107 protein-coding genes, 1 pseudogene and 1 riboswitch (2 of these 109 running past the window's edge) are annotated in these 115,343 nt (G+C 28.3%); of the genes and pseudogenes, 19 read left to right on the top strand and 89 right to left on the bottom strand.

All coding sequences use genetic code 11. The features are described 5' to 3' along the window. Both psyc5s11_RS04645 and psyc5s11_RS04640 read left to right on the top strand, forming a co-directional pair. Positions 1–2,016, top strand: partial view of a YgiQ family radical SAM protein gene (locus psyc5s11_RS04645; protein ID WP_224036468.1) — the 3' portion only. Its footprint begins 39 nt before the window's first position; only the last 2,016 of its 2,055 coding nucleotides appear in the window; its start codon lies beyond the left edge, outside the window; its stop codon occupies positions 2,014–2,016. 479 nt (positions 2,017–2,495) lie between these two features. Then, positions 2,496–3,035: a hypothetical protein gene (locus psyc5s11_RS04640; RefSeq protein ID WP_224036467.1), complete on the top strand. Its 540-nt coding sequence runs from the start codon at positions 2,496–2,498 to the stop codon at positions 3,033–3,035. 230 nt (positions 3,036–3,265) lie between these two features. Here the strand turns inward: psyc5s11_RS04640 and psyc5s11_RS04635 are convergent, their stop codons facing one another. Continuing rightward, a complete protein-coding gene (locus tag psyc5s11_RS04635) occupies positions 3,266–3,922 on the bottom strand; it encodes a hypothetical protein (RefSeq protein ID WP_224036466.1) in 657 nt (218 codons plus the stop codon). Between the two features lie 51 nt (positions 3,923–3,973). Further along, positions 3,974–4,852, bottom strand: coding sequence for a YegS/Rv2252/BmrU family lipid kinase (locus tag psyc5s11_RS04630; RefSeq protein WP_224036465.1), 879 nt, complete (start codon positions 4,850–4,852; stop codon positions 3,974–3,976). A gap of 207 nt (positions 4,853–5,059) precedes the next feature. On the opposite strand from psyc5s11_RS04630, the gene pssA reads away from it, so the two are divergent. Then, the gene (pssA, locus tag psyc5s11_RS04625; RefSeq protein WP_224036464.1) at positions 5,060–5,593 is read left to right on the top strand and encodes a CDP-diacylglycerol--serine O-phosphatidyltransferase; all 534 of its coding nucleotides are present in this window, start codon (positions 5,060–5,062) and stop codon (positions 5,591–5,593) included. Positions 5,594–5,830: 237 nt separating this feature from the next. Here the strand turns inward: pssA and psyc5s11_RS04620 are convergent, their stop codons facing one another. The 12 genes from psyc5s11_RS04620 to psyc5s11_RS04565 form a co-directional block, all read right to left on the bottom strand. Then, positions 5,831–6,178, bottom strand: coding sequence for a hypothetical protein (locus tag psyc5s11_RS04620; protein ID WP_224036463.1), 348 nt, complete (start codon positions 6,176–6,178; stop codon positions 5,831–5,833). 31 nt (positions 6,179–6,209) lie between these two features. Further along, positions 6,210–6,542 (bottom strand): hypothetical protein, encoded by a 333-nt coding sequence (locus tag psyc5s11_RS04615; protein WP_224036462.1) that lies wholly within the window; start codon positions 6,540–6,542, stop codon positions 6,210–6,212. Positions 6,543–6,555: 13 nt separating this feature from the next. Further along, positions 6,556–7,098, bottom strand: a complete 543-nt coding sequence (locus psyc5s11_RS04610; RefSeq protein WP_224038120.1) for a rubrerythrin family protein — start codon at positions 7,096–7,098, stop codon at positions 6,556–6,558. Positions 7,099–7,342: 244 nt separating this feature from the next. Further along, the gene (locus psyc5s11_RS04605; protein WP_224036461.1) at positions 7,343–8,713 is read right to left on the bottom strand and encodes a SpoVR family protein; all 1,371 of its coding nucleotides are present in this window, start codon (positions 8,711–8,713) and stop codon (positions 7,343–7,345) included. 63 nt (positions 8,714–8,776) lie between these two features. Then, positions 8,777–9,946: a YeaH/YhbH family protein gene (locus psyc5s11_RS04600; RefSeq protein WP_224036460.1), complete on the bottom strand. Its 1,170-nt coding sequence runs from the start codon at positions 9,944–9,946 to the stop codon at positions 8,777–8,779. Positions 9,947–9,954: 8 nt separating this feature from the next. After that, entirely contained in the window at positions 9,955–11,877 is a 1,923-nt protein-coding gene (locus psyc5s11_RS04595; protein ID WP_224038119.1) for a PrkA family serine protein kinase, read from the bottom strand. Between the two features lie 199 nt (positions 11,878–12,076). Then, positions 12,077–13,291, bottom strand: a complete 1,215-nt coding sequence (locus tag psyc5s11_RS04590; protein WP_224036459.1) for an EAL and HDOD domain-containing protein — start codon at positions 13,289–13,291, stop codon at positions 12,077–12,079. A gap of 399 nt (positions 13,292–13,690) precedes the next feature. Continuing rightward, complete coding sequence (locus psyc5s11_RS04585) at positions 13,691–13,828, bottom strand: CPC_1213 family protein (RefSeq protein ID WP_224036458.1); 138 nt, start codon at positions 13,826–13,828, stop codon at positions 13,691–13,693. A 69-nt stretch (positions 13,829–13,897) separates the two neighbouring features. Beyond that, positions 13,898–14,326: a UDP-N-acetylglucosamine pyrophosphorylase gene (locus psyc5s11_RS04580; protein WP_224036457.1), complete on the bottom strand. Its 429-nt coding sequence runs from the start codon at positions 14,324–14,326 to the stop codon at positions 13,898–13,900. Between the two features lie 212 nt (positions 14,327–14,538). Then, complete coding sequence (locus psyc5s11_RS04575) at positions 14,539–14,685, bottom strand: hypothetical protein (protein WP_224036456.1); 147 nt, start codon at positions 14,683–14,685, stop codon at positions 14,539–14,541. A 41-nt stretch (positions 14,686–14,726) separates the two neighbouring features. After that, positions 14,727–15,392, bottom strand: coding sequence for an HAD family hydrolase (locus psyc5s11_RS04570; RefSeq protein WP_224036455.1), 666 nt, complete (start codon positions 15,390–15,392; stop codon positions 14,727–14,729). Positions 15,393–15,449: 57 nt separating this feature from the next. Further along, the gene (locus tag psyc5s11_RS04565; protein WP_224036454.1) at positions 15,450–15,731 is read right to left on the bottom strand and encodes a hypothetical protein; all 282 of its coding nucleotides are present in this window, start codon (positions 15,729–15,731) and stop codon (positions 15,450–15,452) included. Positions 15,732–15,805: 74 nt separating this feature from the next. Here psyc5s11_RS04565 and psyc5s11_RS04560 point away from each other — a divergent pair, with 74 nt between their 5' ends. The 4 genes from psyc5s11_RS04560 to psyc5s11_RS04545 all read left to right on the top strand — a co-directional run bounded on the left by psyc5s11_RS04560 (position 15,806) and on the right by psyc5s11_RS04545 (position 18,996). After that, positions 15,806–16,702 (top strand): efflux RND transporter periplasmic adaptor subunit, encoded by an 897-nt coding sequence (locus psyc5s11_RS04560; RefSeq protein WP_224036453.1) that lies wholly within the window; start codon positions 15,806–15,808, stop codon positions 16,700–16,702. Positions 16,703–16,989: 287 nt separating this feature from the next. Continuing rightward, positions 16,990–17,547, top strand: coding sequence for an accessory gene regulator B family protein (locus psyc5s11_RS04555; RefSeq protein ID WP_224036452.1), 558 nt, complete (start codon positions 16,990–16,992; stop codon positions 17,545–17,547). A 35-nt stretch (positions 17,548–17,582) separates the two neighbouring features. Next, on the top strand, positions 17,583–17,708 hold the full coding sequence (locus psyc5s11_RS04550) for a cyclic lactone autoinducer peptide (RefSeq protein WP_224036451.1): 126 nt from the start codon (positions 17,583–17,585) through the stop codon (positions 17,706–17,708). 34 nt (positions 17,709–17,742) lie between these two features. Then, the gene (locus psyc5s11_RS04545) at positions 17,743–18,996 is read left to right on the top strand and encodes a sensor histidine kinase (RefSeq protein WP_224036450.1); all 1,254 of its coding nucleotides are present in this window, start codon (positions 17,743–17,745) and stop codon (positions 18,994–18,996) included. 422 nt (positions 18,997–19,418) lie between these two features. Here the strand turns inward: psyc5s11_RS04545 and psyc5s11_RS04540 are convergent, their stop codons facing one another. The 4 genes from psyc5s11_RS04540 to psyc5s11_RS04525 all read right to left on the bottom strand — a co-directional run bounded on the left by psyc5s11_RS04540 (position 19,419) and on the right by psyc5s11_RS04525 (position 24,024). Next, positions 19,419–20,960: a DHA2 family efflux MFS transporter permease subunit gene (locus psyc5s11_RS04540; protein ID WP_224036449.1), complete on the bottom strand. Its 1,542-nt coding sequence runs from the start codon at positions 20,958–20,960 to the stop codon at positions 19,419–19,421. Between the two features lie 14 nt (positions 20,961–20,974). After that, positions 20,975–21,628, bottom strand: a complete 654-nt coding sequence (locus psyc5s11_RS04535; protein ID WP_224036448.1) for an HlyD family secretion protein — start codon at positions 21,626–21,628, stop codon at positions 20,975–20,977. Positions 21,629–21,643: 15 nt separating this feature from the next. Further along, the gene (locus psyc5s11_RS04530; RefSeq protein WP_224036447.1) at positions 21,644–22,648 is read right to left on the bottom strand and encodes an HlyD family secretion protein; all 1,005 of its coding nucleotides are present in this window, start codon (positions 22,646–22,648) and stop codon (positions 21,644–21,646) included. Between the two features lie 80 nt (positions 22,649–22,728). After that, positions 22,729–24,024 carry a TolC family protein gene (locus tag psyc5s11_RS04525; protein ID WP_224036446.1) on the bottom strand — a complete coding sequence of 432 codons (1,296 nt, stop codon included), beginning with the start codon at positions 24,022–24,024 and terminating at the stop codon, positions 22,729–22,731. 240 nt (positions 24,025–24,264) lie between these two features. Here psyc5s11_RS04525 and psyc5s11_RS04520 point away from each other — a divergent pair, with 240 nt between their 5' ends. Continuing rightward, complete coding sequence (locus tag psyc5s11_RS04520; RefSeq protein WP_224036445.1) at positions 24,265–24,840, top strand: TetR/AcrR family transcriptional regulator; 576 nt, start codon at positions 24,265–24,267, stop codon at positions 24,838–24,840. 77 nt (positions 24,841–24,917) lie between these two features. Here the strand turns inward: psyc5s11_RS04520 and psyc5s11_RS04515 are convergent, their stop codons facing one another. The 9 genes from psyc5s11_RS04515 to psyc5s11_RS04475 all read right to left on the bottom strand — a co-directional run bounded on the left by psyc5s11_RS04515 (position 24,918) and on the right by psyc5s11_RS04475 (position 36,565). Further along, complete coding sequence (locus psyc5s11_RS04515) at positions 24,918–26,969, bottom strand: methyl-accepting chemotaxis protein (RefSeq protein ID WP_224036444.1); 2,052 nt, start codon at positions 26,967–26,969, stop codon at positions 24,918–24,920. 426 nt (positions 26,970–27,395) lie between these two features. After that, positions 27,396–28,142 (bottom strand): nickel pincer cofactor biosynthesis protein LarB, encoded by a 747-nt coding sequence (larB, locus tag psyc5s11_RS04510; RefSeq protein WP_224036443.1) that lies wholly within the window; start codon positions 28,140–28,142, stop codon positions 27,396–27,398. A 146-nt stretch (positions 28,143–28,288) separates the two neighbouring features. Then, positions 28,289–29,107: an ATP-dependent sacrificial sulfur transferase LarE gene (gene larE / locus psyc5s11_RS04505; protein ID WP_224036442.1), complete on the bottom strand. Its 819-nt coding sequence runs from the start codon at positions 29,105–29,107 to the stop codon at positions 28,289–28,291. A 46-nt stretch (positions 29,108–29,153) separates the two neighbouring features. Then, the gene (larC, locus tag psyc5s11_RS04500) at positions 29,154–30,560 is read right to left on the bottom strand and encodes a nickel pincer cofactor biosynthesis protein LarC (RefSeq protein WP_224036441.1); all 1,407 of its coding nucleotides are present in this window, start codon (positions 30,558–30,560) and stop codon (positions 29,154–29,156) included. A gap of 292 nt (positions 30,561–30,852) precedes the next feature. Then, complete coding sequence (locus tag psyc5s11_RS04495) at positions 30,853–31,578, bottom strand: energy-coupling factor ABC transporter ATP-binding protein (RefSeq protein WP_224036440.1); 726 nt, start codon at positions 31,576–31,578, stop codon at positions 30,853–30,855. Between the two features lie 67 nt (positions 31,579–31,645). Further along, complete coding sequence (locus psyc5s11_RS04490; RefSeq protein ID WP_224036439.1) at positions 31,646–32,440, bottom strand: energy-coupling factor transporter transmembrane component T family protein; 795 nt, start codon at positions 32,438–32,440, stop codon at positions 31,646–31,648. Beyond that, a complete protein-coding gene (cbiM, locus tag psyc5s11_RS04485; protein WP_224036438.1) occupies positions 32,437–33,420 on the bottom strand; it encodes a cobalt transporter CbiM in 984 nt (327 codons plus the stop codon). Before cbiM ends, psyc5s11_RS04490 begins: the two co-directional genes overlap by 4 nt. A gap of 184 nt (positions 33,421–33,604) precedes the next feature. Next, positions 33,605–34,762: an aldo/keto reductase gene (locus psyc5s11_RS04480; protein WP_224036437.1), complete on the bottom strand. Its 1,158-nt coding sequence runs from the start codon at positions 34,760–34,762 to the stop codon at positions 33,605–33,607. 465 nt (positions 34,763–35,227) lie between these two features. After that, on the bottom strand, positions 35,228–36,565 hold the full coding sequence (locus tag psyc5s11_RS04475; RefSeq protein WP_224036436.1) for an MATE family efflux transporter: 1,338 nt from the start codon (positions 36,563–36,565) through the stop codon (positions 35,228–35,230). Positions 36,566–36,808: 243 nt separating this feature from the next. On the opposite strand from psyc5s11_RS04475, the gene psyc5s11_RS04470 reads away from it, so the two are divergent. Beyond that, a complete protein-coding gene (locus psyc5s11_RS04470) occupies positions 36,809–37,177 on the top strand; it encodes a MerR family transcriptional regulator (RefSeq protein WP_224036435.1) in 369 nt (122 codons plus the stop codon). 156 nt (positions 37,178–37,333) lie between these two features. Here the strand turns inward: psyc5s11_RS04470 and psyc5s11_RS04465 are convergent, their stop codons facing one another. From psyc5s11_RS04465 to psyc5s11_RS04430, 8 genes are all read right to left on the bottom strand, one after another. Next, on the bottom strand, positions 37,334–38,272 hold the full coding sequence (locus tag psyc5s11_RS04465) for a carbohydrate kinase family protein (RefSeq protein ID WP_224036434.1): 939 nt from the start codon (positions 38,270–38,272) through the stop codon (positions 37,334–37,336). Between the two features lie 179 nt (positions 38,273–38,451). Next, a complete protein-coding gene (gtfA, locus tag psyc5s11_RS04460) occupies positions 38,452–39,876 on the bottom strand; it encodes a sucrose phosphorylase (RefSeq protein ID WP_224036433.1) in 1,425 nt (474 codons plus the stop codon). A gap of 255 nt (positions 39,877–40,131) precedes the next feature. Beyond that, on the bottom strand, positions 40,132–41,106 hold the full coding sequence (locus tag psyc5s11_RS04455; RefSeq protein ID WP_224036432.1) for a LacI family DNA-binding transcriptional regulator: 975 nt from the start codon (positions 41,104–41,106) through the stop codon (positions 40,132–40,134). 126 nt (positions 41,107–41,232) lie between these two features. After that, the gene (locus psyc5s11_RS04450; RefSeq protein ID WP_224036431.1) at positions 41,233–43,311 is read right to left on the bottom strand and encodes a methyl-accepting chemotaxis protein; all 2,079 of its coding nucleotides are present in this window, start codon (positions 43,309–43,311) and stop codon (positions 41,233–41,235) included. A gap of 93 nt (positions 43,312–43,404) precedes the next feature. Then, complete coding sequence (locus psyc5s11_RS04445; protein ID WP_224036430.1) at positions 43,405–44,868, bottom strand: glycoside hydrolase family 32 protein; 1,464 nt, start codon at positions 44,866–44,868, stop codon at positions 43,405–43,407. A gap of 29 nt (positions 44,869–44,897) precedes the next feature. Further along, positions 44,898–45,725, bottom strand: a complete 828-nt coding sequence (locus tag psyc5s11_RS04440; protein WP_224036429.1) for a carbohydrate ABC transporter permease — start codon at positions 45,723–45,725, stop codon at positions 44,898–44,900. Then, complete coding sequence (locus psyc5s11_RS04435) at positions 45,725–46,609, bottom strand: carbohydrate ABC transporter permease (protein ID WP_224036428.1); 885 nt, start codon at positions 46,607–46,609, stop codon at positions 45,725–45,727. The genes psyc5s11_RS04440 and psyc5s11_RS04435 overlap by 1 nt, the downstream gene beginning before the upstream one ends. Positions 46,610–46,726: 117 nt before the next feature. Beyond that, positions 46,727–48,034 carry an ABC transporter substrate-binding protein gene (locus tag psyc5s11_RS04430; protein ID WP_224036427.1) on the bottom strand — a complete coding sequence of 436 codons (1,308 nt, stop codon included), beginning with the start codon at positions 48,032–48,034 and terminating at the stop codon, positions 46,727–46,729. Between the two features lie 674 nt (positions 48,035–48,708). Between psyc5s11_RS04430 and psyc5s11_RS04425 the strand changes: the two genes are divergently transcribed. Beyond that, positions 48,709–49,689, top strand: coding sequence for a LacI family DNA-binding transcriptional regulator (locus tag psyc5s11_RS04425; protein WP_224036426.1), 981 nt, complete (start codon positions 48,709–48,711; stop codon positions 49,687–49,689). A 267-nt stretch (positions 49,690–49,956) separates the two neighbouring features. Here psyc5s11_RS04425 and mgtE read toward each other — a convergent pair whose 3' ends face one another. The 3 genes from mgtE to psyc5s11_RS04410 all read right to left on the bottom strand — a co-directional run bounded on the left by mgtE (position 49,957) and on the right by psyc5s11_RS04410 (position 53,887). Further along, a complete protein-coding gene (mgtE, locus tag psyc5s11_RS04420) occupies positions 49,957–51,300 on the bottom strand; it encodes a magnesium transporter (RefSeq protein ID WP_224036425.1) in 1,344 nt (447 codons plus the stop codon). Between the two features lie 331 nt (positions 51,301–51,631). After that, positions 51,632–51,795: riboswitch (M-box (ykoK) riboswitch) on the bottom strand. Between the two features lie 118 nt (positions 51,796–51,913). Further along, positions 51,914–52,672, bottom strand: coding sequence for a LytR/AlgR family response regulator transcription factor (locus tag psyc5s11_RS04415; protein ID WP_224036424.1), 759 nt, complete (start codon positions 52,670–52,672; stop codon positions 51,914–51,916). 18 nt (positions 52,673–52,690) lie between these two features. After that, positions 52,691–53,887, bottom strand: coding sequence for a LytS/YhcK type 5TM receptor domain-containing protein (locus psyc5s11_RS04410; protein ID WP_224036423.1), 1,197 nt, complete (start codon positions 53,885–53,887; stop codon positions 52,691–52,693). Positions 53,888–54,101: 214 nt separating this feature from the next. On the opposite strand from psyc5s11_RS04410, the gene psyc5s11_RS04405 reads away from it, so the two are divergent. Then, entirely contained in the window at positions 54,102–55,907 is a 1,806-nt protein-coding gene (locus tag psyc5s11_RS04405; RefSeq protein ID WP_224036422.1) for a carbon starvation CstA family protein, read from the top strand. Positions 55,908–56,001: 94 nt separating this feature from the next. Here the strand turns inward: psyc5s11_RS04405 and psyc5s11_RS04400 are convergent, their stop codons facing one another. The 3 genes from psyc5s11_RS04400 to psyc5s11_RS04390 all read right to left on the bottom strand — a co-directional run bounded on the left by psyc5s11_RS04400 (position 56,002) and on the right by psyc5s11_RS04390 (position 58,235). Continuing rightward, positions 56,002–56,781 (bottom strand): ABC transporter permease, encoded by a 780-nt coding sequence (locus psyc5s11_RS04400; RefSeq protein WP_224036421.1) that lies wholly within the window; start codon positions 56,779–56,781, stop codon positions 56,002–56,004. Beyond that, positions 56,778–57,458: an ATP-binding cassette domain-containing protein gene (locus psyc5s11_RS04395; protein ID WP_224036420.1), complete on the bottom strand. Its 681-nt coding sequence runs from the start codon at positions 57,456–57,458 to the stop codon at positions 56,778–56,780. Before psyc5s11_RS04395 ends, psyc5s11_RS04400 begins: the two co-directional genes overlap by 4 nt. 90 nt (positions 57,459–57,548) lie before the next feature. Further along, positions 57,549–58,235 carry a peptidylprolyl isomerase gene (locus psyc5s11_RS04390; protein WP_224036419.1) on the bottom strand — a complete coding sequence of 229 codons (687 nt, stop codon included), beginning with the start codon at positions 58,233–58,235 and terminating at the stop codon, positions 57,549–57,551. Positions 58,236–58,702: 467 nt separating this feature from the next. On the opposite strand from psyc5s11_RS04390, the gene psyc5s11_RS04385 reads away from it, so the two are divergent. Continuing rightward, the gene (locus tag psyc5s11_RS04385; protein ID WP_224036418.1) at positions 58,703–60,514 is read left to right on the top strand and encodes a methyl-accepting chemotaxis protein; all 1,812 of its coding nucleotides are present in this window, start codon (positions 58,703–58,705) and stop codon (positions 60,512–60,514) included. A gap of 119 nt (positions 60,515–60,633) precedes the next feature. Here the strand turns inward: psyc5s11_RS04385 and psyc5s11_RS04380 are convergent, their stop codons facing one another. The 4 genes from psyc5s11_RS04380 to psyc5s11_RS04365 all read right to left on the bottom strand — a co-directional run bounded on the left by psyc5s11_RS04380 (position 60,634) and on the right by psyc5s11_RS04365 (position 66,927). Beyond that, complete coding sequence (locus psyc5s11_RS04380; protein WP_224036417.1) at positions 60,634–63,102, bottom strand: bifunctional diguanylate cyclase/phosphodiesterase; 2,469 nt, start codon at positions 63,100–63,102, stop codon at positions 60,634–60,636. A gap of 287 nt (positions 63,103–63,389) precedes the next feature. Next, positions 63,390–65,675, bottom strand: a complete 2,286-nt coding sequence (locus psyc5s11_RS04375; protein ID WP_224036416.1) for a xanthine dehydrogenase family protein molybdopterin-binding subunit — start codon at positions 65,673–65,675, stop codon at positions 63,390–63,392. Positions 65,676–65,678: 3 nt separating this feature from the next. Then, positions 65,679–66,137, bottom strand: a complete 459-nt coding sequence (locus psyc5s11_RS04370; RefSeq protein WP_224036415.1) for a (2Fe-2S)-binding protein — start codon at positions 66,135–66,137, stop codon at positions 65,679–65,681. Further along, positions 66,127–66,927, bottom strand: a complete 801-nt coding sequence (locus tag psyc5s11_RS04365) for an FAD binding domain-containing protein (RefSeq protein ID WP_224036414.1) — start codon at positions 66,925–66,927, stop codon at positions 66,127–66,129. The genes psyc5s11_RS04370 and psyc5s11_RS04365 overlap by 11 nt, the downstream gene beginning before the upstream one ends. A 627-nt stretch (positions 66,928–67,554) precedes the next feature. Here psyc5s11_RS04365 and psyc5s11_RS04360 point away from each other — a divergent pair. Continuing rightward, positions 67,555–67,914 carry a hypothetical protein gene (locus psyc5s11_RS04360; RefSeq protein WP_224036413.1) on the top strand — a complete coding sequence of 120 codons (360 nt, stop codon included), beginning with the start codon at positions 67,555–67,557 and terminating at the stop codon, positions 67,912–67,914. 348 nt (positions 67,915–68,262) lie between these two features. Here psyc5s11_RS04360 and psyc5s11_RS04355 read toward each other — a convergent pair whose 3' ends face one another. From psyc5s11_RS04355 to psyc5s11_RS04335, 5 genes are all read right to left on the bottom strand, one after another. Further along, entirely contained in the window at positions 68,263–68,916 is a 654-nt protein-coding gene (locus psyc5s11_RS04355) for a nucleotidyltransferase family protein (RefSeq protein ID WP_224036412.1), read from the bottom strand. 245 nt (positions 68,917–69,161) lie between these two features. Next, positions 69,162–69,626, bottom strand: coding sequence for a cupin domain-containing protein (locus psyc5s11_RS04350; RefSeq protein WP_224036411.1), 465 nt, complete (start codon positions 69,624–69,626; stop codon positions 69,162–69,164). A 38-nt stretch (positions 69,627–69,664) separates the two neighbouring features. Beyond that, the gene (locus psyc5s11_RS04345) at positions 69,665–69,826 is read right to left on the bottom strand and encodes a hypothetical protein (protein WP_224036410.1); all 162 of its coding nucleotides are present in this window, start codon (positions 69,824–69,826) and stop codon (positions 69,665–69,667) included. A 181-nt stretch (positions 69,827–70,007) separates the two neighbouring features. Further along, positions 70,008–70,304, bottom strand: coding sequence for a hypothetical protein (locus psyc5s11_RS04340; protein ID WP_224036409.1), 297 nt, complete (start codon positions 70,302–70,304; stop codon positions 70,008–70,010). Between the two features lie 149 nt (positions 70,305–70,453). Continuing rightward, positions 70,454–71,095: an HAD family hydrolase gene (locus tag psyc5s11_RS04335; RefSeq protein WP_224036408.1), complete on the bottom strand. Its 642-nt coding sequence runs from the start codon at positions 71,093–71,095 to the stop codon at positions 70,454–70,456. Positions 71,096–71,399: 304 nt separating this feature from the next. On the opposite strand from psyc5s11_RS04335, the gene psyc5s11_RS04330 reads away from it, so the two are divergent. Continuing rightward, a complete protein-coding gene (locus tag psyc5s11_RS04330; protein ID WP_224036407.1) occupies positions 71,400–71,975 on the top strand; it encodes a hypothetical protein in 576 nt (191 codons plus the stop codon). Between the two features lie 47 nt (positions 71,976–72,022). Here psyc5s11_RS04330 and selD read toward each other — a convergent pair whose 3' ends face one another. The 24 genes from selD to psyc5s11_RS04205 form a co-directional block, all read right to left on the bottom strand. Next, complete coding sequence (selD, locus tag psyc5s11_RS04325) at positions 72,023–73,060, bottom strand: selenide, water dikinase SelD (protein ID WP_224036406.1); 1,038 nt, start codon at positions 73,058–73,060, stop codon at positions 72,023–72,025. Between the two features lie 110 nt (positions 73,061–73,170). Continuing rightward, entirely contained in the window at positions 73,171–73,797 is a 627-nt protein-coding gene (gene yedF / locus psyc5s11_RS04320; RefSeq protein ID WP_224036405.1) for a sulfurtransferase-like selenium metabolism protein YedF, read from the bottom strand. Next, complete coding sequence (yqeB, locus tag psyc5s11_RS04315; protein ID WP_224036404.1) at positions 73,790–74,581, bottom strand: selenium-dependent molybdenum cofactor biosynthesis protein YqeB; 792 nt, start codon at positions 74,579–74,581, stop codon at positions 73,790–73,792. The genes yedF and yqeB overlap by 8 nt, the downstream gene beginning before the upstream one ends. Before the next feature lie 100 nt (positions 74,582–74,681). Continuing rightward, positions 74,682–75,497: a selenium cofactor biosynthesis protein YqeC gene (gene yqeC / locus psyc5s11_RS04310; RefSeq protein ID WP_224036403.1), complete on the bottom strand. Its 816-nt coding sequence runs from the start codon at positions 75,495–75,497 to the stop codon at positions 74,682–74,684. A gap of 25 nt (positions 75,498–75,522) precedes the next feature. Beyond that, positions 75,523–76,302 (bottom strand): ABC transporter ATP-binding protein, encoded by a 780-nt coding sequence (locus tag psyc5s11_RS04305; protein WP_224036402.1) that lies wholly within the window; start codon positions 76,300–76,302, stop codon positions 75,523–75,525. Continuing rightward, a complete protein-coding gene (locus psyc5s11_RS04300; protein ID WP_224036401.1) occupies positions 76,299–77,288 on the bottom strand; it encodes a FecCD family ABC transporter permease in 990 nt (329 codons plus the stop codon). The genes psyc5s11_RS04305 and psyc5s11_RS04300 overlap by 4 nt, the downstream gene beginning before the upstream one ends. Next, entirely contained in the window at positions 77,285–78,322 is a 1,038-nt protein-coding gene (locus psyc5s11_RS04295; RefSeq protein WP_224036400.1) for an ABC transporter substrate-binding protein, read from the bottom strand. The genes psyc5s11_RS04300 and psyc5s11_RS04295 overlap by 4 nt, the downstream gene beginning before the upstream one ends. Further along, positions 78,319–78,603, bottom strand: a complete 285-nt coding sequence (locus tag psyc5s11_RS04290) for a nucleoside-triphosphatase (RefSeq protein ID WP_224036399.1) — start codon at positions 78,601–78,603, stop codon at positions 78,319–78,321. The genes psyc5s11_RS04295 and psyc5s11_RS04290 overlap by 4 nt, the downstream gene beginning before the upstream one ends. Next, positions 78,572–78,862, bottom strand: a complete 291-nt coding sequence (locus psyc5s11_RS04285) for a nucleoside-triphosphatase (RefSeq protein WP_224036398.1) — start codon at positions 78,860–78,862, stop codon at positions 78,572–78,574. The genes psyc5s11_RS04290 and psyc5s11_RS04285 overlap by 32 nt, the downstream gene beginning before the upstream one ends. 854 nt (positions 78,863–79,716) lie before the next feature. After that, positions 79,717–79,917, bottom strand: coding sequence for a CA_C0660 family putative sactipeptide bacteriocin (locus psyc5s11_RS04275; RefSeq protein WP_224036397.1), 201 nt, complete (start codon positions 79,915–79,917; stop codon positions 79,717–79,719). Positions 79,918–79,976: 59 nt separating this feature from the next. After that, positions 79,977–81,497 (bottom strand): radical SAM protein, encoded by a 1,521-nt coding sequence (locus psyc5s11_RS04270; RefSeq protein WP_224036396.1) that lies wholly within the window; start codon positions 81,495–81,497, stop codon positions 79,977–79,979. Then, positions 81,498–82,712 (bottom strand): hypothetical protein, encoded by a 1,215-nt coding sequence (locus tag psyc5s11_RS04265; RefSeq protein WP_224036395.1) that lies wholly within the window; start codon positions 82,710–82,712, stop codon positions 81,498–81,500. A 6-nt stretch (positions 82,713–82,718) separates the two neighbouring features. After that, positions 82,719–83,606 carry an ABC transporter ATP-binding protein gene (locus tag psyc5s11_RS04260; RefSeq protein ID WP_224036394.1) on the bottom strand — a complete coding sequence of 296 codons (888 nt, stop codon included), beginning with the start codon at positions 83,604–83,606 and terminating at the stop codon, positions 82,719–82,721. An 11-nt stretch (positions 83,607–83,617) separates the two neighbouring features. Continuing rightward, the gene (locus tag psyc5s11_RS04255) at positions 83,618–85,423 is read right to left on the bottom strand and encodes an ATP-binding cassette domain-containing protein (RefSeq protein ID WP_224036393.1); all 1,806 of its coding nucleotides are present in this window, start codon (positions 85,421–85,423) and stop codon (positions 83,618–83,620) included. Positions 85,424–85,448: 25 nt separating this feature from the next. After that, on the bottom strand, positions 85,449–86,462 hold the full coding sequence (locus psyc5s11_RS04250) for a hypothetical protein (RefSeq protein WP_224036392.1): 1,014 nt from the start codon (positions 86,460–86,462) through the stop codon (positions 85,449–85,451). A 181-nt stretch (positions 86,463–86,643) separates the two neighbouring features. Next, positions 86,644–86,778, bottom strand: a complete 135-nt coding sequence (locus tag psyc5s11_RS04245) for a cyclic lactone autoinducer peptide (RefSeq protein WP_224036391.1) — start codon at positions 86,776–86,778, stop codon at positions 86,644–86,646. Then, a complete protein-coding gene (locus psyc5s11_RS04240; RefSeq protein ID WP_224036390.1) occupies positions 86,765–87,358 on the bottom strand; it encodes an accessory gene regulator B family protein in 594 nt (197 codons plus the stop codon). The genes psyc5s11_RS04245 and psyc5s11_RS04240 overlap by 14 nt, the downstream gene beginning before the upstream one ends. A gap of 141 nt (positions 87,359–87,499) precedes the next feature. Then, a complete protein-coding gene (locus psyc5s11_RS04235; RefSeq protein WP_224036389.1) occupies positions 87,500–88,801 on the bottom strand; it encodes a GHKL domain-containing protein in 1,302 nt (433 codons plus the stop codon). Beyond that, positions 88,801–89,526: a LytR/AlgR family response regulator transcription factor gene (locus psyc5s11_RS04230; protein ID WP_224036388.1), complete on the bottom strand. Its 726-nt coding sequence runs from the start codon at positions 89,524–89,526 to the stop codon at positions 88,801–88,803. The genes psyc5s11_RS04235 and psyc5s11_RS04230 overlap by 1 nt, the downstream gene beginning before the upstream one ends. 338 nt (positions 89,527–89,864) lie before the next feature. Next, complete coding sequence (locus psyc5s11_RS04225) at positions 89,865–90,044, bottom strand: class I SAM-dependent methyltransferase (RefSeq protein ID WP_224036387.1); 180 nt, start codon at positions 90,042–90,044, stop codon at positions 89,865–89,867. Between the two features lie 1,321 nt (positions 90,045–91,365). Further along, positions 91,366–92,724: a 23S rRNA (uracil(1939)-C(5))-methyltransferase RlmD gene (gene rlmD / locus psyc5s11_RS04220; protein ID WP_224036386.1), complete on the bottom strand. Its 1,359-nt coding sequence runs from the start codon at positions 92,722–92,724 to the stop codon at positions 91,366–91,368. A 144-nt stretch (positions 92,725–92,868) separates the two neighbouring features. Then, positions 92,869–93,315 (bottom strand): RDD family protein, encoded by a 447-nt coding sequence (locus tag psyc5s11_RS04215; RefSeq protein ID WP_224036385.1) that lies wholly within the window; start codon positions 93,313–93,315, stop codon positions 92,869–92,871. Positions 93,316–93,335: 20 nt separating this feature from the next. After that, positions 93,336–94,028, bottom strand: a complete 693-nt coding sequence (locus psyc5s11_RS04210) for a hypothetical protein (RefSeq protein WP_224036384.1) — start codon at positions 94,026–94,028, stop codon at positions 93,336–93,338. 224 nt (positions 94,029–94,252) lie between these two features. Next, positions 94,253–94,945: a helix-hairpin-helix domain-containing protein gene (locus psyc5s11_RS04205; RefSeq protein ID WP_224036383.1), complete on the bottom strand. Its 693-nt coding sequence runs from the start codon at positions 94,943–94,945 to the stop codon at positions 94,253–94,255. A 271-nt stretch (positions 94,946–95,216) separates the two neighbouring features. Between psyc5s11_RS04205 and psyc5s11_RS04200 the strand changes: the two genes are divergently transcribed. Beyond that, the gene (locus psyc5s11_RS04200; protein ID WP_224036382.1) at positions 95,217–96,485 is read left to right on the top strand and encodes a D-alanyl-D-alanine carboxypeptidase family protein; all 1,269 of its coding nucleotides are present in this window, start codon (positions 95,217–95,219) and stop codon (positions 96,483–96,485) included. Positions 96,486–96,602: 117 nt separating this feature from the next. Here psyc5s11_RS04200 and psyc5s11_RS04195 read toward each other — a convergent pair whose 3' ends face one another. The 14 genes from psyc5s11_RS04195 to psyc5s11_RS04130 all read right to left on the bottom strand — a co-directional run bounded on the left by psyc5s11_RS04195 (position 96,603) and on the right by psyc5s11_RS04130 (position 110,435). After that, positions 96,603–98,375: a sensor histidine kinase gene (locus psyc5s11_RS04195; RefSeq protein WP_224036381.1), complete on the bottom strand. Its 1,773-nt coding sequence runs from the start codon at positions 98,373–98,375 to the stop codon at positions 96,603–96,605. Next, complete coding sequence (locus psyc5s11_RS04190; protein WP_224036380.1) at positions 98,362–99,069, bottom strand: response regulator transcription factor; 708 nt, start codon at positions 99,067–99,069, stop codon at positions 98,362–98,364. The genes psyc5s11_RS04195 and psyc5s11_RS04190 overlap by 14 nt, the downstream gene beginning before the upstream one ends. A gap of 164 nt (positions 99,070–99,233) precedes the next feature. Continuing rightward, a complete protein-coding gene (locus psyc5s11_RS04185) occupies positions 99,234–100,148 on the bottom strand; it encodes an RluA family pseudouridine synthase (RefSeq protein ID WP_224036379.1) in 915 nt (304 codons plus the stop codon). A gap of 85 nt (positions 100,149–100,233) precedes the next feature. Further along, entirely contained in the window at positions 100,234–101,529 is a 1,296-nt protein-coding gene (locus psyc5s11_RS04180) for an LCP family protein (RefSeq protein WP_224036378.1), read from the bottom strand. Between the two features lie 112 nt (positions 101,530–101,641). Next, positions 101,642–102,232, bottom strand: coding sequence for a bis(5'-nucleosyl)-tetraphosphatase (symmetrical) YqeK (yqeK, locus tag psyc5s11_RS04175; protein WP_224036377.1), 591 nt, complete (start codon positions 102,230–102,232; stop codon positions 101,642–101,644). Between the two features lie 18 nt (positions 102,233–102,250). Continuing rightward, positions 102,251–102,868: a nicotinate-nucleotide adenylyltransferase gene (gene nadD, locus psyc5s11_RS04170; RefSeq protein ID WP_224036376.1), complete on the bottom strand. Its 618-nt coding sequence runs from the start codon at positions 102,866–102,868 to the stop codon at positions 102,251–102,253. A gap of 145 nt (positions 102,869–103,013) precedes the next feature. After that, the gene (yhbY, locus tag psyc5s11_RS04165; protein WP_224036375.1) at positions 103,014–103,310 is read right to left on the bottom strand and encodes a ribosome assembly RNA-binding protein YhbY; all 297 of its coding nucleotides are present in this window, start codon (positions 103,308–103,310) and stop codon (positions 103,014–103,016) included. A 70-nt stretch (positions 103,311–103,380) separates the two neighbouring features. After that, positions 103,381–104,685 carry a GTPase ObgE gene (obgE, locus tag psyc5s11_RS04160; RefSeq protein WP_224036374.1) on the bottom strand — a complete coding sequence of 435 codons (1,305 nt, stop codon included), beginning with the start codon at positions 104,683–104,685 and terminating at the stop codon, positions 103,381–103,383. Positions 104,686–104,894: 209 nt separating this feature from the next. Next, positions 104,895–105,194, bottom strand: a complete 300-nt coding sequence (gene rpmA, locus psyc5s11_RS04155; RefSeq protein WP_224036373.1) for a 50S ribosomal protein L27 — start codon at positions 105,192–105,194, stop codon at positions 104,895–104,897. Positions 105,195–105,198: 4 nt separating this feature from the next. Beyond that, a complete protein-coding gene (locus psyc5s11_RS04150) occupies positions 105,199–105,585 on the bottom strand; it encodes a ribosomal-processing cysteine protease Prp (RefSeq protein WP_224036372.1) in 387 nt (128 codons plus the stop codon). A 7-nt stretch (positions 105,586–105,592) separates the two neighbouring features. Continuing rightward, positions 105,593–105,907 (bottom strand): 50S ribosomal protein L21, encoded by a 315-nt coding sequence (gene rplU / locus psyc5s11_RS04145; protein ID WP_224036371.1) that lies wholly within the window; start codon positions 105,905–105,907, stop codon positions 105,593–105,595. A gap of 231 nt (positions 105,908–106,138) precedes the next feature. Further along, positions 106,139–107,587 (bottom strand): Rne/Rng family ribonuclease, encoded by a 1,449-nt coding sequence (locus tag psyc5s11_RS04140; RefSeq protein WP_224036370.1) that lies wholly within the window; start codon positions 107,585–107,587, stop codon positions 106,139–106,141. A 306-nt stretch (positions 107,588–107,893) separates the two neighbouring features. After that, on the bottom strand, positions 107,894–108,595 hold the full coding sequence (locus psyc5s11_RS04135) for a TIGR03936 family radical SAM-associated protein (RefSeq protein ID WP_224038118.1): 702 nt from the start codon (positions 108,593–108,595) through the stop codon (positions 107,894–107,896). Then, complete coding sequence (locus psyc5s11_RS04130) at positions 108,579–110,435, bottom strand: TIGR03960 family B12-binding radical SAM protein (protein WP_224036369.1); 1,857 nt, start codon at positions 110,433–110,435, stop codon at positions 108,579–108,581. Before psyc5s11_RS04130 ends, psyc5s11_RS04135 begins: the two co-directional genes overlap by 17 nt. A 953-nt stretch (positions 110,436–111,388) precedes the next feature. Between psyc5s11_RS04130 and psyc5s11_RS04125 the strand changes: the two genes are divergently transcribed. The 4 genes and pseudogenes from psyc5s11_RS04125 (at position 111,389) to psyc5s11_RS04110 (ending at position 114,742) form a co-directional block, all read left to right on the top strand. Then, positions 111,389–111,988: a hypothetical protein gene (locus psyc5s11_RS04125; protein WP_224036368.1), complete on the top strand. Its 600-nt coding sequence runs from the start codon at positions 111,389–111,391 to the stop codon at positions 111,986–111,988. A gap of 194 nt (positions 111,989–112,182) precedes the next feature. Next, a pseudogene (locus psyc5s11_RS04120) lies at positions 112,183–112,335 on the top strand (tRNA (N6-threonylcarbamoyladenosine(37)-N6)-methyltransferase TrmO); the annotation flags it as partial. A gap of 295 nt (positions 112,336–112,630) precedes the next feature. Next, positions 112,631–113,479 carry a CPBP family intramembrane glutamic endopeptidase gene (locus psyc5s11_RS04115; RefSeq protein WP_224036367.1) on the top strand — a complete coding sequence of 283 codons (849 nt, stop codon included), beginning with the start codon at positions 112,631–112,633 and terminating at the stop codon, positions 113,477–113,479. A 120-nt stretch (positions 113,480–113,599) separates the two neighbouring features. Then, positions 113,600–114,742, top strand: a complete 1,143-nt coding sequence (locus psyc5s11_RS04110) for a leucine-rich repeat protein (RefSeq protein WP_224036366.1) — start codon at positions 113,600–113,602, stop codon at positions 114,740–114,742. 61 nt (positions 114,743–114,803) lie between these two features. On the opposite strand, the gene psyc5s11_RS04105 is transcribed toward psyc5s11_RS04110, so the two are convergent. Further along, positions 114,804–115,343: the final stretch of a HipA domain-containing protein gene (locus psyc5s11_RS04105; protein ID WP_224036365.1), read on the bottom strand. Its footprint extends 579 nt past the window's final position; the window shows 540 of its 1,119 coding nt (coding positions 580–1,119); its start codon lies off the right edge, out of view; the stop codon is at positions 114,804–114,806.

The raw sequence follows: 115,343 nt of genomic DNA, 5'->3' as shown, positions 1-115,343 counted from the left end.
GATTTAGAAAAAAGAAAAATTGAACAACTAGATTTTATTATTGTTTCTGGTGATGCTTATGTAGACCATCCTTCTTTCGGAACTGCTATTATAGGTAGAACCCTTGAAGCACAAGGTTTTACTGTTGGAATTATAGCTCAACCAAAATGGCATGATTGTGAAGACTTTAAAAAACTTGGCAAACCTAAGTATGGTTTTTTAGTCAATTCAGGAAATATAGACTCTATGGTTAATCATTATACAGCTGCTAAAAAGACAAGACGTGAGGATTTATATTCTCCTGGCGGTGAAGCTGGGCATAGACCAGATAGAGCCGTTATAGTTTATTGTAATAGAATACGAGAAGCTTATAAAGATGTAGCTATTGCAATTGGTGGAATAGAAGCAAGTCTTAGACGTTTTGCTCATTATGATTATTGGGATAATAAGGTACGACGCAGTATTCTCGTGGATTCAAAAGCTGATTTGCTAATGTATGGCATGGGTGAAAAGACTATAATTCAGATTGCTGATTTATTTAGATATGGGGCAAGTATTAAAAACATTACTACTGTACGTGGAACTTGTTATTTAACTAAAGATATATCAAATATTAAAAATTCAGCTATAGTACCTTCCTTTGAAGAAGTATCTACTGATCAAAAATCTTATGGTGAGGCCTATAAATTAGAATATTACGAACAAGATTCTATAAATGGCAGAACCATAGTTCAAAAATATGGCGACAGATATTTAGTTCAAAATCCACCTCAAGAAGACTTAACTCAAGCTGAAATGGATATGACCTATGATTTACCTTATACAAGGACATATCATCCAATATATAAAGCAAACGGCGGAATACCTGCAATACAAGAAGTTGAATTTTCAATAACTAGTCATAGAGGATGTTTTGGTTCATGTTCTTTCTGTGCTTTAACTTTCCATCAAGGAAGAGTTATTCAAAACAGAGGTCAAGAATCAATAATTGAAGAAGCAAAGCTACTCACAACTTTGCCTAATTTCAAAGGATACATCCATGATATTGGTGGCCCTACTGCAAACTTTAGACATAGAGCTTGTAATAAGCAAATAGAGCATGGAACTTGTAAGAATAAACAATGTATGTTCCCAGCTCCCTGCAAAAATTTAATAATAGATCATACAGAGTATCTTTCACTTTTAAAGAAAGTTAGAACTCTTCCTGGAATAAAAAAAGTATTTATTCGTTCTGGACTTAGATATGATTATCTTATACATGATAAAAATGATTCCTTTTTTAAAGAATTATGTGAACATCATATAAGTGGTCAATTAAAAGTTGCTCCAGAGCATGTTGTTCCAAGAGTATTAAATCAAATGGGTAAGCCAACAAAGGAAATTTATGATAGATTCGTTAATAAATATTTTCAAATAAATGATAAACTAGATAAAAAGCAGTTCTTGGTTCCTTATTTAATGTCTTCTCACCCTGGCTCAGATTTAAAGGCAGCAATAGAACTAGCAGAATATATAAAACAAATGGGATATACACCAGAACAAGTACAAGATTTTTATCCTACCCCAGGCAGTTTATCAACTACAATGTATTACACCGGAGTTAATCCAATTACAGGAGAAGAAGTTTATATTCCAAGAACTTCTGAAGAAAAAGATATGCAAAGAGCATTAATACAATTTGCTGTACCTAAGAATCATTTAAAGGTTAAGAAAGCCTTAATGAAGGCTAATAGACAAGATTTAATTGGTAACGGAAAAGATTGCTTAATAGGATTTGTTCCTGGAAAGCTTGGCTATCAAGGCAAGCATAAAGCTAATAGTAAATCTTCTACTGATAATGCAACTAAAAATAATGATTCTAATATAAATAGCAATAACTCTTCTAATAAAAACTCAAGTGTTCCTAGAAATAATAATTCTAAAAACACTTCTGATACAAATTCGAAGAACTCAAATAGTAATTTGGGTAATAGTTCAAATAAAAATACTAAAAACTCTGCTAAAAAGAACAACAATACTAAAAAAAGAGTACATTAGAAAATAGCTATCTTACAATATAACAGGATATTCGTAAGGTAGCTATTTTAAATTTAAATTTCCATTGAGATGTTTTGGCTTATATTATTAATTTGACGTTTAATACTTTAATCTATTCTTCTAGATCATCTTTACCCAGCATTATTACTATAAATTCTAAAATTCTAAAATTCTAAAATTCTAAAATTCTAGGCATTTTAACTCCGTCTATTTAATTCAATAGTTTTATAAATTTAGAACCTAGGATTTACTTCTTTCATTTTAGTGACACAAATGGTAAATGTCATATGGTTTATCCCTAGTAAACATTACTTCAAAATTATTCATGTATATAAAACTACTATTCTTATGTTACTATAAGGTATATAATATATTCTGTTAGATAAAATTATGTTATTCAAAATTTAATTTATTTAAAATGTTAAATATAAATTAACATTATTTCTTTATATAAAAGATATAATTTAAGTGAAATGGAGATGGTGATTATTAAGAAAGATGCTTATATTATGATAACTCAAACAGGAACAAAATTTTCTAGAGTATTACAATTATTCACACATGCTCCATATAATCATGCATCTATAGCACTTGATGAAAATTTAGAATCCTTATATAGTTTTGCAAGACAAAACTTATATATTCCTATATTCGCTGGTTTTGTTAAAGAAGATATTAATAAAGGTGTATATAAATTACATGATAATACTTTATGTAAGATTTATCGTATTTCAATATCTGAGAAACAATATTTAAGTTTGCAAAAATCAATCGAGGAATTTGAAAGAAATGAGGACAAGTATAGTTATAACTTTGTAGGACTACTTACAATGTTATTTAATATTCCATATCATAGAGAACATCACTATGTATGCTCACAATTCGTTGCATATTTATTACATGACTCTAAATCTATAAATTTCGAAAAACACTTTTCTCTAGTTCGTCCACAAGATTTTACTTCTTTATCTGAGTTAAATTTAATTTACTCTGGAAAATTATCAAACTATACAGCATAAAAAGATCACCTACTGTTTGATTTATTGAAATTAAACAGTAGGTGATCTTTTTTGCACATTAAGGCACATGAAAATAAATAACAAGTCCAAAATTGCCATGAATATTTTTCATCAGGCAAGGAGACGAATTAACCTCATAGTGGTCCTATTAGGTCAATTTGCCGATGCAGCACGATGGAAAATAGTCTGGCAAATGGACTTGTTATTTTTTTGATTGTGCCTAATATTGACTAATTATTTTTGGGATACATCTTGAAACCTTTTAACACTAAATTCATAATTATAAGGAATATCACATCCCCTATTACTGAATAAGGAAAAATTTTAATTCCACCTAAAATAACAATATCTTCTATTATTACTATTGAAATTGCAATAATTACAAACCATATTCCCATTTTATTCGCAAAAGGTTTATCTAATAAAATTACATTTAAAATAAGCATTACCCCAAGTAATATCAATGAAAATAAAAATAAATTTGTTTCTTTATCTATTTCTAATATAAATCCATATAAGTAGCTTACTTGTACTGTTACTTTAGAAATATATATTATTCCTATGTAAATAGCACATATTATTATTGCAATAATATAGTTTCCACCAAAATTGAATTTCTCTGACCTTAAATAAACATAAGTTATAGCAAGTATCATAAGTGGAATTGATAAGTGATTTAAAAATATTATTGATTTTAAATAATATATTATAGTGCTATTTTTTAATATACATAAAAGAAATAATGCTATATTTCTTAACAAAAATAATGTAATTACCAGTGTTAAATAAATTTTTATTTTCTTTGGTGAAACTTCTAAATTCTTTTTCATAATAGAAAAAGACAAAAAAATTATAAGTAACAAAATCAAATAGTATGCAAAATTCACAAATTACGCTCCCATCCACATTCCTGTTACTTATATTTATTATAATTTATTCTATTTTATACCTAAAAGCTTAATTCCACCTTTAATACATTGAATTCTTAAAGGAAAATCTGGACCTCTTTCTCCATCAATATCTGTAACAATATCTTCTGGTGATTCAATATATACATCATCTGTTTTAAAGTAAACAACCTTATCTGAGTCTAAGTGCTCTCCCTTTAATAGTTTTATAAATAATGGTAATAATTCCATTACTTGTATAGCCTTAAACATTATTACATCTAATTTCCCATCTGTAATTTCTGCTTCATACGCTAAATTAAGACTCCCAGCTGTTTTACCATTAAACACTAAAAGTAAATACATCTCACCTTCATAATCACATTCTTTTGATGATAGCTTTACTTTTAATTTTCTAAAGTTAGGTAATTCTTCAATACCCTTTAAATAGTATGCTAATTTTCCTATTGTATTTTTTAAATTTGCATCTATTTTTTGAGATATATCAGTAAAAAGTCCTGTACTAGCAACATTTATAAAGTAGTCATCATTTATTTTACCTACATCAACTGCTACTGGTTTTGAATCTAAAATTTGCCTACACGCTTCTTGTATGTCACTTGACATATTAATAAACTTTCCAAAATCATTTGCAGTTCCAACTGGTAATATTCCTATAGGTATATTTATATTTCTATGTTTCATAGCATTTACTAGAGAATCTACTGTCCCATCTCCACCAGCTATTAAAATATAGCTATAAGTTTCATCTATTATATCTAAAGCTTCTGCTAAATCTTTACCCTTTTGAATTCTATATGGAACAATTGTCATATCTGCTTCTTGATGCAATTTTATAACATTATCTAATTCATTTATTATGTTATTTTCTCCCGAGTATGGGTTGTATATGAACCGTACATTTTTCATAAATTAACCTACCTCCATAAATTTTTCATATCAAATTATTACATATACTGGCTATCAGATAAATTTCATTATATCATTTTACTTATTTAATGTCGATACTACACAATCTTAATACAATCTTAAAGTTAAGTTAGGCCTTATATTATTTTTATTTTTATGCTATAATATTGCTTTATAAGTATTTTATATAATTTTAGGAGTGATTTGATGAGGAAAAGTTGTATTCCTAATGTATTTACCTTTATTAATTTATCTTGTGGAGTTATATCTATATTATCAGCAATGGATGAAAAGTATGCAATGGCAGGTGTATTTATTTTACTTGCAGGATTGGTAGATAGGTATGATGGAAGGATAGCTCGCTTTTTAGATGTTTCTAGCGATTTAGGTAAAGAGTTAGATTCTTTGGCTGATTTGGTTTCTTTTGGAGTAGCACCATCTATATTAGTATATTTATTATTTAAGCTTGAATCTTTTGGGCCAAAAGGATTATTAGGTTTTGCAGTACTATTATTATTCCCGATCTGTGGAGCATATAGATTGGCTAGATTTAATGCTGCTGAATTTGATGGTTCCTTTACTGGTGTACCAATAACAATAGTTGGTTGTTTTATGGCTCTTTTTTCAATAATAGTTATCCAACTTAATTTAGACATGACAATGTTAATTTACATTTCATTTTTATTAATGATTATTGGTTCATATTTGATGGTAAGTACGATTAGATTAAAGAAAGTTTAAAATATACGGATTAATAAAAAACTCTGTCTTTCAATTTTGAGACAGAGTTTTTATTGTTCTATATTATGCACTAGCAAAAAAATAACAAGTCAGCATGCTAGTCTATTCTGCGCTATACTGCGTCGGTATATTCACCTAATAGCCCGCTATGAGGTAAATATACCTCCTTGTCTGACGCAAAATATACATCGCATCATTGACTTGTTATTCTCTTTCTAGTGCCTTAAAACTTTACTTTTAATCTTCTTCTCTTTCAGAATTTTGAAAATTCAGTTCATTATCTATTTCTGTGAATATCTTATCTTTTTCTGTGCTTATTGTAATATAATCATATTTAATCTTGCAATATTTTAAATATGACCCTTCACATTTATCTAATATACTCACTAATTTATCTATTAATTCACCAACCTGTTCAACTCTTTCTAGTGCTTTTCTCATTTCACTTTTTTTTGTTAAATTCACACTATTCAATTCTGATGCTCCTGCAATTAATAGTCTATAAGCATCTACATAATTTTTTAATAATGTACTTAAATTGTCTATGTCCTCATATTGCTTTTTAGCTAAATCCTCAAACCTCATATATTATCCCTTATAAAATTAATACTCACTATTATACTTTCATATTCAAAGTTTCACTATTTGCATAATCCTCATCTATATCACTTAGTATGTTTTTTGTATTTTCATCCTCCAAATCAGCTTCTACTATATCTTCATTAATTATAGGTTCTTGTAATATTTCTTCATCCATCTTGAAGAAATTTATGTGTTTATTTTTAACGCCCCCATATATATCTGCCTTTGCTAGAAATATTTCATTTTCTTTTAACTCTTCATCTCGTTTTAATGATTTAGACTCTTGTAATCTATAAAAAGTTTTATCTTTCAAATCTTGAACATACACAATTGGAACTATGAATTCCTCTGGATACTTAAAAATCATCTATTTTGCCCCCCTATTTGCAATCCTTCTTATCTAGTTTTTTAAAATATGATCTTGGATATTTGCATAATGGGCATTTCATAGGTGCCTCTTTACCTTCATAAATATATCCACAATTTAAACATAACCATTTCGCTTCTTTATCTGACTTAAATATTGTCCCATACTTAATTTCTTTAGCTAATTCTAAGAATCTTTCTTTATGATGTTCTTCTACCTCTTGAAGTTCTTTATAGAAATCTGCAATTTCATCAAACCCTTCATCTCTTGCTGTTTCTTCAAATTCTTTATAAATAACTTTACTTTCTTCTGATTCCCCAAGTGCTGATTCTATTAAGTTATTCTTCGTACTATTAATTCTATCTAAAAATCTTCTATATACTTCTCTAGCATGAGCCTTTTCATTTCCTGCAGTTTCATCAAATATTTCTCCAACATACATAAATCCATCCGCTCTAGCTTTATCTGCATAAAAGGTATATTTATTTCTTGCTCTTGACTCTCCTGCAAATGTTTTAAATAAATTTTTTTCTGTTTTACTTCCCTTTAAGTTCATCATAATCTCCTAAAAATATTATTCTCTCACATAAACAGAATATTCATTTCTAATTTTTTTGTTACTTTCTTACCAATGTACAATTGACAATTAGCAATGCACAATTAATGAAACAGTGCTTGCTTTTTTTATCTGTGAATTGTTCTTGATTGCACTTCGTGCTTTTTTTATCTGTGTACATTTTTTAATTTCACTGGAATTTATTCCTTAATTGTCAGTTGTACCTTGTCAATTGTTAATTGTTTTAAGATACAATGATCTTCTTTTCTTGATTACAAATTAAAGTCACGTCTTGTTTATCATCAGACTTAGTAATTAATTTAACATCATGCCCCCAAAGTTCTTGTACATATTTTAATGTTTCTTTAGCATAAGAAAGCTCCAAAGCTCTACCATCAAAGACGTTTTCTAAAGTTAATGTATAATTTCTCTTATTTAAATCTACAACTTTAATATATGGTATATTCCCCATACCTGCAGTATACGAAAGTGTATCTCTTATGGTTTTCCAGCCAGTTTTATCTGATATTTCTTCAATAATAGTATCAAAGCTCCTCACATTATATTGAAATAAATTTAATTCTTCACATAATTCTTTAGTTAAATAACGCCTTAAGAAAGAAGAGTCTCTCTCAATTTCTCTAACTTCAAATATTTTTTCTTTTCCATACCTTTTTTCAATATCTTCAAATATCTTAAAACCAATATAATATGGATTTAATCCCCCTATTGCAGGTGCTATTACATCATTATGCCTTTTTAAAAATTCAAAATGTAAGTCTTGCGGCAATTCTAATTGTTTTAAAATATTATAATGGGTATAGCTTGCCCAACCTTCATTCATTATTTTAGTTTCAATTTGTGGAATAAAATATTCAGTTTCTCTTTTAACTATTTTTAGAATAGTTTTTTCCCAATCTTCTAAATGACCATAATCTATTATAAATCCAATAAGATCATCTACAGGTTCTAATGGAATCTTTTCTAAATCTGGTAATTTTATTTCTTTATATGAATCTAAAATATTCCTATTTTCTCTTTTGTTTTCATACTCTTTTAATATATTTTCTTTAATTTCATCATTTGATAATTCTTTTATCCCAATATTCCTTTTAGATTGAAATCTTATAGCATGAGCAGCATCTAATATTCTCTCGACTTCACCATATCCTATGCTGGGATTATCAATATATTCTCTTATTATTTTTGCATCTAAATTAAACATTTCTAAAGTATATTTCGCATTAGTTCCCTGTTTGAACAATCTATTATTTTTAAAAAAATCATTATGTCCATATACATGTGCCATTGTTAATATTTGCAGTAATAATGTATTATCTTTCATTAAATATGCTAAACAAGGATCTGAATTAATTACCATTTCATAAGGAAGACCTGTAAGGTTTAGAGAATACAAGGTTTTATTTTTTTCGTAAGATTTACCAAAACTCCAATGAGGATATCTTGATGGCATTCCAACATAAGCTTCATATCCTATCATCTCATTAAAACCTATGACTTCAAATTCTTGAGGATAAAAATCTAATCCATATCCCTTAACCTTTTTTTCTATTTTTTCATTCCAGTTCTCAATATCACTAAAACCATACTCCAACTTCTTATTCCTCCTTCCATGCACATTCTAAAAATAATAGACCAGTATGCTTGTATATTTTTTTCATGTGCCTAACTCCTTCCTAAGCATAATCTTAAGTGCTTCCCATAAATCCTTTTTCTCTTTTATAATTACAGGAACAAATTTTTCATCCGTTATTTCTTTTGTAAACTTATAATACATTGTTGTTGTATATGTTGATGGTAAAAGTTCTGCATAACCAAACATATTGCTAACTTTACATATATTTTTAACTGCTATAACTGCCCTTTCATTATCTTCTGACCAATTATCCCCATCACTTGCATATATACTGTATATGTTCCATGCTGCTGGTGGATACTTTTCTTCAACTAATTTTAATGCTTCATTAATTCCACTTGATATATAGGTACCCCCGGATTCAGATTTGTGAAAAAATTCATACTCATCAACTCTTCTTGCAACAGTCGTATGATATATAAATTCAAATGCTATATTGTTATACTTTCTTTTTAAAAAAGTAGCTAGTACAAAAAAATATGATCTTGCTAAATATTTCTTTGTTATGTCCATTGAACCAGAAGCATCCATAATAAATAACATGACAGCATTACTATCTTTTTTTGGTTTCATCTTAACCCGATAATATTTCAAATCTTCTTCTTTGAATGGAAATCTCTCTAATTCCTGTTTATTTCCCAATTCCCGAAGTGCTCTTTTCTTTCCTTGTTTTCTTGCAATCTTGGACATAACTGTTTTCTTTTTTGCAAGTCTAGGTCTTATTCCATGTGTTTGATATCCCCTTTTTTTGCCACTAGTTTCAGTTACTATTTCCGAATATTTCTTTTCATCTAAATTAGGCAAATTTAAATCTTCTGATATATAATCCATTAATTCTTCAAGAGTGATTTCTGTTTCATAAACATCATCACCCTCGTCATTTCCTGCTCCTTGATTTCCTTTTGCTAATTTCTTGTTTCCATTTCCTAACTTTTCTCCTCTTTTTTCATCTCCAACTCCACTAGCTACGCCCTTAGAATTTTTTCCATAAATAAATTGGTATTCTTTAATTCCTTTAATTGGTATTTTAAATTTTTTATTTTTGCTTTCTCCAACAATGCTTTCTTCTGATAATATATCTCCTAAATTTTCTTTTATTGATTTTTCTACAAGTTGCCTGTGTCTTCTTCTATCTTCTATGGATCTGTCGTGATCAATTTTATTATTGGTATAGTCCCTAAATATTGCCATAACCTACGTTAATCTCTCCATAAATTATTAGCAGCATATTTTAAAATTACATCACAACAATGAAGACAATACCCTTGCTTTTTCATTTCTTCCACCATAGAATCATATTTTTCAGCTTGTTCTTTGTCTCGAACCTTTGACCTAGTTATAATTCTAGATAAATCTTTAACTGAAGCTGTTAGTTTCTTTTCTATAGCTTCTTTTAAAGGCTCATAAGAAGTATAATCCAATCCTCCACCCTTTCTAACTATATAAAACATATATGAAGTAACATCTGATCTGAATCCTTTAGCTGATGCAGCATATACACCTACTTGTTCTTCTATACTTCTCATAAAGTCTTCATCTGGATTTAATTCTTCTCCTGTTGAAAGATCTTTTATTTTACTCTTATTTACATATGCTTCTGCATTATCTATATAATTATTAAATAAACTCTCAGCTTGTTCTCTAAATGAGTGTATAAATGCCTTAGTTATCTCTTTCTCAATGATTTTATTATATTCTTTTCTAATATTATCTTGAATAAATCCTAAATATCTTTTCTTATCATCAGCTGCAATATCAAGATCTTTAACAGATCTTATTATAGTTTCCATTATGCTAAGTGGATTTATACAATCATATCCTGATTCCGAAAGAGCATTATCTATAGCTTTTATAATAAATCTTGTACTTATACCCTTCATTCCTTCGTATTGGCCTGCTTCTTCCCGAAGCTCTCCAATATCAATCTTCTTTGTAGTTCCTTTTTCAACAATTTCTTCTCCATTATAAATTTTAAGCTTAGTCATAGCATCTGCTTTAGCTGAAGCAGCAAGTCTTGAAAGTATTGCAAACATTGCTGCAATTTCAATAGTATGTGGTGCTATATGAGCCTTGAAATTGCTCTTTTTTAATATTTTTTCATATATTTTAACTTCTTCATCAAGTTCTAAACAATATGGAACTTCAACCTTTACTATTCTATCTAATATAGCTTCATTTGTGTGGTCTGACTTAAATCTAGTCCATTCAGCTTCATTTGAATGAGCAATTATAACTCCATCAAAATAAATCATAGAACCTTTACCCGGTGATGGAATAGATTTCTCTTGAGTTGCAGTAATTATTGTATGAAGATATTCAACATCATTTTTAAATACCTCAATAAATTCAACAAGCCCTCTATTTCCAACATTAAACGCTCCATTTAAAGAAAATATTCTCGGATCATCTTCTGAATATAAATCCATCTTAGATATATCAACTGAACCTGTTAAAATTGAAGTATCTTGATTATTAGGATCAACCGGTGGCACTACTCCTACTCCTTTTCTTGACCTAATAGAAAATCCTGTTCTTTCAACAGGAAAATCTTCATACATTCCATTAAATTCATTATTAAGCCTATACTTACATACAGGACATAAATCTCCTTCAATTTGTACTCCAAGCATTTCTTCAAATCTAGGTCTTAAATGTTTTGGAATAAGATGAAGTGGTTCCTCATGCATTGGACATCCTTTTAAAACATAAACAGGTTCGCAATCCTCTAATGCAGATTTTAAACTTTCAACTATAGATGATTTACCCGCACCAACTGGACCAACAAGATATAAAACTTGTCTTGCTTCTTCTCCCTTCATAGCTGCTGATTTAAAATAACTAGCGAGCTTCATAATAACTTTATCAATTCCATAAAATTCATCCTTAAAAAAACCATATCTTCTTATTAGATCATTTCCATAGATTTTACGTATTCTAGGATTTTCCTCAGCTTTTAATTCTTCTACCCCTCTTCTATTAATCATCTCATGAATTCTTTTATGGGCAAGAATAACTACTTCTGGATTTTCCTTAACAAGCTGTAGATAATCTAAAAATTTGCCTTCAAATCTTAGGGTGTTACCTTTTTCTCTATCGGTTTCTATAAATTCTCTAAAGTTCATACTCATAAACACTCCTCCCTCCCTTATAACTAAAATATATTCAATTAAGTAAAGACATTATGACTACTTTTTTTAAATAGTTACTCTTTATTCTATTAAATATATATATATAATAAATAAAGACCATAGGAGAACAATTCTTCCTATAATCTTTATTACCTTAATACATATTAAATTTATTATCCATAGTATTTTTTATTTAATCACACTGTATATTATCTACCCATTTTAAAGTTTCTAAATATATCTCTGAAATTTCATTTATACCAACTTTAATTTTTTTAGCAAAAAAATTTGCCTCTTCCCATTCTCCTCTTCCATAGCTAATAACTAATTTTAGCATTATATTTAATATATTTTCTTCTCCCATTAATCCTTCTTTCACTTCATCAGATATATTTAATTCTCTTATAATTGACTCCATAGAACAATTTAATATAGCGTCCATAGCTGAAAATAAACCTATAATATACGCCGAAAAAGTTTTTTCTTTATAAATACTTTTATTGCATATTAATTCACAAAATTTTGCTCTTTGCAATGAAACTCTTATTAATTCATCTTGCTTTTTCTCTTTCAAATCATTTAATAAAACTACGTAAAGCCACTTTACAATTTCTTTTTCTCCAAGGAATGTAATTGCATATTTAATTGAATTTACTTGATTTCTTAAACAATAGGCAGAAGAATTAATTAATTTAATTATTTTGAATGATAAACCTACATCTTTAAGTATCAACGCTTCTAGATCATTATAGTTGAAGTCTTTATTATTTATTAATTTTAAAATTTCCAATCCCCCGTGTTTATTAGTTGGTATACTTTTTGCTGTTAAAATAGTAGGCTTACTAAAATAATATCCTTGAAAATATGAATATCCAAAGTACATTGCCTCATTATATTCCTCTATACTTTCAACTTTTTCAGCTAAGAACTTTATTTCACTATTTATTTTTAACAAATCAAATATCTTTTTCCTATCATAACCTTGAGTAATTATAAAATCTACTTTTATGATATCAATTATCTCTATTAATTTATTATATTTCTTATCAAATACAAAATCGTCTAGAGCTAAAGTAAATCCTTGTTCTTTAAGTTTTTTACATGCATTTATGATTTCATCAGTCGGTTCTATATTCTCTAGAATTTCTATTACTACATGTTCACAAGGAAGTATTGTAGCGATTTCCTCATTTATTAATTTTTCAGTAAAATTTATAAATGCCTTTTTATTATCAGTAATAGTTTTAAAATCAAATTCATAAAATGAATTTGCTATAACATTTAATGTTGCTTCATTTCCATCAATATTATTATAAGCATTTTCATATCCACTTCTAAATAAAAGTTCATAACCAATAACATCATTTTTTCTATTAAATATTGGTTGTCTAGCTACAAAAACTTGCATAATAATTTCATTCCTTTCTATGATATACTTTAATATAAACCGTTTACTATTTTAACTTAATATTATACTTTAATGTTACCATTTTCAACATAAATTTTTACATTTATTCATTTTGTACAAGGATTTGATTCATTTCTATTATTCCCCAATAGTAGTTTTACTTCTATTCTAAATTTAATTCTTATATAACAAAAATAAGGCTAGAAAGTATTTGAAACTTTCTAGCCTTATACATAATTAGGCACATGAAAATAAATAACAAGTCCAAAACTACCATAAATATTTTTCATCAGGCAAGGAAGTAAAGTGCCATCATAGTGAGCCTATTATGACATTTTGCTAACGCAGGATGATGGAAAATAGTCTGGTAGATGGACTTGTTATTTTTTTGATTGTGCCTTAATCAAAAGTTTTTGGAATGAATTCAGAATCTTTAGCTTTTGGCTCACCAAAAACTGCCTTTGCACTTTCTGCTTGGGGATTATGATTTAAACTTTTATGTTTATTTGTATGTTTTCTTTTCATACTATTGTCCATCTATATCACACTCCTATAACTCTCTATAGTAGTATTTGTATTTAATATTAAATTATACCCTTGTCATATTTATCTTTCTATAATCTCTGCAACTTGGTCAACGGATGCTTTTATTGTAAATATAATATCTTCATCAATCCTAACCTTACTCTCATTTTCGTTTACTTTTATTTGGTTTATCGTTAAGTTATTAGAAAGTACTTCTTTATATCTAGTACTTGATATATCTACATTAAATTTCTTATCTTTGGCTCCTGTAATTTTAAAAACAATTCCTTGTTGACTCTCTTTTGTTTTAATTTTTATATCTATAATATTATCGCTTTTTCCACCACATCCTACTTTTACATTACTTGGAGCTTTTAATATAATGGCTTCACCTGTAATTGTCATCCAACCACCACTCAATGTTGATTTAACCAATATATCTAATTTATATTTTTCTTCTATTTTCTTTAATGCTTCGCCTAGTTCATAAACAGTTAATTCTAATTTCATTTAGCATTCTCCTTCTATATATCTATTTAATATATGACTTTCTCATTAAGACTTTTATGTAAATTTAAACTTTTTACAAAAGTTTTAGGTTAAAGTTTTTTTATTTTAGTTAATTTATAATTCTATATTATTAATAAAAGTCTTGTATGTCCAGAATATAAAAAAGATATATCAAATAATTCAAGAATCATTTGATATATCTTTTTTTATTCTTATAGATGATCCTTTTCTTTATGTGGAGGTGCACCTATTTTTTTGCCATCAATAATCCCTAAATCTGAATTACCTTTAGGATCTATTTTTCTACGTTCTGCATTAGATTTAGGTCTATCTTTCATTCTATTTTTATTATCATCCATTTGTATCACCTCATTTATTAGGGTGTACATTTAATCTTATTTTATACTGTATAATATTCATTTATGTATTCTTTAATTTCAAGTAAATTTTTGAAACTCTTATGACAATACTTTAGTATTTCCTCATCAGCTTTTTTCAAATCTTCAACATGTAATCCCATCATTTCAGCACTATATGCTGCTTTTATTCCTGAAGGTGAATCTTCTACAACAACGCAATTTTCTGGATTTACAGAAAGCTTTTGTGCTGCCTTTAAAAATATTTCCGGATCTGGTTTGGAATTTGTTATATCATCCCCACAAACAATTGCATCAAATTTATTTTCAATCTTCCCAATTTTCAATTGCATCATCATTCTATCCTTTTTAGCTGAAGTTGCAAGAGCTATTTTAAAATTATTTTCCTTAAGGAAATTTAATATTTCCTTAGCTCCAGGTTTCATTGGCACTTGACCTTCTTTTACAGCTTGTACCAAAAGTTGATCCTTTTCCTTATACATCTGCAATATAGGCAAATTCTCACCGTATATTTTCACAAATGTTTTCATAATATTTTCTCGTCCTCTTCCCATTACAGATACATAAATCTCTTTTTTCATTTCATATCCATACTTTTTAAAAATCTTTATCCAATGCTCTAAATAAACTCTTTCTGTATCAAATATTACTCCATCCATATCAAATAATACTGCTTCAATTTTATTCATATTTTCTTTCACCTCCCTTAATTAAAACATATAATAATATAATTTCACTTTATGTATCTATAATATTTCTAAAATATCAAACTCCTTAACTGTTCTATACTTTGGCGCAACATCAAGCATCATCTCATACATATACCTTACTGCTGTTTTATAATCAAAATCACCATTTTTAAGGCTCCATGAAACAGCTGTTGAATGAGTTATTTGTTTTAAAAGTATAACTAGTACTTCTGGATCTGTTTTATTTAAAAACTCCTTATTAGCTTGGCCTTTTCTTATAATCTCACATTGTACTTTAAGCATTTCTTTTTTCTCTTCACTAATTTTAAAAGTCCCCACATCGTCTTTTAAATTTTTTATAATAATCTTTTAAAAGTTCATCATTTGATTTAAAGTAATAATAAAAAGTATGTTTGTTAACGCAACTAGCTGCACAAACAGCTTATAATGATGCAAAAGCAAATTATAATCGTACAAATACTCTATGTCAAGCTGATGCTGCTACAAAAGTAACATTAGATGATGCAAAAAGTAAATTAAATACAGCAGCAGCTGCTTTAGATATTGCAAATTCAAATGCTGAAACTAGGCTTAAAAATGCAAAAGTAAGCTTTGCTGCAGCTAGTGAAAACACTTCAATTACTAATGCAATTATAAATCCTGACAATATTGCGTCTGCAAAATCTCAAATGGATAGTGCTAAGGCTGAATTAGATCTTGCTAAGCATGCACTTGATAATGCAACCATAACTGCACCTATTGCTGGAAAAATAAGCGCTAAAAATATATCAGTTGGTGAATTATCTCCTACTCAAACACCCTCAATTGTTTTAGAAAATCCAAACTCTATAAATGTATTAATAAAAGTCACTGAAACAAATATAAATGATATTACGGTAGGTATGTCTGCTACTATATCTGTACCATCAACTGGATTATCTTATGATGGTACAATATCTACAATCTCTCCTTCAGCAGATCAAAAGACAGGAATGTTTGATGTTAAAGTAGCTGTTAATGCTTCCGATGATAATCTAAAACTAGGAGTGGTCACAAATGTTTTACTAATTAATCCAAATGAAAATAATACTCTCTTGGTTCCAAAAGAATCTGTATTTGAAGAAGATGGCACTTCATATGTGTATGTGATTAATGGTGATGTATTAGCTAAACATACAGTAACAGTTGGAACTTCTAAAAATCAATATGTAGAAATTAAAGATGGATTATCTGAAGATGAGCAAGTTGTTGCTTACGGTAGTTCTAATATGAAATATAATGTGAAATTTAATATTGTGAAGAGTAACTAAAATATATAGATACCAAAAAATTAAATAGTAAGATCACAATCTTCATTTGTGTTCTTACTATTTTTTTGTGCAATGTAATATCAATTGTATTATTTTACCATAATTCTATACAGCTTTATGTATCTATATTTAAGAATATTTTATCTGTATAATTCTTAATAGTTAATTTATTTGCTAAGAAGAAATTTGATGATATATGAAAATTTTTTTGAAAATATGTTGAAATATAACAAATAAGGGATTATACTATATATGAAATCAAAAATATATATAAAAGAGTGATAAAAATGGTAAAAGGTATTTCTAAGAGAATAATTCAAAGTATATCAATAAATGAAAAGTATAGTAAAGATGAACTTGAACAAATGGAATATGCCTTAGTGACTATTTTATTTGAATTTTCGAAAACGATTTTATTAATAATTATTTTTTCATTACTTGGATACTTTAAAGAAGTTATAATTATTCTTGCAATAATGTGTGCCGTTAATCCTTTTATAGGAGGATATCATGAAGACACTCAAATTAAGTGTTTTATAGCAACATTGCTATTAACAGCTGGAACATTGATTTTAAGTTTACAATGTAATCTTAGTTTTCTAAGTAATTGCATCTTAATTTTCCTAAGCATATTTTGCATATGGAATCAAGCTCCAGTAATAAATTCCAAAATGCCAATTACCCGCCCCAATCTTATAAAACAAAATAGGATTAAAGGCCTAAGTGCTTCAATAATACTTGGACTAATATCTATAGTTTTATATAACTATAGTAGTTATTATTCACTAATAACTTGGACAATCCTATTTGAGGCCTTACTAATGTTTAATAAAAGAGAAAACTAAGAATTATCAGTAAAAATTTAAGAGGAGATGTTTTTATGATTACAAAAGTATTAGGTAACATTTTAAAGAAAGTGTCAGGTTCAATGATTACAAAACCTACAGCATCATGTTGTTGCCATGGAGTTGAAGAAATGCCTGAATCTATGAAAAAATTAAGATAAACTACATTTATAAATATACTAAGGGGTGGCGTAATTGACATTAAACATTATAGATATAATATCATCAATATTACAATCAATAACATTTGCTTATGCAATATTTTATTGCATAAATAAAAGTTCTAAAGTAGATAAAATAAAATTATTTAGCATTGTGCCAATATTGATAGTTGCAACAGGTTTTTGTTCCGGAACATTTGGTGACAATTGGTCGAGTATATTTGTAACTCATATATTATGTTTAAGTATAATAACTGTATTTTATAGAAAAAATATTGTAAGTGCATTAACATCATTTTCAGTAATTTATTTTATTATTGAAATATATTCTATATTATTTGGAAATTTGATTTTTGAATATGTTAAGGAAATGTTTTCCACTGAATATATAAATTATGAGACAATTTTTATAATTTATGTACCGGAATGGATTGTGTTGCTCTTATGTTTTAAATATATGAAGAAAATAAAACAAATTCATAAATTTATAATAAATGAAGGTATTTACATAATGTTTTATATAATGAGCTTTGTTCTTGATTTTGTAATAAGTTTTTATGTTATGACATTAAATGTAGAAAGCCAATTATTAAAAAATATTACATATATAATGTTTCTTATATTTTTAATATTTATCGCAGTCTATCTTTGGAGTATTCATCAGAAATCAAAGCAAATATATAAATTAAATAACTGTCTAGAAATTAAAAATAGTGAACTTAGAAAAATTAAAAATGAGCATGGATCACAAATTTCATATTTATATGAGCTTGGCCTTATGGAAAGATTTGATGATGTGAAAAAATCTTTAAAGGATATTATAAATAACAATGAATCTACTCCAATAGGTGTAGAAGTTAGTGAAAATCAAGAATCATTATTAGAATTTGCACTAAAGCCTGCTATAGACAAAGGTATACATGTTATAATTGAAGAGAAATGTGATCTTATCCTAGTAAAGATTAATGAAATGGAAATTTATAGGGTTATATCCAATATAGTAAATAATTCAATTAAGGCAATGAATGGTAAAGGGACAATAATTGCAAAAAGCTATGAGTCTTTAGGTAATGCAATAATACTACTTTCAAATAATGGACCTAAAATAGAAGAACATTTCTTGAAAGATATTTTTAAAGCTGGATTTACAACTAAAGATAACACTGATAAAAGTCATGGATATGGGCTGAGTATTGTTAAAGATTTAGTAGAAAGTAATAATGGAAATATATATGTTGAAAGTACTGATATAGCTACTGAATTTAAGATTGTTTTACCTATTAAATAAAATATAATGCATTTTTCTATTTTTAGCAAAATCCCAACTCTCCATTTACACAATATTTAAGAACTTCATTGTAATTGTGTAAATCTGAAATTGGTTTAATATTAGACATAATATTAACTCCTTTATTTACGGATATATTTTATTTGTTTTTAACTGTAAAGCAAAATATAATATTTAACTACTATTTGGAAGCCTTGCTATTTTGTAAGTTTAATATTATATCCATTAAGCATTTCTTCAACATGTGTTTGTTGTTTAAATACCCACTCAATCACATTTGCTAAATTATTTCCATTTGCATTTTTTATATACTCTGCATGACTTAGACTAATCTTCTCTAATAAGTATTTGTCTAATCTATCATAAAATGCAGGGAATAAGTTTCAAATTTCTTATGGGTTCGATACTGATGTAATAGCTCATTAACTTGTGCCTTTTTCCAATTTCTTGTTCTTCATAAAACGAACTAAAATTAGTGCCCCACCTGCAGCAACTGTAGTTACTGCTAATGCATAACCTATTGCATCAATATAAGCTTGTTTATACACAAGTTGTGTAATTGTAGCTATTGTCACGCCATTTGCATCTCCTTGTGAGTATCCCCCTTGCATAAACAATGATTGCATTTTATTAGTAGCTTCACTTGCAGCTAAATTAAATGATGTTATCTGATCTGATAACTTGCTATAATTCAAATTAACTCTCCCTTGTATTAGAGTTGTTGTAATTGTTATCCCTAGCGAACCCGCAATTTGTTTAATTGTATTATTTAGTGCTGATGCTTTTCCTGCGAGTTTTGGATCGACAACAGCATTCATTCCTGCTGTTGTTATAGGCATCATTGAAAGTCCAATTCCAATATTACGTATTGTCATTACTGCCTCTATATAAAGTTTAGTTGTATCCATATTAATGCAAACTAATTTATATGAACTTACAATTATTATAATTATTCCAATGGTAGCTGGAATCTTTGCGCCAATCTTATCATATATTTTACCACTAATGGGCATTACAAGTGCTGATGCCATAGCAGATGGTAATAAAATCATACCAGTTTCTATTGGTGTATAATTTTTCATGTTTTGCAAAAACAAAGGCATTATATACATTACTGCCATTAACACAGAAAATAGTAAGCATTGTACAATTTGGCTTATGGTAAATTCCAAATTCTTCAAAACACGCAATTCTATTAGTGGATCTTCAGTGCTAAGTTCATTTATTATAAATATTATCATACCAAAAACTCCAACTGTTAATAACAGAGGATTTTTTATGTCTTGCCAATCTATGTTGGAACCTTCACCTAAAACATATAAGATACTAACTATAGATATAGTGGACGTTATAAAACCTATATAATCAAATTTGGGGAATGCTTTTTTAGGAGTATCTTGAAGACATATTAATGCCATGAATATTCCTAGCACACCAATAGGAACATTTATATAAAATATTATTCTCCAATCTAATTTTTCAAGAATATATCCTCCAAGGGTTGGTCCTATAGCTGGAGCCGCTAAAACTGCAATACCCCAAAATCCCACAGCAGTACCAAGTGTCTCCTTAGAAAAAATCTGCATCATCGTAGTCATAGCAACTGGCATTATCATCCCACCACCTATAGCTTGTATGACGCGAAATGCAATCATAGCTCCATTGCTCCAAGCCATTCCACATAAAAATGATCCTATAGTAAAAGTAACAAGAGCAAATATAAACATTTTTTTTGATCCAAAGACATCTCCCAAGTATCCGGTTACTGGTACTATTGCACCTAGTGTAAGGGTATAAGCTGTTAGCACCCACTTTACATCATCTAGAGAAACACCAAATACTGACATTATTTTAGGAATAGCTATATTAGCAATACTAGTATCTAACGAAGTCATAAAAGAACCTATTATAAGTACTAAAAGAATCAGCCACTTGGATGGATCATTATTTTCTTTTCCTTTCATTATGCTTCCCTCCATCACTTAACATGAATTTTAACAATGGCATTAGTGCCAGGCAATAACTCTGAATTAACTTTATCAAATTCAATTTTAACAGGCACTCTTTGTACGACTTTAGTAAATGTACCACTAGTTGATGTTGGAAGAAGTGAAAAAGTTGAATTTGAAGCCTTACCGACATATTTTACTTTTCCAGTAAATGTTTTTCCTTCAATTTGATCTATTGTAATCTCTACATTTTGTCCTTGTTTTACTTTTCCTAATTTAGTTTCTTCTATATTTGCAGTAATATATAATTTTTGTGGATCAACAATCATTGCAATGGATTGTCCTGCTGCTTCAATTTCTCCTACATTCCCAATTTTTTTGATAACAATTCCACTGATTGGTGCTCTTATTATAGATTGATCTACATTCGTATCTGGAAGATTAGTCATTTCTTGTCTTCCCATGATTTGATCTTGTGATACTTTATCTCCTTCTTCTAAATTAAACTCAAGAAGTTTTCCTGAAATCTGTGGACTTACCTTAATAAGATCCCCCGTAACTCTTGCATCATCTGTAGAAACAAAGTAATTATTATCATACCAATAATAGAATCCTATTCCACCAAGTGCTCCAACCATAACTATCAATATAGTAATCATCAATTTTTTACGCTTTCCATTCATATTATTTTTCACCCCTTACTCTCTTATTCCTATTTCAACAAACATTCCTGGTTTTAGAAGTGGATCTTTGTCTTTAAATTTTATCTTTACAAGAATATTTTTATTCTTTGAATCAATAACTGAATCTATTACTGATATTTCTCCTTTAAATTCTTTATCTGGAATTTCTGATACTTTAATTGTAACTTCCTGGTTAACAGCTATTTTATTAATAAATGTTGGCGGCATATAAGCATTTATCATAATCGTATCTAAATTAACAATTGAAATCAGAGGTGCTCCAACAGTGGCTAGTTCACCATTATTTATATTTTTGGCACTCACGACCCCAGATATTGGAGATACAATCGCTCCATTTTGCAACTGAACTTGCGCTGTATTTAAAGCTGCCTCTGCACTTTTTACTTGTGCTTCTGAAATTGATATACTTTCTGCTGTTTCACCTTTGTTTAACATATCAAAAGCTGCTTGTGCTGATTTATATGCAGATTCTACATTTGTAAGAGTAGTCTCACTTTTATCAAGTTCCGACTTAGGAATTCCACCTGCGTCAAAAACATCTTTATTTCTTGTATTATTAACTTTAGCATTATCATAGTTTGCTTTAGCACTTTCAAGAGTCGCTTTAGACTGTTCTATTTGCTCCGGTCTTGTCCCGCTTTTGATTTTATTTAAGTTTGCTTGTGCTACATCTACACCAGCTTGTGCTTGCCCTACCTGAGCTTGGATATCTTTTGAATCAAAAGTAATTAGATTATCACCTTGGTTTACTGTAGAACCCACATCAACACTTATATTTAAAACTCTTGCATTAATTTTAGATGTTATAACTGCACTTTCATCTGCTTGAACTTTACCTGACATAAAATAAGTAATATCCTTATCCTGAGCATTAACTGTTTTATCAACATTAACTGCTTCATCAACATTTGTACTATCATACTTACTATTACTACATCCAGCTATAGTAGAAGTAACCAATAATACTATCATCATTACCCATAAAATATTTTTTTTCATATTACATTGCTCCCTTAATTCACTAGATAATTTATTATTAATTCTTTGTGAGTTTCTTATTTTTTTGATTATGCTTTATACTATTTTGAAAATGCAATCCAAGGCTTTTGAATTTGTTCGTTTAGAGTATTATATCTATCAATTGCATTTCTTAATTGAATATCTAACTCTTCACTATTTACAACTTGATTATCATAATCTGTTTTAGTTATTAATTCAGAATCATACTTCACTTTTAAAATACTAAGCTGCTTATTAGTTAACAATATATTTTTCTTTAACAAATTAATATTATCTTCCTGAGTAACAAGATTGGTATAAAATGCCTTCATTTGTTCTTTAAATTGTTTCTTTGCTTCATTCAAATTAGTTTCACTTTCATATGTACCTAACTTAGCATTTAAATAAGCTAAACGCATTGATAATTTAAATGCATACATCTCCCGTTTTTGATAATAACCATCTAGTTTGCCTTGATATTCTGCATAATTCTCATTTCCAGTTGTATTATCCCCAGTGGTGTCCAGTGTTGGTTTCTCATCGGATGGCTTGTCTTCGTCCTTTACATCGTCTACCTTATTGTCCTTATCATTAAAATAATCTTTATTAAGTTCAATTAATTTCGTACTATATTTTAAATATTTTTCTACAACCTTATCTAAATATTCATCTATGGAACCATCTATTTTGAATTTATTAAACTCTATATCTTGTTCCAAACTATACTTAGTTATATCTTTGCCTGTTAGAACTTTAAAATTATCTTCTGCATCCTTTAATGTATTTTCACTTGATTTTAATTTATCTTTTAAATCTTCTATCTTAAGTTCATTACCGTTTAAATCTACTGCTGTTATAACACCACTAGCATTTTTTGCTTTTGCAATACTAAGTTCCTTAGTTTTAAGTTCCATTTGTCTTTTTGCCTCTTCTATTTTCATTTGACTCGTAACAATATTATTATAGGTAGTAGTAACTTTTTGTGTTAGTTTATCTTCATCAGAATCTTTTTGCTCTTTGCACTGCTTTAGTTTAATGTCACGAGTATCCTTATTAAAATCTTTTCTGTCATCAGACATCTCTATTTCTACCTTACCAACTAACTGTGGGTTATCATCAATTTTTTCATTAATATCATTAATCTTGTCCATATAATTTATTTTCTTTTCATCAAGTTCTAATAACTCACTGATATTAATAGCTGATTTTATAGCGTCAGCTAAAGTAAGAACTGGTTTTTGATTTGCTTTGGTTTGTACATTACTAACATTATTCGTGTTTTGTGTAATATCTTTTGCAAACGCTGGCACAATACTTCCACTCATAACACTTATGCCAATTAAGAACGCAATTATTTTATTTAATCTTTTTTTCAAAATTCCTCACCTCTTTTTTTATTTCATGTCCTTTCTATATTCTATATGTTAATTTCATTAGCCTTCCATTTCAATAATCAGTACTAATCCATATTGTAAGTTAAGAAACACTTTATGTACTATTTGTTAGATAACTTGCATATTTATATATATTGATTGCTATAATTACAACATTATTGTATATTGTTACTAATGGTACTTTTTATATTACATACTCTAGCTAAATTCTGAGGTGACTGCATGGCTAATAATACTGATTTACGTGTATTAAAAACACGTGAGAATATAAAAACATCTTTCATTAATTTATTATTAATAAAAGATTTTAAAGATATCACAATTCAAAACATTATAGATGAAGCATTAATAGGTCGTTCAACTTTTTATGATCATTATTGTGATAAATATGATTTGCTTAAGCAACTAGTAGATGAGCTAATAACTGATTTTAAATTATATATTAAAGGTAGATTCAATATAAAATCTCATGATGATTTTATGATTTTTTTTCTAAGTATGATAGATTTTTATTCAAAACAACGAAATAAACTTTTAGCCTTGCTAAAAGTTCATACTGAATCTGTTGATTTATATAATAGTATTATCAATGTATTAAAGGATGCCTGTTCATCTTATTTTGATAGTATGCAGATTAACACTAAATTTAGTATTCCTAAAGAGTTTTTTTGTCGCATATATGCCTCAATTGTAATGACTTCAATTCAATGGTTTGTTGAAAATAATGAGGACTATACGCCACAAGATTTCACAGAATTATTTAGTACGTTAAAAATACTTAGTTCTGAGCTACTTTAAAATACCCCTAAGTAATACTATCACAATATTACTTAGGGGTATTTTATACTTATTTAAAAACTTTTATTCGACTTTTATCATATAGTAAATTTTGAAACCAATTCTTTTAAATGATCAGTACTTTGTTTTACATTATTAGTTTCAATTTTCACTTCATCTGCCCGTTGTTTTATTCTTAATACTTTATGAGCGATGTCACTTGTATCTTTTGCCCCTTGGCTGTTTGCCTTTGATATATCATCAATTGATTCTGCTACATTTTTTATAGCTGCCAAAAGTTCTTCTGAAGTTGCACTTAAATCTGAAACTAAATTATTAACATATATTGCATCATTATCATAGTTTTCTCCTACAGTAACAGATTCCTTATAACTATCAACAACCTTTGTCTCAATATAATACAAAGTCTCCTTTGAAATTCTTGTTAGATTATTTACAGCTTCAAATACAACTTGAATTGTACTGTGTATTTCATTTACAGTATTTTCTGAGTTCTCTGCTAATTTTCTTATTTCATCTGCAACTACTGAAAAACCTCTGCCTGCCTCTCCTGCTCTAGCAGATTCAATTGCCGCGTTTAATGCTAAAAGATTTGTTTGAGAAGATATTTGCAAAATTGTATCAGCTAAAGCTCTAATTTTCTCTACCTCTTTTATTTTATCTAAAGCTTCATCCATTGAATTTTTAATATTAACGCGTATTTCATTAGCTTCATTGTGATGTTTTACTGAACTATCCTTTAAAGACAGTGCCTTTTTGCTGATTTCCCCAGCTGATATCGAACCTTCTTGCGATTTATCAGCTATAAGTTCTATTGCTGACTCTATATCTGTTGACATAGCATTTAGTTCTTCTGTTGAGCTAGCTGTTTCTTCAACTCCTAAGGATAATTCCTCAACAGTATTAGAAACGTCCTCAATATTTTCATTTAATTCTAAAATACTACTATTTGAAACTTGAAGAGCTTTATTTACATTATCAGTTTCTATTATTATTTCATTAATAGTATCTCTTAAGGAAACTTGCATATTATCTATAGATTCAGCTAAAATGCCTAATTCATCTTTCCTATTAATTTTCACCATTTTGTAATTAAGATTACCATTTGCCATTTGCTTCATGCCTTCAACTACCTGTTTTATAACCTTAGTAATTCTACCCACGAAAACAAAAACTAAACCACCGAAAAATATTATTGACCCTATTAAAATAGATGCAATAATCATAATAAGACTACTTAAATCCTTTGTAAACTCTTCTTCTGTTAATGACGAAACAATATAAAAATCTGTATTTTTTACATTTTCCCCATAATAGATTTTAGCAACTCCATCTAAATTACCTTTTAAAGCTTCTGAAGTTTTAGATGTTAACTTTTCACCAATGTCCTTCAAACTTCCATTTGAAATATTATATATTGTTGAAGCCTTAGTGATATCTTCGTTAAATTCATACTTAGGATGAATTAAAAATCTACCATCTTTATTAAGTAAAAATGGGTATCCACTATCACCAATCTTCTCTTCAGAAAATAATGCTGATAGTTGAGATAATTGAATATCTAATGCTACAACAGCATAGTTACTTCCATCTTCCTTTTTAATTATTTGAGATACTGTAACTACAGATTGTTTTGAATCTGCATCTATATAAACATCTGTATAAACCTGCTTTCCACTTGCTGCTACTGCAGCTTTGTACCAAGAACGTTCAGTACAATTCCAATTTGGATCCTCTGGAACCCATTTTGACGCTGCTTCAATCTTTCCATCTGGATAACCAACATATACATCAAGTATTCCATATTTATCCTTAACTAAACTCCCTTGCAATACTAAATAATCTGCAATAGTATTTTTTGCACCTACAAATTCATTTTTATCATCTTTAGTTTTCTTTAAAATTTCTGCTATATATTGTGTTTCATTTTCTAATACAATTTGTCTTTGTGAGAAAAAATTTAATATCTTTTGTTGCATATAATCTGTCTTCGTTATCAATTGCTCATTTAATTGTTTAGTTATAATTTTCCTTGATTCTCCATAACTAATTAAAGCAACCATTGTAAAAGAAACAATTAACAATGAAATAATAAAAAAAAGTATTTTCCCTCTTAACCCAATTTTCATAAAATCTCATCCCCCACTCTAAATAACTTTATCTTTTATTATTAAACATCTCCCTCATTTTATAAAAAAATAACAATCCATTATTTAAACTAATATAGAATGAATAACCAATTCCTCAAAGTACCCATCTAAGAGAATTTTTCATTATTCACACTCTTTCATTTTAACCCTTTGTTTAATATTAGATTAATTTGTCGAACTGTTATTTATAATATATTTAATTTGTTACTATATAGGAAATATATCACATAAATATAGTAAAATCAACAATTTAATCCTTTTCATTTAAAACAATCCATATTATTATTTGTATTAATTTTGTTTTATTTTTTATAGGAATAATCCAATATTCACATAAATATAAAATGAGACTTTAATTAAATTTAAATAAATAAAATTAAAGTCTCATTTTATATTTTATTTCTATTATAACTTATTTATAATGCTTGCATTATAGGCTGCTCCAAATCCATTATCTATATTTACTACGCTAACCCCACTGGCACAACTGTTCAACATAGATAATAGCGCTGAAACCCCACCGAAATTTGCACCATAACCAACACTAGTTGGAACTGCTATTACAGGTTTATCAACAAGACCTCCTACGACACTAGCTAAAGCACCTTCCATTCCTGCAATTACTATAATAACTTTTGCACCTCTAATAATATCTAACTTAGAGAAAAGTCTATGTATTCCTGCAACACCTACATCTGTTATTCTTTCAACTCTATTTCCTAATATCTTTGCAGTTTCAACTGCTTCTTCTACCACAGGCAAATCAGAAGTTCCAGCACAAATAATTGCAATATAACTATCTGTAAGAGTTTGTTCTTTTTTCTTAATTGTTATTGTTCTTCCAAGCTTATTGTATTCTGCTTCTTCGCATATTTCCTTTACTGCATTATACGCTTCTTCTGTAGCTCTAGTTCCTAAGATATTATTATCCTTTGTAAGCATAAACCTAACAATCTCTTTAATTTGTTCTGGAGTTTTTCCTGCACAATATATAACTTCTGGATATCCTACTCTTAATTCTCTGTGATTATCTATCATTGCAAACCCTAAATCTTTAAAAGGAAGATCCTCCAAATTTTCAAGAGCTTCATCTATATTAATTTCATTATTTTTAACTGATTCTAATAGATTTTTAAGTTCTTCTCTATTCATTAATTCTCATCACCTCCGTAAAATTAATTAATGATGAATAGTGAATAATGAATGATTAAGGTGTAAATTGCTACGCAATTTTTTTAATATATTTTTTTGAAAAGCCTCTGGTTTTTCTTTCCTAATCATTCACCCTTCATTATTCATTATTCATTATTCATTTTTTTCTTTATAGTCTCATTAAAACTTCCCACTCTATACCCTTGCAAATCTAATGTAACATATTTAAATCCGCATTCCTTTATCTTGCTTGCAATGGTGTCTAAGAACTCTTCATCAAATAATTTATTTCTATCATTTCTATTTACTTCAATTCTAGCCAAATCTCCATGACATCTTACTCTAACTGCTCTAAAACCTATACTCATCATAAATCTTTCAGCATTTTCAATCTTTTCAAAAGCTTCTACTTTCAATTCACCTCCATAAGGGATTCTTGTTAATAGACAAGCATATGATGGTTTATCCCAAGTTTTTAAACCTAGTTCTTTAGAAAATCCTCTTATTTCTTCTTTAGTTAATTTACATTCTAGAAGTGGACTCTTTACCTCTAATTCCTTTAGTGCCCTAAGTCCTGGTCTATAATCACTTATATCATCAAAATTTGTTCCATCAATTACATAGTTATAACCTTGTTCTTTAGCTACTGATATTATCATGCTAAATACTGCTGTTTTGCATAAATAGCATCTATCTTCTGGATTATATTTAATAGACTCAATAATTGGAGCTTCTATAATTTCATGGTTAACTCCTAATTCTTTTACTAATTCCTTAGCTTCTGCTATTTCCCACTTAGGAATGTATGGAGACATAATTGTCACTGCCTTTAAATCATCCCCAAGTGCTTCTTTAGCTGCTTTAAGTAAAAAAGTACTATCTACACCTCCTGAAAATGCTAAAACTACTTTTCCCAAGCTTTTAAGATAAGTTATTAATTCTTTGTATTTATCATTATTTATCATATATCGCTCCTACCTCTCATCTAAATTATCACTTACGCTAGTTGTTTTATATGTCTGAAGCTTCTCTATAAACTTCTTTATAAACATCTTCTAATGTTATATTTTTTTCTTTTGCTATACTTCTACATTCCTCATATTCTGGTTTATATTTAGCTAATTTTCCTTTATAATAAGATTTTTTAATGGTAATATCTCCATACTTAGTTTTTACTTTTGAAAATTCTCTACTTAGCATAATTTTTTCAACTTTATATTTCCGTGCTCCTATTGAAGTAGTCTCATCAAAAATTACATCTAAAATATCTTTTTCACATTGTTCATTAACTAGTACACTTAGTTTTACTCCTGGTCTTCCTTTTTTCATAAATATAACTGTTTTATATACGTCTAAAGCACCTTTTCCAAAAAGCTTTTCTTCAACATATCCATAAAATTCAGGATTCATATCATCAATATTAGTTTCTAAAATGTACTGTTCTTCTATTTTTTCAGCTTTTTGTTCTTCACCCAAATAGACTCTTAAAACATTAGGAATTTCTAAATCCCTATGCCCTATTCCATATGCTATTTTCTTTATAGAAAAATCTATTTTTTGAGTAAATTCTTGAACATTTGCTGCAAGTATTGCTGCTCCTGTAGGCGTGGTAGTCTCAAAAGGTACTATTCCAGTATTAATTGGTATATTCTTTAATATTTCTACAGTTGCAGGTGCTGGAACTGGCATGAGTCCGTGAGCACATTTTACAAAGCCGCCTCCAACTTGAACAGGCGAAGCCATTATCTTATCAACCTTCAAATAATCTATACAAATAGCCGCTCCTACCATATCCACAATAGAATCAATAGCACCTACCTCATGAAAATGTACTTCATATAAAGTTTTTCCATGAACCTTTGCTTCAGCTTCTGCCACCTTCATAAACATATGTAAACTTAGTTTCTTAACATTCTCCGTCAAATCACTTGAATTTATTATATTTTCAATATCATTTAAATTTCTATGATGATGCTCGTGATTATTATTCTCTTTATGTAAATGATTGTGCTCTTCAATATGTTCATGACTATGGCTATGGTTTTCATGATGTGAATGATCATGTTCATGACTATGATTTTCATCATGTTCATGGTTATTGCTATGATTATTGTTTTCATGTTGTGAATGATCATGCTCATGATGATCGTTGTTAATATGTACATGCTGGTGATTATCCAAAGCTTTTTCAACAACATGTTCGTGATTATGAACTTGATTCTTTAAAATAACATCTACCCTAGTTCCTGTTATTCCATGCTTAATATCATTTTTAATTTTTATTTCATATTCATAATTAAGCTTAAGCTTTGAAATCTCTTCAATTAAATATTCCTTAGGCACCCCTAAATCTAATAATGCTGCTAAATTCATATCTCCACTTATTCCACAAAAACAATCATAATATAATACTTTCATACTTAATCACTCCAATCACTTAATTTTTATACTTAAGATGTAATTTATTTATATCTATACGATCTATTTAGGCATATTAAAGAAAATAACAACTCACAAATGCGATGAGAAGTTCTTATATGCGATATAGTTGCTCTTTTCTAATGTGCATTATATGATAGTAACTTATTAGATACCAACATTCCACGTTATACTCATACATTGCACATATATTCCAAACCAGAAATAAGTAACACAACATGTTACTTATTTCGGAGAGTTATACTCATAAGTATGATCTCCACTGTGGTATCTATATAATGTTATATTTTCTTAGAAAGTCTTCATCTTTTATAGTATTTTCGTATTTATCATCTCTAATGATTTTATGCTCTTCCGAGAAAACAATTGCTCTATTAAAAATTCCTTCTACATATTCAAAATCATGAGTAGCACAAATTATAGTTTTGCCACTTTTATTTAAAGCAATTAATAAATCTCTTAGAAATCTTTTTCCTTTAGGATCTATTCCATTCATAGGTTCATCTAAAATTATAACTTCTGGATTCAAAGCTAAAACACTAGCAATTGCTACTCTTTTCTTTTCTCCTCCACTTAAATTATAAGGATGCTCTTCTTTCAGCTTATCTATATTAAGAAGATTAAGACAATCGCTCACTCTTTTATTTATTTCTACCTCTGGCAACTCCATTTGCATGAGTCCAAAGGCTATTTCCTCAAATACCGTGGAACAAAAAAGTTGTGCATCTGAATTTTGAAATACAAAGCCTAGCTTCTTATGAAATAACTTTAAGCTTTTACTATCCTTTAAGTAATTTTCATTTATTTCAACTTCATCAAATATGTATTTCCCTTGACTTGAAAAAATAATGGCATTTAATAATTTTAAAAAAGTAGATTTTCCACTTCCATTTGGACCTATAATAGCTATAGACTCTCCTTCTTTTATATGGACATTTACATTATCAAGAGCTACCTTATTCTTGTATGTAAATGAAATATTCTCTAATTCTATCATCAATATTTCCCCTTAATTATTTCAAACATATGGAATCAAGCAATAAATCAAACTGATTTTATATGTTTTAGTAAATTGAATATATAAACAAACTAACTAATAACATATTTATGACCATATAAATATAATCAATTTTCCTAAAAGTTAAATTCACCTTTGTAGTATATTCACCTACAAAACCTCTGCACTCCATAGCCTGAGACATTTCTTCACTCATTTTATAAGACTTTATAAATAAGCTTCCTATAATTCCTGTAAGAGAATTATATTTATTATGAGTTATGCCAACTGATCTAAGTTTTAATGCATATAATAAGTTAATGGAGTATTCTCCAAGTAAGACAATATACTTTATGGTTATATCCATAATCCAAATAAATATATCTGGTATAAATAATAGTTTTAGTGATTTAGTAATCTCACTCCATCTAGTGTTATGAGCTAATAAATTCATCATTACTATAGTTGTAATGATTTTTTGAAAAAGTAATAAACTATTATAAATATTTCCATAAACCATAGATGGTATTAACGCAATTAAAGTTATAAAAGGAAAGATTAAACTTCTAATAAATATTCTTTTCCTTGATTTCTTGTCCATAAGTAGAAGATTTATTAAAACATATATATCCATTATCAATAAATAAATAAAACTTCTTGATAGCGATATTAATACTATACTTAATATTGTACTTATAACTTTCAATGTTGGGTTAATTAAATATAAAAATTTATCTCGACTTTTACTTTGCTTAATAATTGAAATTATCTTAATTAAGGAAAAAATACTTTTTTCAATATATAAGTTTTTTTCTTCCTTTGGTATATAATTATCTTTTTCTGAAAGCCATTGTGGAATCATTTATTCTCCTTTTGATTTTTGCTTAAATTTATCTTTGCTAGAAGTTTGAAAATAATTAATATAATTATTACTCCTAAAAGTGCTGATACAATATATCCAAAGTATTCTTTTAGGTTACCAAAATTATAATCTGGCATTAGTGAATTAAATTTAAAACCTTCTTCCATGCCCTTAGGTACAAATCCTATCAAATCCTTAAGTTCTTCTGTTCCCCATTCTCCCCAAGCAGTCCCTTTAGCTAAAAGCCCTACAGGAGTAGCTAAGACAAGGATTACTATTATAATATATAAATATTTTATCTTGTTAAGCTTTCCTTTGTATATTATCTCAGAAGATGATTTTTTGATATAACTGTATGCCCCTAAAGTTATTATTCCCTCTAGGAAACCAACTATTAATAAATGAGGTACAGTCATAGCCGGAATAGAGTAAGCTAATCCATATGGACTATATAACGGTAATCCCGAAGCATCCTTAAAAAGTAAGGGTTGAATTCCAAACTCAATAGCTGCAACTAAAGCTGCAACATTAATAGAAATATACCCCCCTAAGAAAGCTCCAAAATATTCCCCTTTTTTACCCGGAAAAATTTTTTTCATAAATATAAATAAGTAATATGCTACATACGGCATTATAAAAGCCATATTAAAACAATTTACACCTATTGCTAAAACTCCTCCATCACCAAAAAACAATGCTTGAATTGCAAGAGCTATAGTAACTGCAAAAACTGCTGCGTAAGGTCCAAGCAGAATAGCTATAAGTCCTGCTCCAATAGCATGCCCTGAAGTTCCTCCTGGAATAGGTATATTAAACATCATAATTAGAAATGAAAATGCTGCAGCTACTCCAAGCAGAGGCATTTTTTGTCTTGTTATTTCAGCTTTTACCTTTACACTTGCCCTTCTCCATATAGGTAACATAACCACTCCAAAAGTAGCACAAGTTGAAGGACTTAAATAAGTATCTGGTATATGCATATAACAAACTCCTTTTTATAAATTATTGTGAATATTCTTCAGAATATTTATGGTAATATTCTGAAGAATATATGGTTTAGAATATATATTTTAAAATTATTAAGAATATATACTGAAAAAATCTTTTTCTTTTAAAAGAAAATTAATATTTAGGCACATTGACTTGTTATTTTCTTTCATCTCCCTAAGCAAACAAAGCAGTAACATTTTTTAATTCTTCACGAATTTTAATTGCTTGTGGGCAATGACTTTCACATTTGCCACACTCTACACATTTATCTGCTCTTTCCTTAGCTTCTACAGAATTGTATCTTACCTTAAGTTCTTTTTCTGTTTCTGGTGTAACAAATAAGCTATATTCATTATAACAAGCAAAGTTCTTAGGAATATTTACTCCTACTGGACAAGGCATGCAATATTCACAAGCCGTACAATTAACCTTTATTCTTTCTTTAAATACTTTTTTAACATTATCCATTATTTCTAATTCTTTTTCCGTTAAAGAATTAGGTGCAGCAACGCTTGCAGTCTTTATGTTTTCTGTAACATTGTCCATTATGTTCATACCACTTAACACTACAGACACCTCTGGGTGATTCCATACCCATCTTAATGCCCATTCAGCTGGTGATCCTTTAATATCTGCTTTATCAAAAGTATTCATAACTTCTTCTGGAAGATTCTTAACTATTTTACCACCTCTAAGTGGTTCCATAATAACAATACCTAATCCTTTATTAGCTGCATAATGTAACCCTTCAGTTCCAGCTTGGAATTCTTCATCTAAATAATTATATTGAATTTGGCAGAAAGACCAATCATAATAATCTACTATCTCTTTAAATACTTCTAACTTGTCATGGAAAGAAAATCCTGCATATTTTATTCTTCCATCTTTTATGGCAGAATCTAAAAATTCATCTATTCCTAATTTCTTTAGATTTGCCCAAGTACCTGCACCTAAAGCATGGACTAAATAAAAATCTATATGATCTGTTTGAAGACGTTCTAATTGTTCATTTAAATATTTATCCATATCTTCTCTAGTTTTAATTAACCAACTAGGAAGCTTTGTAGCTAGCTTAACCTTTTCTCTATAACCATCTTTTAAAGCTCTACCTACAAAAGGTTCACTTTCTCCTCCATTGCCCATTCCAGTTCCATGATAAGGATATGCAGTATCTACATAATTGACTCCTTCATCAATAGCATAACGAATCATCTTTGTAGCTTTTTCTTCATCAATTTTAGTAGTATCTCCATCAATAATAGGTAACCTCATACATCCAAAACCTAAAGCCGAAACCTTTTCATTTGTCTTTCCCAATATTCTATATAACACAATAATTCCTCCTTAAATAATAAAATTATCAAATAAATTTCTATATACTTATTCTACATCTTAGAGTAGACTCTAAGTCAACACTTTTTTATCGAGTGACTTATCATTTGTTTATTTAACTCACAACTATATATTAAATTTATGTGTATTGTTAAATGATATTGTTACAAAATATAAGTCCACGCTGCTACGTATTATCATATATAATATTTAATTCTATACATAGTGTTTTAATAAAATGTTGTTAGGCACAATCAAAAAAATAACAAGTCCATGTGCCTTATTAATTATTAAACTCATATTTATATTGCTTTTCGCAATATATTTCAGTTCTTCTTTAATGCTTGTACTATCATATAATTTCTAAGTATATTAACAACATTTATTTAAAACACTCACTATGAAAATAAATTTCAATATATGATGATGATAAAAAATACTTTTGCAACAGTACCATTTCGAACTTTATAGTCTATGCATAAGCCATTTATTACCCTTAAGTCTAAATGAATACATTGACCCTCTAACAATCCAATCTATATACATTGCAATCCAGATGCCAAGAATACCCATATTAAGTACAATTCCTAATATATATCCTAAGCCTATTCTAAATATCCACATTCCAATAAATGCAGTCATCATAGTATATCTAGTGTCACCAGCACCTTTTAGTCCTGATGAAAGTACAAATGAAATTGCCCATACAAGTAATGCCATACTATTACTTTTAATTAATATCCCAGTGAGTCTTATTACCTCTGGAACATTTGTGTAAAGACTAGCTAACCATTCTGCAATTGGTACAAATAGAATTCCTACAGATACTAGGCAAATAGTTGTAAATTTAACTAAATAAATTAATGTACTTTTTGCTTCTTTAACATCATTCCTACCAACATACTGACCTACTAAAGTAGTTGCTGCTAAACAAAGTGCATTTCCTGGAACATTAATTATTTGTGATATTGACATTCCAATAGCATTAGCTGCAATTGAAGCAGTTCCCATAGTTACTATGAATACTTGTACTATTAATTTCCCTGTATTGAAAATTACTTGCTCCATGCCTGCTGGTATTCCTATATTAAATATGCTCTTTTGTACTTCCATATCAAATTTAAATGGAAATAATTTTTTAATTTTTATAATTTTACTACCTCTAAATAAAACTATAATTACAATAATAGCTCCAATTATTCTAGCTATGGCTATTCCTATGGCAGCTCCCATTATTCCAAATGATGGTATATAAAAAGTATTAACCCCATATATTAATATGTATCCTAAAATAATATTTATTATGTTCATAAACATGGTAATATACATTGGAGTCTTGGTATCCCCTGCTCCTCTAAGTATACCATTTGCAATTTGTTCTATAGCAATAAATGGATATGTAAATAAAGTAAATTCTATATATATCTTTGCATTTGATTTAACTAATTCTTCTGCTGAGCCATATAAACAATTAATTAGAGGCACACGAAAAATCCATAATAGCAATGTTATTATGCATGAAACTATAAATCCTGATACCATAGCTTGTTTAGCTGTTTCATTAGCTTTTTTGTATTCATCTTGTCCAATTTGTTGAGCAACTACTACAGTTGCTCCAACTGATAAGGCTGCAAAGAACGATATAAACAACATATTTATTGAATCAACCATTCCAATAGCTGAAACTGATGCTTCTCCAATATGACCTGCCATCATTGTGTTACATACTCCAAGTAGCATAACAAAAGTTTGCTCTACCATTATCGGTATTGCTAACTTTAAAATACTTTTTCTTATTAACATTATATTTCCTTCTTCCTGTATTAATTAATATATTATTAGCTTTTAATTATATTAACTGCTTCTTCTGTTCACGTTAACAATTTGTGCTATATTTTAAAAATTACTACATTATTATTCTATATCTTAGAGTAGGTTATAAGTCAATAGTTTTTTAAGAATTTCTTGTTTAAATTTACAAATCTAACGCCTTAGAGTATACTCTAATATATAAACTACATTAAGATTTTTTATAGGAGGACTATTATGGGATACAGTATTGCTGAAGTAGCTGAAAAAACTCATTTAACTGCACATACTCTTAGATATTATGAAAAAGAAGGCTTATTACCTTTTATAGACCGAAGTGATTCTGGGAACAGAGATTTTAAAGATAAAGATTTAGAATGGCTTGAACTTATTTGCTGTTTGAAGAATACAGGTATGCCTATAAAGCAAATTAAAGAAGTCATTGGGTTATGTCTTAAAGGTGATGATACTCTTGATGTCCGTAGAGAAATATTTATAACACATCGTGAAGAAGTTATAAATCAAATGGCTGAATTGCAAAAGAATCTTGATAAGATAAATTGTAAAATTAATTATTACGATTGTGCTTGTAAAAAAAGTATATAGGGCATATTCAAGAAAATAACAGACCAACGATACTTGTCTGTTATTTTTTGAATATCCCTCATTTAATTCAGTAATATATGCAAACAAAATAGAATTTATTTTTTCTTTGGGTAATTGTTGTTTTTTTAGTCTAATTTATGAAATTTCAATATGATTTTACCTTATATCACTTAATACTGGCATTGAAGCTATTGCTCCATAATTTGTACATGTAATTGCTCCTACTTTATTAGCAAATGCAACTATATTCTCCCATTCTTTAAATGTTATGTTTTCTTTATCTCTAATATCCGCTAACTGCTTTAATACCGCTCCAACAAAGGCATCTCCGGCGCCTGTTGAATCAACTTGTTTAATCTTAATGGATGGAATTATTATATTTTCTTTATTAATACTTAAATAAGTTCCCTTAGCTCCTAAAGTAATAGTTACAACCTTTACACCTAAATCATGTAATTTATTAACTCCTGTTGTAATATCTTTTTCTCCAGTTAGTAAATATAATTCTTCATCACTTAGCTTAGTGAAATCACTTTGTTTTATGAAAGCGATACTATCTTCTACAAATAACTCTAACTTATCTAATGTAATTAATGCATCACGATAATTTGGGTCAAAGGATACATATATATTATTAGCTTTTGCATATTCTAATAATTTAAAATATGTTTTCTTTAATTCTCCTTCTAAAAATCCTGTAGCTGAACCAAAGTGAATAATATCTGATTTAGTTATCTTTGATAAATCAATATTCTCAAATGAATAGTCCCCATCACTCCCTCTTAAAAAGTCAAAGTTACGTTCTCCATTTTCATCGATTCCAACTAAAGCAATTGTTGTGCTACCTTTTTTCACTGCCATTTCAGTATTTATATTTAAATCATTTAGCAAATCAATTAAGTAACTTCCGAAGAAATCATTTCCTACTTGACCTAGAAAATAAGCATTACCCTCTACTTTACAAATACTAGCTGCTACATTTGCGGGTGCTCCCCCTGCTTTCTTTTCAAACTTCTCTCCATTTTTTAGCCCTTTATTATCAACACAAACCATGTCAATTAAGAGTTCTCCGATACAAAAAATATTTTTATTCATCTTTCATCCTCCTTAAATACAAAATATTTCCAAAATTTAAATACATCCTTTGATTTAATCTCTTTTTCTAAAACCATTGACCTTATAATTTTACTCTATGTCAATGGTTTGACATATATCTTAAAAAAAATTTACATCTATATTTATTAAATTATTATAACTTATTTTCCTGTTTAATGCTATACTTCAATAGTAAAATTACGAGTTTTTAAATTAGCTTTTAATATTGCTGTATGTTCTCCACACTTTCTAGTTATTATAAGTTCATTACCATTAACTTCAGTAATACATTCCCCATCTAATCCAAATGCTGCATTAGAATTACGTAATTTCATTAAATCTCTAATATCCTTTACAATCTTTCTATCTTCAAAGTTTTTCTTAATTTCTTCTTTTGAATAATAGTGACGATTGATATCTCTACCATTTTTAGTTTCTTCTATTAATTTAATATCATTTTCACCTGCAAGCATTCCTACATAATAAACTTGTGGTATTCCAGGAGCAAAAAATTGAATTGCACGAGCTAATAAATAAGCCTTGTCGTTATTTCCTAGAGCTGAATAATAGGTACAATTCACTTGATATATATCTAAATTATTATACGCTGCTGTATTATATATCTTATTAACATTTGCACCTTTTGTAAACATAGCTTCTTTTGTTTCATCAATTTCTTCATCAGTCATTAAGTCTTTTACATCAACAATACCAATGCCATCGTGTGTATCTAATGTAGTAAATTGCTTCATTGGACTCATATCAAGCCATTTCTTTAGATTTTCACCTTTACCTGAATATAATGCATGTAAAACTAAAACTGGCAGGGCAAAATCATAAATCCAAAATCCTTTTTCAGCAATTTTATGTTGTATTGTATAATGTTCGTGAATTTCTGGTAAAATCTCAACACCATATTTATTTACTATTTCCTGTATTTCATAAAGTAAATCCCACATCTCTGGTTCAATAAAGAAACAACTAGTTCCTGGTTGTTTTATAGCATATGCAAATGCATCTAAACGGATAATTGATGCTCCATTTTCACACATAGATATTAATGTATTTTTGATAAATTCTCTTGCTACTTTTGAATCCATGTTTAAATCAATTTGCTCTTCTCCAAATGTACACCATACTTCTTCTTTAGTTCCATCTTTAAACTCAACTTCATAGCATGGTGCTTTTGGCTTTCTCTTATAAATCGCATCTACTTCTTCTTCAGTTGGTTCACCATTTTTCCAAAAATTCTTATATCTTATAAAGAAATCATTATATTTTGATTCATCTTTCTTTTCTTGAAAATCTTTAAAAAATTCAGATTGCCTCGAAATATGATTTACCATAAAATCATACATCAAGTAATTTGTCTTGCTTATTTCTTTTACATCTTCCATAGTTCCAAAAGCTTCATCTACTATGTCATATCGCATTGGTGCAAATCCTCTATCTCCTGATGACGGGAAGAATGGAAGAATATGAACACCACCTATAGCCCCTCCATAATGCTCATCTAGAACTTCTTTTAAATCTGTTAAATTTTCACCTAAGCTATCTGCATAAGTTATAAGCATAATTTCATTTTTAATTTTATTTTTCTTCATAATAATCTCCTTTTTTATTTGAGTCAATAAAAAACTTAACGACTCCATTATATTTAAATTTAATCAACTTTTTTATTCGATAGCTAGCATCCTTAACACTCACACTTTTTCAAATGGGAGCTAAAGGCTCTACACGCACCTTGACTATGTGCCCCTTGATTATATAAGTTCAACTAAGATTCAGATGGGGATCAAAACCCCACCTGAATCAAGTTTCACTTTATATCACTCAAAAAAGTTGATTAAATTTATATCCTAGATTGTGGTTTCTCTCTCTACTAAAGTTATTGGTAGTACATTTTCTAAAGAAACCTCTTTTTCTTCCATTTGATCTATTAATAGTTGTATTACTAACTCTCCCATTTGTTCAATAGGTTGCTTTATAGTAGTAAGTGAAGGTGAAACTAAAGATGAAAATTTAATGTCGTCATAACCTACAATTTTCAAATCTTTAGGTATTTCTTTTCCAAGCTCCTTTGCAACTTTTATAACTGAGATTCCTATCATATCACTACTTGCAAATATTCCATCTATATCTGGATGCTCTTCAAATAATTTATGCACTATTTTTTCATAATTTTCTAATATTCCTAATTGAGTTTCTAAAATGATATTTTCAACATTCCTTTTAGTTACCACATCAAGAAATGCTTTATAACGATTGTTTGCTGGAGTTTCTAAATCCAAAGATCCACTTATATGCGCAAGTTTTTTACAACCGTTATCAATCAATAGATTAGTGGCCAATACTCCTCCACTATAATTATCTGATGTAATAAAAGGTATACTTTTTGAAAATGCTCTATCCATAGCAACTATTGGAAGATTAAGATTAAGATATTCATCTATTTCTAAAGTATGACTTGCCATAATTATTCCATCAACTTGATTACTTTTTAACATCATAATGTATTCTTTTTCTTTTACACTATCTTGATATGAATTGCATAACAAGATTTTATACCCTAATTTATAAGCATAATACTCTATATAATTAGTTAACTCTGCAAAAAATGAGTGAGCTACTGTTGGAATTATAAGTCCAATCAAATTCGACTTCTTTCGAAGCAAAGATCTTGCCATTTCATTCGGACTATAATTTAACTGCTTAATAGCATCGTAAACTTTTTTTCTAGTCTTTTCACTTATATATCCTCTATTATTTAAAACTCTGGAAACTGTAGTAACTGTAACTTCAGCTACTTCAGCCACATCCTTTATTGTTGCCATAAAACCATCCTTTTCTTAACTAAATTTAAGTTATATCTGAAAACTCAAGTTATTATAACACAATTCTTCCAAATTAATCATAGAACATCTGTTTGAATATCTTATAAATATATCTTTATCTTTGAATTATATTTTGAATGTTAACACAGACTTATTAAGTACTTGAATTGATTCATATAATTCATTTGATAATGCTGCTAGTTCTTGTGAGGATTCATTTTCTTCCTCAACTGATGCCAATACTTCTTCTGTTGCAGCAGAAGATTCTTCTGCAAGAACTGAAATATTTTCAACTGCTTCTATTGTTTTTTCTTTATAACTATTCATATCATTCATTAAAACTATAACATTTTCGATTTGTACTGAAATATTCTCTGTTGATTTAATAATATTCCTAAATGCATCATCTGTATTATTTACGGATTTTTCTTGTTCATTAAATATATCATTGGACTTCTCAACTAATTTAACAGTACTTCTGGTTTTGTTTTGAATATTATTAACAATATTAGCTATCATCATAGTTGCTTCTTTTGACTGATCTGATAATTTTTTTATTTCATTTGCAACTACAGCAAATCCCTTACCTGCATCTCCAACTCTAGCTGCTTCAATTGATGCATTTAAAGATAAAAGACTTGTTTGATCACTAATTGATTTTATAACTTCAATTATTTTCTCTATCTCTTTAGAGCTATCATTTAATTCACAAATATCTGCATTAATTTCATTAGCCATTTGCAATGACTCCTTAGTTCTTTGATTTAACTCACTAACTACTACAATAGATTCAGTTCCAATCTCTTTTGTTTTATTAGAGATATCCTTAACCTCTTTTGTACTTTCTCTAATAGCATCTATTTTTTCAGCTAAAACTTTTATTTGATTTATTGCTTCACTGGAGCTTATTGCCTGTTCTGTAGATCCTGTTGCAATTTCTCCAATTGCTATAGATATTTGTTCTGTAGCTTCAGCGGATTCCCTTGAAATTGTTGTTACATTTTCAACATTCTTCAAAACAGCATTGGATACTTCACTTACCTCTCCAATAAGTCCTTTTATCTTATTAATCATTATGTTAAAACTATTGCTCAAGTTACCTATTTCATCATTCTTTTTATAATCTAAAATTACTGTTAAATCTCCCTCTTCTGCTTTTTTCATTAACTTCACTATACTATTAATTGGATTAACTATACTAAGAGCTATATACAATCCAATTATCACTGCTATAATTCCACATACTACTCCAATTATTAATGTAAACAAACCAGATAATCTAATATCATTTATAAGCGAGCTCATAGGAACTTCAGATATGATTTTCCATCCATTATCACAAGAGCTAAAGGTAATTAAATTATTGTCTTTCACAAAATTTCCAGAAGGTTCTAAATTATATACTTCATTTATAATATTATTTAATCCTTCATTATTTGTGTTTTTATCATCAATATTAAAAATAATATTTTTATTTTCATCTAATATTTGAATATTGTTATTATTATCCAATTGCATTTTTTCAAAAAGGTTTTTAAAAACATTTGTTTTAATTGCCATTATTAATATGCCATTATCATTGCTTCTAATTGTATCCTTATATTCCCTCATTAAGAATATTTCAGAATTATCATTAATGCCTGTAACCCAATATACTTTGCTATCATTTTTTCTTATTTCACTATATAATGGAGAATCTTTAAGCTTATTTTTAATATAATCCTGGGAATGAGCATCTACTGTTCCCAATACTTTACCATCCTGTTGAAGAACACAAAAAGTAGATATATTGGCATCAGAGCTAGCTGTAGATTTAAGGATTCCTTCAACTTCTTTGCTTTTGACCATATTATCATAAGAATAACTGTCTGAATTAATATCCTTCATTAATTCAGCTAACTTAGAATTTGTTATCACTGAAGTTGTCTTGTTAACATATTCATTAATAAATGAACTAACATTCATATTAATCTGATTGAGCAATTGTTGTGAAAAAGTAGACACTTTTTTTTCTACAGTATTTTCAGCTATTATATATGAAAAGCTTCCAACTATAATAATAGGTAATGTAGCCATTATTAAAAATGTTGCCATTAGTTTAGTTTTTATTGTCGACTTCATTTTAGTTTTTATTATTGACTTCATTTTAAATTTTATTTTTATACTGTTTTTTATCTTTTTGAAAAAGTGTACTATTTTACCCATATTCCTTCATCTCCTGTTAGTTAATATATTGTTTGTTTCTTTTAAAACCTTACCAAGACAATAATTCAGCAACACCTTTTATATTAATTTTTATTACTCTATATCCCATTTTTTTAAAAGTTCTATATTACATTGTCCCTTTGAAAATGCCTCAATTTCAAGTGCATCTTTACTTGGATATATAAGACTCGTCATTACCTTTTCTCCTTCATTAATAAATACTTCTATAGAACATTTATCAACAAATATTCGGAGATTTAACTTATTATTGATCAAGTTAATTTTTGTTCTTCGTTCTCCCTTAGATCCAATGCCTGATTTGTCTATATTCAATATAAATGTTTTATCCTTTTTGTTATATGATAATACTGTCTCTTCCTGGTTATTTGCTCTTAATTTCAATCCAAATTCACTGGCTTCTTCTGCATCATAAACTACTTGAAGTTCATAACTATCACCATAAGTATCAAAGGTTTTTTCTCCATTTAATTTAATATTATTTAAAGCAACTTCATTACTTCTATATTTTTCAATTTCATCAACTGGTTTAAAATATAGCTTATTATCTTTCAAAGTTATCTCTCTTGGAATTGTCATAGCTCCAGCCCAGTTATGTCCATTACTATGAGTTGGATATTCTTTTTCCCACATAGTCATCCAACCTATGATAATTCTTCTACCTTTACTATCAATAGTTGTTTGAGGTGCATAAAAATTAAAACCATAATCAATTGGATAAAAATCATTATATTCAAATTTTCCAATATTGTAATCTAAGTTTCCTATCATATATACACATGAGTATATATTTGTAAAATCAGCCTTATTTGCGTTTAAGTATTGTGGAGATACAATAAGAACATCTTTGCTTTGCAATGAGAATAAATCTGGACACTCCCAATTTTCGCCCAAATTATTATTACCTTTTGCAATAACGCTTACAAACTCCCAATTTATTAAATCACTAGATTTGTACATCAAGACTTGCCCATCTCCACATTTATCATTAGATCCTAAAAAAGTGTAGTAGTAATCCCCAACTTTATAGGTTTTAGGGTCACGAATATCTTTCTTACTTGAGTTTTCTGGCACTTGATAAGAGCCTATTACAGGATTATGCTTAGATTTTGTGAAATCAATCCCATCTTGTGAATAAGCTAAACATTGCAACTGCTTATAATCCTTTTTCTTATTAGGTCCTGTATGTACATGACCTGTATACATAAGATATAACTTATTATCTTTTTCTATTGCACTTCCAGAAAAACATCCATCACTATCAAAATCTTCGTCTGGCGCCAAAGCTACTGGTAAGTAATCCCACTTTATTAAATCCTTACTTATTGCATGCCCCCAGTGCATAGGCCCCCAAACTGATTCATATGGATAATGCTGATAAAACAAATGATACATATCCTTATATTGAATAAAGCCATTTGGATCATTAAGCCATCCATATTCCGCCATCAAATGATAATTTAACCTATATTGATTGTTTATCTTATGTTTATTTTGTTTAATGTATTGGTCTGCTTCTTCTTTTTTATTACTACACATTTTTTAATCTCCTAATAAAAACTATATTTTTATTTTATAGATCCCTGTAAAACTCCACCTATAATACTCTTTTGCAAGAATAGGTAAATTATTAACACTGGAAGAATTGATAACATTAGCGCTGACATTGATAAACCGTAATCCGAAGTATAAGTACCATTGAAAGCGTATGTTGACAATTGCAGAGTTTTTTCATTTGGAGCTATTAATATTAATGATGGTAATAAGAAGTCATTCCATATCCATAACATATCTAAAGTAGTTATAGTCATAGTTATAGGCTTCATAATTGGGAATACAATTTGCCAAAAAGTTTGAAATCTTGTAGCACCATCTATCATAGCAGCCTCTTCTAACTCTACTGGTATACTTTTAATAAACCCATGATACATAAATACTGCTAAAGATATTCCAAAACCTAAATACATATAAATTAATGCCCATTTACTATTAAGCATTCCTATTGATCCATAAATCGATACTAAAGGTATCATTATTCCTTGGAATGGTATAATCATAGATAAAACCATTGCAAAAAATATGAATTTATTTAATTTCCAATCCTTTCTTACCAATATATAAGCGGTCATTGAAGAAAATATAATTATAATAAGCACGCTTAAAACAGTTATTATAAGTGTATTAAAAAATGCATGACCATAATTCATTTTTTGAAAAGCGTCAATGTAATTAGAAAATTTGAAAGTACTTGGTAATCCTAATGGATTAGCTATTACATCCTTTCTGGCTTTAAATGAATTTATTAACACAAAGACGAATGGCACTATATATACAAGTAGAAGACCTGATATAACTACATACTTTATAATATTTTCTATTAATTTCTTATTCTTCATTATGCTTCCACCTCCATCTTCTTAGTTGTATATACTTGAAATAATGATATTCCAGCAACAATTAAAAATAAAACAAATGCTTCTGCCTGTCCAACACCATATTGTTGTGATAAGAATGCCTTATTATAAACATGCATTGATATCATTTCAGTACTTTGATAAGGTCCACCCTTAGTAAGAGAAAGATTTACATCATAAACCATGAAGCTTCTTTGTAAGCTTAAAAATAAGCAAACTGTGAATGATGGAATCATCATAGGAAGTGTTACACTTATCATTTTTCTAAAACCATTTGCTCCATCTATACTCGCTGCTTCTAATATATCTTTAGGAACATTCATAAAACCTGCTACATATATAATCATTAGATATCCTGAATATTGCCAAACTGTTACAATAATTAAAGTCCAAAGTGCCTTATCAGGATCTGCAAGCCATGAACTTGAAAAAATTGGAATATTAAAATTATTACCTAAATAAACTAATATATTTGAAAATACAAATTGCCAAATAAATCCAAGTATAATTCCACCAATAAGATTTGGTGTAAAGAATCCTGCTCTATAGAAATTTTGACCTTTCATTCCAGTTGTTAATACATATGCTAGTAAAAATGCTATTACATTCATAAGTACTACAGCTGCAATTGCATACTTTAACGTTAACCATAATGAAGTCCAAAACACTCCATCTTTAAATACCTCACTATAATTTTGAAATCCAATAAAATCATGAGCATCTGATATACCATTCCAATTTGTAAAAGTTAAATAAATACCATATAGAAATGGTATTATCATAACTGTAAAAAATGCAAATGTACCTGGTCCTGCGTATATAAGATAAGTTCTTAATTTGCCTAAAAGACTCTTTTCGTTTGTCATATTCGTTCCTCCTCCTATAATAATATATTAGTCTTTATATTTAATAACGGATATTCGTAAATACGCCTATCCGTTATTATGTTTTATGCTATTTTTGTATGTTGTTATTTAACACTATTATTTAACATTTTTCCAATAATTTTGGATATCGCTAGCTAAAGCTGCTTTATCACTTTTACCATCAAGATATTTTTGCATTGAGCCTCCAAGTTGTGCCCAATGATCTCCTGGTAATGTTGTCATAGGTGCTATAGCCTTTTTATTTTCAACATATTGTTTTACTGATTTTCCAAGAGGATCAGTTATTTCTAGTTTTATATTTGAGAAAGCAGGAACTAAACTAGATTTATTAACTAAAAAGTCTTGACCTGCATCACTATATACCATCCATTCTAAGAATTTTTTTGCTGCTGCTTGTTGATCTGCATCATTATTTTTACTATCTACTCCGATAAACTTAGCTGGTCCTGCGTATATTTGTGAATTACCATAATCATCTGCATTGTTACTTACTGGAACTGGTATAAAACCGTATTGTCCATTAGCTTGATCAAATTCTTTAATTTGTGGCCATGCCCAGTTGCCCATAAACCAGAACGCTGCTTTACCTGTACCTAAATATTCAGGTGCTTTTTCATAAGTTCCAGCGAGTGGTGATGCTTTGTCAATATTATTTGCTTTTAAAACATCAAAAGTTGTCATTATTCCATTAAATAATGCATTACTAGCTAAATCAACTTTTCCAGCTTTTATATCTGCTGTAAATTTATCTGCTGATCCAGCATCTTTTGATTGATCCGTATATACCATTGGTAAGAAATGTGCTCCTAATGACCAATCCATTGGTGAAAGTACAATTGGCGCTACTCCTGCAGCTTGTATTTTTTGGAATGCTGCTTCTAAATCCTTAGTAGTTTTAATAGACGCTGGATCAACTGAAACTTTGTCTAATACTGCTTTATTGTATATTAATCCATATCCTTCAATAGATAGTGGGAATCCCATTACTTTTCCATCTGTCTTAGCTGCATCTAAAGATCCTGTTGATGCATCTTTAACCCATTTTTCAGATGAAAGATCTAGGAACTTATCGCTAAATTTCCCCATATCGTTAGGATCAAGCATACTTAAAGATGGTGCATTTCCAGATGCATACATTGAAGATACCTTTTGGAATGGTGATTCTCCTGCAGCAGCTTGAACAACATCTACTGTTATATTAGGATTTTCTTTTGTAAAAGCTTTTGCCGCATCTTCTAATTGAGTTGCGATTTCTCCTTTTGAGTTAAGAAATGTTATTTTAACAGCTTTCCCTGAAGACTCTTTACTACTAGTTGAATCTCCTGTTTTAGAACCACAACCAGCCAATAAAGAAACTGTTAATACGACTGTTGTTAAAATAGATAATAATTTTGTTTTTTTCATAACGTTACCCCCTATTTTTTTATAGGATATCCTCACTTGTTGCAAGACAACCTTTGATTTAACCCTTTTATACAAATAATTTACTCCTATCTAAATTTTACTTAAGAATGGATTAAACTATGAATATCATTACTAAAATCTGTTACTTGTTATTTAACTCTGAAAACATTTACTTTATGAATTTATTATATATGCATACTAAATATATGTCAATCGTTTAACATAAAATTTTTATAATATTTTTTCATAATATTTTTTTTAATCTTACACAGCAAAATCGTTATCTTTAATGTTAGAATAATTACAGTTCATTTTCTACTTTATCATTTTTTTGGGAATTATATTTATATTATTAGTATTATTTACAATTTTTGAATTTTTACACTCTCTATTTTTGTAGTTTTTTATAAAACATGTTGAATTTAAGTTCCATAGAATTGATAATATTAGAATCAGCACTAAATATATTAACAAGGCAAATTGGATACTTTTTTTATTTTTAATTATGTAAAATTACAATATTTGCAGATAAAATTTAACCATAAAAATGCTTATTAATATGTTAACACATGAAACTTTAACAGCTTTTATGTCAACATGTTGACATGTACGTTTTTTTCAGTTAATGTTACAGTAAATATAGTAATTGTTTTAATTGTGAAGGAAGTGATTTTTTGCCTAATATAAAAGATGTTGCGAGTCATGCTGGTGTATCAGTGACAACAGTATCTAGAACTATGAATAATAGAGGTTATATTTCTGAAGCTACAAGAAAGAAAGTATATGAATCTATGGAAATTTTAAATTATCATCCAAATGAAATGGCTAAGAGTTTATATACAAAAAAATCTAATTTAATTGGCTTAATATTACCCGATGTTAGTATGCCCTTTTACGCTGAGGAAACAAAATATATAGAAGAAGCATTATATATGAATGGTTATAAGCTTTTATTATGTAATGCAAGCAATAATAGTGTTCGTGAAAAAGAATATATAGCTATGTTACAAAGAAATCAAGTTGATGGGATAATAATCGGTAGTCATACTTTAAAATTAGAAGAGTATATGAAAGTAAAACTCCCAATAGTTGCTTTAGACAGATATCTTGGAAAAGATATCCCCGTTATATCAGCTGATCATATGCAGGGGGGGTACTTAGCTGCCAATGAATTAATACGCTGTGGTTGTAAAAATGTTCTTCAATTCGTAGGAAATAGCCAAGTAAAAACACCTGCTAATGAAAGAAACTTTGCATTTTCTGAAGCAATGAAAAAGAATAATATTAACTGTACGAACATAGAATTTCCAGTAAATTTTTTTCCATTTGAAAATTATCTACCTTTTATAACCAAGTCATTGGATAATAACCCCAATATTGATGGTATTTTTGCTGTTGATACTATTGCACTTGCAGTAATAAAAGAATTGGTATCGCGAAAGCTCAAAATACCTGACGATATAAAAATTATAGGGTATGATGGCATTGCACTAGGTAGTATTTCAACTCCGACTCTTACTACAATTAAACAGCCTATAAGAGACATTTCAAACTCAGCTGTATCAACTCTTTTGTATCTGATTAGCAATCATAATACTATGATACCTAATGATATAAAATTACCTCTAATGATATGTCAAGGCCAAACCACATAAATATCATAGGATATTTTGTAATTGTAAAATCTAAAAAATGTCACAATTTACATTTGCAAACTGTGACACTTTTTTATTCTAAATATATATTAAATGACACTTTAGGACTTAGGCATATGAAAGAAAATAACAAGTCCAAAATGCGATGTATATTTTGCGTCACACGAGGAAGTATGTTTACCTCATAGAGGGCTATTATGTGAACATACTGACGAAGTATGACACGAAATAGACTAGCATATTGACTTGTTATTTTTTTGATTTTGCTTATACCAAATATTGAATAAAGATTGTAGCGAGTCCTAGGAAAAAGAAAAATCCTAAAACATCAGTAAATGTTGTTACGAATATTGATGATGCTAATGCTGGATCAATCTTTAATCTTTTAAGAACTATAGGAACAACAAATCCTGTAACAGTTGCAACTATCATATTCAAAATCATTGCAACTCCAATTATTATTCCAAATGCAATATTCCTCTCCCAAATGAATCCTAATATTGCTATTACTGTACCAATAACTGTTCCTGTAATTATTCCAATACAAAATTCCTTTACTAATACACGTTTAATATTTTTATAACTTATTTCCCCTAGTGCCAATCCTCTTACAATTATAGTTAATGTTTGCGTTCCTGCATTTCCACCCATACCTGAAACTATAGACATAAATGTTGCAAGAGAAACAACTTTTTCAATAGTTACTTCAAACATCCCTACAATAGCTGATGCAAAAATAGCTGTTAAAAGATTTATGAGTAACCAAGGCAATCTATACTTTACAGAATCTCTCAACGTACCATTAATCTTTTCTTCAGCAGCAACACCACCAAGACGATTAATATCCTCTGTTCCCTCATCTCTTATAATTTGCATAGCATCATCTACTGTTATAATTCCAAGTAATCTATTGGAATTATCTACTACAGGCATGCTTAAAAAACCATACTTTACAAATTTATTACCAACTTGCTCTTGATCCATATCAAATGGAATGGTTGAGACTTCTGTATTAATTATACTTGAAATCTTTGTATCAAAATCATTAACAACAATATCTTTTAGAGAAATAGATCCTTTTAATCTATCAAAAGTATCTATTACATAAAGGTCATAAATATTTTCACTATCATCTTTATTTTGTTGCAAATATTTCAATGTCTCTTTAATCGTCATATTTTCTCTAACCGAAATAAATTCACTAGCCATAATACCAGCTGCAGTATCTGGAGCATAACTTAATAATTGACGAACATTTCTCGCATCACGGGCTGTCATTTTTGATAATAACTTATTTGATTCTTCTTCATCTAGTATGCCTAAAAGATCAGCTAACTCATCTGATGACATTTCTTCTACTATATTTTTTTGCTTATTATCTTCAAACTTAATCAGTATTTCATATTTTTCTTTATCTTCTGCCTCATCTATAATGGTTGCGATTGTTTTTTCTGGTAATCTATTTAGTATATCGAAGCTATCCTCTGGATTTTCTCGTAATATATCAAGAATATCGACTGGATGAATATTTTCCATATACTTATGAATGCTTCCTTGTGGAGCATGGAGTAAAAATTTTCTTAGTTCTTCTTTATTCATATTTATTTTCATATATGCTTCCTCCTTTTTATAGGGAAGTCTTCATTAATTTCTACATATGATATAAATAATTTTTACCCAGCTATCTTTAAAAATTATGGATAAATTACTTTTTATTATATGTGGCACAAATAAATTCCGTCTCGCCCTCTTCACTATCTTCAGTTTTCATTTTAGAGTTTCTACTCGGATACGAGTCCATTTGTACCACCACCTTTTTTTAATAAAAAAATCTATGCTATAGTATTGTATGTTTATTCTCAACATTATGTAAAGATTTTAAACATTATACTTTCCTAATGAATTAAAAAAGACCTTTTGCTCTACGCAAAAAGTCTATAATAACTTTAATTATTCGTAGAGCTTTAGCACTATAAAGCGTAGATATTTCTATCAGCTACATTAAAAAACACCTTTGCGATGATTTTTGTTAACCCATTGGAATCTCTGGATTTTTCTGGGTAGCAGCATATTTCTTTATAGGAGCCTCACCTAACAATATATATGATTTTAGTCTAAACTTAATGATATACATTTTTATTTCGCACTTATTATATCACACAGATTAACTAATTGTAACTTATCTAAAAATTAATTTTTTGTAATAAATTAAAATGCCCTTTTATTATAATCCTAAAACACTCTTAACTTCCTTAACATGTGATCTACTTACCGGTATCTCGTTATTTTCATTATCATCAATAATTAATTTATAAGTTCCATTAAACCATGAATAAACTTCTTTAACTTTTTCAAGATTAACTATATAACTTCTATGACATCTACAAAAATTTGTTTTTTCTGATAACTCTTGTAATGTTTTTGTTGTACAATAAATATCTTTTTCAGTCTTAACATAATTTTTTTCTCCTTCAGAATAACAGAAAGAAATTTTATTAATATCAATAAGGATTATTCTACCATTATTTTCGCATGGAATCTTTTTTACAGTTTGTTTGTTATCTAATTTATATAATATATCAGTAATTTGATTTTCATTTCTGCTAATGATAGTACTAACTACACAATTTAGTGACTCTGCTATTCGCTTCTCATCATATGGTTTTAATATATAGTCATAAATTTTAAGTTCAAAAGCTTTTATTGCATAACTATCATATGCTGTTAGAAAAATTAAAATTGTATCTGGTAATATACTTTTTATTTCTTCTGCTAATTCTATACCATTTTTCCCAGGAATATTAATATCAATTAAGACAACTTCTGGCGCCTCATTTTCTATTAATATAGCTGCACTTATACCATCATATGCTTGTCCTACAACTTTAAATCTATTATCCTTTGATATTATGTATTTTAATTCATCGCTAGAAATTTTTTCATCCTCAACTATTACTACTTTAATCTCATCTAGTGATTTCAATTTAATTCCCCCTACCAATTAATTATTTTTTACACAAAAGCTAACACTACTTCCACTATTCGAACTCACTATATTTAAAGCATACCTTTCCCCATATAGTAATTTAAGTCTATTATTAACATTTTTAAGTCCAATTCCCGTAGATATGGATTCATCTGCATTTTCAAATCCTACTCCATTATCACTAATTTCAACATGAACTTCATCTTCATTGTCTCTTACTGAAATTGTTACTATTCCGCCATCAATTTTTTTTAATATACCATGTTTAATTGAATTTTCAACAATTGGTTGAAGTATAAGTATTGGAAACTTTACACCTAGCAAATTATCATCTATTAAAAATTCAACTTGTAATCTATCGGAAAATCTAGCTTGTTCAATTGCCACATATGCTTTTATAAGTGTTAATTCTTTTTCTAATGTAGAAAAATCTCCTTCTATTTCTAATGTTGCTCTAAAATAATTGGAAAGATTTAATATGAGATCTTTTGCCTTTTCTCCATCTGTTCTGCAATATGCACCTATAACGTTAAGGGAATTAAATAAGAAATGTGGTTCTATTTGCGCTTTTAGCGCTTTTAATTCTGCTATTTTATTTTCTTCCTTTAATTTAACCAAATTAACTTGTCCATCAACTAGCCTCTTTGAACTTCCAATTACCATAACTATTAAAAATACCCCTATGGAATTTATACTTATCATAGATAATGCTATTGTTTTTTCAAGGTCTATTGCAGCATTTATATCTTTTGTGAATATTAAAATAATGATCATTTGAGTTATTTCTGCTACTACTGCTGCGAGTCCTGCAATTATTGGATTTAAACCTCTTTTCTTAAATAATATTCTAAAATACCCTCCTATTATGCCTTCTGCAACTGTTGATAAGGCGCAAGCTAAGGCTGTAAATCCCCCTAATGTATATCTATGTACTCCACTTATACCTCCAACTATTAATCCAATAACAGGTCCACCTAAGTATCCTGCTACTATTGCTCCAATTGGTCTATTATTAGCTATTGATTGGTCTGTTATGTAGATTCCAAAATAAGTCCCCAAAATAGAAAGCGTTGAAAATAACACAATCATTATTATTTTGTCTTTCTTGTTATATTCATCCTTTACTAAATATTTCATAATATTAGTTTGTAATATTATATATGTAAATATTATTATAAGTGACATTCTTTCTAGCATATTTATCATTAACATATTATCACCAACCTCAAGACCATTATAATACTTTCTAATAAAATCTCAAATTGTAATTGATTTAGATTAAAATCAAATGCAAATCACCCTAATATTTTGTTAATTTATCCTTAAAATATGTTATTTCGCCTATAAATCATAGTCATTATTCTCTTCTACATGATACATTATACATGAATAAAGTAAACATTTACAATAAAAGGGGGATTAAATTATGAATTCTATTTTTTTAGTAATTGCAGGTATATTAATTTTAACGATTGGCTACAGATTGTATGGTGCTTTTATTGCTGCTAAGGTTCTAGTTTTAGATGAAACCCGAAAAGTTCCTTCTGAAGTATACAATGATGGAAAAGATTTTGTACCAACTAACAAATTGGTGTTACTCGGTCACCACTTTGCAGCTATTGCAGGTGCTGGTCCTCTTATTGGTCCAGTTTTAGCTGCTCAATTTGGTTATCTTCCTGGAGCACTTTGGATATTAATAGGCTCTGTATTAGCTGGTGCTGTACATGACATGGTAATGTTATTTGCATCAGTAAGATTCAAGGGTGAATCTATAGCTGAAATTGCAGGCCATTGTTTAGGCAAGAAAGTTGGCTTAATAACTTCAATTTCTGTTACGTTTATACTTATAATTACAATGGCAGGCCTTGGCTTACCTATTGTTAATTCACTTTATAATAGTCCTTGGGGAACTTTCACAGTAGGTGCCACTATTCCAATAGCATTTTTTATAGGTATTTATTTAAAATTTATTAGACCTGGTAAAATTGGTGAAGGAACTGTACTAGGAATGGGGTTAATATTACTTGCAGTTGTATTCGGTCCTAAAATTCAAGGCACAGCACTTGGAAATTTCTTAACTCTTGACATAAAGCAATTATCTGTAATCTTAGTTATATACGGTTTTTGTGCTGCTGCATTACCTGTTTGGTTATTATTATTACCTCGTGATTATTTAAGTACTTATATGAAACTTGGTGTAATTGGTGCTTTATGTATTGGTATAGTAATACTTCAACCAAAATTACAAATGCCAGCAATAACAGAATTTGTTCATGGTGGTGGACCAATTGTTAATGGTAAAGTATTTCCATTCTTATTTATAACAATAGCTTGTGGTGCATTATCTGGCTTTCACTCATTAATAAGCACTGGTACTACACCAAAGTTAATAGCAAATGAAAAAGATATTTTACCAATAGGCTATGGCTCTATGTTACTTGAAGCATTTATATCTTTAATGGCACTAATCGCAGCTTGTTCATTACCTACAGCAGATTATTTTGCAATTAATTCTGCACCAGCAGTTTTTGCTAAAATGGGCTTGTCCCCAGTAGATTTACCATGGCTTGAATCACTTGTTGGTGAAACATTATCTGGTAGAACTGGTGGTTCAGTTTCATTAGCTGTTGGTATGACATATGTATTCCATAACATTCCTGGTATAGATAAAATAATGTCTTACTGGTATCACTTCTGTATAATGTTTGAAGCTCTATTCATATTAACAACTATAGATTCTGGCACAAGAATTGGAAGATATTTAATGCAAGATCTTTTTGGAACAATATATAAACCTTTTAAAGAAAAAAACAAATTTAATCTTGTATTCTTTAGTGCTTTAATGTCAGTTACTTGGGGATCATTACTTTATAGTGGTAACATTTCAACAATTTGGCCACTATTTGGTGTAGCTAATCAATCCTTAGCAGCTATAGCATTTGCAATTGGTACATCAGTTCTTCTAGAATTGAATAAAAAGAAATATGTTGCTATAACAATAATACCTATGGCATTCATTGCAATAACTACAACTGTTGCTTCATTTGAAAATATATTTAATAATTATATCCCAAATGGGAAAACTGCTTTAACTGTATTGTCCTTTATTATAATGGCTATGTTAGCTGTACTATTATATGAATGTATTAGATCTTGGAAAAAGAATTGGAATAAAACTTTTAGTGGTGAACTAGATGATTACATTGAAGATTCCATTAAAGATGCTATATAACAATTTCAGATAAATGAACAAAACCATTTAAAATCTTAGGATCTTAAATGGTTTTGTTCTCTTCTAATATTCTATATATGTTAACTCCATAATTTTATTTTAATCTATTATCTTTGGTAAAAAATGTTCTATATCCAAGGGTTACAAACAAAACAGTAGCTAAGCCTGTACTACCTAAAATAGCAAGCATTATACCAATCTGATATTTAATTGCAGTTAGTGGAAATGTTCCAGAAAGGATTTGTCCCGTCATCATTCCTGGAAGTGATACAATTCCCATAGTTAACATGTTATTCATAGTTGGCAAAATAGCACTATCAAAAGCGTTGTTAACAATTTCTCTAGTCGCAACTACAGGGCTTGCTCCTAGCATCAAAGAATTTTCAATTTCAACTCTTTTATCCTCAATGTCACTACATAATTTATTCGCACCTAGTGCAATACCTGTCATACTATTTCCAATAATCATTCCTGAAATAGGAATAAAATATTGTGGATTAAACCATGGTCTTACCTGCAAGACTACAATAATAAAAAATACAGCTGTAGCCAGAGCACCGCATATCATGGAAAAAGCAATTATTCCTTTAAGCTCCTTTGACATTGTAGCTTTTACTCTCTCAACAGAATTATAAATTGCAAATGTAATCATAATTGTAATCATCAAAGAAGTAAGCCACCAACTTGGATTATCAAAAACAAACATTAATACATAACCCATTAAAGTAAGCTGCACCGTCATTCTTGTAGATGCTATTAATATTTGCTTTTCTCGCCTAATCCCTCTTGACTTAAAGATAACTAAAAGCAATAAAACAAAAATATATGCTATAGACAGTTGGAAAACTGAAAGATTCATTACTGCATCATTCATAATATGCCTCCATAACGCTCTTCTGTTACTATCTCATATTTCTCCATATTATATGCTTCCATAACTTTACCATTTTCAATTCTTATAATTGAGTCTGAAAATTTTTCTGCAATTAGTTCTGAATGAGTAATCATAACTAATTGCTTATGATTTCCCAAAACAAATCTTGATAAATTGTCTATAATAAATTGTTCAGTTTCTTTATCTAGTGCCGCTGATGGCTCATCTAAGAGATATGTTTCTGCGTCCATTAGCATAACTCTAGCAAGGCATAAACGTTGCTTCTCGCCACCTGAAAGCTTGCCACAACTATCACTTAAAGACTTATTCAATTCTACCCTTTCAAGACTTTCTTTCATTGCTGAAATAGATGCGGGTAGCCTCTTTGAAAAATATAACCCTATTTGCAAATTATCCTCTACTGACCCACTATAAATCACTGGAGTTTGTCCCAACATAACCACTTGACGACGTAATTTTAGAGTGTCCATTTTTGAAATATCATTGCCATTATAGATAATAGTTCCATTGTCAGGCACATTTAGCTTATTCAACATACGTAATAATGTTGTTTTCCCACTACCAGAAGGACCAACAATACATGTTATTGGTTTATTAATACCTAAAAATTTAATATCTAAAATATTCTTAAATTTAAGATAATTTACTTCAAACATGGACTCACTCACTTTCTTTATTCTTTAATCATTCTTCTATTTTAAAAGTTTATTATTTACAAAACAAATAATCATCTATGATGTAAATAATTATTTTTTATTTGGTTCTTTATAAGTTACTCCTTTTGTATCAACAGTAATTGATTTTATAACTACATCTTCCTTTGGCTTATCATTTGAAGTTTTTACATTTTCGATTTTTTCTAATACATCTAATCCTGATATTACTTTACCAAATGCAGCATAATCTCCATCAAGATGTGCTGCTTCCTTTGTTACTATAAAGAATTGACTTCCAGCACTATTAGGATCTTCTCCTAATCTTGCCATTGAAAGGACTCCTTTTGCATGCTTTAAGCTATTGGCAAATCCATTTGAAGTAAATTCACCTTCAATTGAATATCCTGGTCCACCACTTCCATCACCCTTTGGATCTCCGCCTTGGATCATAAAGTTTTTAATTATTCTATGAAATTTTAGGTTATTATAAAAATCTTTATTAGCTAAATCAATAAAATTATTAACTGTATTTGGAGCAATTTCTGGATATAATTCAGCTTCAATGACTCCATATCCATCTACTGTTATAGTAGCCACTGGCAAATGTTCACTTTCCTTTGTTAACTCTGTATCACTGCTCTCACTTTTTACAACAGATGCATCTGCCTCTTCTTTATTATTAACTTTAGTCACTCCACATCCAACTAGCACTAGTGAACTCATTAATACTGTTATTACTATTAACTTTAGATACTTATTTATATTTCTTATGTTCATATTCTTTCCACCTTATATGTATATTTTAATAACTTCAGTATACCATAATCTTTTATATTACTAATAGAGCTTAATTCAAAATCAATTTTAAATTAAGCTATGTATAATATCTTCCTAAAGTCTATATTTTATACATTACAAAATGTTAATTATATTACCTTTATTTAACATCTGTACACTCTGATTATATATATATTTATTCAACCTACATCAGTTAACACTTTTTTAAACTAAACATTACTAATTAGGCTATAAATTTCATATATGAGACTTTATTTTATATATAAATAAATTATTTTATATTTTTTTAAATTAATCTTGTAAAACGTATTCATAAGTTGTTATAATTATATTAGAAATTTTTTATTACCTTTTTGAAACTTTCGATATAAAAATTATTTCTAAAGTTTCATATTAATTAACTTCTAATCAGTTTTATTCAGTGTTAATAAAAGGAGTGACTACATATGTTTAAAAAAATGTTATCCAAGTCTAAAAAAAATATATCAAGTTTATCTAGAAATAATTTATTTACTAAAAAGTCTTTTTTTAACTTCCAAAACAATAAATTCACAAATAAATTATCACAATTTATTGAAAATGAATCAATTGAAAGAAAAATATCTAAATCTTTTAAAGTTATAATAGCATTAATGGCTATCGCTATGATTTGCTCAATGATATCCATATTCTCTATGGCTTCAAGAACCAATAAACTGTATACTTCCCCATACACCGTTTCAAGCACTGTAGCTAGTATAAAATATAATTTAAAAGATTTAGATGATAATCTTTATAAGGCTATCTCAGCAAGTGAAACCACAAAGAAAAATTATAGTATAGATCTTTCAAATGAAGCAACTGAGAACTTAAAAAAGAATATTGAAACATTAAATGAAATATTTACTGGAGATGCTGCCTTAGTGAAATCTCTTTCAGAAAATGTTGAAATCTTAGAACCTATTAGGCAAGACGCTTGCAATTTAATCAAGGATGGTAAGAAAGATAGAGCCCTTAAACTTATTGAAGGTTCATATGCACTACAACTGGAGCTTAGCCAAAATACTATTTTAAATATATCTAATGAGTCTGACACAGAAGCTAAAAACTTTGTAAATAGTTCAAATATATATAGAAATTTAAGTGTATTTGCTATTTTTATTTTTATTTTAGTAATAATATTTATTGCAAATTTGGTTGGAAAATTATTGAGACAAACCTTACTTGAAGGAATTAATAACATTAAAAATATATCTAAAAACTTATTAGAAGGAAATTTAAAAATAAACTCTACTTATACTTTTAATGATGAAATGGGTGAAATGTCTAATGACTTAATTAAATCCCTAGAAATGTTAACTTCTTATATAAATGATATTACAAGTACTTTAGAGAGATTATCAAATTCAGATTTAAATATCGATTTAGACAATTCAATATGTTATAAGGGCGACTTCCTACCTATTCAAGAATCAATGAATAAAATTGTTTGCAGTTTAAATAATACATTTTATGATATGCGTGAATCAATTGATTTTACTGCTAGCAGTTCAGAACAATTAGCTGCAACTACTCAAATGCTTTCAGAAGGATCTACAGAACAAGCAGAAGCTGTAGAAGATTTGTTATTAAGTTTTACTACAGTATTAAAACAAGTTGAAATGAATACAGATAATGCCTATGAAGCTAATGCCTTTTCATATAAGACGAAAAATATCGTTACTGATGGAAGTAGTAAAATGAGTTCTTTAATGAATTCTATGAAAGAAATAACTACATCTTCTAAACAAATTGCTGAAATTGTAAATACAATAGAGGACATAGCAGCGCAAACAAATCTTTTAGCATTGAATGCTGCCATAGAAGCCGCTAGAGCTGGAGATGCTGGAAAAGGTTTTGCTGTTGTAGCTGAGGAAGTAAAAAGACTTGCTGCTCAATCTTCTGATGCAGTTAAAAATACCACAAAAATAATTGATACTTCTTTACGTGCAGTAATTGATGGTGAGACATTAGCAAAAGAAACTGCTTATGCATTGACTATAATCGTTAAGAATGTAGATGATACTGCCAATTTAGTAAAACAAATAGCTACAGACTCTAAAGAACAAGCAAATGCAATAGAAAAAATGACAGCTAGAGTTAATAAAATATCCGATGTGGTTCAAACAAATTCAGCTACGGCTGAAGAAACTGCTGCATCTACCCAAGAATTAGCTTCTCAATCACAATTAATTAGTGATAAGCTTTCAATTTATAAATTGAAAATTCAGCTAATATAATAGAGAGGATAATCCCTTACTTAGATTAATTTTTGTAATTCAATCTAAGTAACAGATTATCCTCTCTAAATTGTATTAATTTTATATCCTATGAATTATTTTACATACATTTATATAAATTATTCTATATTCTCCTTAGGTTCTGAGAAATAATATCCTTGCGAATAATCTATATTCAAATCTTTTATTTTATTATATATTTCTTCTTCAGATACAAACTCTGCAATGGTTTCTATTCCTAATTCCTTTGCAAATAAAACTATAGTCTTAGTAACCATTTCTGCTGATTTATCTTTATGTATATTTTTTATTATTGATCCATCTATCTTTATATAGTCTACATCTAACTTCATAAGATAATTAAAATTTGAATATCCTGTTCCAAAATCATCAATAGCAATTTTAGCACCATATTTCTTTATTTCTTGTATAAACTCTGTAACTTCGTTGAAGTTTTCAATCCCTTCTGATTCTACTATCTCAAATACAACTTTTTTAGGATTTTTAGCTTTTTTTAGTTTTTGTATAATTAATGCTCTAATTTCACTACTTATTATATCTTGAAGAAGAAGATTTATAGATATTTCATAATCTGTATTATCTAAAACTTCAAAAGTTTTCTCTAACATTATTATTGTTAATTCTTTATATAATCCAGCCTTTTTAGAAATATCTAAGAAAAAATAAGGTGATATAATTTCTCCATTTTCATCTATCATTCTTATTAAAGCTTCACACTTTTCAACTGTTCCTAAACGGTTATTAACTATTGGCTGAAAGAATGGTACAATCCTATTTTCTGCTATAGCATCTTTAATCTTTTTAGTCCATATTATATTTTTTTTAATTCCTTCATATATATCTAGCTCTTCTTTATATATTTGAAATAATTTTTTATTCTTTTTAGCATAATGTAATGCCATCTCAGCTCTTTCAAATAATGATTCTTTCCCTAATGCAATTGCCATTGTTACTGTTATATAAATTTTACCGTCCTTATAAAAGAAACATTGATTATTTATTACATTTTGTAAAAATCTTATTTTTTCTATAAATTCTTCTTTTAGTCCAACGTTATCTACTACAGCAAATATATCTGAATTCACTCTATAAGAATTAAAATTATTTTTGTCACAATATAAACTAATTAATTTAGAAAGAGCTTTTAATACTACATCTCCTACTGTATTTCCATAAAAATCATTTATATCATTAAATGACTTTATATCAATAATTACAAGTTTATCGTATTTTCCTTGTGATAAATCTAAAATTAATTTATTTCTATTTTCTAAATTTGTTAAATTGTCTGTATAATATTGTTTTTCTAATTCTTCTGTTTTTTCTTTAATTTTTTCTTCAAGCTTTAAATTCAATTGATTTAACTCTTCTCCTGTAGTTTTTATAAGATTATATAATGTTGAATCTTCATCACTGTAATATTGGCATTTATCGTTAAGTTCTGTATCTATTTTAATTCTTGCATTCATATCTTCTGAAAGTACTAGTATTGTCATTGTTTCTGCATAAAGCATATTTTCATTATTAACATTATTAAATTCACCATAAGTATAAAATCCACTTACTGAGGAATTACCACTAATTGGTGCTATTTCTTTAGTTGCCATTTCCTTAAGAAAATTTTTTCTTGAATCACAAGAATATATGAATAAACTCTCGCCTGGACATTTTTTCATTTTGTCATAAACATCTCTTGATCCTTTTAAAATTTCACTTAAATCACCATAACCAATCCTTATTTTTTCCCCTATGTCTATTTTGGATGAAATAGTTATTTCTTCATCGTTTATAAATTTTAAGACTGGTCTACCAACATACCTATTATTCTTTTTTATCATCAAAGGAAATTTAGCTCCAATACGCTCAATTGGCTCATTATTATTTGTGACTATATATTTACTATAAAATTCTTGTGCTGGTATATTATCTATGCTTTTAATTACCTTTCCCTCTGCCTCTGTTATTTCATGTTCTCTACCTATAGGTATCCAATTAAAGCTACTTTCATTATTTACGTATAAATCCTTACTTTCTAAAGCAACCGCAACTACTGCATCTTTTTCCACGCCATTTTCAGTAAAAACATATATTTCATCTATAGACTTGCTCTTGCCTGCAAGTCCCCCCGATACCACAACTTTATTATTTATAGAGTTTATTCCGTTTAAAAAGTCTTGTCCATCAATGCTTGCGTCAGCAAAAGATATTATAGCTTTAGTATCTAGAGAAATTAATTGACGTGCTACTTCTACACCTTTATTAAAATCTGACATTTTATCTTTAATTAAAATAGTTTTAATCGTTGTTTTTGCAAATACACTTATAGAAATTAAACATTCATTTTCAAAAATTTTACCATTAAGTATTTCTCCTGCAGATGTAGAACCAATTATTTTACATTGTGGAATTAATGATATTAAATTTTTTATTACTTCTTCAATAAACTCTTTTTTTCCTATTCCTGAAAATACTTGTACTAATATATTATTATATTTTATTATGTAATTATTACTTATATATTTACTTAAAGTGTCGTAATCCTTATATTTAACGTTATACGTTTTCATAATTCACCTCAATACTTAGTATGTTTCATATGTATACTCAACTATTTCACTCTTATTCAATTATATCATTTTTTCACTCTCTAATCACTGTATTTCTGCATACTTTAGCAATATTTTCATATTAAATTTTATTAATTTGGTAAATAATATCTTTATATACAAATATAAAAATTCTTTTTGATTTAATTCAAAAAAAAGATAGAACCTCCCTGTTCTATCTTTTTTTATAAGACTCCTTTAAGCCTGTTTTGACCTAAAGCATATAGTTGAATCACAAAAACAAATTTTTACTTTTCATTCTCAAGGATTCCCATAACTATTTTTTCTGCAGTTATAGGTAATGTTCTTATATTTACCTTTGTTGCATTATATACTGCATTGGCTATAGCTGGTGACGGAGTATTAATTACTATTTCCCCTATTGATTTGGCACCAAATGGTCCTGTTGGTTCATAGCTACTTTCAAAATCAACTCTTATAGTACCTACATCAAGACGAGTCGGAATTTTATATTGCAAGAATGAATTATTTCTCATTCTCCCCTTTTTATCATATGAAATTTCTTCATATAAAGCCATTCCTATACCTTGAGCTATTCCACCTTCTATTTGAACTTTTGCAAGATTTTTATTTATAACAGTTCCACAATCTGCAACTGCAACATAATCTATTAAATCAACTTTTCCCGTAAGCTTATCAATTTCTATTTCAACCATTCCTACCATAAATGGTGGTGGTGAAACTGGTGATGAATTTGATTCACTAGCACTTAACATTTTACTATTACCTACATATGTTGTATTAGCTAAATCTCGGAGTGGAATTTCCTTATTATCTTCTAATGAGAAAACTTTCTTACCATCAAATTCTACATTTTCTACTGGGCAAGACATTAATCTTGCGCCTTCTTCTACTATTTTCTTCCTTAATGATTCACAAGTTTTAAGTACTGCACCACCAGTTGTATAAGTTGTACTAGATGCATAAGACCCACTATCATATGGTGATTGATCAGTATCAACACCATGAACTATTATATTATCAATATCACATTCTAAGCACTCTGCGGCCATTTGAGATAATATTGTATCACAACCTGTTCCCATATCAGCTGCACCTATCATTAATGTATAGAAACCATCATCATTTAGTTTAATTTCAACTGATGCAGTATCTATAACAGATATTCCTGAACCTTGCATAGCTAATGCTACACCAACAGATCTAACTTTATCATTTCCAAGATCTCTGCATGGATATTTATTATCCCAATCTATCATTTCTTTTGCTTTGGCTAAGCATCTGTCTAATGCGCAACTATTAGCGGTTTCATTATAGTAAGCAGGCATAACTTGACCTTCTTTTACCATATTTAATTCTCTTATTTTAACTGGATCCATATTAAGTTTTGCTGCCAGTTCACTTACTGCAGATTCAACTGCAAATATACCTTGAGTAGCACCATATCCTCTATATGCTCCAGCCCCCATTGTATTTGAATAAACAACATCAAAGCTAAACTTAAAAGCTTTTGTTTTACCATATAAAGGAATAGATTTATGACCTGATAGTCCTACAGTAGTTGGTCCATGATCTCCATAAGCTCCAGTATTAGATAATGTATAAACATCTATTGCTTTTATTATTCCATCTTTATTAGCACCAATACGTACTGTTAGCTCCATTTCATGTCTAGGACTTCCATTAGTCATACTTTCTCTTCTTGTAAATATCATTTTAGCTGGTTTACCTGTTTTAAGAGTTACTATTGCAGGGAAAATTTCTGCCACAACACTTTGCTTAGCTCCAAAACCTCCACCTATTCTAGGTTTTATTACTCTTATTTTTGATTTAGGTAATTCCAGTGCATTTGCGAGTATTCGTCTCACATGGAAAGGCACTTGCGTTGAATCTATAACATTTAATCTTCCATAAACATCAAGTTCAGTATAAGTTCTAAAAGTTTCCATCATTGCTTGGCTATTGGCTTTAGTATGATACGTTTTTTCTACAACATATTCACATTTGCTTAATTCTTCATCTACATTTCCAACTTCAAATTCGTCACATGCGCAAAGATTTCTTTTAGCATCTACTCCTACACCAGGACATAAAGCTTTAAAGTTTTCTTCAGGATGTATTATTGTTTTATTATCTTTAGCTTTTTTAAAATCTAATACTGCTTCTAAAACTTCATATTTTACCTTTATTAATTTTAATGCTTTATTAACACACTTTTCATCTTTTCCAGCTACTATGGCCACTGGATCTCCAACGCATCTTATTCTTTTATCTAAAATTAATCTATCATATGGACTTGGCTCTGGATAAGTTTGTCCTGCTGTTGTAAATCTAGATTGTGGAACATCTTTATATGTTAAAATACATTCAATTCCTGGCACTTTATTTGCTACTTCTGTATTAATATCTTCTATTAAAGCGTGTGCATGGGGACTTCTAAGTAATTTTACTGTTAAACAATTACTTGGCGCTATATCATCTGTATATACTGGTTTACCCGTTACAAGTGCCATAGCATCTTTTTTCCTTATTGCCTTATTTATAAATTTCATTCCTTAGTCCTCCTTTGCAATTTCTAAATATTTCTTAATTGCTCTAAGTTGTCCCATATATCCTGTACAACGACATAAGTTTCCGCTTAAATATTGCTTAATTTCTAATTCAGTTGGATTGACTAATTCTTTTTTCATAGCTAATACATTCATAATAAATCCAGGGCTACAGAAACCACATTGTTCTGCTCCTTGATCTGCTAGAAATGCACCAAATTCTTCTACTTCTTCTTGGATTCCTTCAAGAGTTGTCACGTGTAATCCATTTGTTTTCATTGTAAGAGTGCTACATGATAAAATTGGTTTTCCTTCTAAATGCACAGTGCATAAGCCACAATTTGCAGTTTCGCATCCTCTTTTTACACTATAGAAGCCCTTACTTCTTAAATAATCAATTAATAATATATCTACTTGTATATCGTCTTCAAATACTTTATTATTTATCCATAATTTAATTTGCATAAGTACCTCCTACAATCTCGTCTATTGCTCTATTTATAAATACTTTAGCAAGAATTTGTCTATATTCCTTGCTACCTCTCATATTGCTTTCGAATTTCACTTCTTTTATTACATGGTCTACTAAAGAATCAATTTCTTCTTTAGTTGGGTTTTCGCTAAGAATTGTTTCTGCCTTATTTATTAGCATTGCCTTTTGAGGTCTAGCCCCTAATACCACTTGCCATTTATCCTCTAACTTTGAAATTGCTACTGCAAGGACTGGAATGTCTGTTGCGCTCATTCTATGAGTTAAATATGATACTTTTCTCGCATCCTTCTTAATTATAATTCTTACTAAAATATCATTATCATATGGCATATCTTTAAATGTTGATAGCGGAATAATTCCACCATTATATAACTCTACATAAGTATCTAATGCTAATAGAGATGTTAAAATATCTGAAAACCCAAATCGAGAGTAAATGCTACCTCCAATAGTTGCACAATTTCTAAATTGTACTCCTACTATATGTACTAAAGATTTTGAAATAGCACCATTAAAATATGAGTTTAATGATTTACTAACTTCCATATCTCTTAATGTACACATACAGCCTATTTTGAAGCACTCTTCATCTTCTTCAATCTTATCTAATCCTAATTTTGATAGGTCAATAGCGGTTTGAATATTACGTTCCCCCATCTTTAACCAACCAATTCCGCCTAAAATAACATTGCTTCTCTTTTGATTCAACTCATATGCTTGTTGTAAATCTTCCGCTACCACATAATCTTTAATTGTAAACAAACTGTTCCCTCCTATATTTTACTTAGGCACATGAAAATAAATAACAAGTCCACAGTTGCCATGAATATTTTTCATCAGGCAAGGAGCAATTTGCCGACGTGAGCAGTGAACCCAAATCTATTATTTGTTGTGAATCGCTTACTCAAGAAGAGCGTTATGCGAGTCGAGCTCCAATTATAATGGAAAATAGGCTGGCAAATGGACTTGTTGTTGTTTTTGATTGTGCCTTATATTTAAATGACTCATTATTGCCTTTATATATCAAACAAATAGATAAAATTTCATCATGCGAAACTATCCACTATCCTATAATTATTATAAACGAAATTTGTATACTTTAACATATCTATGTCGTAATTAAGTGTTTAGATGAAGTTCTTATTTTATGGTTTGATAAAACAGGAACTTTAGGGCTGATATTGTTACTCAAACTATATAATTGACGAAGTAACTTATAAAAATGTTCTTTGAAAATTGAATAATATAATGTTAAAAAGTAAAAATAATATACATTTTTTACAAAAGAAATCTTATGTTACCATCCCAATATGATATACTTACCATTAGCTAAGTCATATTCGTAATTTATATCTACATAAAAATTAATTTTAAAGAGGGGCAAATTAAATGAGTAATAAGAGATATATCAATCAAATTCGAATCAATCCTTCAAATTTAAATAATATAATAAATGCTGTTTCTGATTACTTACATAAAACGGATTTTAAACCAATTAATATAAATGGTGAAACATTTTTTGCTAATAACACAATTAATAAATTTAATTGGGTACTATGCCTAAAATTTCGTTTTAATGGTACTGTAGCATTTATAGAAGGATGGTTAGTGGGTCTGGATATGGCGAGAGAACCAAAGTTTAATGAAGAGTATGGTATTGATAGCATGTATGGCTACCTATGGAGCCCAATAACAATGTTAAAAGCAGTAATACGAGATGTAGAAAGTTTAATCAAACAAGGAAAATAATTGTGTTTTGGTAAAAATGCCAAATCGAGTTCTTTTAATCGTAACATTCTTATTTAGCGTCACAACTGAAGAACCGAACACTTATAACAAACACCGTATTATTCAAATTTGAATTTTACAGTGTTTTTACTGCACAATTCTAAATCTGGAGGATGAATATGGTAATAAGATTTTCAAATAAAATGTTGATTGTAATTGAAAATGGACATGCAAAAGGTGATTCGAATCTTAGTTCCAGCACCTCTTGATCCTGAACCCTGTTTTTCTGTTATTGTTGATAGCACCATGGATTCATTTCTTGTGCTAAGTTCCTTTAATATATTATCGTCTATGCTACTAATCTCTTTTTCATCTTAACTTCTCCAATTCTTCTCTAGTATCAATATCCATAAGCTCTACCTTATGACTGATTTGAACTTTTTCTAAATCATCTAGGTGTTTTTTCATAATAGATTTTCCACCAACATCACCATTTAAACTCAAAAATTCATGCGTATATTTCCTAGAAAATATAGTTGGATTTCCAAGCTTGCCTTCATATTGAACACAAGCCATTCCCTTATTACTTTTCATAAATCTATCAATTAATTTTTCCATGCTTTCTAATGATATAAATGGCTGATCACATACCATAAACATATATGCATCTGCTTCCGCATCCTCATTTATACCTAGTTTAATAGAATGAGATATTCCAAGTTCACTGTTTTTATTCATAACAACTTTGATGGGTTGTTTTGATAACTCTGCTTTAATTTCTTCATATTGAGTAACTAAAATTATTTTATTAAAGTTTAATTTTAAAATCTTTTCTATCACATTCATATACATTGGTTTATTATTAACTGATGCTAATAATTTATTTCCTTTAAATCTAATACTATTTCCTGATGCTAGTAAAATTAAATTTATCTTAGTTGCTTTAACAATTGTACTGCCATCAAACAATACACCTTTTGCAATTGTTGAATCAGATTTTATTTCCAAAGTATATTTACTCATAATTTGCCACCTTATATTCTTAATGTTTATTTATATATAAATTATAATAAACTAAATCTTTGCTAAAAAATAGACTATGTTAGACTAAATTGTTAATGTATCATATTAACAACAGGTATTTTAATTTTAAATTGACTTCTAGTACTAAAATAAATAGTATTACACAACAAAAAAATCGCAAATTCATTTCTGATATGCGATTTTAAAATCTATTATATATTTTATTGATTTATAAAATGCTAATATCATTCATTGGGTTCTGAAGACCATTCCTTAACATTATCATTTATATTAAAAGCTAATTTTTTATCCTTTATATATACTATATTTTCATCAGGATATGTTATAACATCATCCTTTTCACGAGTTCCAACATCAAGTATCTGTAATATTTCTTCACTATTATTTATAAACTTATGTCCACAATCCTTACCTGCTGGTGCTGAAATAACGTCACCTTTTTTTATTAATATCTCTTTTCCATCTATTCTCAGTATACCTTCTCCACTCATTATTAAATAAAACTCTTCCTGTTTTGAATGCGCATGGTATTTTACACTTTCACTTCCTGGTCTTACATAATCTATGTTTACATAAAACTTTTCACAACCAATTGCTTCACCTATTAATATTGTCTTTAATTTAGTATTAAAGTTAGGATCATACATATATTCCTCTGGAATATCATTAATATTCGATATATTTTTCATTAAACTCTCCATTCAAATTCCTCATCATAATAAATTTTCTATTTATTTATAAATTTCCTTTTAGTATTGTTAATTAGCTTTTCTATATCGCTTTCATCTCCAAAAAGACATGCTTCTATTCCATAAAAAGTTTCTCTAAAGTCTCTATTAAATTTTATATCATCGTATTTTCCATACATTCCGATCATAAATTTTTTCATTCTCTGCCACTCCAATATCAACGCCAATTCATACTAATTTAGGAGGTTGTCGCAACTACAAAATTTTAATTGCTACACCCTTTACAAACATTATGTATAAAAATAATCACAAATCCAATTTTATAAATAATGTAATTTTATAATCTGTTATTTATTTTTAATGATTAATAATTTAAGTGAATCATAAATTAATTACAGTTAAAATTGTCATTAAAATTATAAAAAATATGGATATATTTCTTCCGACCTTTGCATAATAATCTTCTTTGTATTTATGACCTATAAAAATTGCAATAACAAATAAAATTGTTGAAATAACCATAACTGGGAATCTCACTCCAATAATCTCTAATATATTTTCTCCAATACTTTTCTCACCTAAAGAAGTAAAAGAAAATATTATAGAAAATATAGAAATTATTAATGCTGATGTTCCTATTCCGCTTTTTTTTGTATCAATATTTTTTGTCTTTCCCATATTCCCCTCCATTATAATAATTAACCTTGATTTAACAGAAACTTTCAAACTAATTATAGCACATATGTAAATATTATACTATTAATTCAAAAGAACTCTACATTCATATATTACTTCGTACTTAGTTACTATTACTCAGATTACCTTTATCATTCATATTCAATCTGCAATCCTAAAGTTAGCATTTCTTCAAAACTATCAATAACATAATCATATTCTTTAACATTTCCAAAACCATATCTTGCATATACAAATGGAATTCCTGCCACTTTTGCTGACTCTCCATCTCCATTAGTATCCCCTACATAAATTGGACTTTTTAACTTATTTCTTTCTATTATAATTTTATTGTTTTCTCCTTTTGATAATCCTGTTACACCTGAACATTCAAAATCATCAAAATACTTGTCTAATTTATGTGCTTTAAAAAAACATTGTATGTATCCATCTTGGCAATTACTAACTATGAACAATTTATATTTTTCAGATAATGCTTTAAGTATTTCTTCTAATTTAGGGTATAACGTTCCTCCATGTTCTCCTAAATAAACTTGTTCTGTTTCGCAACATTCTTTCATTAACTTCATTTGAAAAGCTTCATCTAAATCTGGAAATAATTTTTTGCCTATTTCTTTTATTTGAAGTCCCATACATCCTTCCATATCAGCAGGCGTTATTACTTTTTCTATGTTTGAATGTTTTGATAATATAGTTTTCCACGCACCACAAACTCCTTCTATTGCATTCCAAAGAGTTCCATCTAAATCAAAAATAATGCTATCAATTTCCATTTCTATTCCTCCAAAATTACATTTTATTTCTACGTCAATAATTACTATTTATACATTATTTAACATACACATTATACCAAAACCTAATTTATTTGTAAAAATTTATAAATACAGTCACATATATCAACACTATTGACTAAATATAAAAAAATCAAATCTTTATTCTAATTTATTTTATTGTAAAATCTATTTTATTATATTGAATACACAACAAAATAGTATTATAAATTATTCATTTAAAAAAGTAACAGTTGTAAAAAGAAAATAATACAATAAATGAAAACACTTATACAAAGAGGAAGCTATGGAATTCAACGGATGGAATAGTTTTGAGGATTTAGCGAGAGCTTGTGGATATACTAATTGTCATAAGGATAGTGATAATACAAATAACCATAATGCAACAAATAATTCTTGTAATATTGGTTGTAGTGATATACCCAATGGATTTCAATCTTTAAATCCCGAGTTATTTATTATAATAGGGGAAATACTTGGAAATATAATAGCTGGAAATATTCCTTATAATGTTCAAAATGCAGTCGGAAACTGGCTGGAGCTAGTTGGTCAAGCGATTTTAACATTTAATGCTCAACAACAATACTTTCAAAGTGGACCAGGAAGATATTTTAATCCAAAAAATTATAATGTTAACAATTCATTTTGCAGCACTACTCCTACAAATACTGCTCAGAATAATTATTCAAGTGCTGATGGTAATAATTCAAGCAAAAATAAAGAAAAAAGCTCAAATTCTGATTCTAATATAAAATCAGCTAGTGAAAATAATGCTGATAAAATAGAATCGCTAGAATTACGTATAAATCAGCTAACAGCTGAAATAGAGAAACTCAAAAATAAAATATCTTTTAACAATTGAATGAAGATTAATAATAACTTTCATTGAAATATCTTACCTAAGAGCTGTTATTTAATAACTATAGGTTTGTCCCCTTTATCAACAACCTGACCAATAACTCTTGCATATGTAGTAAATTCTTCAATTCTTGATAAGAATTCTTTAACATTCTTCTCAGGAAGTGAAATTAAAAGTCCACCTGATGTTTGTGGATCTATTAACACATCTTGAAGTTCTTGTGTAATATTTGATGCCAAAGTGAACTTATCTTTTAAATAATCAAGATTATTATACATTCCTTCAGGTATAATTCCCATTTTAGCATATTCTAGTGCTCCATCTATAATAGGTACTGAGCTACTAAAAATTTCTATTGTCTTATTACTTCCAATTGCCATTTCATAGCTATGACCAACCAAACCAAAACCAGTTATATCAGTGCATGCATTTACAAAAAGTCCAGAGGTACATTCTTTAGCATACTTATTCAATGTACACATTATAGATGTAACTTCTTTAATTTTACTTTCAGTTAGCAATTCTGCTTTGGACGCAGTATTCATTATTCCAATACCTAATGGTTTTGTAAGTATAAGTACATCTCCAGTTTTTGCATTACTATTTGAAAGTATTTCATTTGGATGTGCAAATCCAGTTACACAAAGACCATACTTAGGTGTAGGGTCTGCTATAGTATGACCACCAGCAATTACAGCCCCTGCTTCCTTAACTTTATCATATCCCCCAGCAAGTATTTCCCTCATAATTGATATATCTAAACAAGAAGGAAAACAAAGTAAATTCATAGCTGTTGCAGGATTTCCCCCCATTGCATAAATATCACTAAGAGCATTAGCCGCTGCAATTTGACCAAAAGTATATGGATCATCAACCATTGGTGGAAAGAAATCTACAGTTTGAATTACTACTGTATTATCATTAATTTTATATACGCATGCATCATCATTAGTTTCAAATCCCACAAGCAAATTGGGATCTTCAAATTTAGGTAAACTACTTAAAACGTCATGAAGAACTCCAGGCCCTATTTTAGCAGCACATCCTGAATTTTTAGTTAAACTGGTAAGTTTTATATTTTCTGACATATAATATGTTTCCTCCTTAAAATATCAGTTATTTATTTTTTTTATATATAATTTTATACCGTTGTGAATATCTCACTAATCAATTTTAATTATCTATCTCTTTGAATTTCTTAAAGTGTGATAACCTTTGAAGCTTCCTTCATGCAATTTGTTATATCATACATATTACTTACTTTCCCTACTTTTAAGTTTTCCTCAAGACCATAAAAATTAAGACATGCTCCACATACTAATATTTCAACACCCTTTTTTTCTAAATATTTCAAATGCTCTACAGCTTGTTCATTTAATGTAGGAACTTTTACTCCATCATTCATAAATAAAACTGATTTTGGTAAGTCATCCCCTTCTGAAATTGTATAAAAGTACATTTTCATTAGTGACTTTCCAAGCTCTTCATTACCTGCGCCAATAATTTCTTTACCTATAAATACTGACCAGGTTCCTAAAGTATTTTTATTTTCTTCTAATTTATCTAATATTTCATTACACTCTTCACATTCATCTTCACCGCTAGCTGCATCTGAAGATTTTGAAAAATAAACTTTAAATATTTCATTATCTTCTTTTAAATCTGTTATAAACCCTTGACTATTAGCTAGCTTCTGAAGATTTTGAACAGCTATATTATTATCAACTTCAACTACAAATCTGTTATTTCCACCATCAATTTCTTTCTTTGCCATTATTACTGGCATTGGACAATTCTTGCCTTTTGCATCAATTATTTTATTCATTTATCATTCCTCCTAAATATAAAATTGCTTCTAATACTCCTCCACCAATAGATCGAGCTTTATCTGAAATTGTAAAACAATGATTTTTTTCACATCTTGGATCAATGTCTCCACTTTTCATTCCTTTAAAGACATTGACATCCTTTTGAAGCATTCCACGTACTATCCCATTTATTTCAGCAAAAATTGGAGTTTCATTAATGTAAGCAACTATATCTCCTTTTTCAACATAATCACCAATATTAGCTATAGGTGATATTTTACCCTCATCGGTTGCTCTAATTATTCTTTCTTTAGTATGTCCACCAATATCTCCTGGGACTCCAGTATTAGGTATAGCACTTCCACTATATATTGTCTTTCCCAAATAATGTCCTCTTTTAGTTTCCACAACACAATGGCAATCAACCCCTGCTGTAAATCCTGGTCCAACTGCAATTACAATTTGAGCATCATTAATATTTGTTCCTAAATTTTTCTTTGCTATTATGGCATCAATTATTATATCAGGTTTAATTTCATCTACAATTTTAGCCTCTTTATCTACTACAATTGCAATGTTTCCATCTTCAATAATCCTATTAATATCATCTTTTTCAGAAGCAAGAACTGCCTTTATTCCTTCAACTTCTACTTCTTTGTCATATACAGCTTGTGAAAAGGCTACAGTTCTCCTTACCATAGTTGGTTCTGAAATTTCTGTCATAACTATATTAAACCCACATTTTTTTAATCTATGCGCAACTCCTGTAGCTAAATCTCCGGCACCTTTTATTAGTATCATAATCTGTACTCTCCTTAGTTCAATTCTTAACAATTAAAATTTATCTATGTTTCAACATAATATCAATATTGTTACACAACCTTAAAATGTAGCTTGAAATTTATATTCTTTCTCTAAATGTTGTTAATATTAATTCATTTACTCCTAGTTTAGAAAATTCACATGCAATATTTTTAGCTATTTCCAAGCATTCTCTAGTGTCTACTTTATTTACAATAACTTTATAATCACACTTTACATCTTTTTTTTGTCCTTTATCACTCAATAATATTTTAGCAATATCACTTTCATTAATAATATGTTCTTCATTTATATTTAAAAATGTTGAAACTAAATTTGGTCTATGGCATATTTCCTTAATGCTTTTTCCTATTGCATCAATACCACATACCCCTACAACGAGATTACTTCCATCAAGTATTACTGGTTCATGAGAAGCTGGCATTTTTAATGGTAATCTTTTTGCTCCATCAGCTTCAACTAACACAAAATCAGCTAATTCTATAAGACTTACAGCCATATTTCCAGGTAATCCACTTATTTTTTCAAGTTTTACTTCTTCACTATTATGTAATGTTTTTTTATTTTTCAATTGATTATATTTAATTTTTGCATCGTTCCCATCACATAACATTCCAACTGTAATCATATTTTCACTATATAATAATTTAATAATATCATCTTTTTTTCCTGTAAGCACCACATTGCTTTTAACCATAAACATGTAGGTAGTAGTAGTTATAATAACTTTTTTACCTAATTTACTTAATTCATTTCCTAATTCATATATTAAACTTGTTTTGCCCCCGCCTCCAACAAATGAAATTATATTTTTTTTAGTAATATCTATTTTTAGTGCTTCTATTAGTAATTTTTTTTCCTTTATTTCTCCATTACTAAACTCAAAAACCTTCATATTTTCAACCTCATTATTTTAAAATTTAACACACTATAAATGGACCAAATTTTGTATAACAAATCTCAAGCTTTCTGTTATATATTTTCTCCATTATACCTACAAACTTTTTCTCATAATCTTCAATTCCACAATCAATAGTATCTACTATTTTATTTTCATTTAATATTACTATTTTATCTGCATATCTTAAAGCTAAATTAATATCGTGTACTGTAATTAAATTTATTAAATTATTTTCGTTAATAATTTTCGTAAGGAATTTAAAAAAATCATGTTGTTTTACGTAATCTAAAAATGTATTCGGCTCATCTAAAAGTATAATATTAGAATTTTGAATAAATACTCTGGCTAAGTAAACTAACCTTCTCTCTCCGCCGCTTAATTCGCCTATAAGCCTATTCTTTAGATGATATATTTTCAATTTTTTAAGTGCTTCATTAACCATTTGGTAATGCTTTTCACTTGGCATATCAAATAATCCAAGGTAAGGTGTAATCCCCATAAGAATAATATCTTCTACACTATAATTTTTACTTGTATGTAGATTTTGTGAAATATACGATATTAATTTGCCTCTTTCCTTATTAGAAATCTTTAATATATCTTTATTATCATAAATCAATTCGCCACTTATGGTTTTTACAAGCCCAACCATAGATTTTAGTAATGTTGTCTTTCCAGTGCCATTCAATCCTAAAAGAATAGTAACTTCTCCTTCTTTAAGTAAAAGATTAATATTATCTAATATTGCTTTATCTAAATAATTAACACTTAAATTCTTTATTTCTAAATCACTTTTCATCTAATAAGATTTTCCTTTCGATTAAGAATATAAACTAAGAATGGTGCACCTACTAATGATGTTAATATGCTTACTGGAATTTCTGTTGATGTTATACTTCGTGCTATTGTGTCTGCTATAATCATTATAATTGCTCCAATAATCATAGTTAATCCCATTACCTCTGATATGTCATCCTTAGTATAAAATTTTACTATATGAGGAGCTAATAATCCTATCCAGCTTATAATACCAGCAACTGAAACAACTGCTGACACTAAAAGGGTTGCTGAAAATATAGCTATCATTCGGATAGCTTTAACATTTATCCCTAAAAGCTTTGCTTGTTCATCTCCCATTGTAAGAACTTTTAATTTCCATCTAAGCAAAAATAGTATTATTGTTGATATAGCCGTAAGCACTGCTACATAACTTACATTACTCCATGAACTATTATAAAAGCCTCCCATAAGCCAAAAGTCTATTGATGGTAATTCTTTATATGGATCTGCCAAATACTTTATAATCATTAAAAAAGATGATGATATAGCTCCAGTTACAATTCCCGCTATAATAAGAGCTAATACTCTATTACTTCTCATGTTTTTAGATAAAATTAATGAAAAAAGTACAGCACCTATTCCAAAAATAAATGCCATAACTTGAATCATAGCTGGTGATGCTACTAAGAAAACTATTGCAATTGCAGCACCTAGTGAAGCTCCAGAGCTTACTCCAAGTACATCTGGAGACACTATAGGATTTTGAAATATGCTTTGATAAACCATACCAGATAATGCTAAAGCTCCACCACATACTGAAACTAGTATTACTCTTGGAAATCGTATATTCCAAATTAAATTAAATTCCATTGAATCAGTATTTCCATAAAAAATAGTATTTATTATTTCTAGTGGCTTAATATTATATCTACCAATTAATAGTGACACAATTACTGCTATTACCAAAACAATACTACTTATTATAGTAGTATATCTTAATTTCATAGTCCAATTTCCTCATTATTTACTTCTAATTTAAAATATTTCTTATAAAAAGCTTTTGAGTCTTTTTCAAATTCATCTTTTGTATATTTCTCAGGATTAATATTATTTGTCATCCAAAGAACTCCTAAAATTGAGGATGGTGTAGGATAATCCCAAGGTTCTAAAACTGATGGAATTACAAAAACTTTATTATTTTTAATTGCCTTTACATCTTTTAATCTTGAATCTTTAAGTACATCTTCTATACTATATTCAGCATATTCTACTATATAAATGACGTCAGGATTGTAAGATAATAATTGTTCCGCTGATATATCAACCCAGTAGCCATCTTCAAGTTTTGAAGTTACATTATTTCCACCTGATACATTTATCATATAATCTTGATACATTTTTGATGTGCATGTTCTTAAAACACTACTACTTCCTGCCAAATATACATTAGGCTTATTTACAATGTCTTTGTTTAACGTCTTTGCTTTATCTAAATTATCATTATAGTATTTAACAATTTCATTAGCTCTTTCTTCTGCATTAACAGACTTTCCTATAAGTTTTACACATTCTAAAAATGAATCTAGTGTTTCTGGTTCTATAGCAATAACCGGAATATTAAGTTTTTCAAATTTAGGTATAAATTCTTTAAGCCTAGTTGGAATTATTACTAAATCCGGCTCTAATTTTGCGCATTCTTCTACATTTATAGTTTTTGACGGACCTACTTCTGGTAAATTAAAAAATTCAGTTGCAGCTTTCTTATAAAGTTCCCTATCTTTAGATTTCATTTCAACTCCTATAACCTTGTCCTTAACACCTAAAGCAATTAACAATGAGGTTGAAATTGTATAACTTGAGACAATTTTATTTACATCACCTTTAATTTCTACTTTTCTTCCTAATTGATCCTCAACAGTAATAGTTTTATTGCTAGTACCTGCATCTTTTGCTTTTTCATTATTACCACATCCAATAAAAGACGTTGTAATAAACATAAATATCAATATAATTGACGAAATTCTTTTTAATTTTTTCATAAGTTTCTTTCCTCCTCATTAATTATAGAAATTATATTATTGCATATATCTTCTCTGGATTCATAGTCTATATTTTCTATGTCTATAACCAAAGTATCTTCTCTTCTTTTAATATAGTCAATAAATTCATCATTCATTTTCCTAAGTACACCTATAACAAATTTATTATTATCTAAGCATTTAATTATTTCTTTTTTAAACTTATACGCTTCTTTTTCCAAAAATCCAATTTCATCCAAAAGTATAATTTCAGAATTTAAGTCCTCTACACTTTTCTTCAATAATATTAACACCTATAATTTCAAATGTTTCTACTATAGGAATCATTTTATAGTCTTCTATTTTAACTGAAATTGGCTTACATATATTTTCATTTTCCATACATCCTTCTATGTAAAAGCCTTGTTGTACATTATTTATATAATATGGTAAAGTTCTATATCCTGAATATGATTTATTTAATTTATCTAAAATATTATTTATTAATGTGCTTTTCCCACACTTAATTAATCCTGTTAAAAATACGTTTTTAATCTTCATACTTAACCTCAACAATTTAATTTTATATGTTCTTCATAATTATTTTAAGCATTTAATATGTTATCACTTCATCAAATGTGAATCAACTATAATAATTGTTTTTACAGAACCTTCTTTCCTTCTAGTGCATCTAGTTCTTTATCTATTTTTAATATTTGCTTATTAACATTACTACTATTTAAATTATCATCCCTTCTCTGCAAAAATTCTTCGAGTATCTCTTTGTTATCAGAACATAATAAATGATAACTTTCTACAAACGCATCTTCGATAGCTTTTTCTGATATAATTTCTAAAGTTTTTTTAAAGTCGAAAAAAGCACATAATCAGAGAGTTTCATCTGTTTATGTGCTCCTAGTTTTTCAGCTCTATTTACATGATATGAAAAAATATATTTTACATTTTTTACTTGATTCTATAACACTTGATTTTTTTTACAAATGTATTTCTATGCAATTTATACGTAAACATTTTCATTAAAGTGTTTGTCATTTTATCAATCACAAATCGCACCTTTTTAATAACAGTATAACTTTTGATTTTTTGTACACAATACGCTTTGTAGAAAATGACTTTTTATTGCATAAATATCTAATCATTAACTCATATAATTTAAATTACCAATCACTTATGCATATTATTCCTTAAATTCTCATTTCTGTTACAACTATGTGAATATATGCAAAGCATATCCTTAAGTTTTTTAACATTAACTTCTTTTTAATTCAATATAAGATGAATAAAAAAAAGTATTATTGTATATAATAAATATACAATAATACTTTTTTATATTCTACTTACTTTATGTAAGTAGTATCTGAAAATAGACAATTATTTATTTAATTTATAACTAATTAATGACCTGCTTTGTATGCTACGCTATAATTGTCACCACTATTTTTAGAATTACAATTACATTCACAACTAGGCATAAATGGTGTCCATGATGCAGTGTATGTGCTACTACTTCCACTGTTGCAATAACAATGACATCCTCCCATTACCATAGTTTCTTCTGTTTCTGGTCTTCTGTTTAATGGATTAACTATTTTCATATTAAAAACTTCCTCTCTTATTTTAATTAATAATTGTCTATTTTTCATGCAATTAATTATTAGTTGGCTTCTATTTTTGATATTTGATCTATTCTTTCTGGATAATCTTCTAAAACTTTATGGTAATAAACTAACCATGATAGATACCTATTTCTTAAGTTTTTACATATGTTTCTTTTCTTCTCAATATCAATTCCAGATTCCTCATAACAATCTGCATAGCAAATATCACATAGCTGGACAGCCCAGCATTTAGAGCAATCTTGTATGGATTCCTCTTCATATTTATTTAAATAATACTTTTTAACTGCTTCCTCATTTAAACCAGTATCTACATGTCCTATCACTGGCGAATCTCCAATACGTTCACAAACTTTATAGCTGCCATCTGTACATACATATAATCGTCTTTGACCTGGAAGACAACATCCATTATAATAATATAGATCTATTGGCTTGTCTCTTAATATTCTATTATGTATTTGAGTTAGTGAAGCTTCTAAAACATGTGAATAAATATTATGTTTATTTTCATTAGAAACACTTTCTCTAGTCTTCTTAATTGCCCAATCAAACCATCCATCAGCAATCTGATGATCATCATAACCTTTATTTTTTAATTCATCAAAATAACTTTCAGGCACAGTACCTTGCGCTGGATAAGTAACTCGTACTTCTGTGTCATCTGACAAGAAATCTAAAGATCCAAAAAAGCTATTTATTTTTTCTAAACGTTCTACTGTATATGGTGGCAATAAAACTGCATTAACTGTGATAGTAGTTTTTTTGTATTTATTAATCGCTTCCGATAATAGTTTAAGACCTCTAAATGCATCTTTAAATGTCGGTTTACCATCAGCATATACCCTTGCAGTATTTTGAACTTCCTCTGGTCCATCTAAGCTTACAACAATACTCAAATTAGGAATGCGTGCCAAGTAATCTGCTATTTCCTTTGTAACTAATGTTAAATTTGTAGTAAATGAAAAGCTTAAATTGCAATCCTTGAGATGCTCTAATGAATATTCTATACACTGTTTCATTACATCAAATTTTACTAATGGCTCTCCACCATAAAAAGTTATAGCTAATCTCTTATTGCTACGATGCAAATATATATAATCAATTGCTTTTTTTGCAGTTTCAAATTCTATACTTTTAGTGTTAAAATTTCTAGTTCCATCATTATAATCATTATAAATACAATACTTACATCTCAAATTGCATTTACCTGTCAATTCAATTATTAATTGTTCCATTTGCAAATTTTCTTCTTTAATTTTATTTTCTAAAGGTATGAAATGCTTTATTTCTGGATTACAAAGCAAATTTTCTTCTTTAAGAAAATCAATAACATTATCTATATTTTTATTTTCATCAGCTATATTTCTAAGTTGTGATGCAGAAGTATTTTCATCAAACAATCCAGTAATAAATGGTGAACTTTCCTCATCCAACTGAACAACTTTACCTGTGCCCGTATCATATACATAATTGCTTTTATCGGTAGAAAAAGTAGCCCCTAATCTATAAATATCTCCTGTTTCTTTTTCTTTAATTAAACTATTAATGCTTATCATTTATCTTCCTCCTTCATGCTTATCATAAAAATGTTTTGTTAAAAAAACTCCTAAAATTATATTCAATATTGCTGCAGTAGTTATTACATATGGAGATCTAATAGCAGAATAGTAATTAGATCTCACAAGCTCTCCATAAATATCCATCCCGCTACTTGGGAAAATATCACTTATAAAATAAACTAAGTTTGGTGCACTAGGCACACTTTGAATGATAATTGGTGCTATTAATATAGCAACAGAAAATGCCAAAGCATATATCGGTGACTTAATCCTAGAAGATACACATAATGTAATAATGATTACTGAAATCACAGATATTATCCCTAGTAAAATTGTCTGCATAAATACTTGTCCAATTGTATATGGGCTACATGAAAATATACTTATGAGTTGTATAGGATCTTTCAGTCCCTTCACTCCAAAAAGCATAGTACATGATAATGTATATACTCCCATATAAACTATATACAAAAGAATTCCAACTATTGACATTGCTATAGTTCTAGATAATGCAAGTGCTTTTCTACCATGTTTAGTTGTTCTAAAAACAACATCAGCTCCATTCTGATAATTGCCAGAGAATAATTGTACTGCTAATGTACAACATAAAAATGCAATTACCCTCATACTTGCCCCTAATTTATCAAGCGCAGAATCCCAACCTACTTTCGGATAATAATAAAATGGTATGTTTATTTTTTCTGCTCTTTTTTGTTCTAATTCATATGCCTTTGTATTTCCTTTTAACTGCTGACCAAGATACTCATTTCTAGAATTTTTGAGTTTATCATAAAATTTCAATATATCATTTCCAGATAGCTTGTCATATATTTTAGAATAATTATAATTAACGTCTATACCGTAAACCCACTGTATTAAGTTTTTCTCCCCACTATAAGGATATACATCTTTTACAAGCACCTCATCTGGAGTAGATTCACCATACTTTTTGTAAATTTCTTTCTGCTTTTCAAAAACATCAGCCAAATGTTTTCCAGATAACTCTGTTTCCTTTTCAACTTGTTGTATATTATGCACAGCATCTAGACCAGATAAGGTTGTAGATTCATTATTATTCAGTACATATCCATTTTCTCCATAGGTAGAAAGAATAGATAAACCAACTGCTAATATTATTAAAATAAAGAAAATAATTATAGTATTGTGCATTTTTAATATATGTTTCAATTCTAATTTAATAAGTCTTAACATATTTCCTCACCCTAACTTATAATTTTTAATCTCTTCTTTGAACTCCCACAAATATACATCTTCTAACGTCGGAACACAGCTTTGCGCATTTTCAAATATTGGACTGTCACTAACATATCTTACCTCTAATTTATTATTATCCTCATAATGAATGTTAATAATATTTTCTTGTTTCAATAAGACGTTAACTTCATTTTCACTACCATGTGCAGTCCATATCTTGCCTATAAGATTACTTATTAATTTTTCCCGATTTCCAACTGATATAATTTTACCTTGCCTCATAATGATATTGTTTGTTGATATATTTTCAATATCCGATACTATATGAGTTGATATAATGACTATTTTATCCTTTGCATATTCTGATATAAGCTGTCTAAAACGAATTCTTTCTCCTGGATCTAATCCAGCTGTTGGCTCATCAAATATCAATATTTTAGGGTTATTTAATAACGCTTGTGCTATTCCTACACGCCTTAGTGTTCCACCTGATAATTGACATACTTTCCTCTTTGTATATTCTGTTAAACTTAATACTTCAATTAACTTATTAATTTGTTTCTTTGCCTTTGCATAAGGTAAGCCTTTTAATTCTGCCATATACTCCAAATAATCTTTTACCGTGAATGTTCCATCACAGCCAAAATTTTGTGGTAAATATCCAAGTATACTTCTATATTCATCATCTAGTTTTAACACAGGTTGGTTTTCAAAATAAATAACACCACTATCAGGTTTTAATACATCACATATAATATTCATTAATGTTGTTTTTCCAGCACCATTAGCCCCAATTAGCCCCCATATTCCATTAGAAACTTCTATATTAACATTATCTACAGCCTTTTTACCCGAAAAACTTTTACAGATATTGTTTAATGTTAATTTCATTTCATTTCCTCCTAACATGCATTATCTACAGATTTATTCAACTTATCTCTCTGTGTAGAATATAAATCATAATAAAGTCCTTTATTATTTACTAATTCCATATGCTTACCTTGTTCAAGAATTACTCCTTCTTTCATAACTATTATTTCATCTGCTAATGATATACTAGAAAACCTATGTGTAATAAATATTGCCAATCTTTCTTCTTTATTAGAATTTATTTGTCGAATAATATGATTTTCTGCTTCTACATCAATAGATGAAAATGGTTCATCAAATATACATATTAAACTATCACAATAACAACATCTTGCTATTGCTATTTTTTGCCACTGACCCTGAGATATATCTGTTCCATACTTCCAATCTTTCATTAATAATGTTTCTTCTTTAAATGGTAAACCATCAATTAGCTCTTCTATACCAGCTATATTAACTGCCTTAGAAAAACATATTCCTTTCTTTTTAGTACCTCTTATTGCAATATTATCGTGTATGCTGAATGGATATTTTATAAAATCTTGAAAAATAGCACTAATATTTGAATAGTATTCTTCATCATTAATTTCTTGCAAATTAATTCCATCTATTAATATCTTCCCCATAGTAGGTTTATATAACTTTAACAACAATTTAATTAAAGTTGTTTTTCCTGAACCATTAAGACCTACAATAGAGTATGTCTTTCCAACTTCAAATTTTAAATTTATATTTTTTAATGCAAATTTTTGGTTTTTTGGATATTTAAATGAAACATTTTGAAATTCAATACACGAAATTTTACAATCTATTCTTCTATTAATTTCATCTGATTGAATATTTGTTTTTTCTATAACATCTAGTGATCTTAGATATAAAATACTATTATGCAATACAGAAATTTGATTTGACAATTCGATAATTGATGATTTTAAATTATCTTGTGCATTAAAATATAATACAATTGTTCCCAGACTACATTTACTTTCAATGGATAATATTAAAATCCAAACTTTAAGAAAAGTCGAAATTATTTCATCTAATCCTTGAGATGATACCTTCTTTGCTAATAGGATTTTCCTAGCTTTTTTATCATTCTTTAAGAACTTTAAATAATTATCTTTTATAATCTGTACTATTTTAAGTCCAATTCCATACAATTTTATTTCTTTAATATTTTCATTTTTAATTAATATCATTTTTAGATAATTAATTAATCTAAATTTTTCTGTACGTTCAAAAAATACATTATACCAATATGTGTTTGTTTTTAAAGAAATATACAATGCTGGTAATGCTGAAATTACACTTACAATAACGACCTTCCAGTCAAATTGTATTATTATAACTATAAACCCCATTGCTTTAATAATAGAATAAATACATTCTGATATTGAATCTAAAAGACTTAAACAATTTTGTGATGTATGAGATATAGCCATATTTATATGGTTATATATATCAGAATCATCAAATACTTCCATAGAAAATTTCAAACTTTTCTTCAATATCATTTCAGTAATATGCAAGTCTAACAAATCACCATATGTCTGTTTAATATATTGTAAAAATCCATTTAATAAATATCCTAGTAGTGTAACTATTGATAAGAATATTAACGATTCAATTCCTATATTTAACCATTTTTCTTGTGAAATCATAATTACTACTGCATCTAAAAACTTCTGCCATATCAATAAATTAATAGGTGCAATTAAACCTGTTAAAATACTTATACCTAATATTAGAATTAAATATATCGGTGAAGCAGACATTAGTATATAAATACCTTTTCTTAATAGCATTAACTTCTGCTTGAAATTCAATTTATCACTCATTACATCACCCCATAATAGATATTATTTATTTTTTAGATCTTTTCGCATTTTTTATAACTATTTTTATTGGCTGATGAGTAATATAATCTAAATGTACAAATATTCTTTCATCTATGACATCTGCTAATTCTAAAACATTTTTCAAATCAAAAATTGGTATATCATACAATACATAATTGTAAAATTTATTAATCAAATCCTCATTACTTTCATCTTGCAAAGACCATTCTTTTATATACTTATAAAACAATTTTTTATAATAGAACAATTCTTTAACAGTATTTTTTTTCTCTAAACAGCGTCTTAACTTATTGGCTATATTATTTGAACTATCTACATTGATATCAATTAAAGTAATAACTATATATCTCTCTGAATAAGTAAAATATTTTTCCTTTACATAAGTATCAGTATAAAAATATTTTTTGCATAGATATTGTAAATAACATAATATAAACGTTTTATTTATTGATTCTTCTATACTTAAAATATTATTTATTTTAAAATATAGGTCGATTGTACACTTCTTATCTTCTATTTCGTTAATATGTAAAACCATATCTGTATCTGATATACATTCACTTATTTTTATTTTTTTAGCTAATTTATCTTTTTGAATTATAGCTTTCACTTGTTCTTGTATATCTCTTTTTTCATTAAACCGTATTTTATAAAATATATTTTTCCTTTTTATATTATTTAGCCAAACTTCAATATCCTTGTATGTTATTTGGCTAATCTCATCAACTTTTCCCATAGCAAAATAACTAATTCTGTTTTCTGTTACAAATCTAACTATTTTTTCTCTCTCAATAGTGATTTTTTCCATACCATTACATTCATTTATCACTTGAACTTTTGCTCTTTCTACATTCTGAGAATTTATTATATCTCCAGTCTCTATCAAATCATCTATGTAATTAATCCATTCTTTTTCTTCTTTTATTGCTGTATAATATAAGCATGCATGATCCAAACATGTATAACCATGAGCATATTTTAGAGATGGCTTTTTTAATATACTATTATAATATGGCATTAAACATACATGTTCACCAACATGAGCTAATCCACTGAATTTTTCTTTTTCTTCTATTCCTTTTGCAATTAAGATATATAGATGTTCATATTTAGAATTGTTTATATTATTAAAATTAATAATATTTCACCTTCTTCGATTAAAAACTTTATTATTTATTTTTTATTCATACTAGGTTTTATTATGATTTTTTAGGTCTCTTTGGTTGGTGATATATACCAGAACAAAATGGTGGATATTTATGCAAATTTTTTTCTACCTCTATTCTTGTGATACATTCAATTATTTTTAATAAATTTTTCTTAACTTTTTTCATTTTCTATTACCTCCTGTTTCAATATTTTAGCTATTAAAAACAAAATTGCACATAATATTATAGAAATTGACATATAACTTACGATAATTATATTTAAACCAACAAAGATCGAAAAATATATTATTCCACTTTCAATAATAAGAATCAATCTTGCTGCTCTTTTAGATTCATATAGTTCACAAAAATCCATATTCATATTCGGGTGATTAATTGTTCCTATAATCCATATAACTACAATAGATAATATAAGGACAGCATTTAAAATTCGAAAATTTCTTACTAAAAAAGCATCTGTAAATACAATTAATATATAAGTACTGACTGTTCCAAAATAGCATTGTAAAAATGTATTAGCATGATATCCGCTTGTCCTTTTTCTTAATGACAGAAAAAATATAAGAAAAATACAAGTATATATAAATAAACCTAAACATATGCTAATTACTATAATAGTTCCTAAAGTTATAAATCTTTCTACAATACATATAAAAGCATAAACATAATCTTCTTCTTTTTTTACATCAATTAATTTTTCATCACACATTTTTTTTACTAAAATATTTGCTATCTTCTCAACCATAACCACTCCCTCTAAATAAAAGTATAGCTTTCAATCTTTATAATACAATACCTTTTGCAGAAAATTACTTTTTATTGCAGAAATGGATGTTTATTAAATGTCATATTATAAATATTTTAGCCTATTACTCATTTGCATATATTATTTATTGATTAAAATTGAAAAATAAAATTGATTTCTACTGCTTTTTATAATATAAGATCCATTATATTTTTTTATTGTATTTATTATATTGTTTATTCCAATTCCATGTTCTTCTTTATTTTCTTTCGAAGTTAATATTCTTCCATTATCATACAAAACATTATCGCTATATGTATTTTTTACTGATATAATAATAAAATCATTTTCACTTATAAATTTAAATTTCAATATCTTCTTACCTGAACATTTATCGCAAGCTTCAATAGCGTTATCTAGTAAATTAGACAATATTACAATAATATCTTCATTACTAATTTCTACATTAGATAGGTCGTTGACTTTAATTACAAAAATAATATTTTTATTTATTGCTTCTTGATATTTTATATTTAAAATGGCATTAACAATAACATTATTCGTATTAATTGCGTCTAATTCCTTATTTAAATTATCACTTATACTTTTTATATATTCTTCTAGCTCTGCATAATTTTTTTTCTTTACTAAAGAATCAATGCATATTATTTGATTTTTATATTCATGTGTTTTTTTCTTTTGATTATCAAAACTTTTTGAAATAGATTCATATATAATAGTTTGACTTTTTACTTCCATTTCAAAAATTTTATTTTTATGAAGTTCCATTTCACGTTCTAAAATATCATTAATTAGATAAAATACTATCATATTCATTCCAACTAATCCAAACGCTATAATAAAATAAACATCTGCCTGTCGTTCACTTGTAATATATTCTGAAATTGAAAGCATCATTACTATCACACATATTGTGAACACTGGGAAAAACACAAATCTTATCCATTCTGAATCTTTCAAAATTTTCGGATATTTATTCCCCATATATTTTTTTATTAATAACACAATTAAGAAAAGTAATATTTTCCCTAAAATTATAATTAAATTGCTGTCAAAATCATACGATTTTTCTAGAACTTTTTTGTACAAAAAAAGTATAGTATTTATTGAAAATGTAAAATAATCTACAACAAGAAGTAATCCTTGAAATAGCATAGATAATATAACTGATTTTATAATCGTAATATTTATATATAAATACATTAATATTGTACTTATAACAATAATTAATATCTGTTTGATTAGAAAATAATTTGCGAAAAATAATGCAAGCAAATACACTGATAGTATTAATGCTATTATTACTATATAATTTTTATAAGTTTTCTTTTTACTGCGTCTTTCACCAAAAGCCTCAAAAAATATTTTGCAACAAAATATTTCTAACATAACTACTAAAAAACTTTGTATATAATCAAACATCATATTTCTCCTATATATTCAATAAATGTATTTTTTACATCTTTATATCTTGATTTAGATATAGGTAATTCTATATTATTGCTTAATATAGCTGAATGCGGTACTATATTGATTATATGCTTTATATTAACTAAAAAGCTCTGATGTATTCTAACAAATCCACTAGCTTTTAATTCTTTTTCTATTTTATTCAAAGTTTCATATAATATATATATTTTTTCTTTATCCTTAATAACATGAAATTCTAATTTATGTAATTTGCTTTCTATATACAACATTTTATTTAAATGAATCTCTCTAATTCCATTGTTAAATTTAAACATTTTTTTTAAGATCACATAGTTTATCTTCTCAACAATTGCATCCATACATTCATAAATTTCTTCCTCAAAATTTTTATTTCCCTTTAATAAGTAACGTATCGCATCTACTTTGTAACCTTCAAGAGTATAGTTAATATACGCAGTGACAAATACAATTAATACTTCCTTACTGAATTCCCTGATTTTTTTAGCAGTCATAATACCATTGATCTCGTCCATATTTATATCTAGGAAAACGATGGTATATTTAATCATTTCAATTCCCAGCTCTATAAATTCTTTTCCAGATTTAAAAGTATCTATTTCATACTCCATCTCATGTTTATTTAAATATTTGCATAAAATATCATTTAATTCACTTATGAAATATTTTTCATCGTCGCATATAGCTATTCTAAACATATGACCATCTCCTTAATTCAAAATTTGTATATAATGTTTTTTTATACGCCATATTAATGTTTTCGTTAAAATTGAGTAAAATCTTTATTGCATCCATATATGCTTAGTAGCCAAAAGTGATATAAATACAATTTAACCTTCCTAACTCCTCTCCAACAAGAAAATCCCCTCGCGGGGGCTGTGAGTTTTATTTGTTTAAAACAGAAATGGTTCATCTTCACCAACGTCTTTTATCAATTCCACATTTTTTATTCTATACTGCTCTTTTTTTCTGTCAGCCTATCAATTGATTTATCCCACGGGTCAATTCCAAATACTTTAGAGCTTTCTCCAAATCTTTATGCTAATTCAAGTAGCAGGAAACCTGTCCCACATCCAATATCAACTATTGTGGAGTTTTTTTCAAGTGGAATATTGTTTAATAATACAACTCCAAAAGGTGATGACCATAAAGGTAGTTCATCATAATAACGAACCATTTTATCCTCAAAATTTATTTTGTCATGTAAAAATCCCAAAGTTAACATCCCCCTTGTATAATCTTGCTTGAAATAAAATATCAATTTAATACGTCATAATATACCATTGTGCATTAAATTATTATTTATTTTATCTATATTTTAACATTTTATAGCCATAAAAAGTATAATATTCCTAATTATATTAAATATTCTTTTAAAAAATCCTCCTTACTATGTACCCCCCCCCCTTAATGTCTGACCAAAATATCCAGTATTTCTTTCCTCTTCTTTTCCCTTTTTTGCTCAAACTTTAGTGTAAATTACATAAATGTCTGAACATTTCTCTGTATTTTTCTCTATGGCTGTTTTCTGTTAAGCTGCGCTTCGATTTATTCGCTTCCTAACCGTCGCGGAAGCAGGTTTTCTCACCAGTGCTTCTTTATATTTTTTTAACAGTTTTCCCGCTATTGCGGTGGGGTTGTTGGAGTTCTTAAGCTTAGATTGGTGAAATATCTCTTCCTATATTCCCTCTTTATCTTCCTCTTCAAAAATCCTTTTAAGCTTTTATTTATGTGGGTTTACATCAATTATTTCTTCTGTATTTCTCTTCGCTTTCGGTGATGAGATTTTTTTCACCAGGTCTTCTTCATTTTTTTCTGGAAGGGGTTATGAAGAGGGCGTTGGTGGAGTTATTTTTTGATGAAGAAGTCTCTATTTTTTTCTCAGATTATTTCCCTTTTTCTTTCTCTATTTTCTTCATCAAAAAAAGAACTAAGGTTTTGCCTTAGCTCTTAGTTTCACTTGGGTTTTGACTAGTTTCTTATTTGAGTTTCTTCGCCTTGTTCCCTTATCCCTTAAACTTCGCTTCGCCTAGCGATTTTGTGCTAGGTTTAGACAGGTTGGGCATGGTTTAGGTGGTTATAGGTTATGGTTGGGAATTAATTACATTTCTGTACTCACCCCACAATCCTTGCCGAAAAAATCCCCTTCAAACCCGCATTTCTTCGTTCATTTCCTTAAACCTTGCCGACAAATTAGCCTTAAGGACAGTCGTATTCATTACCTCTTACACCGTCAATGTTTATTCGGAATCCTACTAAAGTCTGCCGTTTTTATGGTTAAGGATAAGAGCAAATGGGAAAAAAATAGGACTAAGTTTTACCTTAATCCTATCATTCCTTATTCCCTTTAAATCCTTTAAAATCGCCATTCGGCACGGAAGTTAGGTTTAAGGTTTTATGCTTAAAAGCCACTAACTTTTCCCTTATATCCTTACTCCCTTCAATCCCTTTTTCATCCCTTATCCCTATCATCGTTTTCGTCAAGGTTTATCAGAATCGGCATGGTTTAGTGGAAGTTGGCAGGGTTTATTAGGTAGCTACAATTTCTTGATTAATTTAACAATTGTCTCCACATGAGGAGTATTTGGGAACATATCTTTCACCTTAGTTTGAATAACCTCATATCCTCTTTCTGTGAGTACCTTAAGGTCAGTAACTAAAGTTTTAGGATTACAGGAAACATATATTATTTCTGGTGCCTTGAATTTAATTACATAATCTAGAGCCTTAGGGTGTACTCCACTTCTTGGTGGATCTAGAATTATTATGTCTGGTTTGTCTTTTACATTTTTTATAATTTCTGCTACATCTCCAGCCAAGAATTCGCAGTTATTTAAGCCATTTAATTTAGCATTTTCCTTTGCTGCTTCAACTGCCTCTTCTATTAGCTCAATTCCAACAACTTTTTTTGCATTTGGAGCTACTATTTGGCCAATTGTACCTGTTCCGCAATAAAGGTCAAAGATAACTTTATCTTCACTCTCTCCCATAAATTCTCTAACTATTGAATAAAGGCTTTCTGCACCTTTTGTATTAGTTTGGAAAAATGAGAATGGTGATATATTAAATTGTAATCCTAGTACAGTTTCTCTAATATAATCTTTACCATATAATAAATTAACCTTCTGAGGTATTACTGAATCAGATAATGAATCATTTTCTGTATGTAATATTGATACAAGATTTCCTTTATAGCTTTGGCTTCTTAATAAGTTAACATATTCATTTAAGTCAAAGTCAATTTGAGTTGTTGTTACTATATTTACTAGTATCTCTCCTGTATTTTCAGCTTTTCTGATTACCAAATGTCTTAAATATCCTTCTGCCTTCATTATTTTATAAAATGGTAAGTCTTGCTTTCTGAAATAATCTACAGTTAGTCTAAGAAGATTTCTATAATCCTCATCAACAATGTGACACTTATCTACAGTTACTATACCAAAAGATTTTCCTCTAATGTGCATCCCAATTGAGAGCGGTTCACCCTTTGCTTCATCTCCAAAGGTAAACTCCATCTTATTTCTATATTCCCATTGTTTTGGACTTCCTTGAATTCCTAAGTATTCACCTGTTGTAACATCTGCATCTTTAAATAAATCTTTAACTTCTTCACTTAGAAATTCTAATTGCATATCATAAGGTATGCTTTGTGATGAACAGCCTCCACAAATTCCAAAATGAGGACATGGAGCCTCAATTTCATAATCAGCTTTTTCATCTACAGATAATAATTTAATTTCTGCAAATTCTTCTCTTTTCTTTTTTACTATTCCTGTTATTGTTTGACCTGGAAATGCATTTTTAACATATATTATTTTATCTTCTGCATATCCTATTCCTGTTGATGGAAATTGTGATTTTTCTATTTTAACGCTTAAATCGCTTCCTCTTTTCATTATTTACTCCTAATGTATTCATATTTTTTCTTATTTGTATAATGACTGACATTCTTATACTCTTATCTTTTTAGCACATGAAAAACTTACTGTCAATACATAATGCACAATTCACATTTTAAATTGTGAATTGTGCATTCTTAATTAATTTATATTTAATATCTTTTTTGCAATAGTATTTTTTGCATTGCTATTTTCCATTATTGGAGCATAAATACAATTTAAGATGAAATATATAATTCCGCCTGCCAACACTACTGATCCTGTTCCTTCTGTAAACATATATCCAAATAGCTTCAAAACCACACTGCATAATAATACTAACACTGCCGAAGCTGCAACTATTAATAATTGATCAAGAGCATTAGCTAAAATAACTTGTATAGATGAACTTTCATTAATATCATCATCACTATTCTCACTATCCTCACCATTAATTAATCCATGAAGTTCACTATTTGTATTACCTTCATCTAACGTTTCGTTTTTAATGTCGTTTTCTACTTTGGTAGTTTCTATATTTGAAGTTTGAACTTCCATTTCTTCTACCTCACTATTTATTTTATTTTCGTTTATATTGTCTTTTTCCAACAAATTTTCCCCCTTATAATCTACTTCATACTCATTTCTGCATCTGCAAATTTGTATTTTTTCGTAGATAATTTATATATAATCAACTCTTTGGTGGCTATAATTTCTTCTTTTAAGCCATCTACTGTGTTGTTTATTTCAACTTGTTTGTCTCCATTTTTTAGCTTTTCAATTATTTCTTTATTTATGTCAGAATAATCTACATTTGTTTCTTCTGTAAATGCTTCTATGTACTTCTTAAAAGATGTTTTCCCTAAATCAAAGTCGTTATTTTTTACAGCATTTTCACCATCAAATTTTAAGCTTAATTTTAAGCATATGTCTCCAGTTTCTAAATTATCTCCATATGTCTTCATTCCAAAATACATACTTTCAATTTTATTTGCTTCTGGCTTATCATTATCATAATATATAGAATTATCATTTATAGATTGTGTATCTTGCTTTTTTATTTTTTCATCTTTTGTATATTTTATCCCTAATTCTTTGGTTATATTCTCCATCTTGGACAATTTTTCTTTAAAAAGCTTTTGTGTTTCTTCTATAGTATAATTTTTTGCCCATTTTCCTTCTAAATTTTTATCATCAGTATCCACATTATCTTCCGTTGTTGTTTTAGTTTTCTTTTCTGTATTCACATTTGCAGTTTTGCACCCTATCAATGAAGTGGCTACCATTAAGCTCATTAAAATACTTATAATTTTCTTAGACAACAAATTCTCCCCCTTAATTCATACACAACAAATCAATATTACAATCTTATCACTTTTGTATTACAATTATGTGTCAATATTATACTTTTGTGGTTATTTCAATATTAGCAGTCAATTAAAATTTACTTTATATAATTAACTCTAGCACAACATGTATATCTATTATATATTTTTTTATGATTTCATGCAATTATCTCCAACTATTCTAAGTTCTCGCAAAAGTCTTAAATTTCTATTTGTTCTTTTATTTTTTCAAACATCTTTTCTCCAATTCCATTTACGTTTTTTATATCTTCTATTGATTTAAATCCTCCACTTTGTTCTCTATATTCAATTATACTCTTAGCCTTTGAGTCACCTACTCCATTTAATGTTTTTAATTGTTCTATTGTTGCAGTATTTATATTTACTATATTATTAGAAGTCACTTGACTGTTACTTGTATTTAATTCTGAATTTTTAGTTGTACCTTCTTTATTTATACCATTTTTATTTGCAATATAAACCAACTCATGATTTTGTAATTTTTTTGCTCTATTTATATTGTTTAAATCTGCATTTTCAGTAAGTCCACCAGCTGCTTCTATAAGCTCCTTTACTATAGCATTTTCATCTAATGTATACACATCTGGTTTTTTTACTTCACCTTTAATTTCTACTACTATGCTTTTATCTTTTATTGGTACAGTTACTTCTTTATTCTTTGTACTGTTACTATTATTTTTCATATTATTATTCGATGTGACTGCTGATTTATCAGTATTTTCTATATCGTCAACAAAAATACTTTCCTTATCATTTTTCTTTAATTCTTTAAATCCAGATTTTAAATATAAAATTCCGAATGCAATTATTACAATAACTAATATACTTAATATTCCTATTTTTTTCTTATCCTTTAATAATTCTTGTATCACGAATTTATCTCCTTGCATACTTTTGCATAATTTAAAGTTTCTCTTCTATATATTATTCCCATGTTTTTTATATTTTAGACTATTATTGAAATTTTTATGATTTTTTATATAGCGTAAAGCTATTTTTTTTGGTAGAATATATTGTAAATGTACTGAAAAAATATTTAAGATATATATGTTGAAAAAAAATGTACGTAAAAAATAGTTAATACTACTGACCAAACGTTTATCAAACAATTTATATTGCAACATATATAGTATGGAGAATTTTATGAGACGAATTTTAAAAACTATTAATATATTATTTTTATTTCTATTTTGCTTTACATGTACTAATGTACAAGCTGAAACAACCAAACCCCAAATTAATGCTGAAGGATGTGTCTTAATTGATGCTTCTACTGGTGAAATATTATATGGGAAAAATGAAGAAAAAGTTTTAGAGCCTGCTTCAACTACAAAAGTAATGACTGCACTTATAACTTTAGAAAAATGCAAACTAGATGATGAAGTTACAGTTCAGGAAGACTTTACAAAAGTAGGTGGTACTGCTATTGGACTATTGAAAGGTGATGTATTAACTGTACATGATTTACTTTTAGGTCTTCTTTTAGACTCTGATAACGATTGTGCAAATGCTTTAGCTGATCATATATCAGGAAATGTAGCTGAATTTTCTAAACTTATGAATGATAAAGCCAAAGAACTCGGAGCCTTACATACAAACTTTAAAAATCCAAGTGGAATGCCAGATCCAGAACATACAACAACAGCCCATGATTTAGCATTATTTTTAAGGGAAGCTATAAAAAATAAAGATTATATGGCTATTTCTACTACTAAATCTGCTACAATACCACTAAAAAATAATCGTATAAGCCCTATAAGTGTAAATAATAAAAACTATATGATTAATAAAAATTCTTGTTATTATTATCCATTCGCTATCTCTGGCAAAAATGGATATACAGAAAAATCAAATCATACTTATGTTGCTGCTGCTGAAAAAAATGGGCATGTGCTTATAGCTTCATTTTTGAATGCTCTTGATAAGGATCAAAATTTTCATGACATGCAAACTGTTTTTAATTATGGTTTCGATAATTATTCATTAGTACATCTTTATAAAAAAGACGAGCAAATTTCAGAGTATAAAATAAATAATGACCTTACAATACCTGTTATAAGTCTAAAGGATATAGATTATATTGTTTCTAAAGGAAAAGAAAATACAATCTCTTCTGATCTTAAAATAAAAAAGATAGATTTAAGTAAAAAATCTTTTGATAAAGGTGATAATATCTTAAAAGGGACAATTTATGTTAATGATAAAGAATTCATAACGGTTGATTTAGCAGCTGGAGTTTCTAGGACTTATGAACCTCTAATCTCTATTAAATCTTTATCAGAGGAATCTAACCTTCCAATTTATATTGGTGCTGGTGTTGTAGTTTTAGCTGGATTAATTGGATTAAGGAAATTTATAAAAGCTGGAGTAATCGGATTAAAGGACTTTATATCAAGTAAATTTAGAAAATAATCTTTTCATTATCAGATAAGACGTAATATCTATTATATGGTAAACTAACTAAGATGCATTAAAAAAATAACAAGTCAGTATTTTATTATACTTGACTTGTTATTTTATTTCACAGACCTAAATCTTAAACCAAAACTCAACTCCAATATTTGTGTTCTCAACACCAAACTCCATATTATGAAGCTGTAAAATATTTTTTACTATTGCCAGCCCAATTCCTGTTCTTCTTTCACTTCTATCTCTTGAATTATCTACTCTATAGAAGGCATCCCATATTAGATTTATTTTATCCTTTGGAATATGTTCACCTTGATTTTCAATAGTAAATTTTTCATTATCCAATCTTATATTTATAGTTTTCTTTTCCTCTGTATGATATATTGCATTAGAAAGCAAATTATTTATTACTTGCTCAATGCGTGTATAATCAGCATCAACATCATATTTTTTATCGTTTATATAATTTACTTGAATACTTTTATCATTAAATAATTTTTCATTTTTCTTTATAATTCCTTCTACAAGATCATTTATGCAGAATGTTTCTCTTTTAAGTTCATAAGCCTTTGCTTCCAGCTTTGATAAATATAACATTTCTAACACCATTGTATCCATCTTATAGGTTTCATCTATTATTACATCCAGATAATAATCCCTTTTATCTTCAGCTATTTTTTCTTTAAGACCTTCTCCATATGTCCTAATGATTCCAAGAGGAGTTTTTAATTCATGAGCTATGGCACTTGTAAGTTCTCTTCTATTCTTTTCCAAAACCGCTTGCTTTTCATAGGTTTTATATAAGCCTTTCGATAAAATTAATGTCATAGCAAGTACCATAATAAAAGAAATTATATATAATGGCATAGCCTTCGGTAATACATCGTCCCATGGATAATAATCTGTCTTTAGGTGCAAATAATATTTATGATTATTTACGCTCCCAATTAGTGTATCAATATAGTCATACTCCACTTTACCAAAGATTTCACTTTTATTACTCTTAGTACTAGCACCCTTCTCATTGAATGAATTGATTAAACTTCTCATTTCCTCTTCATTATATTCTTTTAAATTATTATATCTTTGAAAGTTTTTTCTATATAAATCATTACTATTATCTGAATTATAAATATCTCTATTATGATGAATTTCCCAATTAAAATCAAAAGAAGTATTTATATTTATTTTTCTTAAGCCTTCCTCTTCCACTTCTTGAGTATTAAATTTATATGTTTTAATTTTATCTTCCCTTTTTGTATCTTCATCTCCACTTTCTGACTCATCAATTGTAATTTCTTCTGGTATAATTTCAGCTCCATTAATAAAGCCTCGTACGTTAATTGGATCATCTCTTAATTTGCTTTTCTTATTGTAGATTTTAAATAATTCATTTTTTTGATCTTCTGATAAATACTTATCTAGATCAATATATCTATTTATATTTAAATAATCTATATCTGACTTTTTCTTTTCATCAAAACTGGTAACTCTTAATAAATCTCTCGATTTAGCTATCAGCTTAAAATTTTCATCATATAAATAAGTTTTTGCAAACATTTCTTTACTAAAAGATGACGTAAGATAAGTAATATCGCCATTTAATTCTGTTATTGCACATATATCCTTGTTTAATGCATTTTGATTATCTACATCTTTTGTCCAATACTCTGTTCTACCTTCAGATAATCTTTCATTTTCAATACCACGTATCTCTTTATTTATTTCCTTTTCTAATACGTCTAGCATACTATCAAATTTACCTTTACTTTCGTTTACCTTAAAATTATAATATACTGCTGTAAATCCAATAGTAACAATAAAATATAATATAAAAAACATAGCTGCTGTCTTTAAAAATATGTTTTTAAATGCTGTTTTAGCCTTCATCATTTATCACCTCAAATTTATATCCAACTTTTACAATTGTGTGTAAATGATAAGCACTCTCTCCCAAAGCTTTTCTAAGCTTCTTAATATGAGTATCAAGCACCCTGTCATTTCCATCAAAATCATATCCCCAAAACTTAATTAATAACTGTTCCCTTTCTATAATCCTATTTTTATTCACAATAAAATAGCAGAGCAAGTCATATTCCATTTTGGGCAGCAAAACTTCCTCTTCATTTATATAAACCCTATGAGTTTTACAATCCACACTAATCTCATCAGCATAAAGCTTGTCCTCTACTATAATTCCTTTTGCTCTCTTAATAACAGAACTACATTTAGCATACAATACCTTTAGTGAAAATGGCTTTGTTATATAATCATCTGCTCCTAGCTTATATCCATAGAGATTATCATCTTCATCACTTCTTGCTGTAATAAAAATTATAGGTATGTCACTGCTATTCATAGAACTTTCTATTTTGTCTTTACGAATTTTTTCGCAAACAGAAAAGCCATCAAGCTTAGGCATCATAATATCTAATAAAACTAAATCAAAACTTTTACTTTCTAATATTTCCAAAGCCTCTATTCCATCGCTGGCACAAATCACCTCACATTCTTTTACTTCAAAATAATCTTTAATAATTTCCTGCATTCTTTTTTCATCTTCAACTAATAAAACTTTATAACTCAAATTATTTCCCCTCCTTGTAACCATAATAATAACCTCATATGTATTTTTTGTGTCCTCTACTTATATTTAAAATTTCTTTCGATATTATCCACATATATTTAAACATTATAGATAATTATAAAAGCTCAAGCAATTTTTTCCTAATTGCTTGAGCTTTTATATAGTTATTTTAACTTATTTATTAATTCTTTCATATCCTCTGGAAGTTCTGACTTAAGTTCAAGCATTTCTCCTGTCCTTGGAGATTTAAAATCTAGTGCATAAGCATGAAGCGCTTGCCTCTTTATTAAATCTTCTTCCTCTTCTCCAAAACCATATAAGGTATCTCCATAAATAGGATGCCCCATATTACTTAAATGCACTCTAATTTGATGTGTTCTTCCTGTTTCAAGCTTACATTCAACTAAGCTAGCATTTTTAAAACTTTCAATGACTTTATAATGAGTTATGCTTCTTTGACCTCTTTCGTCTATTACTCTTCTAATTCCATTTTTAACTCCATCTTCAATTTCTTCAGGCTTGTATATTGGTAAATCAATAGTTCCAGAATCTTTTTCTAAATTACCATGAACTATTGCTAAATACCTCTTTTCAACTTTATTATCACTCATTTCCTTTGATAACATTCCATGTGCAAATTGATTTTTAGCAATTATAATAAGTCCTGAAGTGTTCATATCTAATCTAGAAACTAATCTAACTATACAGTTTTGGTTGCTTTCCATAAAGTAATTTATTACTCCATTAGCAAGGGTTCCACTTTGATAACTTTTAGTTGGATGAACTACCATAAATGGTTTTTTATTAACTACTAATATATCTTCATCTTCATAAATTACATCTATATCCATCTTCTCTGGTGCTATATCTTGACTTTCATCCTTTGCTAAATTAATTTTTATAATTTCTCCAACATTTAATATACGATTCATTTTTACTGCTTCATTATTAACAAAAATTCTTTTATCTAACGACGCACTTCTTATTAATCTTGTTGATAATCCAAGCTCAGTTTTTAAATATTCTCTTATTTTAGTTCCTTCTTCTATCTTAATAACTTTATTTTCTAAAATACTCATTTAATTAATCTACTCCTCATGTAACTGAATGATATATGTGAAAAGTTCTTGTTTGCACTTCTCGCTTTTTTTATATGTGCACAATTTATTTCCCAAAGGTTTTAAAGTCCTTACCTAAAATTATTATCACATCGTAATCATTATATTCTGCCTTATTTTCTTTTTTATCACTATTTTTAATATTTAAGTCTTGCTTAATAGTATTTAATTTATCACTATCATTAGAAAGTAATATACTCTTATCGGTAAGTTCAATGTTTCCTGTATCAATTTTTGTATATCCAGCATTATTTAACTCTTCCATTGCTTTAGCTGCTAGTCCATTAGTCTTAGTTGCATTTAGTATTTTAATTCTAATCTCATCTTTTGATTTATTAGCAGAAACATTCTTAGTGGTAGAAGCTGAACTAAGTGATGATAATATATCTTTATTTGCATTTTTATCAAATATTAAAAATGATTCTCCATTTATAGTCTTTGGTGTTCCAGCTGCCGTTATCATTATCATATTTTCTTTTTTTATGTTCATGAATTTTAAACCATAACTCAAAATTTTAGTAGATGACATATTAGTTTCTATATTGTCGCCTAAGGCTGACATTATACTTGAAACTCTAAATAACATAAGAGGACTTGTACACTTATCAACAACTTTTGCTATAAACTTTTGCTGATTTTCTATTCTATCCAAATCTCCATTAGCAAATCCACTTCCATCATTATTTTTTCTCCACCTAAAAAATTCTTCAGCTTTTTTACCATCTAAAGTTACAGTTTCTCCTACTTTAAAATTAATATGAAGATTTTGACCTTCATCATCATAAATCATATTTCTTTCAATTTTCATTTCAATTCCACCCAGAGCATCAATAATTTCTCGGAATGCATTATAATCAATTTTAGCTATATAATTTATTTTTATATCCAGCATATTCTCAGCTTCACTTTTTATTTTAGAATATCCGCCAATTGCATAAGCTGCATTTATCTTTGCATTTCTACCATTGATATTTATAAGTGTATCTCTTGGAATTGATACAACAGTAAGCTTCTTATTTGTAGGATTATAATTTAGCACCATTATTGTATCTGTTCGTTTAATTGATGCATTATCAACTTGCTTTGGATCTCCGATATCCATACCAAGTAATAAAATATTTACAGGTTCATTTGAGGATACATCAATGCTGCTTATCATTGATTTACTTCCTACTTTCATTAAAGCAGAAATTCCTGATACTGTTGAAACTATAATAAACGTTATTACAAGAGCTATTGCCCCTAAAACTAATTTTTCAAATTTATTTGTAGAGTCATCACCTTTTCTGAAAATATTCAGCATTGCTTTTTTATTCTTTTTCTTATTAACGCGTCTCCCCATATGTCACCTCTTTTCCTTTGAAATCAGTTAATATATTTCACTAAAATTTTATTCTAATTAAACACATTTTTTAGAATTCTCCTTAGGCACATGAAAATAGCAAATGGACTTATTATTTTTTTGATTGTGCCTTAAATTTAGAATCAAATAAAAAATAATTCCTAGCCCTCATAGAGTTTTCATCAATTAATAAATTCTTAATTAGCAAAAATTCTATACTATGAGTCAATCCATAATATACTCCCTTATCTAAATCTTCCAATGTAAATTTTCTTATGTCTTCTATGCTATCAAAATTCCTGCTTGGTTCTATCATATCTGAAATATATATAATCTTCGTTAAAATAGACATATCTTCTTTTCCTGTAGTATGCCATCTTATTGCATCTAAGATTTCTTCATCCTCAATCCCAAGCTTTTCCTTAGCCTCTATAGGTGCAATGATACTATGCCATAAGTTGGGATTTTTTTCTTCTACTTGTGAAAGCATAATATTATTTTCTTCCATCATTTCTTTCATTCTAGCTTTAGATAAATTTTTAGCCACATCATGTGCAAGACCTGCAATTTCAGCTTTTTCTTCAGATATTCCATTTAATATAGCTAATCTTTTAGCTGTTTCTGCAACGCCTAAACTATGAGCATAACGTTCTTCAATTAAATTTTCTTTAATATATACCTTTATTTCTTCTATAGATAACAAAATTATTCCCTCCTATAATTAATAATGATACAATCCCTTTTTGTAAATCATATCAACAACTTTTGGTGGTACAAAAAAATCTATTCGTTTATTTTGATTTATTCTCTCCCTTATATCTGTTGAAGATATTTCAAGTTCTTTTAAATCTAAAATAATTATTTTCCCATTATATTTTTCTTCTATTATTTTCTTCTTTTCTATCATTTCGTTTTTACTAATTCCATCTCTTGCAAAAACCACAAGAGTAGCTAATGAAAATATTTTTTCAACTTCTCTCCATTTTTCTATACTAATTAAACAATCTGCACCTGTTATGAAAAACAATTCTTTTTCTTTATTTTGAGCATCACTTTCACCTTTAAAATATTGTAATGTTTCATAAGTAAAACTAAGTCCACCTTTTTCTATTTCATAACTCGAAACAGAAAATTCATTAAAAGGTTCAGTTGCAATTTTAACCATTTCATATCTTAATTTAGAGTCCGTAACTATATTATTAGCTTTAAAGGGTTGCTTTCCTGCTGGCATAAAAATCACTTCATCTAAATCTAATTGTTCTTTAGCTTCATAAGCTATATATAAATGTGCATTATGAATAGGATCAAATGTCCCTCCTATTATACCATACCGCTTCATAAGGTTCCCTCCTAAAGTAACATCGTTACTTAAATATTATATCACGAAGTACTCATAAATATTATTTTAAATATCTTAAGTTTTACAAAAAAGAAACTACTTCAAAATAATTTTAAAGTAGTTTCTTCTATTAATTAGTATCTATTTATTTAGTAGGTAATTCTATTTGTTGTTTATTTTTAGACTTCTTATATAGAACTATCTTATTTCCAATTGCTTGAACTCCTTCACATTTAACAGCCTTACATATCATGTCTGAAGTTTCTCTAGATTCTAATCCGCTGTTTTCCAAAACTTTTATTTTAATTAATTCCCTAGCTTCTAATGCTTGCTTAACTTGTATTAAAAAGTTTTCTTCAACACCATTTTTACCTATTTGGAATATTGGTGAAAGTTGATTTCCTAAACCTCTTAAATAAGCTCTTTCTTTTCCTGTTAACATTTTATTTTCCTCCTAAAATTTCTTTCAACATATAGTTGTATTAATTATCCCTGGGGGTTCTTTCAATTGATTACATTACATATTCAAATTCAAAGTTATTTAATCTTACCATATCTCCATCTTTGATTCCCATTTCTCTAAGTTCATCCATTATACCTTTATTTTTAAGAACTTTGTGGAAATATCTTAAAGAGTCTGCATCATTTACATTAATAGCATGTAATATTCTATCTACAAATGTACCATTAATAATATAAACGTTGCACTCCTCTTCATCATCCTTTTGAACATTCTTTTGAACTGTAATATCATAAGTAAATCTCTTTTCTTCTGGTATATACATTTCATCTGCTGAAATTTCTAATTCTTTAATTGGAATTTCCTTAAGTATTCTTGCTGCTTCTTTCATTACAGCATCAACGCCTTCATTTGTAGCTGCTGACATTATAAATACCTTATCAAAGCCCATTTCTTGAACTTTCTTCTTAAAATCTTCAAATATAGTGTCATCATAAAGCATATCACTCTTATTCGCTACTACAATTTGAGGTCTATCCCAAAGCTTAACAGAATATTTCTTCAATTCTTCGTTTATTTTTACAAAATCATCAAAAGGTTCTCTTCCTTCAACTCCTGAAATATCTACTATATGAATTAAAAGTCTAGTTCTTTCAATATGTTTTAAAAATTGTATTCCAAGACCAACACCTTCTGCTGCACCTTCAATAATTCCTGGAATATCTGCCATAACAAATGGTTCAATTCCTGGTACTGCAACAACACCTAAATTAGGCTTTATAGTAGTAAAATGATAATTTGCAATCTTTGGTTTTGCTTTTGTTGTCATAGAAAGTAATGTTGATTTTCCTACATTAGGGAATCCTAGTAATCCAACATCTGCAAGTAATTTTAATTCTAAAAGTATATTTAATTCATCTCCAGGCATTCCTGGTTCTGCATAATGAGGTGCTTGTTTAGTAGAAGTAGCAAACTTAGTGTTACCTTTACCACCTTTTCCACCTCTACATAATACTAATTCTTGACCTTTATGAGAAAGATCTGCAATTATTTTATTAGTCTCTTCTTCTCTTATGATTGTTCCCATAGGTACTTTTATAAAAAGATCTTGACCATCTCTTCCATAGCACTTCTGTCCACTACCTCTGCCGCCTTCTTCTGCAACAAATCTCTTTTTATATTTGAAATCTAATAATGTAGTTATACCAGTTTCAACTTGGAAAATGATGCTACCACCTCTTCCACCATCGCCGCCATCTGGCCCACCTAACGGTACATACTTTTCTCTTCTAAAAGTAATAGCACCATCACCACCATCACCAGACTTAACGAAGACCTTCGCTGTATCTATAAACATATAATCACCCTTTCCTTGTGTATTTTTTTATTATCTTGCTTAGTAATTAAACTTTTCCTAATCTTCAATATAAACTATTCTTCCCAATGCAATCTTACTTTATTATATCATATTCGATTTAATGTTTAATCTCAACTAGAAAAGCAATTTATTTCATAGGCATTTAAAAAAAGCACTCTTAAACTAAGAGTGCTTAATTTCTAAAGTAATTATTCAGCTATTGCTTCAACGTTTGTTGGGTAAACACTTGCTTTCTTCTTATCTCTACCAAGTCTTTCGAATCTAACGATTCCATCGATTTTAGCAAATAAAGTATCATCTTTACCTCTTCCAACATTTTCACCTGGATGGATTTTAGTTCCTCTTTGTCTATAAAGAATGTTTCCTGCAAGAACAAATTCTCCATCAGCAGATTTAGCTCCTAATCTTTGCGCTGCAGAGTCTCTACCATTTCTAGAACTACCAACACCCTTTTTATGAGCGAATAATTGAAGGTTCATAATTAACATGTGACTACACCTCCTCTTTTATTAAAGTTATATATTCTCTACGTTTCTTTTGCCCTACCAACTGATCAAATCCTAAAATTACACTTTCCAAGCTTTTTTCAAAAGTTTTTAACAACACTTGAGCTTGATTTAGTTCTTCTAAATTAAAATCTTGAAGATCTAATTTTAAGTATCCATCCTTGATTTCGTAAGTTGAATTTAGTTTTAAAACTTCATCCAATCCAATGATTACGCTTTGAGACAAAACTGCAACAGAATTGCATATTAAATCAAATGATTCTCCCACTAAAGCAGGATCATTTGAAAAATCTCTGTCATCACTTAATGCATGACCATTCATTACAAATCCAACAATATTTTCATTATGTTGTTTGATTTTTACTTTAACCATAATTTTATTAAGCTTCGATCTTTTCGATTATTAGCTTAGTGTAAGGTTGTCTGTGTCCATTTTTTCTTCTATAGTCCTTTTTAGACTTATATTTGAAAACTATAACCTTCTTTGCCTTACCTTGTGCTACAACCTTAGCTACAACTTTAGCTCCTTCAACAACTGGTGTACCAATTTTGATACCTGCGTTGTCAGTTTCTACAGCTAAAACCTCAGTTAATTCAACTGTTGAGTCAACCTCAGCGATAAGCTTTTCAACGAATATTACGTCTCCTGCTTGAACTCTGTATTGTTTTCCTCCTGTTGCTACTACTGCGTACATTAAAACACCTCCTCATAACGGTCTCGCCACTTTTGGTACAAAGATTTAACTTTGTTCTATTTAAAACCTTACGTGCGCGGTTTACAAATGTCAGTTTACCACAATCTTTTCCTCTTGTAAAGGAAAGTTTTAAAATTAATGATGAATAATGAATGATTGAGGATGAAACTCCCAAAGAGTTTCAAATATCCAACCTAATTATTCATCCTTCATTCTTAATCATTCATCATTTTAAAGTTTTTCTATAGCTGTAACCTTATAGTCTTTCAAGTTATCTTTCTGCCCTTGAAATATAAGTGGTTCAATTTTGTAGCCTTCTATTCCATCTACATAGTTTAAATATATTTCTTTATCTAACCCATCTATTTCTTTTATGAAATCAAAAATATCTTCTTTAATTTTATCTTTATAAACGCTATCAATTTCTATATGAAAACAATCTATTGTATTTTCTTCTTTTACTCTTATGATTTCATTTTTTATAAGTCCTTCTATATACGATAATTTTAAAATTATGCCTCTACCTTTGCATAAATTGCATTCTTCTTCCATGTATTCGTATATACTCTTTCCTTGTCTCTTCCTTGCAATTTGAACTAAATCCAATTCAGTAAAAGGGAATATTTTTACGTTTCCCTTATCTAATTTTAAGCTTTCTTTAAGTGCTGACATGACAATAGCTCTTTGACTTCTATCTCTCATATCAATAAAATCTATAACTATAATTCCACTTAAATTTCTAAGTCTTATTTGTTTTCCTATTTCTTTTGTAGCTTCTAAATTAGTTTCTAAAATGGTTTTATCAAAACTTCTTTCTTTTATGTTTTTACCACTATTAACATCAACAACATACATTGCTTCTGTTTTATCTATTACTATGTAACCACCACATGGCAAATTAACTTTATTATGCCTGAGTTTTAATAATTCCTTTTCTAACCCATGGAAATCAAAAAGATTTCTATAGCCTTCATATTTCTCTAATTTAAAATTTTCTTCACCTTTAATAAAGTGAGCTACCTTTTCAAAATCCATATCATTATCCACATGAACCTTTGTAACTTCTTCGTAACTAGAGTTCATTAAAATCTTAGTTAAACTTAAATCTTCACCATAAATTTTTTTTAATCCTAATGAATACTTCATTTTTTTGTCTATATTTTCAAACTCATCATAAAGTTTATCTATTTCCTTTTTAATAATTTCTAGACTTACATTAGCACCTTCTGTTCTTACTGTTATGCACACATCTTTCAAAGGTTGAATATTCTCTGAAATTTCTTTTTTCTTTTCTTTGTCATCTATTCTTTTAGAAAACTCTATTCCCTCTCCATAACAATTTAAGACAATATATTTCCCAGGAATTGAAACTTTAGGTGTCAATTTAGCACCTTTGTCACCAATAGGCTCTTTTATTACTTCTACTAATATTTCTTCACCCTTTTTTATTCCCTTTGCCTTAAGCTCATTACTATAGTACATATATCCTTCTTTATCTAATCCTAAATCGATAAATATAGAATTTATAGCTGGAAGAATATTTTTAATTCTCCCCTTATAAATTTCTCCTATTATAGGTTCATTATTCTTTTCTTCTACAATACTTTCTATCAATTCATTATTAGATTTAAGTGCTATTCTTAAAAGCTTTTCTCTTCTCTCAATAAAAATCTCTTTCATTTAACACACATCCTATTCAATTGGCAATATACAATTAACACTGTGGGTACCTATATGGTTCCCCATTTTTTACATTATACTCATACTTATTAATATATATTATAACTAGAAATAAGGGGGCTTGCTTTTGCGGAATGTTACATAAGAAGATTTTGATGGTTGTGCTTCTTGATTATAAGTTGTTCCAAAATGCTTGTTCAAAGCTTGCCTTTGAAGCAAGCTTTTTGGGCACAACTTATGATCTTAGAAGCACCCATCAAAATCTTCAGTAACTGGAGTAAATGCATGCCCCCTTATTTCGTCGGTCTATACGCACTTGTATAATGGTACAAGTGTTTCATTCTTATAAAAATACATTTCTTCTCTTTTTATATTAACAAAGGCATCCAAAAGTGCATTGGTAGTTTTTTCTTGTATATAGCTAACTAATAAATCTGCACTTAAATGTTCTCTACTTCCTGTACTAATCAATACATTAAGCACTAAAAATTCATCCTTAATCCAAAAGCTAAATTCCTTAATTAAAGTTTTTAAATCAACTTCTCTTTCACCTTTTTTGCTTTTCTTTATTGTATTCCAAGTTTCATTTTCCATAAGATTAGTCATTTCTCCTTCTAACGCCGAAACATCAGAATATTTAATCTTTATAGTGTACCTTGCTGCATCAATCAATGCCATAGCTTGAGGCACTTTTTTCTCGCCTACAGTATAAGGAATTGCAAGTGCACTTATGTATTTTATTCCGCTTGGCGCAGTTGCATTTAATTTATCCACAATTTCTTGTTCATCGGTCTCAGTTGTTAATATCATATCCATATATTCACCACTTGAATATACTCCAACAGATAAGGGTTGTGCTATTGATGTATTCATATGTGGATTAAATCCTTGTGAAAATTCTACTGGAAGTCCTGACCTTCTAATATTCTTTTGAATAGTTTTAAGTACATCTAAATGAGATATGAACTTAATGTTTTCTTCTTTAGTAAATTTAGTTAAGTATCGCACCTTCAAAACACTCCCCATCTTTAAAGTTTACATCAATGCCACATCCTGTACATCCTTTTTTACAGTTTTGAGTCAATTCTGCTTTCTTTGCTTTTTCACTTTCAATTTCTAAATATTTTCTATTCACTCCTATATCAATAAAATCCCATGGTAATACTTCATCATAAGCTCTTTCCCTATATGCATAAAAATCTACATCCAAGTTGCATTCTTCCATAGCTTCCATCCATAATCTATAGTTAAAGTATTGACCCCATCCATCAAATTTTGCACCCTTTTCATAAGCCTTAATTAAAACATCACATAATCTTCTGTCACCTCTTGCAAATACAGACTCCATTATAGATGTCTTTTGCTCATGGTAATTATAAACTATGCATTTTGATTTAATTGAATCCTTGACAGCATTAATCTTCTCATTTACGTCTTGAAGTCTTGCCATAGGAGTCCATTGGAATGGTGTAAATGGCTTAGGTATAAGTATTGATGTACTTACTGTAAGTCTTAAGCCCTTATAATCACCCTTTTTCTTAGGAACTGCTTTATATTCATCAACAATTTTTTCTGCAAGTTCTCCAATTCCAGTACAATCTTCAAGTTCTTCATAAGGAAGTCCAACCATAAAATAAAGCTTAAGAGTCTTCCATCCAGCTTCAAAAGCACTTCTAGCTGCATTTAAAATTTTATCTTCTGTAAGTCCCTTATTTATTACATCTCTCATTCTTTGAGATCCTGCTTCTGGTGCAAAAGTTAAGCCACTCTTTCTTACCTTTTGGATATCCTTAAGTAAATCAACTGAAAAAGAGTCAACTCTAATTGAAGGAAGCGCTATTCCAACTCTGTTTTCTTCATGTTCTTCTGTTAAATCTGTAATTAATCCCTTTATATCAGAATAATCACAGGTACTTAATGATGAAAGAGAAATTTCTTCATACCCTGTATTTTTAACTAATTCTCTAGCTAATTCTACAAGATCTTCTTTTTTCTTTTCTCTAACTGGTCTATAAAGCATTCCAGCTTGACAGAATCTACATCCATTTGTACATCCTCTAAATATCTCTAAAACTATTCTATCATGAACAATCTCTGAATAAGGAACTATAATATTGGTTGGAAAATCCACCTTTGTATAGTTATTTATAATTCTCTTCTTAATAGTACTCGGAACATCATCATACTTTGGTTTAAATTCTTTTATAGTATTATCTTCATTATAAATAACATCATATAATGAAGGCACGTATATACCTTGAATTTTAGATATTTCTCTTAAAAATTCTTTCTTTTTGCCCTTACCTTTATACTTTTTATAGACATCCAAAACATCATTCATCATTTCTTCGCCTTCACCAATTTCAAAGAAATCAACTATATCATATAGTGGTTCTGGATTATATGCACAAGGACCACCTGCCATAACTATAGGTTCATCTTCACTTCGTTCAGAAGCTCTTATAGTAATACCAGCCATATTTATCATGTTTAAAATATTGGTAAAACTCATTTCATATTGAAGGGTAAATCCTAAAATATCAAATTCCTTTAAAGAATCTTTAGTCTCCAACGTGAATAATGGAATATCATTTTTTCTAAGTTGTACTTCCATATCTGGCCATGGTGCAAATGTTCTTTCGCAATATGTATCTTCTCTTGCATTTAAAGTATGATAAAGAATTCTACTTCCTAAATGAGACATACCTACCTCATAAACATCAGGAAAACAAAATGCAAATCTTATTAAAGCTTCACTTGGGTTCTTAACAATTTCATTTAATTCCCCACCAGTATATCTACTTGGTTTCTCAACCTTATATAAGATATCATCTGAAATTTTATTCATTAATATATTTCCTCCTCAAAAGCACATTTCTATGTGCTAATCTTTGTTTAATTATTTTTTTAAAATTATATACGTTATTTTTTGAATGTTCATATGTTAATTATTTTATAATTAAATTACCGTCACGTAATTGCACACAGATTATCTTACACATAAATAAAAGAAGTATAAGGCACATGAAAATAAATAACAAGTCCAAAGTTGCCATGAATATTTTTCATCAGGCAAGGAGACAAATTCCCCTCATAGCAGGCCTATTAGGGCAATTCGCCGACACAGCATGATGGAAAATAGGCTGGCAAATGGACTTGTTATTTTTTTGATTGTGCCTAAACTTATATTTCTATACTTCCTGTTTGATATCCCTATTCTAACACAATTAATCTTTATTGTGAATAATCTTATAGCTACTATGATAGTAACTATAAAATACTATATTATTCTAAATTAAACTTTCGGTATTATTGCAGAATACTAATTACAAAGCAGATAATAAATCTTTATAGCTTTTATCATGAATATTGTTTTTATTTTGCTTATTTCTTATATCACTATTATTCATCTTACGCCTCTATTTTATCATCTTATTTTGTTGTTTAAAATAGACTTGTATAATATAATTATTGCCATATTAAGAACATACATTCTTGCAGTGGCAGGTATTCTAAATTATTACAATAAGATGCAATTGAAAATAGAAACAAGAAATAATTTTGTTTCTACCTAGTTTGTAGAAAGCAATTAGAAACAAATAAAAATATTATTCTTTCAAAATTAAATAGTGATATATTTACAAAATATACTATAATTTATATAGAATGTTATAATAAGAAATATCAACAACTTTTATGACGCCATATGTAACATATTCATTAAAATGGCCACAATGTAGATTTTATTTGTTATTTAATACTTAGTAGGAATTGCTAATAAGTTAATACAAGGAGGATGTTATGGAAATTAGTTCAGTACTTGCACAAGGAACAAATTATTCAGTTTCTAAAACACAAACTTTGAAAACAGAGTCATCTGATAAAGTAAGCGAGAGCAAAGAGTGTAGTGAAGCAGAAAAACTTAAGGCTTTTAAACAAGAGTTTTTGAAAAAGGTAGAAGCCCTGCCCTATAAAAAAGGGGCTAGTGTATCGGTTCAAATTACAGATGGAGCATTTAAACGTATGATGAAAGAACCGAAATTTAAAGAGGAAATGATGCAGACATTAAATGAGGATGCAAGGACATCTCATTACGAACCAGTAGGTACAGTTCTTACTAAGATTGATCAAAATGGATATAGCGGCTATTCCTATTGTAAGGAAAACGAAGGAGCATTTGCGGCACATTCCAGTAATAAGGATTCCTTTTATAGCAAAAAGGCAGAAAAAAAGTACAGTGAAGCTGAGAGTAATAAAAAAGAACTGGAGAGAATGTATCAGAAAAAGATTCAGGACAAAGAGTATTATGAAAATTTAACTGAGAAAAAACTACAATATCAGGAAGCGTATGTGTCAAAGCAATATGCGAAAAATATAAATTCTATTTACAGTGATATATAGAATGCATTCAACACTATTATAATAATATGTGCAAGCAAAAATAAATACTAGATTGAAATATCGCATTATTCAGAAATGGATTTGGGATATTTTTTTCTGCGCAATTCAAAAACAAGATATAAAAATAATATTTTTCAGGATATATCAGTATCTATACTGTATTGTTATTTTAAGAGATTGTGTTGAATTATTAAGCTGATAATGGAACTCCTATTTTGGATATTAAACCATATACTCCTAGTTTTGATAGAGTTGAAAATCCATTAGTGCCAGAATGGTGTTCAAATTGGCCTAAAAGTGTGGAGGAATCTGGAGACTTTAATTGGAGTACAGTCTTTAACTTCTAATTAATAAATTTATATGCTTTTAATTAAAAGAATGGGTTTTCAAATAACTCATTCTCCTTTTGTTAGTTATTAATGTATTTTATAAATAGTCAAAGCGCTAGATAATCTGTAGATTGGACGTAGTAATTAATAAGAATGAGGTTCTTCAATAATTGAAAAATATTACATAAGTTTCTTAATATGAGTCTTAAGGTAATTTTAATATATAACTAAGGTTAAATGAATATTAAACAATTATAATTAATTTATATTCATTTTAAAATTACAAAGATTAATATAGAAGGAGGACTTAGAAATGAATACTACAAGAAGCTTTAATAAAAATAAAATAGTACTATATTTAATTAGTACTTTTCTGTTTACTTGGATGTTTTGGATTATTTCATTTACTTCAACCAGTTCGAGTTTGAATTCGATTTTTCGTATAGTAGGTTCATTAATGCCAAGCCTTATGTCCATAATTCTTACTAACTACTTTTATGGAAGAAAAGGATTAAAAGACTTACTGAAAAAGCTAACTATTTGGAAAGTTAATCCACTTTTTTATGTTTTTATAATTTTTTATTCTGCAGCATCATTTTATATACCGTATTTTATCTGCGTTATAGCAGGGGCAGATTATAAAATTCAGATTATAAATCAGATATTTGGTTTTAACCTTGATAATCCTTTATCATTATTAGCATGCCTAATAGTTATCTTATTTTTTGGAGGGCCACTTGGTGAAGAACTTGGATGGAGAGGTTTTGTATTGCCAAAGCTTCAAAAAAAGTATACTCCGCTATTATCAGGTATAATAGCCGGGGTTATTTGGACTTGCTGGCATATACCAATGTTTTTATTCCATATTCAAGGATATGATAATTTTATTGTATATCTTCTACAAACTATTTCCTTAAGCATTATATATACATGGCTGTATAACCATGTAAAGGGAAGTTTATTAATTCCGATTTTATATCATTGCATTGATGATTTTATTCCCTCTATATGTTTTCCTGATTTTTTAAACTACTTTAATATGTATTCAATTATTTATTGGACAATACAATTAACAGTTTTATTATGTATTATATTTAATATGACTAGAAAATCATCAAGTAAATTACAGAATGTATCTAATTGTTCCAATCTAAAATTGTGATATGCTAACTCCATATGTAGATTTGATGAATTAACTTAAACATCTTTCTAATAAATAATAAAAGTATTACTGGAAAAATATGATATAATTGTATACAACAAATTACATAGGGGGTAAAGAATGAAAAGTTTGAAATTAATAAAAATAATAGCTCATTCATTAATTGTAGCTTCAGTATTAGCACTAAATCCAATAGGGGCAAGTGCAGAATGGAAAGCAAATCCTTCAGGTTGGTGGTATAAAGAAGGAAGTTCATGGGCTACAGGTTGGAAATTAATTGATTCTAAATGGTACTATTTTGATTTTAAAGGTTACATGGCTAAAGATACAACAATTGATGGATATTATCTAAGCGATAGTGGTGCGCGGGCAGAACTTACAACAAGTGGAAACTTTAAATTTGATAAATCAACTGGAACAATAATAGAATATACTGGTTCTGATAGTTCAGTAGTGATACCAAACAAAATTGATGGTACTGATGTAAAACGTATAAGATTTACATCAGCATCTAGTTGTAAGAATTTAACAAGCATAACTATACCAGATAGCACGACGGGTGTAGAATCTATAGTATGTATGAATTGTAGTAATCTAACAAGCATAGTCATTCCAAGTAGTGTAAAAAGTATAAATCCGTTTGCATTTGATGGATGCAGTAATTTAAAAAGTATAACAATGCCAGATAGTGTAACAAGTATAAATACAGCTGCATTTAGAGGGTGTAAGAGTTTGAAAAGCATAATTATTCCAAATGGTGTGAAGACTATTCAGACTAAGGCATTTGCGGGATGTAGTAGTTTAACAAGTTTAACAATTCCAAATAGTGTAACAAGTATGGGGAATGATATATTTCAGGATTGTATTAATTTAACAAGCATAACCATTCCAGATAGTGTTAAAAGTATAGGTTGTGGTGCATTTAATGATTGTAGTAGTTTAACAAGCATAATAATTCCAAATGGCATAACAATTATAAATGAGTTTGAATTTCAAGGTTGTACTAATTTAACAAGCATGACAATACCAAATGGTGTAACAAGTATACAAAGAGATGCATTTGCAGGCTGTACAAATTTAACAAGCATGACCATTCCAGATAGTGTAACAAGTATAGCAAGTTACATAAATAGTCCTAAGGGTATAGGAATTAATCCATTTCATGATTGTACAAATGCTACAATTTATGTAAAGAGTGAAAAAGTTAAACAACTTTTAATTAATTCTGGTGTAAGTGCAAGCAAAATCATAGTAAGTGCTTAATCATAAATAATAACTAAATAAATAGTTTTATAGAGTAGTGTAAAAGCTACTCTATTGTTCATTAATTTAACATTTCCTCATAATTATTTTTTATTATCTTAAATACAACCTCATTAAAGCCATCTTCATTCTCAAGTGTAGGAAAACTCTTTAATGTTTCATAAATGATAGATTTTATTTTTTCAAAATTAATTTTTGGTATATCATAACTATATTCCTCTAACACAGGTTTATAATTATTTTTTGTAAATGAAGTTGAATACCATGTTTTTTCCAAAGCATTATCATTAAGAACTCCTGATAAGGCTAAATTATTATCAAAATTAGGAGCTAAGCCTATAACCTCTCCATCCTTTCTTAATATACCAAAGTTAAATGTATGTCTATCTATGTTATAACATAATGCATCCATAAAAGTTATATCTAAAAAATCTTGCATATAACCTAACTCATCTATAATTTTAATAGAGTCATCTACTTCCCAATAATCTTTAACAAAACTAAACATAGGTTCAAAATCTACTTCTCCACTATTGGTAAAATCTTTGCACTTAACCAATTTACCATCATCCATAGATTCATATTTAACAGCTTTAAACCC

Source organism: Clostridium gelidum, assembly GCF_019977655.1.
GTDB classification, from domain to species: domain Bacteria; phylum Bacillota; class Clostridia; order Clostridiales; family Clostridiaceae; genus Clostridium; species Clostridium gelidum.
Note: the sequence above shows the minus strand (reverse complement) of the source record. Positions and strands in the feature narration are given on the sequence as shown.

What these genes read in the sequence shown, in the direction of transcription:
- rplU (WP_224036371.1), bottom strand. Translation starts at nt 105,907, where the DNA reads ATGTACGCAGTAGTAGCAACAGGAGGAAAACAATACAGAGTTCAAGCA.
- psyc5s11_RS04255 (WP_224036393.1), bottom strand. Translation starts at nt 85,423, where the DNA reads ATGAGTGATAAATTGAATTTCAAGCAGAAGTTAATGCTATTAAGAAAA.
- psyc5s11_RS04520 (WP_224036445.1), top strand. Translation starts at nt 24,265, where the DNA reads ATGGCTAATAATACTGATTTACGTGTATTAAAAACACGTGAGAATATA.
- psyc5s11_RS04580 (WP_224036457.1), bottom strand. Translation starts at nt 14,326, where the DNA reads ATGAAATTAGAATTAACTGTTTATGAACTAGGCGAAGCATTAAAGAAA.
- psyc5s11_RS04385 (WP_224036418.1), top strand. Translation starts at nt 58,703, where the DNA reads ATGTTTAAAAAAATGTTATCCAAGTCTAAAAAAAATATATCAAGTTTA.
- pssA (WP_224036464.1), top strand. Translation starts at nt 5,060, where the DNA reads ATGAGGAAAAGTTGTATTCCTAATGTATTTACCTTTATTAATTTATCT.
- mgtE (WP_224036425.1), bottom strand. Translation starts at nt 51,300, where the DNA reads ATGAAAATAAATATGAATAAAGAAGAACTAAGAAAATTTTTACTCCAT.
- psyc5s11_RS04585 (WP_224036458.1), bottom strand. Translation starts at nt 13,828, where the DNA reads ATGGACAATAGTATGAAAAGAAAACATACAAATAAACATAAAAGTTTA.
- psyc5s11_RS04380 (WP_224036417.1), bottom strand. Translation starts at nt 63,102, where the DNA reads ATGAAAACGTATAACGTTAAATATAAGGATTACGACACTTTAAGTAAA.
- psyc5s11_RS04125 (WP_224036368.1), top strand. Translation starts at nt 111,389, where the DNA reads ATGGAAATTAGTTCAGTACTTGCACAAGGAACAAATTATTCAGTTTCT.
- psyc5s11_RS04475 (WP_224036436.1), bottom strand. Translation starts at nt 36,565, where the DNA reads ATGTTAATAAGAAAAAGTATTTTAAAGTTAGCAATACCGATAATGGTA.
- psyc5s11_RS04400 (WP_224036421.1), bottom strand. Translation starts at nt 56,781, where the DNA reads ATGAATGATGCAGTAATGAATCTTTCAGTTTTCCAACTGTCTATAGCA.
- psyc5s11_RS04610 (WP_224038120.1), bottom strand. Translation starts at nt 7,098, where the DNA reads ATGAACTTAAAGGGAAGTAAAACAGAAAAAAATTTATTTAAAACATTT.
- larE (WP_224036442.1), bottom strand. Translation starts at nt 29,107, where the DNA reads ATGATAAATAATGATAAATACAAAGAATTAATAACTTATCTTAAAAGC.
- psyc5s11_RS04390 (WP_224036419.1), bottom strand. Translation starts at nt 58,235, where the DNA reads ATGAACATAAGAAATATAAATAAGTATCTAAAGTTAATAGTAATAACA.
- psyc5s11_RS04340 (WP_224036409.1), bottom strand. Translation starts at nt 70,304, where the DNA reads ATGGGAAAGACAAAAAATATTGATACAAAAAAAAGCGGAATAGGAACA.
- yhbY (WP_224036375.1), bottom strand. Translation starts at nt 103,310, where the DNA reads ATGTTAACAGGAAAAGAAAGAGCTTATTTAAGAGGTTTAGGAAATCAA.
- psyc5s11_RS04490 (WP_224036439.1), bottom strand. Translation starts at nt 32,440, where the DNA reads ATGATTCCACAATGGCTTTCAGAAAAAGATAATTATATACCAAAGGAA.
- obgE (WP_224036374.1), bottom strand. Translation starts at nt 104,685, where the DNA reads ATGTTTATAGATACAGCGAAGGTCTTCGTTAAGTCTGGTGATGGTGGT.
- rlmD (WP_224036386.1), bottom strand. Translation starts at nt 92,724, where the DNA reads ATGAAAAGAGGAAGCGATTTAAGCGTTAAAATAGAAAAATCACAATTT.
- psyc5s11_RS04330 (WP_224036407.1), top strand. Translation starts at nt 71,400, where the DNA reads ATGGAATTCAACGGATGGAATAGTTTTGAGGATTTAGCGAGAGCTTGT.
- psyc5s11_RS04555 (WP_224036452.1), top strand. Translation starts at nt 16,990, where the DNA reads ATGGTAAAAGGTATTTCTAAGAGAATAATTCAAAGTATATCAATAAAT.
- psyc5s11_RS04355 (WP_224036412.1), bottom strand. Translation starts at nt 68,916, where the DNA reads ATGAGTAAATATACTTTGGAAATAAAATCTGATTCAACAATTGCAAAA.
- larB (WP_224036443.1), bottom strand. Translation starts at nt 28,142, where the DNA reads ATGAATAGAGAAGAACTTAAAAATCTATTAGAATCAGTTAAAAATAAT.
- psyc5s11_RS04395 (WP_224036420.1), bottom strand. Translation starts at nt 57,458, where the DNA reads ATGTTTGAAGTAAATTATCTTAAATTTAAGAATATTTTAGATATTAAA.
- psyc5s11_RS04515 (WP_224036444.1), bottom strand. Translation starts at nt 26,969, where the DNA reads ATGAAAATTGGGTTAAGAGGGAAAATACTTTTTTTTATTATTTCATTG.
- psyc5s11_RS04450 (WP_224036431.1), bottom strand. Translation starts at nt 43,311, where the DNA reads ATGGGTAAAATAGTACACTTTTTCAAAAAGATAAAAAACAGTATAAAA.
- psyc5s11_RS04435 (WP_224036428.1), bottom strand. Translation starts at nt 46,609, where the DNA reads ATGACAAACGAAAAGAGTCTTTTAGGCAAATTAAGAACTTATCTTATA.
- psyc5s11_RS04550 (WP_224036451.1), top strand. Translation starts at nt 17,583, where the DNA reads ATGATTACAAAAGTATTAGGTAACATTTTAAAGAAAGTGTCAGGTTCA.
- psyc5s11_RS04620 (WP_224036463.1), bottom strand. Translation starts at nt 6,178, where the DNA reads ATGAGGTTTGAGGATTTAGCTAAAAAGCAATATGAGGACATAGACAAT.
- psyc5s11_RS04110 (WP_224036366.1), top strand. Translation starts at nt 113,600, where the DNA reads ATGAAAAGTTTGAAATTAATAAAAATAATAGCTCATTCATTAATTGTA.
- psyc5s11_RS04440 (WP_224036429.1), bottom strand. Translation starts at nt 45,725, where the DNA reads ATGAAGAATAAGAAATTAATAGAAAATATTATAAAGTATGTAGTTATA.
- psyc5s11_RS04540 (WP_224036449.1), bottom strand. Translation starts at nt 20,960, where the DNA reads ATGAAAGGAAAAGAAAATAATGATCCATCCAAGTGGCTGATTCTTTTA.
- psyc5s11_RS04615 (WP_224036462.1), bottom strand. Translation starts at nt 6,542, where the DNA reads ATGATTTTTAAGTATCCAGAGGAATTCATAGTTCCAATTGTGTATGTT.
- yedF (WP_224036405.1), bottom strand. Translation starts at nt 73,797, where the DNA reads ATGAATAAAATAATTGATGCAAAAGGCAAGAATTGTCCAATGCCAGTA.
- psyc5s11_RS04590 (WP_224036459.1), bottom strand. Translation starts at nt 13,291, where the DNA reads ATGCAAGTTTTTGTAGCTAGACAACCAATATTTAATAGAAAAAATGAT.
- psyc5s11_RS04295 (WP_224036400.1), bottom strand. Translation starts at nt 78,322, where the DNA reads ATGAAAAAATTAAAAAGAATTTCGTCAATTATATTGATATTTATGTTT.
- psyc5s11_RS04410 (WP_224036423.1), bottom strand. Translation starts at nt 53,887, where the DNA reads ATGTTAATGATAAATATGCTAGAAAGAATGTCACTTATAATAATATTT.
- psyc5s11_RS04360 (WP_224036413.1), top strand. Translation starts at nt 67,555, where the DNA reads ATGAGTAATAAGAGATATATCAATCAAATTCGAATCAATCCTTCAAAT.
- psyc5s11_RS04140 (WP_224036370.1), bottom strand. Translation starts at nt 107,587, where the DNA reads ATGAAAGAGATTTTTATTGAGAGAAGAGAAAAGCTTTTAAGAATAGCA.
- psyc5s11_RS04300 (WP_224036401.1), bottom strand. Translation starts at nt 77,288, where the DNA reads ATGAAATTAAGATATACTACTATAATAAGTAGTATTGTTTTGGTAATA.
- psyc5s11_RS04265 (WP_224036395.1), bottom strand. Translation starts at nt 82,712, where the DNA reads ATGTTAAGACTTATTAAATTAGAATTGAAACATATATTAAAAATGCAC.
- psyc5s11_RS04250 (WP_224036392.1), bottom strand. Translation starts at nt 86,462, where the DNA reads ATGCCATATTATAATAGTATATTAAAAAAGCCATCTCTAAAATATGCT.
- psyc5s11_RS04150 (WP_224036372.1), bottom strand. Translation starts at nt 105,585, where the DNA reads ATGGTTAAAGTAAAAATCAAACAACATAATGAAAATATTGTTGGATTT.
- psyc5s11_RS04200 (WP_224036382.1), top strand. Translation starts at nt 95,217, where the DNA reads ATGAGACGAATTTTAAAAACTATTAATATATTATTTTTATTTCTATTT.
- psyc5s11_RS04335 (WP_224036408.1), bottom strand. Translation starts at nt 71,095, where the DNA reads ATGGAAATTGATAGCATTATTTTTGATTTAGATGGAACTCTTTGGAAT.
- psyc5s11_RS04455 (WP_224036432.1), bottom strand. Translation starts at nt 41,106, where the DNA reads ATGGCAACAATAAAGGATGTGGCTGAAGTAGCTGAAGTTACAGTTACT.
- psyc5s11_RS04305 (WP_224036402.1), bottom strand. Translation starts at nt 76,302, where the DNA reads ATGAAAAGTGATTTAGAAATAAAGAATTTAAGTGTTAATTATTTAGAT.
- psyc5s11_RS04260 (WP_224036394.1), bottom strand. Translation starts at nt 83,606, where the DNA reads ATGAAATTAACATTAAACAATATCTGTAAAAGTTTTTCGGGTAAAAAG.
- psyc5s11_RS04180 (WP_224036378.1), bottom strand. Translation starts at nt 101,529, where the DNA reads ATGGGGAGACGCGTTAATAAGAAAAAGAATAAAAAAGCAATGCTGAAT.
- psyc5s11_RS04270 (WP_224036396.1), bottom strand. Translation starts at nt 81,497, where the DNA reads ATGATAAGCATTAATAGTTTAATTAAAGAAAAAGAAACAGGAGATATT.
- psyc5s11_RS04595 (WP_224038119.1), bottom strand. Translation starts at nt 11,877, where the DNA reads ATGAACTTTAGAGAATTTATAGAAACCGATAGAGAAAAAGGTAACACC.
- psyc5s11_RS04185 (WP_224036379.1), bottom strand. Translation starts at nt 100,148, where the DNA reads ATGAGTATTTTAGAAAATAAAGTTATTAAGATAGAAGAAGGAACTAAA.
- psyc5s11_RS04535 (WP_224036448.1), bottom strand. Translation starts at nt 21,628, where the DNA reads ATGAATGGAAAGCGTAAAAAATTGATGATTACTATATTGATAGTTATG.
- psyc5s11_RS04285 (WP_224036398.1), bottom strand. Translation starts at nt 78,862, where the DNA reads ATGAAGATTAAAAACGTATTTTTAACAGGATTAATTAAGTGTGGGAAA.
- psyc5s11_RS04445 (WP_224036430.1), bottom strand. Translation starts at nt 44,868, where the DNA reads ATGTGTAGTAATAAAAAAGAAGAAGCAGACCAATACATTAAACAAAAT.
- psyc5s11_RS04230 (WP_224036388.1), bottom strand. Translation starts at nt 89,526, where the DNA reads ATGTTTAGAATAGCTATATGCGACGATGAAAAATATTTCATAAGTGAA.
- psyc5s11_RS04495 (WP_224036440.1), bottom strand. Translation starts at nt 31,578, where the DNA reads ATGATAGAATTAGAGAATATTTCATTTACATACAAGAATAAGGTAGCT.
- psyc5s11_RS04600 (WP_224036460.1), bottom strand. Translation starts at nt 9,946, where the DNA reads ATGGCAATATTTAGGGACTATACCAATAATAAAATTGATCACGACAGA.
- psyc5s11_RS04115 (WP_224036367.1), top strand. Translation starts at nt 112,631, where the DNA reads ATGAATACTACAAGAAGCTTTAATAAAAATAAAATAGTACTATATTTA.
- psyc5s11_RS04345 (WP_224036410.1), bottom strand. Translation starts at nt 69,826, where the DNA reads ATGAAAAAATTTATGATCGGAATGTATGGAAAATACGATGATATAAAA.
- gtfA (WP_224036433.1), bottom strand. Translation starts at nt 39,876, where the DNA reads ATGAAGAAAAATAAAATTAAAAATGAAATTATGCTTATAACTTATGCA.
- psyc5s11_RS04405 (WP_224036422.1), top strand. Translation starts at nt 54,102, where the DNA reads ATGAATTCTATTTTTTTAGTAATTGCAGGTATATTAATTTTAACGATT.
- psyc5s11_RS04470 (WP_224036435.1), top strand. Translation starts at nt 36,809, where the DNA reads ATGGGATACAGTATTGCTGAAGTAGCTGAAAAAACTCATTTAACTGCA.
- psyc5s11_RS04465 (WP_224036434.1), bottom strand. Translation starts at nt 38,272, where the DNA reads ATGAATAAAAATATTTTTTGTATCGGAGAACTCTTAATTGACATGGTT.
- psyc5s11_RS04245 (WP_224036391.1), bottom strand. Translation starts at nt 86,778, where the DNA reads ATGAAAAAAGTTAAGAAAAATTTATTAAAAATAATTGAATGTATCACA.
- psyc5s11_RS04195 (WP_224036381.1), bottom strand. Translation starts at nt 98,375, where the DNA reads ATGATGAAGGCTAAAACAGCATTTAAAAACATATTTTTAAAGACAGCA.
- psyc5s11_RS04375 (WP_224036416.1), bottom strand. Translation starts at nt 65,675, where the DNA reads ATGAAATTTATAAATAAGGCAATAAGGAAAAAAGATGCTATGGCACTT.
- yqeC (WP_224036403.1), bottom strand. Translation starts at nt 75,497, where the DNA reads ATGAAGGTTTTTGAGTTTAGTAATGGAGAAATAAAGGAAAAAAAATTA.
- yqeB (WP_224036404.1), bottom strand. Translation starts at nt 74,581, where the DNA reads ATGATACTAATAAAAGGTGCCGGAGATTTAGCTACAGGAGTTGCGCAT.
- rpmA (WP_224036373.1), bottom strand. Translation starts at nt 105,194, where the DNA reads ATGTTAATTATGAACCTTCAATTATTCGCTCATAAAAAGGGTGTTGGT.
- psyc5s11_RS04235 (WP_224036389.1), bottom strand. Translation starts at nt 88,801, where the DNA reads ATGTTTGATTATATACAAAGTTTTTTAGTAGTTATGTTAGAAATATTT.
- psyc5s11_RS04275 (WP_224036397.1), bottom strand. Translation starts at nt 79,917, where the DNA reads ATGAAAATAGTTAATCCATTAAACAGAAGACCAGAAACAGAAGAAACT.
- larC (WP_224036441.1), bottom strand. Translation starts at nt 30,560, where the DNA reads ATGAAAGTATTATATTATGATTGTTTTTGTGGAATAAGTGGAGATATG.
- psyc5s11_RS04130 (WP_224036369.1), bottom strand. Translation starts at nt 110,435, where the DNA reads ATGAATAAAATTTCAGATGATATCTTATATAAGGTTGAGAAACCAAGT.
- selD (WP_224036406.1), bottom strand. Translation starts at nt 73,060, where the DNA reads ATGTCAGAAAATATAAAACTTACCAGTTTAACTAAAAATTCAGGATGT.
- psyc5s11_RS04350 (WP_224036411.1), bottom strand. Translation starts at nt 69,626, where the DNA reads ATGAAAAATATATCGAATATTAATGATATTCCAGAGGAATATATGTAT.
- nadD (WP_224036376.1), bottom strand. Translation starts at nt 102,868, where the DNA reads ATGAAGCGGTATGGTATAATAGGAGGGACATTTGATCCTATTCATAAT.
- psyc5s11_RS04240 (WP_224036390.1), bottom strand. Translation starts at nt 87,358, where the DNA reads ATGGTTGAGAAGATAGCAAATATTTTAGTAAAAAAAATGTGTGATGAA.
- psyc5s11_RS04570 (WP_224036455.1), bottom strand. Translation starts at nt 15,392, where the DNA reads ATGAATAAAATTGAAGCAGTATTATTTGATATGGATGGAGTAATATTT.
- psyc5s11_RS04630 (WP_224036465.1), bottom strand. Translation starts at nt 4,852, where the DNA reads ATGAAAAATGTACGGTTCATATACAACCCATACTCGGGAGAAAATAAC.
- cbiM (WP_224036438.1), bottom strand. Translation starts at nt 33,420, where the DNA reads ATGCATATACCAGATACTTATTTAAGTCCTTCAACTTGTGCTACTTTT.
- psyc5s11_RS04640 (WP_224036467.1), top strand. Translation starts at nt 2,496, where the DNA reads ATGGTGATTATTAAGAAAGATGCTTATATTATGATAACTCAAACAGGA.
- psyc5s11_RS04530 (WP_224036447.1), bottom strand. Translation starts at nt 22,648, where the DNA reads ATGAAAAAAAATATTTTATGGGTAATGATGATAGTATTATTGGTTACT.
- psyc5s11_RS04430 (WP_224036427.1), bottom strand. Translation starts at nt 48,034, where the DNA reads ATGAAAAAAACAAAATTATTATCTATTTTAACAACAGTCGTATTAACA.
- psyc5s11_RS04575 (WP_224036456.1), bottom strand. Translation starts at nt 14,685, where the DNA reads ATGGATGATAATAAAAATAGAATGAAAGATAGACCTAAATCTAATGCA.
- psyc5s11_RS04370 (WP_224036415.1), bottom strand. Translation starts at nt 66,137, where the DNA reads ATGCAAATTAAATTATGGATAAATAATAAAGTATTTGAAGACGATATA.